This window comes from Sphingobacterium sp. MYb382, from assembly GCF_037572665.1.
In the GTDB taxonomy this organism is placed as follows: Bacteria; Bacteroidota; Bacteroidia; order Sphingobacteriales; family Sphingobacteriaceae; genus Sphingobacterium.
This window is the reverse complement of sequence record NZ_JBBGZT010000005.1, coordinates 57,672-173,014: the sequence shown is the minus strand read 5'-3', so window position 1 is coordinate 173,014 and position 115,343 is coordinate 57,672. Positions and strand designations below refer to the sequence as shown.

At 38.8% G+C, this 115,343-nt stretch carries 96 protein-coding genes, 3 pseudogenes and 1 CRISPR repeat array (1 of these 100 only partly in view); of the genes and pseudogenes, 71 read left to right on the top strand and 28 right to left on the bottom strand.

The annotated features are described in order from the left end of the window. Positions 1–36: 36 nt before the first annotated feature. The 6 genes and pseudogenes from WH223_RS00745 to WH223_RS20090 form a co-directional block, all read left to right on the top strand. Positions 37–1,368, top strand: coding sequence for a hypothetical protein (locus tag WH223_RS00745; RefSeq protein WP_340045608.1), 1,332 nt, complete (start codon positions 37–39; stop codon positions 1,366–1,368). Positions 1,369–1,424: 56 nt separating this feature from the next. After that, positions 1,425–3,611: a peptidase domain-containing ABC transporter gene (locus tag WH223_RS00740; RefSeq protein ID WP_340045607.1), complete on the top strand. Its 2,187-nt coding sequence runs from the start codon at positions 1,425–1,427 to the stop codon at positions 3,609–3,611. A 32-nt stretch (positions 3,612–3,643) separates the two neighbouring features. Next, positions 3,644–4,921 (top strand): HlyD family efflux transporter periplasmic adaptor subunit, encoded by a 1,278-nt coding sequence (locus WH223_RS00735; RefSeq protein WP_340045606.1) that lies wholly within the window; start codon positions 3,644–3,646, stop codon positions 4,919–4,921. Between the two features lie 557 nt (positions 4,922–5,478). After that, complete coding sequence (locus WH223_RS00730) at positions 5,479–5,787, top strand: IS3 family transposase (RefSeq protein ID WP_340045605.1); 309 nt, start codon at positions 5,479–5,481, stop codon at positions 5,785–5,787. 189 nt (positions 5,788–5,976) lie between these two features. After that, positions 5,977–6,207: an IS3 family transposase gene (locus WH223_RS20095; protein WP_445265597.1), complete on the top strand. Its 231-nt coding sequence runs from the start codon at positions 5,977–5,979 to the stop codon at positions 6,205–6,207. 773 nt (positions 6,208–6,980) lie between these two features. Next, positions 6,981–7,353 (top strand): annotated as a pseudogene (locus WH223_RS20090) (transposase); the annotation flags it as partial. 629 nt (positions 7,354–7,982) lie between these two features. Here WH223_RS20090 and WH223_RS20085 read toward each other — a convergent pair. Beyond that, positions 7,983–8,048: pseudogene (locus tag WH223_RS20085) on the bottom strand (transposase); the annotation flags it as partial. A 240-nt stretch (positions 8,049–8,288) separates the two neighbouring features. Then, complete coding sequence (locus tag WH223_RS00720) at positions 8,289–9,044, bottom strand: glycosyltransferase (protein WP_340045603.1); 756 nt, start codon at positions 9,042–9,044, stop codon at positions 8,289–8,291. A 953-nt stretch (positions 9,045–9,997) separates the two neighbouring features. On the opposite strand from WH223_RS00720, the gene WH223_RS00715 reads away from it, so the two are divergent. From WH223_RS00715 to WH223_RS00700, 4 genes are all read left to right on the top strand, one after another. Continuing rightward, positions 9,998–10,162: a hypothetical protein gene (locus WH223_RS00715; RefSeq protein WP_340045602.1), complete on the top strand. Its 165-nt coding sequence runs from the start codon at positions 9,998–10,000 to the stop codon at positions 10,160–10,162. A gap of 570 nt (positions 10,163–10,732) precedes the next feature. Next, a complete protein-coding gene (locus WH223_RS00710; protein ID WP_340045601.1) occupies positions 10,733–11,182 on the top strand; it encodes a hypothetical protein in 450 nt (149 codons plus the stop codon). A gap of 339 nt (positions 11,183–11,521) precedes the next feature. After that, complete coding sequence (locus WH223_RS00705) at positions 11,522–12,460, top strand: alpha/beta hydrolase (RefSeq protein ID WP_340045600.1); 939 nt, start codon at positions 11,522–11,524, stop codon at positions 12,458–12,460. Positions 12,461–13,484: 1,024 nt separating this feature from the next. Further along, positions 13,485–13,769 (top strand): hypothetical protein, encoded by a 285-nt coding sequence (locus WH223_RS00700; protein ID WP_340045599.1) that lies wholly within the window; start codon positions 13,485–13,487, stop codon positions 13,767–13,769. 288 nt (positions 13,770–14,057) lie between these two features. On the opposite strand, the gene WH223_RS00695 is transcribed toward WH223_RS00700, so the two are convergent. Further along, positions 14,058–15,362, bottom strand: a complete 1,305-nt coding sequence (locus WH223_RS00695; protein WP_340045598.1) for a hypothetical protein — start codon at positions 15,360–15,362, stop codon at positions 14,058–14,060. Positions 15,363–15,551: 189 nt separating this feature from the next. Here WH223_RS00695 and WH223_RS00690 point away from each other — a divergent pair, with 189 nt between their 5' ends. Then, entirely contained in the window at positions 15,552–17,309 is a 1,758-nt protein-coding gene (locus WH223_RS00690) for a hypothetical protein (RefSeq protein WP_340045597.1), read from the top strand. A 622-nt stretch (positions 17,310–17,931) separates the two neighbouring features. Then, on the top strand, positions 17,932–18,333 hold the full coding sequence (locus WH223_RS00685; RefSeq protein WP_340045596.1) for a hypothetical protein: 402 nt from the start codon (positions 17,932–17,934) through the stop codon (positions 18,331–18,333). Between the two features lie 28 nt (positions 18,334–18,361). Here the strand turns inward: WH223_RS00685 and WH223_RS00680 are convergent, their stop codons facing one another. The 8 genes from WH223_RS00680 to WH223_RS00645 all read right to left on the bottom strand — a co-directional run bounded on the left by WH223_RS00680 (position 18,362) and on the right by WH223_RS00645 (position 27,710). Continuing rightward, on the bottom strand, positions 18,362–18,871 hold the full coding sequence (locus tag WH223_RS00680) for a hypothetical protein (protein WP_340045595.1): 510 nt from the start codon (positions 18,869–18,871) through the stop codon (positions 18,362–18,364). Positions 18,872–19,742: 871 nt separating this feature from the next. After that, positions 19,743–20,303, bottom strand: coding sequence for a biliverdin-producing heme oxygenase (locus WH223_RS00675; protein ID WP_340045594.1), 561 nt, complete (start codon positions 20,301–20,303; stop codon positions 19,743–19,745). A gap of 80 nt (positions 20,304–20,383) precedes the next feature. After that, positions 20,384–21,808 carry a TolC family protein gene (locus WH223_RS00670; protein ID WP_340045593.1) on the bottom strand — a complete coding sequence of 475 codons (1,425 nt, stop codon included), beginning with the start codon at positions 21,806–21,808 and terminating at the stop codon, positions 20,384–20,386. A gap of 14 nt (positions 21,809–21,822) precedes the next feature. Then, positions 21,823–24,999 (bottom strand): efflux RND transporter permease subunit, encoded by a 3,177-nt coding sequence (locus tag WH223_RS00665; protein WP_340045592.1) that lies wholly within the window; start codon positions 24,997–24,999, stop codon positions 21,823–21,825. An 83-nt stretch (positions 25,000–25,082) separates the two neighbouring features. Next, entirely contained in the window at positions 25,083–26,225 is a 1,143-nt protein-coding gene (locus WH223_RS00660) for an efflux RND transporter periplasmic adaptor subunit (RefSeq protein WP_340045591.1), read from the bottom strand. 91 nt (positions 26,226–26,316) lie between these two features. Continuing rightward, positions 26,317–26,844, bottom strand: coding sequence for a DUF420 domain-containing protein (locus WH223_RS00655; RefSeq protein ID WP_340045590.1), 528 nt, complete (start codon positions 26,842–26,844; stop codon positions 26,317–26,319). A 4-nt stretch (positions 26,845–26,848) separates the two neighbouring features. Further along, positions 26,849–27,004, bottom strand: coding sequence for a hypothetical protein (locus tag WH223_RS00650; protein ID WP_340045589.1), 156 nt, complete (start codon positions 27,002–27,004; stop codon positions 26,849–26,851). Between the two features lie 112 nt (positions 27,005–27,116). Further along, positions 27,117–27,710, bottom strand: coding sequence for a TetR/AcrR family transcriptional regulator (locus WH223_RS00645; protein WP_340045588.1), 594 nt, complete (start codon positions 27,708–27,710; stop codon positions 27,117–27,119). A 341-nt stretch (positions 27,711–28,051) separates the two neighbouring features. Between WH223_RS00645 and WH223_RS00640 the strand changes: the two genes are divergently transcribed. Both WH223_RS00640 and WH223_RS00635 read left to right on the top strand, forming a co-directional pair. Then, entirely contained in the window at positions 28,052–28,513 is a 462-nt protein-coding gene (locus WH223_RS00640; protein ID WP_340045587.1) for a hypothetical protein, read from the top strand. Between the two features lie 25 nt (positions 28,514–28,538). Then, a complete protein-coding gene (locus tag WH223_RS00635) occupies positions 28,539–28,895 on the top strand; it encodes a DUF3817 domain-containing protein (protein WP_340045586.1) in 357 nt (118 codons plus the stop codon). A gap of 203 nt (positions 28,896–29,098) precedes the next feature. On the opposite strand, the gene WH223_RS00630 is transcribed toward WH223_RS00635, so the two are convergent. Then, positions 29,099–30,292: a hypothetical protein gene (locus WH223_RS00630; RefSeq protein WP_340045585.1), complete on the bottom strand. Its 1,194-nt coding sequence runs from the start codon at positions 30,290–30,292 to the stop codon at positions 29,099–29,101. Between the two features lie 28 nt (positions 30,293–30,320). Continuing rightward, on the bottom strand, positions 30,321–32,681 hold the full coding sequence (locus WH223_RS00625; protein ID WP_340045584.1) for a TonB-dependent receptor: 2,361 nt from the start codon (positions 32,679–32,681) through the stop codon (positions 30,321–30,323). 805 nt (positions 32,682–33,486) lie between these two features. Between WH223_RS00625 and WH223_RS00620 the strand changes: the two genes are divergently transcribed. From WH223_RS00620 to WH223_RS00595, 6 genes are all read left to right on the top strand, one after another. Further along, positions 33,487–34,386: a helix-turn-helix domain-containing protein gene (locus tag WH223_RS00620; protein WP_340045583.1), complete on the top strand. Its 900-nt coding sequence runs from the start codon at positions 33,487–33,489 to the stop codon at positions 34,384–34,386. Positions 34,387–34,595: 209 nt separating this feature from the next. After that, entirely contained in the window at positions 34,596–36,149 is a 1,554-nt protein-coding gene (locus WH223_RS00615; protein WP_340045582.1) for a GMC family oxidoreductase, read from the top strand. 44 nt (positions 36,150–36,193) lie between these two features. Continuing rightward, a complete protein-coding gene (locus tag WH223_RS00610) occupies positions 36,194–37,645 on the top strand; it encodes an aldehyde dehydrogenase family protein (protein ID WP_340045581.1) in 1,452 nt (483 codons plus the stop codon). Positions 37,646–37,682: 37 nt separating this feature from the next. Further along, a complete protein-coding gene (locus WH223_RS00605; protein WP_340045580.1) occupies positions 37,683–38,207 on the top strand; it encodes a hypothetical protein in 525 nt (174 codons plus the stop codon). Positions 38,208–38,260: 53 nt separating this feature from the next. Next, a complete protein-coding gene (locus WH223_RS00600) occupies positions 38,261–39,175 on the top strand; it encodes an alpha/beta hydrolase (RefSeq protein ID WP_340045579.1) in 915 nt (304 codons plus the stop codon). A 200-nt stretch (positions 39,176–39,375) separates the two neighbouring features. Further along, positions 39,376–40,227, top strand: coding sequence for a sugar phosphate isomerase/epimerase family protein (locus tag WH223_RS00595; protein ID WP_340045578.1), 852 nt, complete (start codon positions 39,376–39,378; stop codon positions 40,225–40,227). Between the two features lie 238 nt (positions 40,228–40,465). Here WH223_RS00595 and WH223_RS00590 read toward each other — a convergent pair whose 3' ends face one another. Continuing rightward, positions 40,466–40,972, bottom strand: coding sequence for a hypothetical protein (locus tag WH223_RS00590; RefSeq protein ID WP_340045577.1), 507 nt, complete (start codon positions 40,970–40,972; stop codon positions 40,466–40,468). Positions 40,973–41,172: 200 nt separating this feature from the next. On the opposite strand from WH223_RS00590, the gene WH223_RS00585 reads away from it, so the two are divergent. Beyond that, positions 41,173–42,855, top strand: a complete 1,683-nt coding sequence (locus WH223_RS00585) for a GMC family oxidoreductase (RefSeq protein WP_340045576.1) — start codon at positions 41,173–41,175, stop codon at positions 42,853–42,855. Positions 42,856–42,867: 12 nt separating this feature from the next. Then, positions 42,868–43,437, top strand: coding sequence for a gluconate 2-dehydrogenase subunit 3 family protein (locus tag WH223_RS00580; RefSeq protein WP_340045575.1), 570 nt, complete (start codon positions 42,868–42,870; stop codon positions 43,435–43,437). On the opposite strand, the gene WH223_RS00575 is transcribed toward WH223_RS00580, so the two are convergent. After that, positions 43,434–43,556 (bottom strand): hypothetical protein, encoded by a 123-nt coding sequence (locus WH223_RS00575; protein ID WP_340045574.1) that lies wholly within the window; start codon positions 43,554–43,556, stop codon positions 43,434–43,436. The genes WH223_RS00580 and WH223_RS00575 overlap by 4 nt on opposite strands. A gap of 155 nt (positions 43,557–43,711) precedes the next feature. Here WH223_RS00575 and WH223_RS00570 point away from each other — a divergent pair, with 155 nt between their 5' ends. The 8 genes from WH223_RS00570 to WH223_RS00535 all read left to right on the top strand — a co-directional run bounded on the left by WH223_RS00570 (position 43,712) and on the right by WH223_RS00535 (position 49,241). Continuing rightward, on the top strand, positions 43,712–44,254 hold the full coding sequence (locus WH223_RS00570; protein ID WP_340045573.1) for a Crp/Fnr family transcriptional regulator: 543 nt from the start codon (positions 43,712–43,714) through the stop codon (positions 44,252–44,254). Between the two features lie 75 nt (positions 44,255–44,329). Then, complete coding sequence (locus WH223_RS00565; RefSeq protein ID WP_340045572.1) at positions 44,330–44,866, top strand: YceI family protein; 537 nt, start codon at positions 44,330–44,332, stop codon at positions 44,864–44,866. An 11-nt stretch (positions 44,867–44,877) separates the two neighbouring features. Next, positions 44,878–45,096 carry a tautomerase family protein gene (locus tag WH223_RS00560; protein WP_340045571.1) on the top strand — a complete coding sequence of 73 codons (219 nt, stop codon included), beginning with the start codon at positions 44,878–44,880 and terminating at the stop codon, positions 45,094–45,096. A 10-nt stretch (positions 45,097–45,106) separates the two neighbouring features. Continuing rightward, positions 45,107–45,844 carry an SDR family NAD(P)-dependent oxidoreductase gene (locus WH223_RS00555; RefSeq protein WP_340045570.1) on the top strand — a complete coding sequence of 246 codons (738 nt, stop codon included), beginning with the start codon at positions 45,107–45,109 and terminating at the stop codon, positions 45,842–45,844. A gap of 67 nt (positions 45,845–45,911) precedes the next feature. Then, positions 45,912–46,283 (top strand): nuclear transport factor 2 family protein, encoded by a 372-nt coding sequence (locus tag WH223_RS00550; protein WP_340045569.1) that lies wholly within the window; start codon positions 45,912–45,914, stop codon positions 46,281–46,283. A 12-nt stretch (positions 46,284–46,295) separates the two neighbouring features. Then, positions 46,296–47,369, top strand: a complete 1,074-nt coding sequence (locus tag WH223_RS00545) for an NAD(P)H-dependent flavin oxidoreductase (RefSeq protein ID WP_340045568.1) — start codon at positions 46,296–46,298, stop codon at positions 47,367–47,369. A 117-nt stretch (positions 47,370–47,486) separates the two neighbouring features. After that, positions 47,487–48,776, top strand: coding sequence for a PQQ-binding-like beta-propeller repeat protein (locus WH223_RS00540; RefSeq protein WP_340045567.1), 1,290 nt, complete (start codon positions 47,487–47,489; stop codon positions 48,774–48,776). 24 nt (positions 48,777–48,800) lie between these two features. Then, entirely contained in the window at positions 48,801–49,241 is a 441-nt protein-coding gene (locus tag WH223_RS00535) for a hypothetical protein (protein WP_340045566.1), read from the top strand. A gap of 150 nt (positions 49,242–49,391) precedes the next feature. Here the strand turns inward: WH223_RS00535 and WH223_RS00530 are convergent, their stop codons facing one another. Then, a complete protein-coding gene (locus WH223_RS00530) occupies positions 49,392–49,844 on the bottom strand; it encodes a thioredoxin family protein (protein ID WP_340045565.1) in 453 nt (150 codons plus the stop codon). 155 nt (positions 49,845–49,999) lie between these two features. Further along, positions 50,000–51,769, bottom strand: coding sequence for an RCC1 domain-containing protein (locus WH223_RS00525; protein ID WP_340045564.1), 1,770 nt, complete (start codon positions 51,767–51,769; stop codon positions 50,000–50,002). Positions 51,770–52,043: 274 nt separating this feature from the next. Between WH223_RS00525 and gap the strand changes: the two genes are divergently transcribed. After that, positions 52,044–53,042, top strand: a complete 999-nt coding sequence (gene gap, locus WH223_RS00520; protein WP_340045563.1) for a type I glyceraldehyde-3-phosphate dehydrogenase — start codon at positions 52,044–52,046, stop codon at positions 53,040–53,042. 3 nt (positions 53,043–53,045) lie between these two features. On the opposite strand, the gene WH223_RS00515 is transcribed toward gap, so the two are convergent. Continuing rightward, positions 53,046–54,044 (bottom strand): GlxA family transcriptional regulator, encoded by a 999-nt coding sequence (locus WH223_RS00515; RefSeq protein WP_340045562.1) that lies wholly within the window; start codon positions 54,042–54,044, stop codon positions 53,046–53,048. Positions 54,045–54,367: 323 nt separating this feature from the next. On the opposite strand from WH223_RS00515, the gene nagA reads away from it, so the two are divergent. The 5 genes from nagA to WH223_RS00490 are packed head-to-tail and all read left to right on the top strand — an operon-like array spanning position 54,368 to position 62,117. Then, complete coding sequence (gene nagA / locus WH223_RS00510; RefSeq protein ID WP_340045561.1) at positions 54,368–55,567, top strand: N-acetylglucosamine-6-phosphate deacetylase; 1,200 nt, start codon at positions 54,368–54,370, stop codon at positions 55,565–55,567. Continuing rightward, positions 55,564–56,625 (top strand): LacI family DNA-binding transcriptional regulator, encoded by a 1,062-nt coding sequence (locus WH223_RS00505; protein WP_340045560.1) that lies wholly within the window; start codon positions 55,564–55,566, stop codon positions 56,623–56,625. Before nagA ends, WH223_RS00505 begins: the two co-directional genes overlap by 4 nt. A 36-nt stretch (positions 56,626–56,661) precedes the next feature. Continuing rightward, positions 56,662–58,212, top strand: coding sequence for a beta-N-acetylhexosaminidase (locus WH223_RS00500; RefSeq protein ID WP_340045559.1), 1,551 nt, complete (start codon positions 56,662–56,664; stop codon positions 58,210–58,212). A 13-nt stretch (positions 58,213–58,225) separates the two neighbouring features. After that, positions 58,226–60,781, top strand: a complete 2,556-nt coding sequence (locus WH223_RS00495) for a family 20 glycosylhydrolase (protein ID WP_340045558.1) — start codon at positions 58,226–58,228, stop codon at positions 60,779–60,781. A gap of 4 nt (positions 60,782–60,785) precedes the next feature. Further along, on the top strand, positions 60,786–62,117 hold the full coding sequence (locus tag WH223_RS00490) for a sugar MFS transporter (RefSeq protein ID WP_340045557.1): 1,332 nt from the start codon (positions 60,786–60,788) through the stop codon (positions 62,115–62,117). Here WH223_RS00490 and WH223_RS00485 read toward each other — a convergent pair. Continuing rightward, a complete protein-coding gene (locus WH223_RS00485; RefSeq protein ID WP_340045556.1) occupies positions 62,114–63,157 on the bottom strand; it encodes a LacI family DNA-binding transcriptional regulator in 1,044 nt (347 codons plus the stop codon). The genes WH223_RS00490 and WH223_RS00485 overlap by 4 nt on opposite strands. A 222-nt stretch (positions 63,158–63,379) precedes the next feature. On the opposite strand from WH223_RS00485, the gene WH223_RS00480 reads away from it, so the two are divergent. From WH223_RS00480 to WH223_RS00460, 5 genes are all read left to right on the top strand, one after another. Then, positions 63,380–66,475: a SusC/RagA family TonB-linked outer membrane protein gene (locus tag WH223_RS00480; RefSeq protein ID WP_340045555.1), complete on the top strand. Its 3,096-nt coding sequence runs from the start codon at positions 63,380–63,382 to the stop codon at positions 66,473–66,475. A gap of 11 nt (positions 66,476–66,486) precedes the next feature. After that, positions 66,487–67,860 (top strand): RagB/SusD family nutrient uptake outer membrane protein, encoded by a 1,374-nt coding sequence (locus WH223_RS00475; RefSeq protein WP_340045554.1) that lies wholly within the window; start codon positions 66,487–66,489, stop codon positions 67,858–67,860. A 6-nt stretch (positions 67,861–67,866) separates the two neighbouring features. Beyond that, positions 67,867–69,306: a CBM96 family carbohydrate-binding protein gene (locus WH223_RS00470; protein ID WP_340045553.1), complete on the top strand. Its 1,440-nt coding sequence runs from the start codon at positions 67,867–67,869 to the stop codon at positions 69,304–69,306. 103 nt (positions 69,307–69,409) lie between these two features. Beyond that, positions 69,410–70,156, top strand: a complete 747-nt coding sequence (locus tag WH223_RS00465; protein ID WP_340045552.1) for a glycoside hydrolase family 16 protein — start codon at positions 69,410–69,412, stop codon at positions 70,154–70,156. 40 nt (positions 70,157–70,196) lie between these two features. Next, positions 70,197–70,943, top strand: a complete 747-nt coding sequence (locus tag WH223_RS00460; protein ID WP_340045551.1) for a 6-phosphogluconolactonase — start codon at positions 70,197–70,199, stop codon at positions 70,941–70,943. Between the two features lie 122 nt (positions 70,944–71,065). On the opposite strand, the gene WH223_RS00455 is transcribed toward WH223_RS00460, so the two are convergent. Then, positions 71,066–72,907: a helix-turn-helix transcriptional regulator gene (locus WH223_RS00455; RefSeq protein WP_340045550.1), complete on the bottom strand. Its 1,842-nt coding sequence runs from the start codon at positions 72,905–72,907 to the stop codon at positions 71,066–71,068. 228 nt (positions 72,908–73,135) lie between these two features. Between WH223_RS00455 and WH223_RS00450 the strand changes: the two genes are divergently transcribed. The 16 genes and pseudogenes from WH223_RS00450 to WH223_RS00375 all read left to right on the top strand — a co-directional run bounded on the left by WH223_RS00450 (position 73,136) and on the right by WH223_RS00375 (position 91,680). Continuing rightward, positions 73,136–73,459, top strand: a complete 324-nt coding sequence (locus tag WH223_RS00450) for a DUF4870 domain-containing protein (protein WP_340045549.1) — start codon at positions 73,136–73,138, stop codon at positions 73,457–73,459. Between the two features lie 320 nt (positions 73,460–73,779). Continuing rightward, positions 73,780–73,992, top strand: a complete 213-nt coding sequence (locus WH223_RS00445) for a hypothetical protein (protein ID WP_340045548.1) — start codon at positions 73,780–73,782, stop codon at positions 73,990–73,992. Between the two features lie 4 nt (positions 73,993–73,996). Continuing rightward, a complete protein-coding gene (locus tag WH223_RS00440; RefSeq protein ID WP_340045547.1) occupies positions 73,997–74,614 on the top strand; it encodes a hypothetical protein in 618 nt (205 codons plus the stop codon). A gap of 217 nt (positions 74,615–74,831) precedes the next feature. Next, positions 74,832–76,151: pseudogene (locus tag WH223_RS00435) on the top strand (amidohydrolase family protein). Between the two features lie 311 nt (positions 76,152–76,462). Further along, complete coding sequence (locus WH223_RS00430; protein WP_340045546.1) at positions 76,463–77,566, top strand: WG repeat-containing protein; 1,104 nt, start codon at positions 76,463–76,465, stop codon at positions 77,564–77,566. Positions 77,567–77,694: 128 nt separating this feature from the next. After that, positions 77,695–78,165 (top strand): hypothetical protein, encoded by a 471-nt coding sequence (locus WH223_RS00425; RefSeq protein ID WP_340045545.1) that lies wholly within the window; start codon positions 77,695–77,697, stop codon positions 78,163–78,165. 209 nt (positions 78,166–78,374) lie between these two features. Then, positions 78,375–79,427 carry a type I restriction endonuclease gene (locus WH223_RS00420; protein ID WP_340045544.1) on the top strand — a complete coding sequence of 351 codons (1,053 nt, stop codon included), beginning with the start codon at positions 78,375–78,377 and terminating at the stop codon, positions 79,425–79,427. A gap of 444 nt (positions 79,428–79,871) precedes the next feature. Further along, positions 79,872–80,660, top strand: coding sequence for a CRISPR-associated endoribonuclease Cas6 (cas6, locus tag WH223_RS00415; protein WP_340045543.1), 789 nt, complete (start codon positions 79,872–79,874; stop codon positions 80,658–80,660). A 54-nt stretch (positions 80,661–80,714) separates the two neighbouring features. After that, entirely contained in the window at positions 80,715–82,721 is a 2,007-nt protein-coding gene (locus WH223_RS00410; protein WP_340045542.1) for a hypothetical protein, read from the top strand. Between the two features lie 10 nt (positions 82,722–82,731). Then, complete coding sequence (cas7i, locus tag WH223_RS00405) at positions 82,732–83,760, top strand: type I-B CRISPR-associated protein Cas7/Cst2/DevR (RefSeq protein ID WP_340045541.1); 1,029 nt, start codon at positions 82,732–82,734, stop codon at positions 83,758–83,760. Continuing rightward, positions 83,753–84,430 carry a hypothetical protein gene (locus WH223_RS00400; RefSeq protein ID WP_340045540.1) on the top strand — a complete coding sequence of 226 codons (678 nt, stop codon included), beginning with the start codon at positions 83,753–83,755 and terminating at the stop codon, positions 84,428–84,430. Before cas7i ends, WH223_RS00400 begins: the two co-directional genes overlap by 8 nt. Beyond that, entirely contained in the window at positions 84,423–86,714 is a 2,292-nt protein-coding gene (gene cas3 / locus WH223_RS00395; protein WP_340045539.1) for a CRISPR-associated helicase Cas3', read from the top strand. The genes WH223_RS00400 and cas3 overlap by 8 nt, the downstream gene beginning before the upstream one ends. A gap of 9 nt (positions 86,715–86,723) precedes the next feature. Beyond that, on the top strand, positions 86,724–87,233 hold the full coding sequence (cas4, locus tag WH223_RS00390) for a CRISPR-associated protein Cas4 (RefSeq protein ID WP_340045538.1): 510 nt from the start codon (positions 86,724–86,726) through the stop codon (positions 87,231–87,233). A 20-nt stretch (positions 87,234–87,253) separates the two neighbouring features. Continuing rightward, positions 87,254–88,261 carry a type I-B CRISPR-associated endonuclease Cas1b gene (cas1b, locus tag WH223_RS00385; RefSeq protein ID WP_340045537.1) on the top strand — a complete coding sequence of 336 codons (1,008 nt, stop codon included), beginning with the start codon at positions 87,254–87,256 and terminating at the stop codon, positions 88,259–88,261. Between the two features lies 1 nt (position 88,262). Next, positions 88,263–88,526 carry a CRISPR-associated endonuclease Cas2 gene (gene cas2 / locus WH223_RS00380; RefSeq protein WP_340045536.1) on the top strand — a complete coding sequence of 88 codons (264 nt, stop codon included), beginning with the start codon at positions 88,263–88,265 and terminating at the stop codon, positions 88,524–88,526. A 206-nt stretch (positions 88,527–88,732) separates the two neighbouring features. Beyond that, a CRISPR array of direct repeats spans positions 88,733–91,069; the repeat unit is 30 nt; unit sequence CCTTTAATCGTACCATGTTGGAATTGAAAT. A 119-nt stretch (positions 91,070–91,188) separates the two neighbouring features. Next, a complete protein-coding gene (locus WH223_RS00375; RefSeq protein WP_340045535.1) occupies positions 91,189–91,680 on the top strand; it encodes a hypothetical protein in 492 nt (163 codons plus the stop codon). 54 nt (positions 91,681–91,734) lie between these two features. Here WH223_RS00375 and WH223_RS00370 read toward each other — a convergent pair whose 3' ends face one another. Both WH223_RS00370 and WH223_RS00365 read right to left on the bottom strand, forming a co-directional pair. Beyond that, the gene (locus tag WH223_RS00370; RefSeq protein ID WP_340045534.1) at positions 91,735–92,202 is read right to left on the bottom strand and encodes a GNAT family N-acetyltransferase; all 468 of its coding nucleotides are present in this window, start codon (positions 92,200–92,202) and stop codon (positions 91,735–91,737) included. Between the two features lie 69 nt (positions 92,203–92,271). Next, on the bottom strand, positions 92,272–92,628 hold the full coding sequence (locus WH223_RS00365; RefSeq protein ID WP_340045533.1) for a winged helix-turn-helix transcriptional regulator: 357 nt from the start codon (positions 92,626–92,628) through the stop codon (positions 92,272–92,274). 66 nt (positions 92,629–92,694) lie between these two features. On the opposite strand from WH223_RS00365, the gene WH223_RS00360 reads away from it, so the two are divergent. Beyond that, complete coding sequence (locus WH223_RS00360; protein WP_340045532.1) at positions 92,695–93,438, top strand: SDR family oxidoreductase; 744 nt, start codon at positions 92,695–92,697, stop codon at positions 93,436–93,438. 396 nt (positions 93,439–93,834) lie between these two features. Further along, positions 93,835–94,509, top strand: coding sequence for a DUF4919 domain-containing protein (locus WH223_RS00355; protein WP_340045531.1), 675 nt, complete (start codon positions 93,835–93,837; stop codon positions 94,507–94,509). Positions 94,510–94,839: 330 nt separating this feature from the next. Here the strand turns inward: WH223_RS00355 and WH223_RS00350 are convergent, their stop codons facing one another. Next, positions 94,840–95,178, bottom strand: a complete 339-nt coding sequence (locus tag WH223_RS00350; protein WP_340045530.1) for a helix-turn-helix domain-containing protein — start codon at positions 95,176–95,178, stop codon at positions 94,840–94,842. Positions 95,179–95,338: 160 nt separating this feature from the next. On the opposite strand from WH223_RS00350, the gene WH223_RS00345 reads away from it, so the two are divergent. The 6 genes from WH223_RS00345 to WH223_RS00320 all read left to right on the top strand — a co-directional run bounded on the left by WH223_RS00345 (position 95,339) and on the right by WH223_RS00320 (position 103,270). Then, positions 95,339–96,460, top strand: a complete 1,122-nt coding sequence (locus tag WH223_RS00345) for a redoxin domain-containing protein (RefSeq protein WP_340045529.1) — start codon at positions 95,339–95,341, stop codon at positions 96,458–96,460. A 451-nt stretch (positions 96,461–96,911) separates the two neighbouring features. Beyond that, entirely contained in the window at positions 96,912–99,941 is a 3,030-nt protein-coding gene (locus tag WH223_RS00340; protein ID WP_340045528.1) for a SusC/RagA family TonB-linked outer membrane protein, read from the top strand. A gap of 20 nt (positions 99,942–99,961) precedes the next feature. Continuing rightward, positions 99,962–101,533, top strand: coding sequence for a RagB/SusD family nutrient uptake outer membrane protein (locus tag WH223_RS00335; RefSeq protein ID WP_340045527.1), 1,572 nt, complete (start codon positions 99,962–99,964; stop codon positions 101,531–101,533). 89 nt (positions 101,534–101,622) lie between these two features. Continuing rightward, on the top strand, positions 101,623–102,141 hold the full coding sequence (locus WH223_RS00330; protein WP_340045526.1) for a DUF4843 domain-containing protein: 519 nt from the start codon (positions 101,623–101,625) through the stop codon (positions 102,139–102,141). Positions 102,142–102,252: 111 nt separating this feature from the next. After that, the gene (locus tag WH223_RS00325) at positions 102,253–102,945 is read left to right on the top strand and encodes a hypothetical protein (protein ID WP_340045525.1); all 693 of its coding nucleotides are present in this window, start codon (positions 102,253–102,255) and stop codon (positions 102,943–102,945) included. Between the two features lie 169 nt (positions 102,946–103,114). Next, on the top strand, positions 103,115–103,270 hold the full coding sequence (locus WH223_RS00320) for a hypothetical protein (RefSeq protein WP_340045524.1): 156 nt from the start codon (positions 103,115–103,117) through the stop codon (positions 103,268–103,270). Positions 103,271–103,476: 206 nt separating this feature from the next. Here the strand turns inward: WH223_RS00320 and WH223_RS00315 are convergent, their stop codons facing one another. The 4 genes from WH223_RS00315 to WH223_RS20080 all read right to left on the bottom strand — a co-directional run bounded on the left by WH223_RS00315 (position 103,477) and on the right by WH223_RS20080 (position 107,681). After that, entirely contained in the window at positions 103,477–104,307 is an 831-nt protein-coding gene (locus WH223_RS00315; RefSeq protein WP_340045523.1) for a FlgO family outer membrane protein, read from the bottom strand. A gap of 396 nt (positions 104,308–104,703) precedes the next feature. Next, positions 104,704–105,447 (bottom strand): SDR family oxidoreductase, encoded by a 744-nt coding sequence (locus WH223_RS00310; RefSeq protein ID WP_340045522.1) that lies wholly within the window; start codon positions 105,445–105,447, stop codon positions 104,704–104,706. A gap of 476 nt (positions 105,448–105,923) precedes the next feature. Further along, positions 105,924–106,898, bottom strand: a complete 975-nt coding sequence (locus WH223_RS00305; protein WP_340045521.1) for a hypothetical protein — start codon at positions 106,896–106,898, stop codon at positions 105,924–105,926. A gap of 471 nt (positions 106,899–107,369) precedes the next feature. Further along, positions 107,370–107,681: a DUF6660 family protein gene (locus WH223_RS20080; RefSeq protein ID WP_445265596.1), complete on the bottom strand. Its 312-nt coding sequence runs from the start codon at positions 107,679–107,681 to the stop codon at positions 107,370–107,372. Positions 107,682–107,868: 187 nt separating this feature from the next. Here WH223_RS20080 and WH223_RS00300 point away from each other — a divergent pair, with 187 nt between their 5' ends. After that, on the top strand, positions 107,869–108,327 hold the full coding sequence (locus WH223_RS00300; protein WP_340045520.1) for a VOC family protein: 459 nt from the start codon (positions 107,869–107,871) through the stop codon (positions 108,325–108,327). Between the two features lie 2 nt (positions 108,328–108,329). Here WH223_RS00300 and WH223_RS00295 read toward each other — a convergent pair whose 3' ends face one another. Beyond that, positions 108,330–108,653, bottom strand: coding sequence for a winged helix-turn-helix transcriptional regulator (locus tag WH223_RS00295; protein ID WP_340045519.1), 324 nt, complete (start codon positions 108,651–108,653; stop codon positions 108,330–108,332). A 645-nt stretch (positions 108,654–109,298) separates the two neighbouring features. Between WH223_RS00295 and WH223_RS00290 the strand changes: the two genes are divergently transcribed. From WH223_RS00290 to WH223_RS00270, 5 genes are all read left to right on the top strand, one after another. Further along, the gene (locus tag WH223_RS00290; protein WP_340045518.1) at positions 109,299–109,895 is read left to right on the top strand and encodes a hypothetical protein; all 597 of its coding nucleotides are present in this window, start codon (positions 109,299–109,301) and stop codon (positions 109,893–109,895) included. After that, positions 109,820–110,806 carry a TlpA family protein disulfide reductase gene (locus tag WH223_RS00285; RefSeq protein ID WP_340045517.1) on the top strand — a complete coding sequence of 329 codons (987 nt, stop codon included), beginning with the start codon at positions 109,820–109,822 and terminating at the stop codon, positions 110,804–110,806. Before WH223_RS00290 ends, WH223_RS00285 begins: the two co-directional genes overlap by 76 nt. Positions 110,807–112,388: 1,582 nt before the next feature. Further along, positions 112,389–113,525, top strand: a complete 1,137-nt coding sequence (locus tag WH223_RS00280) for a HEAT repeat domain-containing protein (protein ID WP_340045516.1) — start codon at positions 112,389–112,391, stop codon at positions 113,523–113,525. Between the two features lie 85 nt (positions 113,526–113,610). After that, complete coding sequence (locus tag WH223_RS00275) at positions 113,611–114,972, top strand: glycosyltransferase family 2 protein (protein WP_340045515.1); 1,362 nt, start codon at positions 113,611–113,613, stop codon at positions 114,970–114,972. Beyond that, a protein-coding gene (locus tag WH223_RS00270) for a tetratricopeptide repeat protein (protein ID WP_340045514.1) crosses the window boundary here: on the top strand, positions 114,965–115,343 show its 5' end (the start). It continues 2,438 nt past the right edge of the window; only the first 379 of its 2,817 coding nucleotides appear in the window; it begins with the start codon at positions 114,965–114,967; its stop codon lies off the right edge, out of view. The genes WH223_RS00275 and WH223_RS00270 overlap by 8 nt, the downstream gene beginning before the upstream one ends.

The window sequence follows — 115,343 nt, the reverse complement described above, 5'->3', positions numbered from 1 at the left end:
CGTTTATCTATAAATATATAATCAATAATATGCTTTATGGCAGATGTAGAAATGAAGATTCAGATTAATGCTATTAATCTGAAGCGTCGTGTTGATCGAAGAGTTTACCTAGAAAATCATTTTAAGAGCTATCCGGAATTTGAGCTGCATATTTTTGAGGCAATAGAAGATGTTGTACCCGCAGTTGGGTTGTATAAGTCTTTATGTTCAATTATTAAAAATGCAAAAAAAAACAAATTGCCCTATGTTGTAATATGTGAAGATGATCACGAATTTACTGATGTCTACAATAAGAGCCTTTTTTTTGAGTATATAACTAGGGCCAAGGGATATAATGCCGATGTATTACTAGGTGGAGTTAGTTGGTTCGCTTGCGGAGTGCGTGTGGAAAGTGATTTATATTGGTTGAGAAATTTCAGTGGAACTCAGTTTTTAGTAATTTATGAATCATTCTACCAAAGAATTATCGAGGCCCCCTTTAATAAGCACGATATAATAGATGCCTGGATGTGTAGTTTATCTGACTCTATTTTTGTGGCAGTTCCTATGTTGTCCGTACAGCGAGATTTTGGTTATTCTGACGTTACAGTGGACAACAATAGGTGCGGTAAGGTGGAAGAGTTATTTACTACAACTCAGGCACGATGGAAGGCAATTAAAGACGTTACTGCGCATATTTGGAAGGAATTAGCTGGGTATGTGGTTTATTCTGAATACGAAGATATACAATTACCAACGTATGTAATTAATTTGGCTCGTAGAAAAGATAGATTGGCGCATATTCGTCAACAGTTTGCTCCTAATGATGAATTTAATGTTCACATAATAGAAGCGGTAAATGATAAAAACGGTGCTGTTGGTCTTTGGAAAAGTATTTTAAAAGTTGTTCAAATGGCTAAAGATAGTGATGATGAGGTTATTTTGATATGTGAGGATGATCACATTTTTTGCGATGGATATGATAAACATGTGCTATGGAATGCTATTTATCAAGGAGCTTACCTTGGAGCAGACTTAGTTTTAGGAGGTATTTCCAGTACCCAGCAGGTTATTCCGGCAAGTGATTATCTGTGCTGGATTAGTAGTTTTCAGTGTGCTCAATTTACCATTGTCTATAGTCGTTTTTTTGAAACCATTTTGTCTGCTGAATTTCAGGAATTTGATGCAGCTGATTTAAAGCTTTCAGATTTAACTGCCAATAAATATGTTATTCATCCCTTTATTTCTCTACAAAAAGATTTTGGATACTCCGATATTCCTATTGATAATTTTGGAACAGAACTATATCGTATAAAATTCGACGATTGTTCTTCCAACATCGATAAGATTAGATCAATTTTTAGAACATCTGAAGGGGAAATCTTTTAGCTGTTAACATAACATTAGGACAATTATTTTATTACCTTACTATAGGATTTTATTAGATGCTCAAACGTTTCCCCCACTATAAGCAAATGGACCAAATGGATTGTGGAGCCACTTGTCTACGTATAATATTCAAATATTATGGACAATTGGTTTCGATTCATAAAATACGGAAACTTTGTCAGACAACAAAAGAAGGTGTAAACCTACTGGGGATAAGTGACGCGGCCGAAAAATTGGGATTTCGTACATACGGAGTCAGATTCAGCCTTAGTCAGCTTAATGAAGCAGAACTTCCCTGTATACTTCATTGGAATCAAAATCACTTTGTCGTGCTTTACAAGATAAGTAAAGGAAAGTATTATCTATCTGACCCAGCATCTGGTCTGATCTGCTATGACGAAAAGGAATTCACCTCCAATTGGTTTTCCACTAAAGAATTGCACAACGGGCTTTCATTATTATTAAGCCCTGGTCCTGGCTTTTACCAACTGAATGACGAAGAACCTGAACTCAAGTTGAGTTGGGGAAAAGTTATTCGCTACTTCTATAAATATAAACGACTTTATATTCAGTTGATTTTGGGGATGATACTGGGAACCATATTTCAGTTGATTGTACCTTTTTTGACACAGTCTGTTGTTGATATCGGAATCAATACAAAAAATATTAATTTCATCAACCTGATTCTGATTGCCCAGTTAATGCTCTTTATAGGTGAAACTTCGGTCTCCTTTATACGGTCTTGGATTATGTTGCATATTACAACTCGGGTTAATATTGCTATTTTAACCGATTTACTGATTAAGATTATGCGTCTGCCGATGAGTTTCTTTGATATCAAGACACATGGAGATATTATGCAGCGAATGAATGATCAACAACGAGTAGAAACTTTTATAACAGGTAATTCATTAAATAGCCTGTTTTCTCTCGTTAATATGCTGATTTTTGGTGTTTTATTGATTGTTTATAATAAAACAATATTTCTTGTATTTTTTGTGGCAACATTTCTCTACACACTTTGGATACTACTCTTTATGAAATATCGCAGGGAATTGGATTATCGTCGGTTTAAGATAGCTTCGGAAAACCAGACTTATATGGTGGAAATGATCCAGAGTGTCAAGGATATTAAGCTTAATAATGCTGAAAAGCAAAAACGTTGGGGATGGGAAGCCTTACAAGCAAAGTTGTTCAAGTTTAAAGTGAACAGCCTAGCTTTATCTCAATATCAATCGATCGGTTCCATGGCTATTAATCAGACGAAAGGAATTCTAATAGCTTATATCGCAGCGAAAGGAGTAATTAATGGTGAAATCACTTTTGGGGGGATGATGGCAATTCAATATATCGTTGGTATGGTGGCAAGCCCGGTCGAGTCCCTACTTGGATTTATACAATCATATCAGGATGCGAAAATCAGCATGGAACGACTGAATGAGATATACGAAACAGAGGAAGAAGAAGATGCAAATAAGGATTACCTTAATAAATTACCTGAAGATTGTACGATTACAATCAAAGGTTTGACATTTAGATATTTTGGGGCAGGAAATGATCCTATTTTCTCTCAGCTAAACTTAAGTTTCCAGGCAGGAAAGACCACGGCAATCGTGGGAGCTAGCGGAAGCGGAAAAACTACCATATTGAAACTGTTGTTACGGTATTATGAGTTTGAAGAAGGGGAAATATTTGTGGGTGGAAAGCGGTTGCATCAGTTGAATTACGGATTGTGGCGTGACAGTTGTGGCTCGGTTATGCAGGACAATTATGTCTATGCAGATACTATTGAAAAGAATATCGTTGTTAAGGATGAATTTCCAGATGAGAAAAGGCTTCAGGAAGCTATTGAAATAGCTAATCTGGAAGAGTTTGTTGCTGAACAACCTTTTGGCCTCGCTACCAAGATTGGCACCGCAGGAAAAGGAATCAGTCAAGGCCAACGACAACGGCTGATGATTGCCCGGGCAGTCTATAAGCAACCTGCATACCTTTTTCTTGATGAAGCGACCAACTCATTGGATGCTAATAATGAAAAAGTCATTACGGACAATTTAGATAGATTCTTTCAAAATCGCACAGTCATCGTTGTGGCCCATCGACTAAGTACCGTCATGAATGCAGATAATATTATTGTATTACAAAAAGGACAGGTTGTTGAACAAGGGACTCATGTCGAACTGACTGCTCAGAAAGGTCAGTATTATGAGTTGGTGAAAAATCAGTTAGAACTAGGAAATTGAGTGTAGCGAATTCAAAAAAGTTAAAGGAGACTATGGCAAAAATCCACGAAATATACGAGAATATCAATTCTGAAGATTTACAGGAGATTATCTCTAAGCCGCCATCTTGGCTACTTAAAAGAGGAATTTCTTTTATTCTATTATCGGTGCTACTGATTTTAGGTATGTCCTTTTATATTAAGTATCCGGAAATGGTACTTACTGAGATACGCTTTACAACAACGAATTCCCCCAAGGTTATCATCAACCCCAATAATGGTATATTGGTAAGGCTTTTAGTTAAAAATGGCGAAATTGTAAATCGCAATCAAGATATCGCCTATCTTGAAAGTACAGCATCTCATGCAGATGTTATTGACTTGCTAGTAAAGTTAAAAGAATTGCAGAGCAAAATAATTACGCTCGCAGAACTTGATGATAACATCCCTCACGGAAGTTTAAACCTGGGTGAATTGCAGGGAAGTTATCAATCTTTTTATATATCCTTACTCAATTATCAGGCAATTAAGGAAGGAGGAATCTATCAGAAACGAAGAAAGGTGCTACAGAGTGAGGTAGGATATGTCAATGAACAAAATAAGCGTATTCAACAAACTTATGAATTACAAAGAAAAGAACTGGAATTAGCTGAGACAGAATATGAAAAATATAAGCAACTAGCGGAAAAAAAGATTATAAGTTCTATGGAACTACAACAGAAGGAAGCTTTACTTCTTTCTAAAAGGCAGACTATTCCTAATATGGAAAATAGTATTATTACCAATAGGAATAATTTATTGACTAAAAATAGGGAGATTATCGAAGTAGAGAATGAGATACTAGAGGAAGAGAAAAAATTTGTACAATCATTAAATAGCCTCATAAGTGAGGCTGAAGAATGGAAGAAGCGGTATGTGCTTTCAGCAACAGTGGAGGGTAAGTTGGTGTATGCTGGATTCTGGCAGGAGAATCAATATGTAAAAATGGGAGAAGAGCTCTTTTATATCAATCCGAATAAGGATGACTATTATGGAGAAGCTTTTATCCCTCAGTATGAGATCTCAAAAATTGAAGTTTATCAGCAGGTTTTAATTAAGGTGCATAGTTATCCATATCAGGAATATGGTTACCTTAAAGGGAAGGTGAGTTATATTAGTGATATTCCAATTAAGGATAGTGTTTTCTTCGCACGGATAGATGTTGAGCGTACGGAAAGAGACTCACTGATTCGTCTCAAACCAGGGATACATGCAGATGCCGAAATCATTACTGCTGATGTATCTATATTTAAGCGGATATGGATGAACTTAGTAAAATCATTGAATTATTAATGTTAAAATAGATGAATAGAAAAATAAATGATTAGTAAATTCCTTGAAAATTATTTATCCAATCTTTGGAACAAAAACTTCGTTATTGATAGAACAGAGTTTTCAGTCATTTAATATTTTGAAAGAATATGGAATTGAAATTTAAAGTGAGAAACAAAGACGTTATTGAAGAGTTTTTTTTAACTTATGTCCTTTCAATATCCAAGAGACTGAAACGTAAACTAAAGTATGTCAACGGAATAATTTAATAAGATTTTTTAAATTGAATTATTCAAAGGACATGGCTATGAAACAAAAGACCCTATTGGGGTCAAAGATTCTATGACTGATTTAGAGCGTTTAACCATCGAAAATGAATATTTACGAGCAGAAGTAGCTTATCTAAAAAAGTTGGAAGCCTTAGCTCAAAGCAAGCAAGTCAAAAAGAAAAAACCGTAATAGTTACGGAGTTAAGGCGCTTACACAAACTGGAATATCTTTTACATCTGGCAGAGCTAGCAAGAAGTAGCTACTATTATCATCGAGATAGTAGTGCTTTTTTAGATAAGCATATAGACTTGGTAAAAGAAGTAAAACAACTGTATCAAAGATCTTTGGGAAGATATGACTATCGAAGAATAACGTTAGCCCTAAGAAAGGAATTGAACATTCCTGTAAACTTTAAAACCATTGCTAAAATCATGAAGCAGATAGGTTTGAAGAGTAAGATAAGAGGTGAAAAGTATAAGTCTTATAAAGGTGAAATTGGCAAAGCTGCGGATAATATCTTACAACGAGATTTCACTGCCGATTGGCCTAATGTAAAGTGGGCCACCGATATAACTGAATTTAAGGTAAAGGGAAAAAGCTATACCTATCGCCAATAATTGATTTGTTTAATGGTGATGTAGATAGGCTATAACTTATCTACATCACCTAACTATCGGCAAACTTTGGATATGCTCAATAAAGGTTTCAGGGAAATCAAAAACGATGAAAACCCAATTCTCCATTCTGATCAAGGTTAGCAGTACAGGCTAGAGAAGTACAAGAAAAAACTAAAAGATAAACAGATAATGCAAAGTATGTCCAGAAAAGGAAACTGCTTGGATAACGCTATAATTGAGAACTTCTTTGGCGTGCTTAAATCAGAATTATTTTATCTAAATGAATATAACTCGGTATCACAATTACATGCTGAGATTAGAAAGTATATTAAATATTATAATAGGGACCGAATAAGGCTTAATTTAAATGGAATGAGTCCGGTGGAATACCGAACTCATTACTTTAAAAACATTGCGTAACTTCGTCCAACTTTTTGGGATCAGTCTATATTAGATTTTTCGGGCGTTTTTTTTGTAAGGTATTCAAGAGGGGGGCGACGATTGGAGTGCTTCAAATAGGAAGCCATGTAAGGTCTATGTAACGCCAAAGCCTGTCTCTTAATCTATGTTTTGGGGCTATTAATAAGATGTTTGCTGGGATTTGTGATAGATAGAGAGCCAAAGAGCCATCTTCAAAAGGATAGGGATGATGGTCGTTCTAATAGTCACAATGGAAAGGAAAAAAAGATATTTCGAGGTCTTAATACAGTTACTTTTGAACTAGAATCAGGGCGTGGTAGGTCTGGCATGATATCTATGCCCATAATCTAATTTTTTAAAGAAGTTTGTGGTGGGTAAAGGAAGGAGGTGAACTGTAGAGCTGTTTTAAATTCCAAAGGACCCTAATTTTTTTTCATTTTTTCTGGTTCAATTACTATATCCAGAAGAGGTGGGACGATAATATCTCTGCTTGTATCACTTTACATCGTGTATTCTATACTACTTACTGGGTAATTAAAAATGTTGGACGGAATGAATAGACAACAAAAATAATAATTTAAATTTTGTACAGATTAAAAAAAAATCATTAAAAAGACTTAACTTCCATGAGGTCGAGCAATTATCAAGAACGCAATTGAGGGAGATCCTTGGAGGATCGGAAGATGGTGGGGTACGGGAGATTGTAACGTAAACTGTATCAGTGAAATAAATTAATAAGATTATTTATATTTAATTATTCAAACGACATGGTCATGAAAGACAAGACCCCATTCGACTTTGAGCGCTTCAAAGAGGAAGCTATGCAAGGTCTTTACGAAGGGAAGAGTTTATCACCCAATGACGGCGTTTTAGCGCCCTTAATAAAGCATTTATTGGAGTCCATGATGGATGGTGAGTTAGCGGAACCATCTACAAGAAGATAAGGCATCAGTAGCCCTTAATCGTCGTAAGGGCAAGACAATGAAAACAGTTCGAGGTCTAAACACAGGTACTTTCGAACTTGAATCTGGACGGGATCGATCTGGGACATTCGAACCTAAAGTAGTTCCTAAGCGTCAGCTCATTATTATGAAACAATTAGAAGGTCATGTGCTAAGTATGTATGCCAAAGGTATGAGTATACGGCGAGGTGTAAGACTTCTTGTTTAGGATGGGATTCTCATGATTTTAATGTTATTTGTGGAACATGTTCAACATCTATGGGTCTGACTTTATGTATTTGTAGTGTAACCCCTATTCCTGGAAGTGGGTCTGATTGTTATTGAGTTAATTAATCAACTTAGGCTGTTATGAATATTATTGTCACACTAAGTCTTTTATTTAAACGATTTAATTATATGTTGATTAAAAAAATATCACTCGGACTTGTTTTAACAGTAATACTGACGTATGGAAGTTTTGTCTGCGGTCAAGACTGTGTTTATGTTAAGATAAATACCAAAGGTATTGAAGAATAAAAATTGGTTTTACAATTTGATGATGGACTAGTTTTAGATGTTGTATCTACGTTTAGAACTTTTAGAATACCACATGGGTCTGTTCAAAAGTGAAACTTGGCAGGCTCTGCTTAAGAAAACTTGATAATCAGAACACAAATCCTTAAATATTTTGCGATGTTGTGGAGATGTCAATACTTGTCCTTAATACATCTTATAATGTCTGCTTATCTAGGTTCAAATCTGTAATAAGTTTTTAAGCTGTGCATTCTTCTTTTCTACTTGACGCAACTTGCGTATTTTAGAAATGCCTAAACCTCAATGTTTTTTCCTCCAATTATAGAATGTTGCTTCGGTGATGCCCATCTTTCGACATACTTCCTCAACTCGGGTTCAAGTCTTGCACTGCTTGATTGCAAAGGGAATTTATGCTTCGGTAAACTTTGATTTTATCATTTTTTCTCCTATTTAAAATTAATAATTCAGACTTCCTATTCTCAAAATATCTGATTTTTTAGATTGAGGTCACTCTTGTTAATAGATAGAGGTGTAATTGTTTGAATAATAGGTTTTAATTTTAGATAATGAAAGGTTATTTTATAGTATTTAAATGCTAATTTTATCTTAATTTTCTTTGAAGGAAAATATTCCTTTAATTATACCAATATGAGGCTTGTTCGCATTAGCGATAAGATTACCTGTAGTTATGTTATGACGTGATAGTATAAAATTACTTGTGTTCATTTCTCCCCAAGTTAACTTTGAAGAACTGTTTTCTAACCCTTTTTCTTTTATATTTGGTATAGCTCGATTATACTTTTTTGTACCTACATGAATGTAGTTTAATCCTTTAATCATCAACCTGATTATTATATCAATGTCTTGATATCCCATGGGATGAAAATCTTCATTATAACCTCCTATAGATAAGAAATTTTTCCTTGAAACTGCTATGCGTCCACAAGAGCCATCACCGAATGTATTACTAAATTGATGAAAAATTATTGACTCTATACCATACTTTAGCATATGTTCCAAAACAAATTTTCCTCCATTTTTTCCAGTGTAATTATCACAGTCTAAATTGACCAATATGTCGCCTTTTGCCAAAATATGTGCTGTATTTTTTGCTATTGATAAGTGCCATTCTGGTAGTTGATCAGTCCAATAATATTTTAAATATCCTTCATTAATTTCTTTTTCGAAATTATTAATAAGCCAATCTTGTAGACCATCTGTACTATCGAAATCAATTAGAACAAAATCAATCTTATGCTTCATGCTGTAGTTATCAGCTAGGTTTTTTGGTAATGTTCTTTTTATTTGATTAATTCTGTTTTTACATGTGATACAGAATGACAATTTGATAGAGTTATCCATAAAGTGTGATTAAGAATGAAAAGTAATATATTATATGTATTAAATATAGCAAACAAATTGTTTTAATATTATTAGGTTGTTATATGTGATGTTTAATCTCCCAATCCTTAAGGGGCAAAAATATTAATTGCTCTTCAGTAACTAATGCTTTCGTGTAGGTATTAAGTATAATTTTTAACAATTGGTCGAAATTTACGTCTTCATTATTATATAATGAAATTTTGGCTATTTGATATTCATCAGCATTTGGGAGAATATTAATTATGTTCTTTATAACATTTTTCAAATGCTTCAACTAATTTATTACTGACATTTCCTAAATCTTTTTGTTTTAAAAATAGGCTAGATTTTTAGTTTTTATACACTTAGATACTACTATGTGGAGGCACCGATTTATATTTTTGATATTTAAGAAAGTCCCAAGTTCGTGGTGGCCAATTCGGTTATTATGATTTCAAAATCAGAAAATTCATGTATAAAAGGAATTTGGAAATATAAGAAAACTCTTACTCAAAAATTTTGTATAGCTGAGCCAGATACTTAACTAGATGATTTTTTTATCAACATATACTCTCCTACATCAAAAATAGCCTAGCTGATTATGCTAAATATGGGAAACCATTTTATTGGTCTTTTAAGTCGTTGGATATTAAAGTCGGTAAGTTGAGGCGCATATAACGTTCTTGAAAATTATCAATAAAACAAATTGCAATGAATATTTCCATTATGAAAACTATAGCTCATTTCTTTTTTATTTTACTTTTTGTTTTAATAGCTAATACTTCTTTTGGCCAATCCTTATCACTCCCGAATGGGGAAGTTCGTACGTGTGTATATCAAACAATTAAAGGTTATTGGTTAAGAAATAAATATATTACATAAATGTTTGTACTTCGCCCGAGAAAAATAATCGGAATCAACTGCAACTAGTTTTACCTAAGGATGTTATAAATATGTATGCAGGAATAGGTGATTTTTTGTTTTACTTGAATGATAAATTTGAGGTCGATAGTGCTAAGGTTGTTAGTTTGGAAATCAGAAATAGGGTTTCAAATAGGATATATGATTGGGTTTATTTTGCACATGCTACTTCTATTCAAGAAGTAGCATGTGCATAAACTTGGCGCAACAATTCAAGATTTGAATAAATTTGAACTTGATAAACTTACATTCACTCTAGCTAAGTCATTTATGGAGTGTTTAGCAAAGTGCATCACATTTCATGATGCACTTGAAGGAAAAAGGCGTAAAAAAAATACATTGTTTTATTTTTTCATACTAAGTTAAATGGGTATTTTGTTTTAAGATATTGGTTATGAGTATTGTGTGTGTTGTTGTCCATGCTGCTTGACTCATCTCTTTGCATAAAGACTTAAGTAAAAAATGAATTATTCATATCTTCATACTATAATTATGACAAAAGATGAAGTCCTTTGGTTGGAAAATAGATTGACTGAGTTAATGAATGGCCTAATATCTTAAATGAAGATATATTTAATATATTTCAATCACAAAATTTTCATCTTCCTTTTTTTAAACAGTAAAATAATTATGAAAAGTAGTTTCGCATTTTTCTTTCAGAAGACAAGTTTGCTATTAATTATCTTTTTGACATTTTTAGAGATTTCTTGTATATCTAAATTGAATAAAGATAATCCTACCGAATATATAGATATTTACTATGCTATATGGGCTATGTTGATTCTGACGGTCCTTGTGAAAGGGGATTTCAGAGTAGTGAAGTTATTGATAAAGGTTTTGCCTATATAAGTAGAGTCGAGTTTTTTAAAATTATAAAATTTTTAAAAACTCTAGATACATCAACTCATGCTGTTGGCTCAACATATGGGATGTGTATGCAAAGTAATTTTCATTTTGCAGCTGATAGTTCCAAAAGAGTCTGTATAGGACAGTTTGGAGATATGACGATAGAAAACAAATCCTTTGCGAGGAGTGATAGTTTGGTTTATTTATTAAGAAAGTATGCTGGTTTTTACAATTATTACCCTAAAGAAGATTTAGTAGGATTCTGTAAGGAGTTGTCACAATTTCCCATACCAGAAGATTACCATGATACGAGTGGAGAGCTTGCTTCCGCGGATGTTTTCTTCGCAAAATTCCGAATTTTAGCAAAATAGCATTTTTTAAAATCGATGTTTTGTAAATTTCGAAATCGATAAAAAGTAAGCAGTTAAACTGGTGAAGTTTTTAGTCTAATTAATCCTCGATATTAAGCAATTAGAAAAATAGCCATCGTGTATAAAGTCTTTTTCTTTGTTACAGCTTCGCTATGACTAGATTTTTTCTTAAACCACGATACTATTTTCGACAACTTTTTTTTCCTATTTAGTAAGGAACATATCGGCAGTAAAAAAGTTTTTTTTGAATTTAGGTAGTAAGGATACTCTTGTGTATACCAGCTTCATTTGCACGATTCTTGTAGGAGGTTAAGCAAAAGAGCATCATATTTTTAGGCTATGAAAACGTACCTTGTTATTACCGTATTATTGTTTTGTATAGGGCAGACGCTGTATGCCCAAAGTTCGATGAAAACAACTCCGCAGGCCGTTTTGCCCAAAGAAATCAAGTTATGGCCGGGTGCTATGCCCGATGATGGGGGAGGCAGTAGAAATGATGAAATGGTAAGCGCTAAAGGATCGGTCACGCAAGTGTCAACACCAAGGTTGCTCGTTCATCGGCCGGAACATTCTAACGGCACTGCAGTTCTTATTATCAGCGGTGGAGGTTATGCTCATATAGAGCTCGGTAAAGAAAGCAATCCTACCGCAAGTTGGCTACAATCGGAGGAAATCACCGCCTTTGAGCTCGTGTACCGCCTTCCACAGGAAAATTGGAAAACCACCAATGTACCTTTTCAAGATGCACAACGGGCGATGCGTATTATTCGGAGTAAAGCCGATGCGCTCGGTATTCAGCGTATAGGTGTGCTCGGTTTTTCTGCTGGTGGGCATTTGGCGGGTATTATCGCTACAGAACCCGACCATCTTTTCTATACGCCCGTTGATGCGGTCGACGCTATATCGGCAAGGCCCGATTTCGCAGCCCTAATCTATCCGGTAATCTCCATGCTGCCACCCAATAATAAGACACATGCTAAAAAGAGCATCCTTGGTGCACAGCCTACCGAGGCCGAAGAAGCTGCTTTCTCGGTAGAGAAGCTGGTTGATAGCCATACGCCGCCGACGTTTTTGGCACAGGCAACGGACGACACGATTTCGCCTGTCGCGAATAGTTATTTGATGGATGAAGCCTTGAAAAAATCGAATGTAGCCGAGGAACTGCATATTTTTCCAACAGGAGGCCATGGCTGGGGACTCGGAAAAACGGGGACGCCCACCATGGAGTGGCCACAGCTCTTTAAAGCTTGGGCACAGCGAAACGGATTCTGGAAGTAAAGACCTCTGTGATTATTAGGTAGATTACGATATGCATGGTAATCAAAGCAATTTCTTTTTTTTAAGCGTTGCAAACGCTATTCCCAAGCATCCTCGTTGCAAACGAGGACGATTGAGGATTTAGAAACACTTATTCTCAAGCGTCCTCATTGCCGACGGATAATAATATTCGACCCTTCCAGGGTCGTACTTTCGTCTAAACTAGGCTATAAATATATCAATCCTCCGGACTGAATCCCTTAAAAAGCCCTGCCAAAAAAACAATAAACAGATGCTAATCATTACCCCAGCGGGGTCACATATAAACAGAGAAAGTTGAAAGTCAAAAAGAGAGCACAGCCTTGATTTTTACAGAACCTTTTTTAAGAAAATTTTGAAAGCCCCGTCCTGGCCAAGGACACGTACCCCATTAACAGAAAGACTACTATCAGCGTTGCAAACGCTATCCGCAATCATCCTCGTTACAAACGAGGACGATTTTAAGGTTTAGAGTCCTTCTCATATTTCCTCATTGCAGACGAATACGATAATAATATTCGACCCTTCCAGGGTCGTACCTTCGTCTAAACTAGGCTATAAATATATCAATCCTCGGGATTGAAACCCTTAAAAAGCTTTACCTAAAAAATAATAAACAGATTTAAACCATTACCCCGGAGGGGTAACATGTTTCTAGAAAATAGAACGTTTATAAAACCGACCCCAGCGGGGTCACATATAAACAGAGAAAGTTGAAAGTCAAAAAGAGAGCACAGCCTTGATTTTTACAGAACCTTTTTTAAGAAAATTTTGAAGCCCCGTCCTGGCCAAGGACACGTACCCCATTAATAGAAAGACTACTATCAGCGTTGCAAACGCTATCCTCAAGCGTCCTCATTGCAGACGAAAACAATACTAGATGGTAAACTAGATAATCGCTAAAGCAGCCGTTTAAGAAAAGGAGCACTTAGACTGTTGGTATCATTTTTGACTAAAAAACCCTTTCACAGCATAAGTGTATTTTAAAATTTAATTTAATATAAAAATGAGATTTTTTCTTTATAAAATTATTATCCTCACATTATTAATAGTTGGATGTGCGAAAGAGGATAATTTGGCGGATTCAAATGTATATCGTTGGAAAATTGAGCATTACAGTAAAGTTTCGCCTTCAAATGGGTTGCAGAATACTAAAAATTCTTCTTCTAAATGGCTCATTGGTGTAGAATATGTTTCTTTAACTAACGCTCGTATTGCAGATCGGAAAAAAGTTAATAAGGTTGATGGCGTAGTTGATTTTTATGTTTACACCCGGATTAAAGCAAGTTAAAAAGAATTAACAGTTCTTAACTTTCTGTACTCCGCTTATAGAAATAGTATGGATTAATAACTGTTTCGTGAGAGCAACTGCAAACGAAGTTTGTCAGCATAAATTTTAAAAAAGCAATTAAACAAGAATCACTAAACCTTGTTTAATTGCTTTTTTTATTGAAAACCTTAACCTCTATATTGTTGGTTTAGTTCTTAAGTTATGAAAATAAAAAATCACTCTTTTATCGCTAAGTCCAAGCCATTCGTAAGCACCATAATCAGATTCTTACTTACCAACTAAAACCTACTAATCTTCTACTACCCGTTGTATTTTAGTCGAAAATTGCTGTACAAAACTCTCCCATTGCGTTTTATGAGTAGCGTGGTCGTATAGCGATTTTGCATATTGGTAGGTATCTGCCGAGAGGTGCCAGCCAAAGATATTTTGTAGGTAACGGATATCGGCCGCAATAACGCGATTTAATACCGTTTGCTTGGAGATACCATACGTCTTGCAATAGCGGTCGAGATAAGCCCCTCTACCAATTTTTACGTATTCGACGAGCAAGTCTTCCGTCATGAATGGAGCAGGAATAACCTCTATTTGGAAATCCTTTTTGCGGAGTGCCGCCACGAGTAGCTCATATTCATAAAATCTTTCCGGAATATCTGTTTTCAGGAGGCCACCGTTGTTGGCCGCCGTATAACAAAGTTCTTTGGTGATTAGCGTATCCGGTATATGGCGGAGCGCCATACCATTTTTTTCAACAGCTAGCTGTACCACTTCGGCATCGATAAAGTGTGCCGGAAAATACTCCAAGGCAAATACCGTTTGCTCCAAAGCAAGCATACATAAAGCTTTGCTTTTAAATTCGGGAGGTACCGTTTTCAGGTCGCGGTAGTTTTGCTGTACAATCATGTAGAAATATTTTTCATCATGCGGCGGCGTATTGGCCGATTTCAGCACCGATTCGCCTGCCGATAGTCGGCGGCACAGCTCCTCAAAGCTCGTGATGTAGGGATTCTTTAGCAAAGGTGTCAAGGCATCGGCGATATGCTCATTGTCATCGGCATCTTCATAACAAGCATGTTCCTCCGGGCTGTTAGGGTCGTTCGAGTGGTAGTAAAAATCGGATATATCCTTACGCTCGGGCACAAAATGAAAATCATCACCAACAAATACAGGAGCCTTGATGGTGCCCCCACAACACATCCAGCCGTGATTGTAATGCAGCATCACAATCTCCTCGGCAGTGATGTCACCTTCCACATTCACGGCAGAGCCACCAATCAGGAAGTTACGACAGGTCACGTTGCCGGTGACGAGTAATGTCGGACCATAATCGCCCTCCTCGTTGAGCACACTGCCGTTTACCGTTAAATTGCCGTTGATAATATAACCAGCTATCCACGTATCGGGATTGCCCTCTGTCAAGAGATCTGTATCGAGTATGAAATCTGTATCGAGTTGCAGGTCACCTTCATGTACATAGAAGTAGCTATCTGCCTCCATAAATGCATCGAAATCGCCTTCATCTTCATAAATCTTCTGCTGTATTTGATAGCGTGTCATCGCATCTGCCAACGACACCAGTTCGAACGGGTTCTTCATAACGCTTGTCCTGTTTTAACTTACAGTTCGCAATTTATTAAGAAAATTCAAGGAATTAAAAGGGGAGGTGAGGATGAGTATAGTAAAGTTTTATGCAGGATACGGTAAACCGTAATCCTTATTGTTTGATTTTTAGTATTTTAGGGTTTGTGATTCCAACGCGGAATATTTTATAACCAATTGATTAATATGATTCCTAATATATATAAAATCGACTTGCAACATTACCAATTTACTAATATAAAAGATATCAGTGGAATTGTAGAAAAAATAGTCAACAATGCTGCCTTAAAAAGAAATAAGGATAAGGAGCTTTATAATATTTTAATAAAAAATATAGATGATGTAGAAATTTATCTTGTTACTGAGGAAGCTGAGCAAAAAGAAAGTGAATGGGCTAAATTTTTACCTCGAGAATACTATGGAAATGTAAAACTCTATAAACAATCACTTAATTTATTGTTATTTATCTATACCCATGAAAATATGTATTGTATTTTGGGAGGTGATTCATACTCTTTTATAGTAAATTATATAAACCATTCATTTGGTATTAACTTATATAGTAAAATAATTGACCAAAGCGATGATAATTTAATCACTATAAAATCTAAAGGGGTATCGGGAAATGAAGTAAATTCAAATAGCCAATTTAGAGAGGATTTCAGAGTAATAAACTTTATACGTTTCGGGAAGATTCCTTATGAAATAATGATAAAAACTAGTGTTGATCGTAGTTCTAAATATTTTAAAGATGTACAAAGTTCATCTGATGAAAGAATTACAGTTAATTACTCTAAAGGAATTAGAATAAGTAAAGATTTAGGTTTTCATGAAATAATAGCTATTGTTAAGAAATTTGATGAAATAGAAGAATTAGAAGAATCTGATTTTTTAAATTCATACAAAGAAATAGATAAAAATAATGAAGAAATAGAACAATATAATAATACCCTTATAGAGGATATTTACAACGACTTACAACTTATAAATACATCTTATAGAAAAAAGAAGTTACAGTTTGATTTTACTAATCCGAATAATACCCCTTTATTTTATGAATCGGATACATTTAAGTTAAAGGAAAAAACAGATAAAGGTGGATATTCTCAATTTGCAGAAGTTCATGATAAAAATGAGATCTATCCGAGAGTGCTAGAAAGAGCGACTCAAATTCATACAAATTTAGATTTTTTCTCATTTAGAGCATACATACAAGGGGTGTATATTACATGTTACAAAGAGAATGTAAAAACTGTTTCATCCAATTTTTTATTTCATTTTAATACAGAAATTACATATGGAAATCAAACTATTTTATACTTAGGTGCAAAATGGTATAAACTTAAATCTTCATTTATAAAAGAATTAAATGCAACCTGTTCATCAATTCTGAATAATTATAAAGCATCAGAAAATTTAGTTAATAAAGCTTGGGATAAACATAGTATTTCTAAGGAAGGACATTACAATCTATTGTATAAAGGCTTAAAGGGATATTTTGTTTTTGACACTTATTTATTTGATTGTCTTGAGATATGTGATTTACTTAAAATAGATGACTTTTCAATAACACTAGTTCATGTAAAGTATGGTTTTGATAATAGAATGAGAGAGGTGATGAATCAAGTCCTGATATCAGCAAGAAGGCTTAAAGATGATATGCAAGGAAGTAATAGGATTTTAAAGAAAATGTATAAAAAACTTGAAGAGACTAATCAAATAAACTCCCTAAATTTTTATACTGAAGAGACATTTATTTCTGAATTTAAGGGAAAGAGTATTGAATATGTTATAGCATATACCAATCACAATACTTCTGAAAGTATTGTAGATAATATAGCAAAATTTAGATCTAGTATAGCAAAGTTTTCGATTATAGAATGTCACACTGAAATGCAAACAAATTACTTTCCTTTAAGGTATGTTCAAATTAGGAATTTTTAATATGAATATTATAAGAAATCTGGGACCTTTCTCATGTTATATTTCCAAAATGGAGAGACTTTTAATCATCAAAATACTTAACTTTAAAAAGAAATAAATGTTAATACCTTTAAAACAATTTATTTGTGATAGATGTGGAGATATTATTGAAAATTCTACAGACGGTTGCGTAGAATAGGAAAGCCTTATTGAAAACAGAGATTGAATCAATAGAGATTTTAAAATATGTCACCATACAAGGCTTTGTCAAAAGATAGGGGCCAGTCCAAATTGTGTTGATTAGCCTTTAGATTCTATTATTGGAGATTTTTCCCATGTATTTTTTTATAGTCGTATTGATATAGTACAGTATCATCAACCTGAAAATAAAAAACCTGTAATTAATGATTTTAGACAATACACCGAGTTTATGCGTAGACTTACATTACCTTATTAAGAAGGGGCTAGACAATTGTGGATTGAGGCAATGAGTGATGAATATTTCGGGGATGCTAATGAAATTTATATCTTTTTACCTAAAAACTTATTTGCAATAATTAAACATTGTTCTGGAGAGGACTAAAAGAATTTTTTCTGAAAATCAGATAGTTTCAACTTAGGTAGAATTACAAAAAAACAAATAATGGGCTATTTCAATCAATACATTAGCGAAGAATTTCCATCGTTCTCGGTTATCATTGAAGACGATGATAAAGTTTGCTATGCCTATTTACTGGAAGAAAATCAGATCATAAGTGATGTGTGGCTTTATAACAATATAGACAGTCCTGACGCAGTGGATTGGAAAAACAAAGACGACCTTCCTTTTGCGAATCCTAAAGAGTTCATTAAAAATAATATTCCACCTTTTGATGTAGCTACGTCCATTGATGTTAAATGGGGAAATGTGGATGGGAAGATCTTTGCAAAAATTTATGCTTCTAATCAGTTATTAGTAAAACTTGAAAGGGGCGCTTTTCCTGGATGGTCTACTCTTGTTAAAAGTGATGGACCATTAGCATTGTTGTATAGTATTGATAGCTAGGTAGATGTTTTTACGGACTTTTGTATTTTTATAATTCTACCTTAACCTCTTTACCACCATAAATCGCCTCAAATAATTCACCTTGTTTTTTGCCGATGGCCTTTTCGATAAGGAGAAGCTCGTGGGCTTCAGGTGCAGCTATGCGGAAGTAAAGGTCTTTAAGTCTATTTTCCGAAATTCTTGTTTTCTGTGCAACCTCTTCAATTGAGTTTTTGTTCACTTCAAACTGCTTCATAAAGCTGCCGAACTGATTTCGCTCTTTCGGTGAGTAATTGTTAAGCAGGAGCGTTAGACTAGGGTAGACGATTTTTGTCGCCGCTTCGCAGGTATCGCCAAAGGCTGTATATATTTTAAAGAAAACTTCCGCTTTAAGCCTTTTTCGCCTTCCTGACTGTATTTTACTGATTTCTCCTTGGGAAATTGATGATTGCTTTGATAGCTTACTTAGCGTCCACGATAAAGAGATTAAACGATTGTCTATGTATTTAATAATCGAATTTTCGGTTTGTAAATCTTTATTGTCGTTAATCTCTTCCATTAATCCTTTATTTAATATTAGTTATTTTGGAATATGTATTGTATATTTGGTTAAGCGATTATGAAAAAGGCTTTTAGCCCTCTATAAAGACGACCTCCCTTCCATAAAAGACTCCACACTATTTTATATCCTTTAGCAAAAAGGGTAAAAATCCATTTTGGACATTGTATAATTATTAATCTATACCTTAAACAAATGAACATAGACTGTACAGGAACTATTCTCGGCACAAGTACGCAAAATCTAGGATTAGGCGTATTGGCTACATGAAAACAGTAGGTAAAGAATAGGAACAGGACATCCCAAGAATAATAAAAAGGTAGTCTAGGAAATATGCGTTATGCCTTTTTGGGCAGGTTAGTTCTTAGGGATCATCCCGAAGAGCAAAGGCCGCATTCACTTAGTATCTTTACCGACCACCTTATTGTGAGCCATGTTATGCATGGTACGTAAACCCACAAAGGTCATCGATTAGCAAGTTTTTTTATTCTTAAGCAGCTTAAAAATAGCAAACTTTTCTTGCACCTCCAAGAAGTAAGCGTTATTGTATTTATTGTTTATCAGTAATTGTGGTCGGTTATTTGCTATAACTAATATCAATACCCATAAAATAATAATGGTCGGCCATCTGTTTGCTGAGCGATTCCCCTGTTGTTTGTGGAAAGAACGTGACTCTCGTTTCTCAAGAGTACGGTTTGCACTAAAAGCGTTCTTTCTATTAAGCAAGCAACGGCAATTGCAGAAGCAAATAAGGTGGTCGGCTTTTTTTAAAAGACCTATTTAGACCATGTCACTAGGACGATATATGTCTACATTCAATAAAACTAGCGCCGCCGACTATTAGGTATAGCAGGCGACGCTAAAATATAGTTTAGCTAAGTTTTGCGTCTAATTCAAAAGCATCAGCAAATTTTGAAAATGTAGCTGTTGCTGTGTTTATGGCTTCCTGGTAATGTTCTTCCGGAATATGTAAGCTTAGTTTATCGGTGAAGAAGGACCATTTGCTTCTCGTGTCTTCACCGTAGCCAGCAAAAAAAGAGGTACCTTTCGTAATGCCATGGTTGGCTAATATTTTAACAATAATGGATCCGCCCATAACAGAACCTTCCATGACGTAAAGAGCGGCTAGCGCTTTGACGGTGCTATCGATGATGGGCACCGAAACTTCGATAAGGTCGTTTAGCGAGCATCCACAACTTTTAATATCGTCTGCAATGCTGTCGGCATGTCTGCGTTCAGCATAGTCTGGTAAGATAGCCGCCGTTATAAAAGGCTTTATCGTTTCCTCCAAACGAAGGAAGTAGGCATAGAATACTTTTAAAAAAGCCGCATAATCAGCATCGCTTCGCATATTCTTTAAACGGGTGATGACTATTTTTTCCAATTGCTGATGCGCTACTGTTGTCTGTTCTCTTAATGCTTCGTGTATCATATTTCTATCGTTTAATTTTCTTTGTGTGTGTTAAGGTCATCCCGAAAGGAGCTAATTTTCGGGATGCCAAATTGTTGTCTTTAGTTTGCGCCGCCGCCGAGGCTGCGGTATAAATCTGTTATCGCAAGAAGTTCATGGCAGGTAATGGTTGCCAAATCAAGTTCGCTTTGTAGCTTATTTTGCTGTGCGGTTATAACTTCAATATAGTTGGCCATACCATTTTGATAGAGCGAAGTAGCATTCCCAATAGCCTGCTGAAGGGTTTCCACCCGTTTGGCGGTGATGAAGTGCTGCTGTTTCAATTTTTCGATTTTTGTCATAGCCTCAGACACCTCGCCTACCGCGTTCAATACACTTTGTCGGAACAGGATAACTGTTTTTTCGCGCTCGATTGTCGCCAGCTTATAGTTCGTGGTCAGCTCCTTATGCTGCAATAGAGGCTGTAGGACGCTGACGCCCACTATACCAAATAGAGAGCTTGGAATATTAAACCAATCACTAGCCTTAAGGGCGTTGACACCAGCACTTGCCGTGATGCGAAGGGCCGGATAAAGTTGCGCCTTCGTAATTCCTACTTTCGCGTTAGCGATAGTCAAGTCGAGCTCTCTACTTTTAATATCAGGCCTTCGGCGGATGGTAATCGATGGGATACCGGCAGTAATATCCGAAGGAAAGCGAGTTTCATGGATACTTGTTCGGCGCTGTATACCCCCCGGCAACTGTCCCACGAGGATGCTTAGCGCATTTTCCTGTAAGGAAATCTCTTGCTCCAGTTGGGGTACAAGGCCTGCTGCTAGGAGCTGCTGCGCCTGCGCCTGCTGTACGGCTAGGTTGCTAACCTGCCCAGCTTCGTATAATACGGAGGTCGTGTGGCTTATGCTGTCAATCAAAGCAATATTACGCTGCGCTACACGCACCTGCTGGTCCAGCATAAGCAAGGAGAAATAGCCCTTGGCTATGCGGGCGATAAGGTTTGTTTGGAGGGTTTTTCTAGCCTCCTCACGCTGTAGGTAGCTGGCCAGCACAGCCTTGTTGCTGTTGCGAATGCGTCCCCAAATATCAGCTTCCCACGAAAGCATAGCGCCAGCGGTATAATCCTCGATATGTTTGCTGCCCAAAAACTGGCTTGAGGTAAGCCCATTAAGACTATTTTTGGACGGTGTATTCGAATTTGCGGCCACTTGAAAATCGACAACAGGAATATTGTTCCACTTCGATTGTTTGACAAGCAAGTCGGCTTGCTCAATATTTTTTAGTGCAATAGCCATATCGAAGTTTTTTTGCAGTGCGCTATCAATCAATTGCTGCAATACTTTGTCGGGGAAAAAGTTTCGCCAGGGCAGGGCACCTATCCCGAGGGTATCGGTCGGCAACTGCTCGCCGAAGGCATGGGGCAATTCAGGTTGCGGTAAGGGAAGGTCTTTCGCTATTTTACAACCGGATGCCAAAATCAGCATACTGCTAATGAGCAGAAATCTGTTTACGTTTTTCAATGGATATTTCATGCGTAAAATGCTTGTTAGTGGATTACTTCTGATGAGGTCAACGTGTCAGCTTCTGCCGGTGGAAACTCCTTCTTGCGGGATACTTTTTCATGCAGTGCTTGGAACACCACAAACAGTACGGGAATAATAAACAGGCCTAAAATAACCCCGCTTAACATACCGCCGGCAGCACCGATACTAATCGAGTGGTTACCCATGGCCGAAGGGCCTGTAGCACGCATCATCGGTGAAATACCCGCCACAAAGGCGATGGATGTCATAATGATTGGTCGAATACGAAGCTTCGCTGCTTCCAGCGCAGCGGCGATGAGGGTATGTCCTGCCTGCCTACGCTGGGCGGCATACTCGACAATTAAAATGGCATTTTTTGCCAGTAAGCCGATAAGCATAATGAGGGCTACTTGTATGTAAATATTATTATCTATGCCGGCCATACCGATGGCCATAAAGACACCGATGATACCAGTAGGGATAGAAAAGACAACGGCCAAAGGCAGAATGTAGCTGTTGTACTGCGCGCATAGCAGGAAGTAAACAAATACGAGCGACAGCATAAAAATAACTAGCGACTGTCCGCCCGAAGAGATCTCTTCTTTGGTCATACCAGAGAACTCAAATGCATAGCCGGCAGGTAGCACTTTTTCGGCTACTTCACGCACGGCTTGAATGGCGCTACCAGTGCTATAGCCAGGTTTTGGAACGGCATTAACACCGATGGAGTTGAAGAGGTTGTAGCGGGTAATAACTTCCGGGCCAAATACTCTTTTTAAACGAACCACTGTGTTTAAGGGTACCATACTTCCGGTTTGATTTTTTACGTAGATGCCGTTCATGGCGGCAGGGTCTGCACGTTCTTCTTTTTCTGCTTGTATCATCACCCGATAATACTTGCCAAATCGGTTGAAATCGGACACTTGAGCACTCCCGAAGTAGGACTGCATGGTGCTTAAAACATCCTTTTCATCAATCCCTAAAAGCTCGATTTTTTCATGGTCTAGTATCATTTCATACTGTGGATAATCGGCTCTAAAAGTGGTGAAAGCAAGAGCTATCTCCTCCCGCTTTGAGAGCTCTTCAATAAATTGGTTTGCCAGGGCGCCAAATTTGTCTAGTTTACCACCTGCTTTATCTTCCAAGACCAAATCGAGGGCGTCAACATTACTGAAACCAGGTACTGTAGGGAAAGAGAATACAAAAAATTGAGCTCCTTTTATGGTGTTAAGGCGTTTTTGAATTTCAGCAATATTCTCAAATACATCATTCATATCACCCCGTTCACCATCTTTTTTCATCCTGAAAAAAGCAACACCCGACGATGGGCTCGTGGAGTTGGTTAGCACATTGAAGCCCGCCACTTCATTGAAAGCAAATTTGGACTCCATATTCCTTACTTTGTTTGCGGCTTCATCCAGAATAGCCTGCGTTCTATGCATGGAAGAACCTGGAGGCAGATTGACCGAAATGGCAATAAAGCCTAAATCTTCGGATGGGATAAACCCCGTGGGCGTTCTGTTTATCATCCATGCGCTAGCTAAAGCGACAAAGGCGAGTCCGGCAAGGCTGATCCACTTGAAGTTTATCATGCGCTTTACGCCGCCTATGTATCGGTTTGTTAGGCTCTCAAATCCTTTATTGAACGCCATGAAAAAACGCTGTTTGAAATTTGTAGGCTCTCCTTGCTCGTCATGATGTTCACCCTTCAGCAGTAGGGCGCATAGGGCAGGGCTGAGCGTTAATGCATTCAGCGCTGAGATAACGATAGAAATGGCCAAGGTAAAGGCAAATTGTCGGTAAAAGACACCAGCCGATCCCTTCATAAAACCAACAGGAAGAAAGACGGCAGCCATAACTAGGGTGATGGAGATAATAGCACCCGTTATTTCATGCATGGCATCCAAGGTCGCCTTTCGTGGGTTGGTGTTTGGATTCTTTAATTTGGAATGCACGGCCTCCACGACGACAATGGCATCATCGACGACAATACCAATGGCAAGAACGAGTGCAAAGAGCGTCAGTAGGTTGATGGAGAATCCGAACACCGACATAAAGAAGAAGGTACCAATGACCGATACCGGAACTGCAATGGCTGGAATCAATGTAGAACGGAAGTCTTGCAGGAAGAGGTAGACCACGATAAACACCAGAATAAAGGCTTCCAGTAGGGTTTTCTTAACTTGATCGATCGACTGGTCCAACATATCTTTGGTGTTGTACAGAATTTGCTGTTTAATACCTGGCGGGAAGTCTTTCTCTGCTTTTACTAGAAATTCGGCTACCTTGGTTTGTATCTCTCTGGAGTTCGAACCCGGCAGTTGGATAACTTGGAAGAGCACACTTTGCTTATCGTGCACCGTGTTTAAGGAATTGTAGGTGTAGCTACCTAGTTCCACTTTAGCAACATCCTTAAGTTTGAGCATGGTGCCGTCGGCATTGGCTCTGATGATCATGTTTCCATATTCCTCGGGCTTGGTATATTTACCCGAATATTTGAGGACATACTCAAATGACCTTTCACTCGACTCTCCAAATCTTCCGGGAGCAGCCTCTTGATTTTTACTTCTTACAGCGGCCATCACCTCCATCGGGGTAATATTGTAGGTAGCCATTTGTGCTGGATTGAGCCAAATACGCATGGAGTAATCCTTGTTGCTACCATAGAAATTTACGAGTCCAACGCCTTGAATACGTTTTAATTCGGGAATAATATTTATCTGCGCGTAGTTGGTGAGATAGGTGGCGTCATAAAGTTCAGGTTTATCGCTCATCAGGTTTATCGCCATAATGAGCGAGTTCTGTACCTTTTGTGTCGTGATGCCGGCTTGCACCACCTCGGGAGGTAAGAGGCCGGTGGCCGATGAAACACGGTTTTGCACGTTTACTGCCGCTTGATCTGGATCTGTGCCTAGTTTGAAATATACAGAGATGATGAGCGTTCCATCATTGCTAGATGTAGAACTCATATAGCTCATATTTTCGACTCCATTGATGGCTTCTTCCAAAGGAGGGGCTACGGCACGCACCATCGTTTCGGCATTGGCACCGGGATAGTTTGCGGCTACTTGGACAACCGGAGGAGCGATATCAGGAAACTGTTGAATGGGTAGGTCTAAAAGACCTACCGCGCCGAGTATGACCAGCATGATGGAAACTACCGTAGCGATAACCGGCTTATCGATGAAAATTTTTAACATGTTTTTATTATTATGATGAGTAGTCCTTCATTTTTGTTGCGCAGCGATTGCCGCATGTAGCATCCTAGTTAAGGACGATTTAGCTAGATAGGGTCGGCAACTGTTTTAGTCGGCAGGACCGTAGGTTTTACAAGTAGCCCATCTTTAAGCGATTGTAAGTCTTTTAGAACCAGTTTGTCGCCATCTTTTAGCCCTTGGCTGATGTAGTATGTGTTGTCATTTTTACCTGAAATGGTCACCGCTATTTGTCGTGCTTTATGCTCCGCGTCGACAATAAATGCGAAGGTTTTGTCTTGCAATTCAAAGGTTGCAGACTGCGGAATGCTAATTACGCCCGTTTGTTTGACGCCGAGTTGTATGCGTCCGGAATTTCCGGAACGTAGTAGTCCTTCCTGGTTTGGAAAGGTAGCACGTAGGGTGATGGCTCCTGTAGTTTTATCAAAGGCCGCATCGACCATATCGAGCTTTCCCGATTGTGGGTATGGATTGCCTCCGGAAAGAACCATGGACACATCCGATGCATTTTTTAATTTTTCATGGATTGTTGTGCCTTCTAGTCCTTCTTTGAAGCGAGAGAAATCTACTTCGGCTATCGAAAAGTAGGCATGTATTTCGCTGTTATCCGATAGGTACGACAGTGGTTGTGGGTCTGAGGGAGCTACTAGGCTACCCGTTTTCTTGCCTATGCGTCCAAAATAGCCGCTAACGGGTGCCTTGATGGTGGTGAAGCTTAAGGTTGTTTGTGTGTGCTTCGCTTTTGAAAGCGCCTGTATCTCGCGCGCTAGAGCGGCATCATAAGTTGTTTGTGCTGTTTTCAGCTGATAGGCGGAGATAACTTTGTTTTCTACAAGTGTGGTAAGCCTTTCGACTTCAAGTTTTGCTGTTGCGACGCTCGCTTTGGCCGCTAGCAATTCGCCTTGCGCATGGTTGTATTCCTCTTGGTACAACCGGGAGTCTATCTGAAAAAGGGGCGTTCCTTTGGCCACATAGGTACCTTCTTCAACATATATTTTGGTGAGAATGCCACTCACTTGTGGACGAATTTCGACGTCTGTTAAGCCTTCAAGCTTTACGGGATAGTCCGAGTAAACAATTGTGTCTGTTTGGTTTACTACGGCAATGGGTACTTCAGGTTCAGCGGCCTGCTGCACGTCTTGATTTTTAGAAGCGCAGGAAGAAAGCATTATAGCCGGAATGAGGAGGCCATGTAACAGTTTTTTTTTCATAAAAATGAATTGAGATATTAGAAATGTGTGTTAAACAGCTACAGCAGTATTATGGGTACAGTCGTAGCTGTTTAGCGGTTTTTATTCTTGTTTAATGCGGATAATAAGGAGAGATAAGTAGGTATACCATCACGCCTGTATAACTTACATATAGCCAAATAGGCATCGTCCATCTCGCAATTTTACGGTGCTTTTCTAGTTGCTTGTTGAGTCCGTAGGCCATGGTTAGCAGCGCTAATGGAATAATGAGCGCTGCTAATACAATATGACTAATCAAGGTGACATAATAGGCTACCCGTAGTAATCCTTCTCCGCCATATTTTGTGGAAGGAGTGGAGAAGTGATATAACAAATACGAAAACAGGAATAACGACGTAAATAAAAAGGCTAGAAATACAAAAGCACGATGGAGGCCTATCTTTTTACGATAAATGGCATACAAAGCAATGAGCAATGAAACAAAGGTGAGTCCGTTTAATAGCGCATTAAGCAACGAAAGTTTAGAAAAATCGTAGCCGCTCAAAGCAGGAATAGTAGGTAAGAAAAAGGCTAATCCTATTAAGCCATTGATAGCAATACTTAGCGTCCAGATGATGGATTTGTAATTTCTTTGTCGCATGGGTTTACGTATTTGGCGTTGTTGTGGAACTGCTTGTTTGTTCAGCATCACAAGTGGTCATCCAGTAGATCAGTGCATCGAAAGACAGGATAGGGAAGAAGGGATTTAAATTCATTAAACATACTAACTGGTATGTTTCGGGTTCTGCAGTTTGCTTCATGATTTTTTACATTTTATAAAAACATACTAACTGGTATGTTTTTGAGGTTAAAAAAATAGCGCATGCTTTTGCTTTGTTTAAAACATGCTCCGGGTTACATATTGTCTTTAAATTATTTTAGTGAATCAAGGTACCTTTTAAATTCGCCGAGAAAGGTGATATAGTAGGTTTTTCCGAGTAGCTTCCCCATGTTTCTTACACCATGGTAAAGGGTGATTATGTGTAGGGCAATCTGATTAGCATCATGGGTGGCTTCGAGTTGACCTGCTTGTTGTGCTCTTACAATTTCTGCTTCTATGGCGCGTTCCCACTTGGTTAACGATTTTTTTAGCGCCATTTGGAAGGTTTGGCTTAGTGGGGCGAGCTCTTGAATAAGGTTTACTGCAGGACAACCATATTCGGCCGTCATAAAGGGATGTTCAAACAGCAGACCATTCATCATGGTGTAGAGGTTGTCTCTGAAATTTGAGCTAGAAGTGAGTGATTTTTGAATTAATGGCCAAATCTCATTATGAATAGCTTCTTCGATCATGGCTACGCCCATTTCTTCTTTATTTCGGAAATGGTAATAAAAAGCACCTTTGGTAACTTGCGTTGTCGCCAGGATATCGTCCAAACTCGTAGACCGATACCCTTGTCTGTAAATTAACTCTAGCGCTTGTTTAAGAATAGTTGATCTCGTTTCTTCTGCTTTTGACATAAACATACCAATTAGTATGTTGCAAAGGTATATACCTTTTAGTAAGATTTTCTACGGCCGTTGTCATAAATATGTCAAAGTGGAATAATAGCAGTTAGCCTACACCATTCTGCTAGAATAGACTTTAGGAGGCTATAATAAACTATCTGCTGGGAACATATTTGTTTTTACGATGAAATGACGATAAGCTATATAATGAAGGCGAAGCATTTAATATGTTTGTAAAACATACTAGGTAGTATGTTTTTTATTTTTGAATGAAATTCGCTTTACGGCCTAAGCCTATAAGGATACTTAATGCGATGCGCGGATCTTATTTAATTTTTTTAATTCAATCAGTTAATACGATGTATTATATTTTTCTTTTTCTTCATTCAAGCATCCGATGGTTTGTACTCGCGAGCTTACTTTATGCGCTATATATTGCCGGTCGAGGATTACTTCAAAAGGAACCTTTCAGTGCCCACGCGAATACTGTTCGGCAGTGGACTGTAACCATTGCACACTTGCAATTATTGGTTGGTATGGTAGTTTATATACAAGGGCCTTTTAGTTTTTTGCATCCATTTGATGGCTCTTACACAATTTTGAGTGATCAGCTTTTCTTTCGTTACATTCATGTTTTCATGATGATATTGGCTGTTGTTCTTATCACGATAGGGTCGGCGAAGACCAAGAGAATAGCGGATAGTTCACAAAAATATCAAACGATGTTGTGCTGGTTTGCTGTTGCCTTAGTGGTTTTGCTCCTTGCTATTCCATGGCCATTTTCTCCGCTAGCGCAGCGTCCTTACCTACGTACTTTTTAGATTATACATACTTTTATATTTTACCATGAACTTCATTAATCAAGTTTTTAAGACGCAGTTGGGGAGACTGCGCCTCCTCAGTTACCTAGAAGGTATTTCATTGTTGTTCTTGTTCAGTGTGGCTATGCCTTTAAAATATTACGCTGATTTGCCCTTTTGGGTAAGGATGGTTGGACCTATACATGGCCTTCTTTTTCTATGGTTTGTTATTACGACCCTTAGTGTGGGGGTCGAGCGGGGATGGAAGTTTAAAGAGACCACTTGGAAAGTACTCATTGGCTGCATCGTTCCTTTTGGTACATTTTATATCGATGCCTATATCCTTAAGCCTATTGCTGACGCTGATGCGAAGCGTCTAGATGATGATGCATCCGAAAATTAAGGTTTGCTCACGAATGATTGTTAGTCGCTGTATTATTTCATTTTAACGCTATTGCGTATATTTTTGCAAATGGAGTTATGGCAGAATATGGATAGCGTATTTGGGCTGTCCTTCCGATCAAATAGTCAATAAATCCCCCCGCAAAGATGGGATTTGCGGGGGAATAATTTCCCCGATAAGGGGGGATAATGATCTGTGCTATTTTAAAAAGTTTCTATCACGCTTGGATCGCCAGCGGTATTAACGACAGGTGCCGTCGAAGCAATACCTGTGACAGGATCGTAGGTATAAATGCCGATACCCGTATTGGTCGATAGGCCAAAGAGAATCTTGTTTTCAAAAATACCGACCGATGAGGAATATCCCGTAGCATAAGGAAAGTCGAGTTTGCTAATGGTCTTGTTGTACAAGTCTACTTTGAAGGAACCCATCGTGCGATCTTTCGCGTAGTTTGGCGGATTGCTCGCTAAGGCGTATATATTGCCCGTGGCATAAAGTACGCCTTGGTTGAAGTAGCGCATGTGTTGCAGGTAGTCTACTTTGTTGTTTGGAATACCTGAAATGGCGAAGTCAGCGATATTGAAAAAGTAGGTCGGGTCAAAAGATTGCGTTCCATTTTTAATACGTAGGAATCCACATTTCTGATTTGGACCGCCAAATCCATATGATGCTACGCAGAAGACATAAAGGTCTCCTTTTTCATCAAAGAAAAGGGAATGAGGCTCATCGATGCTGCCCGCCCATGTTGTTCGGCTATCGGTAGCCGAGGTGATGGTATTATTATTGGCCAAATCAATGATTAAAATTTGTGCCGGTTTATTGCTGGTGTAACCATCGGCCGTTTGCACACAGGCTACGTATAGTTTACCATCCTTGAGCGCCATAACCGAAGGGCCAGGACTTCCACTGCCTAGAGCATAGGCCGTAAGGTCGATATAGCTACGTATTTTTAAGGTCGAAGGATCAAACACGGCAATCTTCCCCGTATTTTGTAACGAACAATAGGCTGTAGTCTCGTTCTCCACCACGATGCTAATGGACTGGGAGGCGGCAGGGAAAGTAAGACTCCCCGCATCGGCTAAAGTGCCGTCAGGTTGCCTATGGTATTTCTTAAGAATATCGCCCCCTTTATTGGGGATAACAAATACATCATCGCCATAGATTTTGATAAATGGCGTTTGGGTAGCTTGTCTAGACTTCACATTGCTGTAATTGGGTACGCTAAGATCTCTGAGCGTACCGATATAAGCAACTACAGGATTAGAATTGGTGATGTTGGTGACGAGCAATAGCTTGTCGAGATTACTTTGTTCTTCTACCGTTTTATCTTTTTTGCAGGAGGCTACGCCGATAGCGAGCAGGGCGAGAAGGAGGAGTTTAGTTGTGTTTTTTAACATGATTAATTCGTTTAAAGGTTTTTAAATTTTATTTGCCCATTAGGAGGTATCGAAATTTTATCCGAAATGTTCTTCCAGCCAAGGGCTGATTGTAGTTGTTGATTACTTTCGCATCTAGCAGATTGTTGCATTCGGCCGTTAGGGTATAGCGGCTATTTTGAAAGGATTGTTCTGCCGATAACGTATGGATATAGTAGGATGGTATTTTATACTCATCATAAATGCTGAGATCAAAGCCATAGTTAAATTGATTGACAAAGCTTCCGTCATACATAAATCGGGTTTTCGAATCCTTGCCTAGCCAATGCTGTTGGTGGTATTCGATATTGACGTTTGAAAACAGATTGGGCGTATTTGGAATCGTTAGACCATAGGTGGGGTTCGCAATATTTTGAGTTCCCGGTATGTAGCGATTATTATCTGTGAGTTTCTGCCAAGTGAAGTTTACACTCGCAAAGAGGTGCTCCGTGATATCTTTTTTAACATCAATATCTGCACCGATGATTCTCGCTTTGGCATAATTTACATAGCCCAGCGATAGGCCATTTCCTGCGATTTGGATGAGCTGGTCTACCTTCATGTAGAACGTGTTAAACTCAATCTGCAACCGTCGGTCGGCAGCATCGAAATGGTCGTACACCAAGCCTACGTTGTTGTTGAACGACTGCTCCGGCTTTAAGAAAATGGCCGGCGTAATGAGCGCACCATCGCCAAAGAGCTCTGCATTGGTTGGAAAACGTATTCCTTTTTCATGGCTAAACTTAACGAGAAGGTCTTTCGTGAAATTATAGCGCAGACCTAGCGTATAGCCCAATTTATTGGTTCGGTTGTTTACCTCTTCCGGCACATCGTTCATGTAGATATTGGTGTTATATCCATTCACCAAACTGTAGAAGTTTTTGAAACCTGTCGAAACTAATAGTTTATCGCCTAGTAATCTGCTTTCCAGGGTTAGTCCCGTGACGGATGAGCGTAGCGAACCCGGGTAATTGTATAGGTTTTTTCCAGCATACTGATTTCCGAGGTCATCGGTAGGATCGAGCGTACCGTACCTAAAAGCATTATTCAGGTTGATGGTGAATTGGTCGTTTAATTGGTAGTTGACATTGAAACGGTTTCGTACTTCCTTCTGAATGGTTGTCGATAGGTTTGGGCCAATGCCGAGTTCTCCTTTGCCGTAAAGGCTGGGCACCCTGCTGCCATCCCAATTGTAGCTGTAGGATGAGGTATCGTTAAACTTGACATTAAAATAGCCCAGGATAAAGTTGTTTCGGAAAGACAGCTTATTGGCAAATAAGCCTGTTTTTACCACGTTTAAAGCCACTACAGCCGATTTACCTTTACTTTCAGCATGTTGAATATTTCGTTGGATACCTTGAATCTGTTTGTCGGTTCCTATATATGCACTTTCCAGCTCTAGCTCATCAAACCAGAGCTTATGGAATTTCACAGATGCCCCAACCAATAGGGAGTGGTACTTATCGTGATCACGGGATATCAATAGCCCCGGTTGATAAGGCGATTCCATCTTGTAGTTGTTATCGCTTTTGACATCAAAAATACCGGCGCCAACTTCAATACCAGGTTTATCGAAAGTCTTCTTTAAGATGAGTCCTTTGTTTTGTGTATTGTACGACTGGTAGGAGGCTACAGCATCAATATAACTGACATCGCGATGCTTAATAATCACGTTGACGGCGCTGCCTAAGCCATCGCCACCGAGCCATGCTGGTACGGCCCCTTTGTAAATTTCAATACGCTCAATAATTTGTAGCGGTAGGTCATTAATACCTAAGCTACCGTCGGGCGTATTCAAGGGGTTGCCGTCGATAAAAATTTGTACACGTTTTCCCTCCAATCCGCGGACGGAAATACGTGCTTCACTACCTAAGCCTCCACTTTGGCGGATCTGTATACCTGCCTGTCGGGCTAGTATTTCATGAAGATCGCCGGCACGGTTTTCAATTTGTTTGGCCGTGATAACGGTGACGGGCATAACGTTATCAACGATTTTTTTTACCGCTGCAGCCTCTTTATTTAAACCATGAACATGAACTTCATGTATGCTATGTTTCGCCTCTGCTAATATTACATCGAGCTTTACATCTTTGTTGGCAACCGCCACACGGATGGATTTTGTTTGGTAGCCTACGGCCGAGAAAGTAATTTCATATGCACCCGGAGCTATATTTTTTAAAGAGTAGCTACCATCCGTATTAGAAGAGCTGTTGTTGTTTCCCTGTTGGGTAGCTAGGGAAACACCCGCCAACGGAACATGCTGTTCATCGGTAATGGTTCCCCTGATGCTAAATTTTTGTTGCGCTAGAGCAACATGGCATACACCCACTATCAATAGTAGAAGCAGCCTTATTGTATATTTAAAAATCATGTATAGCGAATAAATACCACTTGAAAGGCGATTGATTGCATTTCAGGCGCTGGTAATTAATAATTTGAATAGGGAAATTCCCTTAAAGAATAGAAAGAGGAGGTGGTCCTTTATTAAAAGTCTTTTGCGTAAAAGAAACTGGCCCGAAGATGATGGCCGTTAGTACGTATAAGCAGCGAACTTGTGCTATGTAAATCAGCGTAGAAATAGCTTCTTCTGGCAAGGAAATCTGTTGAAAGCCGGCCTGATAATCACAAATGATACATTTCTTGAAGCGTAAAAACTCGACCCTATGCGATGATGTATGTGCACAATCATGGTTATGAAATAGTGGTGCAAGGTTCGTCAATAGCACTAGGCATAGTAGCAGCGTAGCACAAAATTTATAGATTAAAGGGTATGGAATTAGCTTTTTCAATTACGCAACAAAGTTGCAATAAATATAAATATAATGCAACTTTGTTGCTATTGTATTTGTTTGGAAAATCGGTTTATAAAGCGGATTTTTCGGACTATTGCCCAATGAATTATATGTTTAGTTCTCCGTGTTGAGTCGGGTCCGTTGTTTATCAGCGGTTTAGGTTTTGTGGTTTATTGCTGTAGATAGCGGGATAACTTTTGCGCTATCTACAATTTATGGCTTGTAAATGCTGTTTAACAAATGATTATCGTTATATTTAGGACTGAGCCTATTTGGTTTTCTATTGATATGTGGTGCGGACGATAACTGGTGGGCGACGGGTGAGGAGCGAATGGCAAGGGCACGTGGATTTACTAAAATTAATGATGTAGAAAAATAATAACTATGACTTCTATCGAATCTTATCTTTTTAAGCCTATTAATAATCCGCAACAGCAAGTACATATTATTACCATCGCTGAGCGCTTGAAAAAGGGCGGTAAATCGCTAGAGGTGCCCCACAGAACGGATTTTTATATTCTCTATATCCTATCGGAAGGTCGTGCCAAACACATGATAGACTTTCAAGAGATTGATGTTAAAGTTGGTGATGTCTTAGTCATATCGCCTAGTCAGGTTCATAAATTCATTAAAACGGAGGATTATGATGGCTATCTAATCGCTTTCCCTAAAGTGTTTCTTTATCAGACGGTACAAAATAAGCTTTTCATAGAAAACGCGCAGATTTTCAATAATGTAGACCTGCTGACTAAGTTTTTCTTTGATGCCGAAGGTTTCCAAGAGATACTTGGTATTATCGAAAAAATGAAAGGCGAGCTCTCGAAGCCTTATGATGAGTTTCAGGCCCCTATACTCAATAATTTGTTGTCCAATATCTTGTTTCTTTTGGAGCGTCGCTGGACAACGCTTCGTAGCTCTAACGATTTGCAGCATAGCAAATCGTCTAAGGATTACTTGTATGTGGCTACTTATAAGAAGATGATTAAAGAGGAGTTTAAGGAGGCGACCACGGTAAAACATTATGCGAATAAACTCAATATTAGTGAACGCAAGCTACAGAAGGTAGTGATGGATATTTTGGGTAAATCGCCTAAGGAACTGATCGATGAACAGGTCATCTTGGAAAGTAAGCGTTTGTTGGTGCATGAGTCTATGAATGTGAAAGAGGTGGCTTATGCCATGGGCTTTGATGAACCCTCTTATTTCACCAAATTTTTTAGAGGAAAAGTAGGGATTGCACCTACGCAATTCAAGTTGGAAAATACATCTTCTCCAAACAATTAATACCTGTTTTTTTTTTGAGCAGTTTCTCTTTTTGAGGTTCTGTTTTTATGCTATGGCCTATCGTTTTGTCTGTTTTTTCGTGAAATGACAGCATATATTCGGGTTTCTACCTTCCCTGACCTATCCTTCCTTTCTAATTTTGTTGTGTATTCAATGTGTATGTAAATACTTGATTGAATGATGTTTTATTAATTCTAAAAATTAAAAGGATGAAAGCAGAACACACAACATTAGCCAGCCATGTAGATTACGACTACATCATTGTTGGCGCTGGTTCCTCAGGATCTGTTCTTGGGAATAGATTATCTGAAAATGCCGACAAAAAGATATTGGTACTTGAAGCAGGATCTGTATTTGATAAAAAAGGCTATCCCGATGCCATTGCCAGCAGCAATGTATTAGGGGCCAATGGCGACCCTCGCTATGAATGGGGCTATAAATCGGTGGCAGGTTCTTATGTAAACCATCCGATTGGTGCTATCCGTGGGAAAATTTTGGGCGGTAGCTCTAGTGTGAATGGTGCCGTTGCGGTACGTGCATTGCCTGCCGATTTTGACCGTTGGTCGAAGGTGTATCATATCAAAGGGTTTACTTGGGATGATGTATTCCCATATTACAAAAAGATGGAGAGCTCTTCGATTGAAGGTAGCGCATGGCATGGAAACACCGGCCCTTTTGTTATCCATCAGATGACCAAGGCTGAAGTAAGCCCTATGCAACAGCTCTTTATTGAGGCATCGAAAACATTAGGCTATTCCGAAATTAACGATTTTAACGCCGATCAGCAGCATGGCGTGGGTGCTTATCCCATGAACATTGTTCATGGTGTTCGCTACAATACGGGGATGGCTTATTTGGATGAATCTGTGCGTGGAAGAGATAACCTTACGGTTGTTGGTGATGCGTTGGCCGATAAAGTGGTATTTGAAGGACAAAAGGCGGTTGGCATTTTGCTAGCCGATGGAAGGCTATTTAAAGGCAAAGAAATTATTCTTTCTTCGGGTACTTATGGTAGCGCTGCTATCTTGTTGCGTTCGGGTGTCGGCCCTAAAGCACATTTGGCGCAACTGGGAATCCCTGTTCAAGCGGATCTTCCCGTTGGGGAGAAGCTCTACGACCATCCTTTTTACTATAATGCTTATGCTGTAGATGCCGACAAGATAGGTGATCAGACTCCGGTAATCGGTGCTAAAGTATGGACAAAATCTTCTTTTGCTAAAGAAGGGGAACTGGATTTGCATATCACGGCGACACATTTGTTTCCACATGAGCAAAGTCCGACAAAAGTTGGCGTTGTACTCGCTGTAGCCTTAACAAACCCGAAATCTAAAGGGAGTCTCCAGTTGGCAAGCACCAATCCGGAGGATGCTCCGCTTATCGACTTAAACTTTTTAGCCGAAAAAGAGGATAGAGATAGACTCTTAGAAGGTATAAAAATAGCGCGTACGCTAGGGGAGACGGCTCCATTTAATGCTATCGTCGTACAAGAGTTGAATCCTGGAAAACAGGCAACAACGGAGGAAGATCTGTTAGCGTCGGTACAATATTCATTAGACACCTATCATCATCCTTTTTCGACAGCACCTATGGGGGAAGAAAATGATCCTACGGCGGTGGTCGATTTCACAGGAAAGGTTTATAAGACGCAAGGCTTACGCGTCGTAGATGCCTCTATATTTCCGGATGCTGTTTCGGCAGCGCCTAATCCGACGGTTATTATGATAGCCGAGAAGATTGCTGAAGCTATAAAAAATGGAAATTAAGGATAAAAGCACAGGTATAATTAATCACATAATCTCTTAGTACGATGAAAACGGTAACGAATTGGATTAACGGTAAATGGGTAGATAGTGGTGTCCATAAGGATAGTTTTAACCCAGCCACAGGAGAAAAAATTGGCACTTATGCTGATGGTGGCAAACAGGAGGCTGAACAAGCGATAGCAGCTGCTTTAGCTGCATTTAAAGATAGCGATTGGAAAAGTAATAGACCATTGAGGTACCAAGTATTGAACGAATTGGCACATCAATTTGAAGTCTATGAGTCGGAACTTGTTGAACTTTTGAGCTTAGAAAATGGTAAAATAAAGGGTGAAGCAGCTTTTGAGTTTAGTATGGTGGCTCCAAAATTACGGTATTATGCCGCACAGGTATTAACACAAACGGGGAGGGCTTTAGAAACTAAACCGGGCTCGTATAGTATGGTGCTTACGGAGGCTATTGGCGTTGCCGGAATTATTGCGCCATGGAACTCACCTATTATTTTGATGATCCGCTCTTTGGCTCCTGCACTGGCAGCGGGCTGTACGGCGGTGATAAAAATGCCCGCACAAACGGCACAAATTAATGCTAAGATTAATGAGGTTTTCGCTTCCGTAAAAAGCTTGCCGCAAGGGGTGATTAATCAATTCACGGAAAGTGGTAGTGATGGTGCTGCTTTGCTGGTGGAGTCCAAAGATGTACCGACTATTTCTTATACAGGAAGTACACAAACGGGCAAAATACTGATGAGAAATGGTGCTCCTCAGCTGAAGAAATTTGGTTTTGAGCTGGGCGGCAAGACGCCGATGCTGGTTTTTAATGATGCCAATTTGGAGGCTGCAGTTCCTGCTTTGGAAAAGGCAATTACAGTATTTGCAGGTCAGTTTTGTATGACGGGGAGCCGAATTTTGGTGCAAAGGGGGATTGCCGATGCGCTGATAGAAAAATTAGGCAAGCGATTGGCAGAGGTTAAAGTAGGGCCTGCATCGGACGGCAGCAGTGATATGGGGCCGATGATTGACCGTGCTAATGTCGACAGGGTTGACCAGGTGGTCGAAAAAGCAATTGCCGAGGGCGCTAAGGTGCTGGTTCGGGGTGGAAAAGCTCGTGAAGGGAAATTAACAGTAGGTGCTTTTTATCATCCTACTTTGCTATTGGTAACGGATAATAGCATGGCTATCGTTCAGGAAGAAACTTTTGGCCCTGTAGCCACTGTTCAGGTGTTTGATACTGCCGAAGAGGCCATAGCATTGGCTAATGATAATGTATATGGGCTGGCGGCGTCAGTGTGGAGTACAGACGTAGATCTGCCTTTGCAGGTGGTGCGTGCGTTGGACGCTGGTACGGTCTGGATTAATGACTGGGCACAAGTAAATGATGAATTTGAAGAAGGTGGCTATAAATACAGCGGCTTAGGCAGGCTTAATGGGCTGGGGGCGCTGGAAGATTTTCTAGAGCATAAACATATTTATCACCATGCCGGTGTATTAAAGGCATAATTGGCGATGTATTACAAAGTTATAGTAGCAAGTGTACATGGTCAGCACGGTAATTGTAAAATATAAGCTTACGAGCGCGGCTAGTTTTGAATCGACCAGCTGGTATAAAAAACTAAAGGAAGCTACCGAGCAGGAGGACGGATTTATTGATATGCTTCAGCTTCCTCCGCTTGCGGAAGAAGAAAATATGACCATCGTGCTGTGCTTTCGAACTTTTGATGATGCTACAAAATGGATGCATTCCGCGACGCGTATTAGGCTTTTGGAAGAAGATGCTAAAGACTATATAACGAACAGAATTGAACAGGTAAACCGGAACCTTTTTTGGTTTTCTCCGATGCCTGAGAAAAGTAAATGTCGCGCTAAGCAGGTTCTTGTTTCTTTTATTGCGGTATATCCGCTGACAGTAATAGTTCCTCAGTTGGTATCGGCCTTGTTTGTTGGTTTAGATTTTAGCTCATCCTTGGTAAAAGGAATAGTGGTGGCACTAATTATTTCGAGCCTTATGGTCTACCTGGTGATGCCAACGGTATTGCGGGTTTTTAAAAAGTGGATCGGATAGCAAGAAGATTATCGAGTAGATAATGTGACGTACATATTTAAAATAATATAGAAATGGAAAAGTATAGAATATCAAGTGTAGATAAACAACAAGTAGAAATCATGCGTCGGGATTACCGCAATATGATACCGCTAGCAGGCGAGAAAGATGAGGTGGTCGAGGTTCATGAAATTAATATCCCAACCAAAGAGGAGGACAGAACGATTTATGCTAAGCTGTTTGTTGGCTTAGGTAGCGAGGATAAAAAACGTCCTGTAATTTTATTTATCCATGGTGGCGGATTTGTGTCGGGAGATTTAGATACGCATGAGGTGTTGACGCGTGCCTTGGCCAACGATAACCAAGCGCTTGTGTTATCGATAGATTACCGCTTATCTCCCGAACATCAGTTCCCAGCAGGATTTGAGGATTGTTACACCGCGTTATTATGGATTAAGGAGCATATTGCTGTATATGGTGGTGATGTAAATAAGATATTGGTTGCAGGGGATAGTGCTGGTGCCACCTTGAGTGCATCATTGGTGCAATACTTACGGGATAAAAAAGAATCGAAGGTTAGCGTTTTGGCACAACTGCTGTTTTACCCGACCTTGTCTCCGTACACACATTCGGCATCTTTTAAAGCTTTGGGCAATGATTATTTTCCGACCTATGCCGTAGCCGAATTTGTGCGCAAGATGTATGTCGCCGATTTTGAGAAAGAAGCACAAAATCCATACGCTTTTCCATTAGTTGGTGCCGTAGATAATTTACCCCCTGCGCTTATCGTTGTGGGTAGTTTAGATCCCCTTAAGGATGAGTGTAAAGAATATGCTGATAAATTGATTAAGGCTGATGTTCCTGTGTTTTTTAAAGAATATCCACAAGTGGAACATGGATTTATTCAGTTTTTTAAGCAGGATGTAAATCAAAAGCAAGGTGCTGCAGCGATGCTGGATATCAGTACGTTTATTAAAAATCTGGCTTAATGATGCTTGTGAATAGGGCTGGATTTAGCCAGTAAAAGCAGGATTAACGTACTCAAAACACCAATAATAATTGTAACGAATGTAATGCGAACTTTTGCGATATTGCAAAAGTTTGTTATTATTGTGACTTCTTTGGTTTCCGTGTTTAAGGAAGAGACTTTTTATTATTTATGCGTACTATGTTTATTTATCAGAAGAAGATGCTACAAATTGTTTTTGTAGCGATGTTAGTGTTTACTGCTTTTAGCCAAGTTAAGGCACAAAAAACGAAAGATGTTGGTTTGCAATTGTACTCTTTGCGAGAGATACTTCCAGGAAATGTTGCAAGCGTTTTGAAAGATGTTGCTGCTGCTGGATATACGCAAGTAGAGCTTTATGGTTTTAATAGTAAAGATCAATTTTGGGGATTAGATGCTACTGCGTTGAAGGCGTTACTAGCAGAAAGTAAATTGAATGCTGTAAGTGGTCATTTCAATATGACACCTTACTTTAAAAATGGGGATGAGACTGAACTTCATGCTGCCATAGCGGCTGCGAAAACGTTGGGTTTAAAATATGTAACTATCCCTTGGCTTGATGCGGACGTACGCACCAGTGGGCAAGACTATTATGAAGTAGCTAAAAAACTTAACCGTGCGGGACTTTTATGCAAGCAAGCTGGTTTAAAGTTAGCTTATCATAACCACGATTTTGAATTCATAAAATATGACGGTAAAACCGGTCTTGATATCTTGCTACAAAATACAAATAAGAAATTGGTTGATTTTGAAATGGATATGTATTGGGTGATCAAGTCGGGTGTTAAACCGGAAGACTTGTTTAAACAAAACCGTGGCCGTTTCACCTTGTGGCACATTAAAGATGTTGACAAATCGAATCCAAATTTAAATACAGAGATTGGTTCGGGTAGTCTTGACTATAAGTCTATATTCCGCGCTAAAAAGATCTCGGGAATGAAGTATTTCTTCGTAGAACATGAAAACAACTATACCCCTGATCATATAGGTTCGATTACTAAAAGTAGCGCTTACGTTAAAGAGAACTTATTGTAAGGAGCGTTTTTTACATGACTTGGTGTAGGCGAATTTGAAATTAGGGATTTATAAATCCTTAAGGTGCTTTGGAGGTTAAATCGTTATTAGTTTGAAAGTATTTATTTCCTCAATAGTACCCAGCAGGTAGTTCCATTATGGGCTACCTGTTTTTTTATGTTTTATTTTACGGCTAATGCCTTTGCATGGAAGTCGGATATTAAACGCTTTTTTAAGGGTGTAACTAGTTTGGTAAGCGTTATTTCTTCCAGTATTTGTGCATAGGCCCATCTAATCCATGTATCGGATCTAGCTGGGGAATTTCCAAGCTATCAATCTCTGCATAAATGGAATCTTTATCTGCGCCTAGTTCTTGCAGTAAGTTCCAGTTGCCGCCATCAGGATATCCGCCAACGACCTCATATGCTCCTGCTGAAGAAACGAAATAATGCCCAACGCCAGCAGGTAAGAGGAGGGCATCGCCAGCGCTTAATAGTAGCTGCTTCCCTTTTGCTCCACCGATGTTTAGCGTAACAATACCTTTACTTATTCCTAAAATTTCATGCGTATTGCTATGAAAATGATCGTAAGGAAGGATGATATCTCGCCAATTATTTCTCCAGTTGTTTTTTGCAAAGTTCTGCTCAAACCATGTTGATTTATCTATTACATCCGTAATGCTGTAGTATACAATTACGGGTAATTTACTGTTCGGTATCGTTCCATCATCATGGAAATGGATCTTTTGTGTTTTTTGTGCATTCATCTATTTAAAATATTATTATGCAATAATATGCAAAATTGCTTAATATTGCCTTGTTGTTTTTTTGATGTGTTCCATTTTATGTGATAAGCAATGTGCTTTAGGTAAGTAGATTGTACTTTGTTTTTGCATGATGGGCTTAAGTAGGATGCTAGCATCTGTAAACATTTTAGTACTAATTTTTAAATAAAGAGAGATAAGAAATGAGTAAGGAGAACGTCTATGATGCCATCGTCATCGGTTCGGGTATTAGTGGGGGCTGGGCGGCCAAAGAGCTTTCTGAAAAGGGCTTGAAAACGCTAATGCTGGAGCGTGGTCGTAACGTTGTGCATATTAAAGATTATGTGAATGCCAATAAAAATCCGTGGGATTTTGAGCATAGGGGAGAGCGTACGCAGGAGATGATTAAGAATCACCCGGTATTAAAACGAGATTATGTGTTGAACGGGGCTAATGAGAGCTTCTGGGTTAACGAACAGGAAAGTCCCTATGTAGAGGTGAAGCGATTTGATTGGTTTAGGGGCTATCAAGTGGGGGGACGCTCTTTGATATGGGGTCGTCAAAGCTATCGACTGAGTGATCTAGACTTTGAAGCAAATGTTAAAGATGGCTTTGGCGTTGACTGGCCTATTCGTTATGCTGATTTAGCACCATGGTATAGCTATGTAGAGCGTTTTGCTGGAATCAGTGGAAATAGAGATGGTTTGGATATCCTTCCGGATGGGGAGTTTATGCCTCCGATGGATATGAATGTCGTCGAAAAGGACGTCGCTGCGCGTATTAAGGCGCAGTATGGTAGTAAGCGCCATTTTATTATCGGAAGAACGGCCAATATAACGGTGCCACATAATGGGCGTGTAAATTGTCAGTACCAGAATAAATGTTGGTTGGGATGTAATTTTGGGGCTTATTTTAGCACACAATCGGCGACACTACCAGCGGCTATGAAAACAGGGAATTTGACTGTTCGTCCTTGGTCTATTGTTACGCGTATCCTCTATGATAAGGATACACAAAAGGCTACCGGTGTAGAAATTATAGATGCCGAGAACAACCAAACGTACCAGTACTTTGCTAAAGTAATTTTTCTAAATGCTTCCGCCCTTAATTCGGCTTGGGTATTGATGAATTCAGCAACAGATGTATGGGATAACGGATTGGGAAGTAGTAGTGGTGAATTGGGACATAATGTGATGGATCATCACCTTGGTGTCGGTGCTGGAGGACGTATCGAAGGTTTTGAGGATAAGTATTATTATGGGCGTAGGGCAAATGGGGTTTATGTACCGCGTTTCCAAAATGTGGTGGATGATAAACGCGATTATGTGCGTGGATTTGGCTATCAAGGTGGTGCTAGCCGTGAAGGATGGTGGCGCAACATTGCAGAAATGCAGATTGGTGGCGATTTGAAAGAAGCGCTTAGCGAGCCTGGTAGCTGGACGATAGGCTTAGGTGGCTTTGGTGAAATCCTCCCGTACCATGAGAATCGTATCTTTTTAGATAAAGATAAAAAAGATAAATGGGGTCTTCCTGTTTTAGCGATGGATGCTGAGATAAGAGAGAATGAAATTAGAATGCGTAAGGATATGGTGGAGGAAGCTAAAGCTATGTTAGAAGCGGCAGGTGTTAAAGATGTGTATACCTATAATAATACCTACGGATTTGGACAGGGGATTCATGAAATGGGGACTGCTCGAATGGGTCGGGATCCGAAGTCTTCCGTTTTAAATGGCAACAATCAAGTGTGGGATGCTAAGAATGTGTTTGTAACGGATGGTGCTGCCATGACATCTTCAGCTTGTGTAAACCCATCATTGACCTACATGGCTATGACTGCACGTGCGGTAGATTATGCCGTAAGTGAACTAAAGAAAGGAAATATCTAAATACCAATAAAAATGGATAGAAGAGAAGCTTTAAGAAGGATGTCCTTATTATTTGGAGGTACAATAATAGGTAGTCAGCTATTTTTGGAGGGATGCTCACGAGCGGCATCTCCACAGGTGGTTCAATTGTTTACCGCAGAAAATATTGATTTCCTAGGAAATATAGCAGAAACAATTTTGCCTAAAACCGCTACGCCAGGTGCTAAAGAGGCAGGCGTAGGGAGTGTAATACCTGTCATCGTGCGCGATTGTTATGCGGAAGATACGCAACAGATTTTCTTGGCCGGATTGCTATCTATAGATGCACTAGCGAAGGAAAAACATGGAATTGACTTTCAGACTTTGAAACAAGGAGACCGTACGGAACTGTTGCGGGCTATTGATCAAGAACGTGCAGCATATGATAAAACTAAAACTGCAGAAATGCCTGTACATTACTTTACGCTGTTGCGCCAACTGACGATGTTAGGCTTTTTTAGCTCTGAACTTGGGGCTACCGAGTCACTAAGGTATGTGGCTATACCGGGTAAGTATGATGGCGATTTGCCTTATAAAAAGGGCGATAGAGCATGGGCTACTTAAATATAGCGATAGCTTAAGCAGTAGGTATAGCGTTCAGTTATTGCTAATAACTGAACGCTTGCTTTATGAAGGCCTATTTTATCATCTCCATAATCATAAACTAATGCTAGTAACTTCATTTTAATAGAAATGAGCTGTAGCAGGAGGTAGAATGTGCCTAGATATTTTATATTTGTTAGGCTATGGGGATAGCGACAGGTATTAAAGCATCGAAATAGGGTATATTTTAACAAGAAACACTGGGATGGATCCAAAAGAAATTCTTCAACGGCATATGGCCAACATGATCGACTTGTCGTCGGATGCATTTGAACATGTCTTTTCGCATTTCGAGCTTCAAACCTACAAAAAGGGACAGGTTATTATTCAGGAAGGTGATGTGGTAGATCATGAATATTTCGTGGTTGAAGGATGCCTAAAAGCATTTTACCTGAATGACGATCTGAAAATGTTTATTCTGCAATTTGCAATGCCAAATTGGTGGACATCGGATTTTGATGCCCTTTACAGCCATAACAAAGCCAGTATACATGTGGACTGCATTACCGATGCGGTGGTCTTACGTTTGTCCAATGCAAATCGCGAGAAACTGTGCTCGGAGTTTCATGCCGTAGAGCATTTTTTCCGTTGGCGAACGAATAAGGGCTATGTAGCTTCACAAAAACGATTGCTGTCGTTCATGAATAATGACACCAAGCATCGTTACGAAGAGCTGCTGAGCATGTATCCTCAATTATATAATTTAGTGCCTAAAAACCTTATTGCTGCTTATCTGGGTGTTTCCCGCGAGACCCTGAGCAGACTACATAACGGCTAATTGAAATCGGTGATGTACATCACACCATCTTCTCCCGCATAGGTCGCAACTTTGTTCCATCAAAATATAAAAACGATGGACATACAAAATTTTAAAATAGACAGCACACAAAGTAACATCCGCTGGACAGGAAGAAAAATAACAGGAGAACATTACGGTAATATCGGTATTAAAGAAGGTCATATTCTATTTGAAAATGGTTTTCTGAAATCCGGAAAAGTTAGCGTTGATACCCGGTCTATTTCTATTTTGGACATTACGGATAAAGAGACTAATACACAGTTTGCAGGTCACTTAGCGTCAGATGATTTCTTTGGTTCGGAAGCATTTCCGGAGGCCATTTTCGAAATCATGACTGCCGAACCTGCTGGGTCTGGGCAGTACCACATCGACGGAAACCTGACCATAAAAGGTATTACGCATCCTATGGTTGCAACGCTGGAGGTTACTATTGCTGATGAACAGGTTAACCTGAAAACTCTGCTGGCTGTTGATCGTACGAAATACAATATGAAGTTCCGTTCTGGAAATTTCTTCGCCAATCTTGGCGATACCTTAATCTACAATCTTTTTGATTTAAACATTCAACTTCAGGCGACAGCCGAACACTAAATTCTAATCTTATGCCAGTCATTAAAATTGAACTTACGCGCGAAAATGTGTCGCGCGAGCAAAAAAGAGCACTTATCCAAGGGGTAACAGCTTTAGTTGGTGAAATATTAAACAAAGATCCGATGCTAACGCATGTGGTGATTCAGGAATTCGACACCGACAATTGGGGATACGATGGAGAGCAAGTATCCATTTTAAGAGAACAAGGAATATCATCAGACAAAAAATAGTCATACAACAATGAAACAACAAACAGTAATCGTAACAGGTGCCTCATCGGGCATCGGATTTGAAGTGGCACGTTATTTTTTAAATCAAGGTGCTAATGTGGTTATCAACTCTAAAACAGCTTCCAAATTGGAGGAAACTTTTCAACAATTGGGTGGTGGAGATAATTTAGCAATCGTGGCCGGTAGCGTCTCCGACAAGAAGGTTGGTGAGGCTTTGGTACAGACGGCACTGGAGAAATTTGGATCTATCGACGTGTTAGTCAACAATGCCGGTATTTTTGAAAATAAGCCTTTCCTAGAAGTTGATGAAGCCTATTTAGACCGCTTTTTAGATACCAATTTGAAAGGAACTTTCTTCACTAGCCAGGCTGCCCTTCCAGAAATGTTGAAGCAAAAGGATGGCGTCATCATCAATATCGGTACGCCACTTGTTTACCATGCCTTTGGTGGAGCTCCTTCTGCAGCGCCTATTGCGAGTAAAGGTGCTGTGCATGCTTTGACTTTACAGCTTGCTGCTGAGTTTGGTCGCGATAACATTCGTGTCAATACCATTGCTGCAGGGATTATACGTACGCCGATGCACGGTGATCAAGTCGACCAAGCGGCAGGTTTACACCTACTTAATCGGGTTGGGGAAGTGGAAGAAATTGCCAAAATGGTCTATGCCGTTGCACAAAACAAATTTGTAACCGGAGCCATCATTAATGTTGATGGTGGAATGGGGGCAGGACATCAGTTAAATGCTTAACTTTAAGATGATATCGGTATGGATGCTGGGCATAAATCTCAGTATCCATGCTCAAAATATGAATACGATGAAAGAACAAGAAACCCTTATTCGGGAACGTATAGAAAATTATTACTTTAAAGGAATCTATGAAGGTAATATAGGTTTGCTGGAAGATATCTTTCAGGAGGAAACGCTGTTGTTTGGTGATATCAACGGCGCACCCTACAAAAAGACCGTGAAGGAATACCTTGTAGGGGTACAAGGAAGAGTTAGTCCGAAAGATTCCGGAAAACCTTTTAAAGCAGAGATAATGTCTATAGCGGTTATTAACACGATTGCTACTGCAAAACTGCATGTGCAAATGTATGATGCGAACTATTATAATTTTATGAACCTGCATTTGATTAATGGTCATTGGGTGATTATTAGTAAAACATTGACCGATGTTCCTTTGTAAAAATTAAGCACTATGTGGAATACTACTGCAGCAACAAAAATCCTAGGAATTGACTATCCTATTTTACAAGGTCCATTCGGTGGCGGACTTTCTACGGTGGAGCTTACGACGGCTGTTTCCAAATGGGGAGGCCTAGGTGGTTTTGGCGCTTATACACTTACGCCTGCTGAAATATACCAGGTACACCAGCAAATTTGTAGTAACACGGATAAGCCGTATAATCTAAACCTGTGGGTATCGGATACCGATAGTATCGGGACGGTGGATGATGCTCTTTTTGAAGGAGTAAAGGAGGCTTATCGTCCATATTTCGAACAGCTTGGCTTGGAGATGCCACCGAAACCAAGCTTTAAAAGTCATTTTGAAAACCAGCTGCAAGCTGTTCTCGATATAAAGCCTAAAGTTTTCAGTTTTATGTTCGGGCTACTATCGGAGGCTATCGTTGAAGAATGTCATCGCAAAGGGATGGTTTTGATAGGCACGGCTACCTCCGTTGATGAAGCTGTGGCTTTGGAGCATGTGGGCGTTGATTTGATTGTAGCGTCTGGATTTGAAGCGGGGGGACATCGACCTTCGTTTTTGGAGAAAGCAGAGCATTCATTGGTAGGCACTTTTGCGTTGGTGCAGCTAATTCGCGAGAAGGTGAAAATACCCGTGATTGCTGCCGGTGGCATTGTTAACGGACGTAGCATGGCTTCTGCCTTAATTTTAGGGGCCGATGCGGTACAAATTGGTACGGCATTTTTAGCTTGTGATGAGTCGGGGGCAACACGTGTGCACCGCGATTTTCTTTTCTCCGCGTCAGCAAAATATACCGACTTAACACGTAGTTATACCGGACGATTGGGAAGAGGGGGACGTACTACAATTTCACAATATGGAATAAGAAATCCGGATAATACCTTGCCTTTTCCTTTGCAGTCGGCTTTTATGGCTGATTTACGAAAGGCTGCTTTAGCACAGCGTCGTGAAGACTTGGTTTTCTTCTGGTCTGGTCAAATTGCGCCACTTTTAAAATTTAGAGAAGCCAAGCTACTCATGAATTCTCTGATTGAAGAAACACAAGCTATTCTTCAAGGAGCCTAAAGGCGACTTGTAATGTGAACCGCTTTTTGATGATAAATTTTAATAGCTACAATTGATTTCGGAAAAAAAAACTAAATTTAGGTGATATTTCTCGAATATTAACCAATTGTAAGTCATATGCTTAAAAAGCAACTCGTAATTTTTATGCTGTTGATTGGCCTAAGTAACCTATCTCGGGGACAGTCGACTTCTATACCTAAACAAATAGACCCCTTGAAATGGAAGTTTAAGGCTTCAGGCAAATTGTATGCTTCTCCCGCATTATCCAAGAATCGCGCTTTTATCGGTAGTGAAGATGGTAATCTATACGCTATAGACTTGAAGTCTGGTAACAAAATATGGTCTTTTAAAACTGGTGGCGCTGTTAGTAGCACGCCAGCCTTGTCTGGCGATGTTGTTTATATCGGTAGTGCGGATGGTAATTATTATGCTGTGAATGCGTTGTCGGGTACGGAGCTTTGGCGCTTTGCGACGGGGGGACAGCAAAAGGTGAGCGGTACAGGTTTATGGGGTATGCAGCCGGCGGATGAATTTATGGAGGATCAGTATGATGTTTTTATCTCTTCACCAGCAGTTTATGGACACGATAATGACTTGACGATTTGTTTCGGTAGTAGCGATGGATTTTTATATGCCGTAGACAAGGATGGAAAGCTGAAATGGAAGTTTAAGACAAATGGCATTATTCGGTCTAGGCCTGTTTTCTACAACGATAAGGTTTACTTCGGTAGCTGGGATACCTATGTGTATGCTTTAGATGCAGCAAGTGGATCGCTAGTGTGGAAGTTTAAGACGAAGACGGATGAGCTGTATCAGGGAGGTTTGGAAGGTATACAGGCATCACCCCAGATTGCTAATGGAAACCTGTATATTGGTGCTCGTGATGGTTTTTTCTATGCCCTAGATGCGGAAAATGGAAAATTGCAATGGAAGTTTGACGCAGAAAATGCTTGGATTGTAGCAACGGCAGCCGTTCGTGATGGCATTGTGTATGTGACAACCTCGGACACCTATTTATTCATTGCTTTTGATGCGCTTACCGGTGAGAAATTATATGCTATTAAGACTAATGGATACAACTTTTCGCCCATTGCTCTACAAGGTAACTACGCTTTTTTTGGTGATTTTTCGGGTAAGCTATTTCAGATTGATTTGACAACAAAATCTATTGCAGCGCTATTCGAAACGGAGGGACGCAAGTCGTTTAAGAAGGTAATATTAGATGATAAGGAGGAGATTAATTTTGCCCATATCGCCGGCGATAGGCAGCATGAATTGTATAAAACCACCGTACATTTGATGGATGAATTGTATAAACTAGGTCCTTTTGTTGGTGGCCCTGTTATTCTAGATAATGTGCTTTATGTCGCAAGTACTGATGGGAATTTATATGCTTTGGGGTTGTAGTTAGTGAGTTGTTGTTAGCAAGGAATGATGAAAGTTAAAAAGAATAGATATTATAATTTTATATTATTACTTACGCCGCTTTTATATTGTTGTGCTAATGCTAGTAAGTCTTGTTCAGTCACTGACGATATGAAGTTGCTGCAAGAATATCAGCATTCTGAAATGGTTTTTAGACTTTATGTAGCGAATCATGGTGCCTTTGGTGAAACAGTAACGTTACGGGTTTGTAAGGAAAATAAAAATGAATTTGTTGAGGAAATAGAGCTTCGAGGCGATGATTATAGACCAAAAATAGACAGTGTCGTCGGACGTAATGTATACCTGCATTACTTGTATACAAGAGATAGTTCAGCAAAAAAAATAGAAGATATAGACTTTTCTAGTGTGGTTTTAGGTGAGGCTTTGTTAGATAAGAAGACTTTACGATATAATTATATTTTCAAGAACATTTCTCGTGATGAATAAGTTGGAAATAATCAATGAGAAAGGGGGAGATTAATTTTGCGTATCGTTGTTAATCTTTTGCAGCCAGGTTATTATAGCCTTAAATAATAAATGCGGAGCTCATCAAGCTCCGCATTTATTTTAACGACACACTTTCGTATAGGTTGTCTTTTATAGTTTGTTCAATAATTGAGAAGACGTATGATAGCCTACTATTGATTGTTTTATATTTCCTTTTTCATCCACAATCACCATAGTCGGATAGCCTGGTACTTTTAAAAATGACGTAAATTCGTGCTTTGCATTTCTTCCCTTTCTATTGGCGTCGTAATTAGGATTAGTGTACTGCTTATTCTTGAATGTGATCTTTTCATCTCCTTCGGCATTAAACTTTACTGCATAGTAGTTTTTTGAGATATAGGCTATAAACTTTTCGTCCGAAAAAGTTTTGGCATCTAACATTTTGCATGGTCCGCACCAATTCGTATACACATCCATAAATATGGGTTTACGTTCTTTGGCTTGCGCTGCCAGTGCCTCATTGAAGGACATCCATTTGATTTCTTGCGCTTGTGCTGCTATGCCCGCTAGAATAAAGGTGAATAAGAATACAACTTTTTTCATTTACTTTTCGCTTTAAAATTTCTTTTAAAGATAGTTGAATTGCACTTGAAAAGAAGTAATCGAATGAAATTAGTTTGCCGCGTCAACTTTGTAGTTACGTTCAGCATGTCGGAAAAGCTGTATAGCTATTCAAAAATACCTTCTTGCTATTTCTTTTATTCTGAAGTTAATTTTACGGGTTGAAAGCTAAAAAAGGAATTTTCAACGGTTCCTAGTCCAAGCTGTCCAGTTGCGTTCAAGCCTGCGCTGTATGGTATTCCATCCGATTTTACGATGAGCGAATGTCTTGAGCCTGCGGAGAAGCTTTTTACCTGTTGGAGTATTTGGGTAGGAGTGCTGATATCACTTTTACTACTAATTCCGAATTGACCAAAGATATTAGTTCCTGTAGCCCAAAGCGAACCATCCGTTTTTTTGAGTAACGAAAAATCATAACCAGCGCTAATGGAAGAAAAGCCTGAAGCGACCTGTTGAAAGGTGTTGTACTTATTATTACTATTTCCAAGACCTAGTTGCCCATAGTTGTTTTGTCCTGAGGCATATAGAAATCCGTCTTTTTTTATGATTATGCTATGTGCATTTCCTGCGGCAATAACTTGTACATCGTTACTAATAAACTGTAAACTATTTCTATCGTTAAAATCGCCTGTTCCTAGTTGTCCATAGAAATTAGAACCTGCCGTATATAATGCTCCATTTGTTTTTAGGACGAGCAAGAAATTATGGCCAGCAGCTATAGCGGATACCTGCGATGTGATTTGTTGTAAGCTATTATAATTTGAATTGTTCCCTAAGCCAAGTTGTCCAGAATTGTTAGTACCTGAACCATATAAAGAACCATCATTTTTTAAAACGAGCGAAAAGTCCGAGCCTGCGGCTATGGAACTAACATTGTCTGTGACATAAGTCGGTGTCAATTGATTGTTATTATTTCCTATAGCGAGTTGCCCATAATAATTAGCTCCTGTTGCGTATACCTTACCATCTGTTTTTAGGATAAAAGCGAAACTTCCTCCTATAGCCACTGATTTTACCTGTGTGGTAACGAGCTGGGGAATGCTTACATCGTTGTTCTGGTTAATCCCGAGTTGACCTAGATTATTTAATCCTGTGGCATATAAATCCCCTTCAGGACTAAGGAAAAAAGAATTAAAATAACCTGCGAAAACTTGCCAGCTAAGCTTTGGTAGGCTGTATTGCACGCCTCCATATTTGATGGTAATAAAGCCATTACCATCAATAATTTCAAAACCACTAATGCCTGATGGTCCCTGAGGCCCTTGTGGCCCGCTTGATCCTGGGGCTCCCTGTTCACCTGTAGCTGGTATTTTAGCACCATTTTTATCGGTAATATATACCCAAGTATTGCCGTTGTCGTAACTCGCCATCCAATAGTTATCGCTGCCAATTTGCAATTTAGGGGTAACCCCATCTTTACCATTAGTGCCATCTGTTCCATTTTTGCCCGTTACAGGAAGTTTAGCCCCATTAATTATGATGAAATCACCGCCAAGGGTCCAGTAGTAGGTAAGGTCATTATCTTGTTTTACACCTAGCATGGGCGCATTAATCCCATCTTTACCGTCTTTCCCATTGGTGCCGTTCGTTCCATTTTGACCATCCTTTCCATTGGATATATTAAGGACAGTGCCATCGCTCAGGATTAATTTATAGCCTGTAGGCGTCGTTTCATATGATTTTACGCTGATGTTTCCCTGTAGTGCTGTGGTAATTTGTTTAAGGGTTAGGATGTCTGTGTTTATCGTCTTTACAGCCTTTTCTAGCGCCTCTAGTCGTTTTGCATGATTGTCAATTTGCTCCTGCTGCTCTTGTTGCGTTCTGAGCAGTTGGTCAAAATCGGTGCGTTTGCAGGCTGCAAAAAAGAGTAAAAAAATGAATAACGAGAGTTTATAGCGAATGCGCATAATCAATAAACTAAAGATGAATCCTTGTAAACAATAATATAAAACAACACGAAGTTAGTGGCTACAGGCATGTATTGACAATACCCAAAAGTAGGTAGCTACGCTTGTTTATAAATATCGTGGACTTTAAAAATGGATTTAGAAACCTTAGGACAGCTTATGGTAGATAGCTGAAATTATCCCATTATTTTTTTTGTCTTAAATTGAATGAATATTGTCATTTGAGCCATCTTTTATTGTAACTAACTTCGTTTATACACTAACAATAAGCAAAATGATAAAAGTAGCAATAAATGGATTTGGCAGAATCGGAAGGATGGCGCTTCGCGAATTGTATAATCAAGAAGAGGTAAAGATTGTTGCCATTAATGACCTTAGTAGTCCAGAAATGCTGGCCTATTTACTAAAATACGACTCTATTCAAGGTGTTTTCTCGGCAGATGTTAAAAGTAATGATAGCGCTTTGTTGGTCAATGATACCGAGATTAAAGTCTATGCAGCACGTAATCCTGCGGATCTTCCTTGGGCTGAGCTCGCTGTCGATGTGGTTCTTGAATGTACAGGTATCTTCGAATCGAAAGAAAAGGCGAGCCTTCATATACAGGCAGGCGCTAAGAAAGTAATTATATCGGCACCTTCCGACAAAGATGTGAAGACGATTGTTTACAACGTAAATCATGATACGCTGCATAAAGAAGATGTGTTGATTAGCGCTGCGTCCTGTACCACAAACTGTTTAGCGCCTATGGCCAAAGTTTTAAATGATCATTTCGGCATTGTTTCCGGGCAGATGAGTACGATACATGCTTATACAAATTCACAACCATTGATGGATTCACCGGATCAGAAAAATGGTTTTCGTAAATCTAGAGCTGCGGCTGATAGTATTATTCCTTATTCTACAGGGGCGGCCAAAGCGATAGGCTTAGTGATTCCAGAGCTGAACGGCAAATTAGACGGTTCTTCACAAAGGGTACCTGTCCATGCGGGCTCCGTTGTAGAGCTGTATACCTTACTTACGAAAGCAACTACAGCACAAGAAATCAATGAAGTGATGAAGGCTAATGCAAACGAATCTTACGGATATACAGAAGATGAGTTGGTGTCGCGCGATATTATAGGTAGTCATTATGGATCGATTTTCGATGCTACACAAACGAAGGTGGTAGGCTTAGGCGATAAGCAGCTGGTTAAAACAGTGGCTTGGTATGATAATGAATTGTCCTTTGTTTCGCAAATGGTTCGAACCTTGTTGTTCTTCGCGAAGGTATAAGGATTAACCAAAGTTTTTTCTATAAATTCCAGGTGTGGTTTGCAGGTGACGATTAAAAAGTCGCCGCAAACCATCTGCATTGCCTAGCCCACATTCTCTAGCGATTTCATCTAAACTGATATGCGCTTCTGCTAAACGCCTTCTTGCCGCTTCCACACGTGCTTTCTCCACGAATTTGGCCGGTGTAATACCTGTTTCCCGTAAGAATACGCGCGAAAAGTTACGGCTACTCATGGCTACTTTCGCTGCCAATGTTTCTACAGATAAATCTTTATTTAGATTTTCATGTATCCAGCTGATGGTATCTGTTACGGGGGTATAATCTGTTTTTTGTGTTTGCAGGATGTTACTAAACTGCGACTGTGTACCTGGACGCTTTAAGTAAAGCACTAAAATGCGTGATATTTCTATAGCGATATCTTTTCCTAAATCTTCTTCGACCAAAGCCAGAGACAGATCAATTCCTGTAGATATACCAGCAGAGGTATAGATATTTCCTTGTTTTATATAAATAGGATCCTTCTCTACGTGTATGTTTGGATACTGCTCAGCGAGTTGATCCGATAGTTGCCAATGTGTTGTCGCTCTTTTCCCATCCAGTAAACTCGTATCCGCTAAAATAAACGCCCCTGCACAAATGGAGCCTATCCGTGTGTTGGGAAATGTTTTATGGCATTTCCGTAACCATTGCAGTACTTCGGTTGGCGCACCATCGCTATAGCTACCGCGCCCAGCAATCAAGACCGTGTCGACGGGATAATTGATGGATTCGAAACTTCCTTCACAGATAACAGGCATACCTGAATTGGTTGGCAGCGTCAAGTTGCCATTCATTGAAATAAGATGTGTCGTGTAGTAGCGTGTTGCGCCATCGGATAGGCGTACGAGGTAATCTGCCGTTTTGGAAAACACTTCTAATGGGCCTGCTACATCCAAGATGGAGGTATCGGGCGGAACAAGAATCACGATATGTTTGCTGTTGTCGCTATTCAATACATGCATGTATAAAGATAGTAAATATCTAAATGCTCTGGATGTTTCAGGCCTTAAGTCCTAGCGCTTTTTAGGTTTGTCGGTATTCTTTATTGCAATTATTTTTTTGAGTGCCGTTTTAAAAAAAAGATAAACAGATAGTCTGCCCTTATGGCTTTGAAAGCGTCGATTTTCGTTTTTTATTTCAATAAAATTTCATTCCCTATAGCGTCATTTTAGGTCGGCAATCCGGCTTTTTAGCGGTCGGTAATAAGCTATCTATTTGGAGGTTAAAAACATTTTATTTATCATTGTGTACGTTAACAATTTAAATAAACCCTAATTATACAACCATGAGTAAAATTTTACTACAGAATGGTATCCTTATTTTTGCTGACTTTGTGCTGGAGAATGGCTATGCCTATATTGTGGATGGTAAACTCGTAAACGTAGGTCAGGGAAGTCTAGAAGTCGGGCCTGACGTTACCCGTTTTGATGTTGGCGGAAAGTATATTTCTCCTGGATTTATTGATATGCACGTGCATGGTGGTGGCGGTTACGACTTTATGGATGGAACCGTAGAAGCCTTCTTGGGCGTGGCGGAAGTTCATGTTCGTTATGGTACTACGGCGATGTGCCCCACAACGCTTACCGCCGAGGCATCGCACATTTATACCGTTCTGGATGCTTATGCTGCAGCGTTGCCACAAAATACAAAAGGATCCGCATGGCTTGGCCTACATTTAGAAGGACCTTATTTATCCTTGGGCCAATGTGGAGCTCAAGATCCTAAATATATTCGTAATCCTGATGAAATAGAGTATCGAGATATCATTGCCTATTCCCCACATATCGTGCGATGGAGTGCTGCCCCAGAATTACAAGGAGCACTTGATTTTGCAGACTATCTTCAGTCAAAAGGTATAATCGCCTCGTTAGCGCATACGGATGCTTTGTTTGAAGAGATTGTCCTTGCCTATGATCATGGCTTTCGTTTAGCTACGCACTTCTATTCCGCTATGTCGGGCATCATCCGTAAAAATGCAAAGCGCTATGCCGGTGTAATTGAGGCTGGCTATTACCTCGATGGTATGGATGTCGAAATTATCGCCGATGGTATTCATGTGCCATCATCATTGATGAAGCTCATCTATAAAATTAAAGGTGCTGAACATATTGCCTTAGTGACCGATGCTATGCGTGGAGCGGCTATGCCTGAAGGACCTAGTGTGTTGGGTAGGCTGAATGACGGCTTGCCCGTGATCATTGAAGAAGGAGTTGCTAAGTTACCCGATAGGTCCGCTTTTGCGGGAAGTGTGGCCACGGCCAATCAGCTTATCAAAAATTATATAAAAGCAGCTGATGTCCCCTTGGTTGCTGCCGTGCGGATGATGACCGAAACACCTGCTCGTATTCTTGGTGTGCAAGATCGAAAAGGAAGCTTAGAAAAGGGTAAAGATGCTGATATCGTAATTTTTGATGCCGAATTAGAAGTATATATGACCATCGTGGAAGGAAGTATTAAATATGAACGTTTAACCGAAAATAGATGATGAAAGAAGAGCAACCTTTAGTAGGGGTTAAAGAATTAGCGAGGTTAGCCGGGGTGTCGATTGGCACTATTGACCGGGTGCTGCATGACCGTCCCGGTGTTGCGGCAAAGACTAAAGCAAAGGTGCTTGCCGTATTGGCGGAGCATGACTATAAGCCTAATATGATTGCCAGGGCACTGTCTAGCCGTAAAACGAAACAAATAGTGGTCCTCATACCGAAAGATTCTCCAGAATCGGCCTATTGGCAATCGCCCCTGCAAGGGGTGGAAAAAGCATCAGCAGAAATACAACCTTATAGCTTTCAAATAGACCTTCGTTTGTTCGATCAAAATGAACGTTTATCCTTTATCGAGCAGGTAGAAGCACTTATGGAACAAGAATTTGATGGGCTGGTCCTTGCGCCCATGTTTCGCGTAGAGTCACATCCTCTTTTTACCTATTGTGATACCCATGCAATTCCTTACGTATTTCTAAACTCGGATATACCGAATGTAAATAATAAAGCTTATTTCGGACCCGATCTTTTTCAGAGTGGATGCATGGCAGCACAGCTAATAAAATATTTGGTGCAGCCAAGCGATGAAATATTACTCGTTCATATTTCTAAAGAAATGGAGATGCAACATCACTTGCTGCGTAAAGAAGAAGGTGTTTTACAGTATATGGAGTCAAAAGGTATGCGCCAGCAATTACATAAGCTGTTGATTCGAGATACTGACTATGCTACAATAGAAAGCAGTTTGCAAACGGCACTTTCAAATACCGCTATACGGTTGATTTTGGTGACGAACTCGCGGGTATCTTCTGTGGCTCGTTTTCTTGAAGCACATAACCATTCCGATATACGTCTTTTGGGCTTCGACTATTTGCCCGATAATATTGCCTACCTAGAAAAAGAGGTTATTGACTTCTTGTTCTGCCATAAACCTATTGCACAAGGCTATCAAGCAGTGATGTCCTTGTTTCATCTCTTGGAGAATAACCATATCCCGGAGAAGATAAATTATATGCCTATCGACGTAATTAGTAAGGAGAATTATCCCTATTACGAGAATTAATAAACCACGTACCTACCTGTGCGTAAAATAAAAATTATGATGATGAAAAAGTATGTATTAATTACCGTTCTACTTGTATTTGGTTGTATGCTTTCCTTGCGGGCGCAGCAGGCTCCAGATTTTGCTGTCCGCGGATTTCATTTAGACCTACGGGTGCAAGTTATGAAGATGCCAGCCTTGAAAAAGTTTGCTAAGCAGTTGCATGATGGAGGGATGAACACGCTGATTATGGAGTGGGAAGCTACTTATCCATTTGAAAATCATCCCTTGATTCCAAATCAGTTTGCTTACACCCGCGAAGAAGTGAAGGAGTTTGTCGATTACTGCGAGAAATTAGGGATTGATGTTATTCCGCTGCAGCAGAGCTTCGGCCATGTAGAGTATATCTTACGCCATTACCGTTATAAGAATTTGCGAGAGGACCAGAAAGATTATTCACAGATCAACCCTTTGCGCGAAGAAGAGGCAAAAGCACTTTTCAAAGATTTGTATACAGATATGATCAGTACGCATCATTCTGATTACGTGCATATCGGGGGTGATGAAACTTACCTGCTAGGACACTCCAAAGAGTCGCAAGCAAAGGTGGCAGCCGTAGGTAAAGGACGTTTGTACGGTGATTATATCAAGCTTTTATGTCAGTTGGTGGTTGATTTGGGGAAGAAACCTGTGCTATGGGCAGATATCGCGATGAAATATCCGGACGCTTTGGAAGGTATTCCTAAGGAAACGGTTTTCATAGACTGGAATTATGGTTGGGATGTGAATATGTTCGGTAAGCATAGTAACCTGCTGAATGCGGGCTATGAAATTTGGGGAGCACCATCGCTACGCAGTCATCCTGATAATTACTTTTTGACACAGTGGGAGAAGCATTTTAAGAATATACACGATTTTATTCCACAAGCACGTGATTTTGGTTATAAAGGAATGATCATGACTTCATGGTCTACCTCAGGACTATATGGAAGTACCTGGGAAAGCCCAAAAGACTTGGTGGATCTATATCCGATACGTAGGGTATACCCGTTGTCGGGTTTCAATATTTTAATAGCGGCTTACGTTGAGGCTTTGCGTTCAACAAAAGGCTTAGACATTCAGGCCTTCATTTCAAATTATGCTAAGCGTCAATATGGCTTCAACGCTAAGGAGACGGTAAAATTTTGGGATGCGCTAAAAGCGAATCCTTATGAAATAAATCAAGGGCTGGTTAGTGCTAATGCAACGGGCGTTACGGTTACACAGATGAAGGATAGTGCCGATTGGGTATTACGCCAATTTAAAGAATTGACACCTAAAAAGAATAAGGAAGAGTATGCACACTATATTCTGATGTCTCAGATTCGCCTGCGTTATTTGAAATATATGGAGGTAGAGATGCGCTTGAATGCGCCAGATTTTAGTGCGACGGAGTTGCCGAAAATGAAGCAGGTAATTAAAGAGCTTCTAGCAGAAAATTTAGATGAAACCTTTAAAAAGCTGAATACAGCATGGATGTATGACGCGGAAATAGCGCAGGAGAATGAGTTGCGGAATAGTAAGATTGTATTGTTAGATGCGCGTATAAATAGATTAGGTAAACAATAAATAGGTAAACATTATGAATATAAGATTATTAAGTGTCCTATGTTGTTTTGTGTTGCTATGCACGCAAGTGGGCGCACAATCGAAGAAAATACATCCTTTGCAGGTGAGTTGGCAACCTTTGTTGAATAACTATGCAGGCAAGGAGCATGCTTTATCCACGCTGACGTTAACGAACACGAGCGATACCGATTTCCTATGGGAAGGATGGAAGCTGTACTTTAACTTCATCCGGTTGGCTGAGCCTGTAGATGATAAGCAGCCTTTGGATGTTCATCATATCAATGGCGATTACTTTTATTTTACGCCTAATGCGAAAGGCAAGACGCTAAAGCCTGGAGAACAGGTTACTTATACGATGATTTCAAAATCATGGGTTGTCAATTTTAATGATGCTCCGCAAGGGTTTTACTTAGATTGGGGAGGCGACAAGCAGGAGGCATTGGGCGCGGTGACGATTTTGACGCCACCAGACGATAAGGCTTTTTATAGAGTGGGTGGCGATGCCGAGATGGATGCTGAAAAAATATATGCTAAAAACTTGCGCTATCAGGTTGATGGTCCGTTGGCTAAAGGCCAGATTTTGCCTACACCGGTCTCGACTAAATTAGGTAAAGGAGTTTACGCCTTGAAAAATAAAGTGGCTATCCATTATGATGGTGAATTTTTGAAAGAAGGGGAGTTGCTTAAAGCCGAATTGGAGCAATTGTTTCGTATATCAAGCCGTCTGGAACCAAAGACAAGAGGAGGAGCCGGTATTGAGCTGATTTACGATAATACAGTAGCAGCAGAAGCTTATACGCTAAATGTTTCAAAAAAAGGGATAGTGCTTCGTGCTGGAACTCCATCAGGGATGTTTTATGCCATACAATCCTTAAAGCTGTTGGTAAATCCGGCACAATATGATGCGCAGCAGCAAGCAGTCGTTACGCTACCTTTCGTGGATATCAAAGATGAACCACGCTTTGGTAGCCGCAGTCTTATGTTGGATGTGGCGCGTAATTTTCAGACCAAAGAGCAGATTTTGAAAATACTCGATGTGATGGCGCTTTATAAGCTCAATACTTTACATTTCCATCTGAATGATGATGAAGGATGGCGTTTGGAAGTTCCTTCGTTTCCTGAGCTTACAGCGGTGGGCGCTCGTCGAGGACACTGGACTGCAGATGGCAATGCCGATTGGCTACCACCATCCTATGGTTCAGGGCCATCTTTGGATAATTCAAGAGCAAGCGGCTTTTACAGTCAGGCGGATTTTATTGAAATTTTGAAGTATGCACAAAGCAGGCATATCCAGGTGATTCCAGAAGTGGAGACACCAGGGCATGCGCGTGCCGCAATACAGGCTATGAATAGCCGTTACCGTAAATTTATGGCCGCAGGCGATTCTATAGCGGCGCATAAATATTTGTTACAGTCTCCTGGCGATAGCTCCGAGTTTAGGTCGGTACAAAAATGGAATGATAACGTGATGGATGTGTCGTTGCCATCAGTATATACTTTCTTGGAGCAGCTGACGGATGATATCGTTGGTCTTTACCAGCAAGCTGGTGTGGAGCTGAAGACTATTCATTTTGGAGGCGATGAAGTGCCTAATGGCGTTTGGGAAGGATCTCCAGCTTTTGCCAAATTTAAGGCTGCCGATGCAACGATTAATGATCCTTTTGACTTGTGGACGCGTCATTTCGATATTTTATACAAGATGTTGCAAAAACGAGGGCTAGATCTTTCGGGCTGGGAGGAAGTCGGTATGGAGAAGGTATTGGAAGATGGCCGTAAGAAATGGGTGCCTTATGCGGGTTTTCAAGATCGTAATATCTATTTAAACGTCTGGAACAACCTAGGAGGCAACGAGGACCTTGCCTACCGATTGGCTAATGCAGGATATAAAGTGAAGCTTTCCTTTGTGAGCAATTTCTATATGGATATGGCTTATTACAAGGCTTTTCGGGAGCAGGGTTTTTATTGGGGAGGATTCATCGACATGGAGCGTCCTTATAGCTTCGTGCCTTTTGATTACCTACATACTCAGAAGCAAGATTGGCTAGGGCGTCCCTTACCGGAGCGTGTGTTGGCTGGAGCTGAAAAACTTACAGAAAAAGGAAAAAAGAATATTGTAGGGTTGCAAGCTTCCTTATGGTCGGAGACTATTAAGTCTGAAAAAGAAATGGAACGCATGCTTTTCCCACGACTATTGGCGTTCAGTGAGCGTGCATGGGCCGCAGCAGGTGCTTGGGAGCAAGATGGAGAAGGTCAAGACGGCGCATATCAGGCTGCCCTTAAAAACTTTTTTCATCTCGTTGGAGCGCAGGAGTTACGACGTTTACCTTTTATTCATGGCGGTATTGCGTATAGAATCCCTACGCCCGGGCTAAAGCAGGTTGATGGGCAGGTATTTGCAAATATGGAATTGCCAGGCTTTGATATTCGCTATACGGAAGATGGGTCAGCACCTAATCAAAATAGTAAACGTTATGCTGGTCCTGTTGCTTACCTGCCAGGGTTAGTTTTTAAAGCATTTAATAAGCAAGGTGATTCAAGTTTGCCGATATCATTAGCTATAAAACAATAGAACGATGAAAAGTAACGCTACATCCGTCTCGGTGTCAAGTCTGTCCAAGCGGCAGCAAGTACTGTCTTTAGGTATTATCGTATCCTTGTTTTTCGTTTTCGGCTTTGTTACTTGGATAAATGCCATCCTGATACCTTATTTTAAGGGAGCTTTTGAACTTAACCATTTTGATTCCTACTTAGTTGCCTTTGCTTTTTACATCGCCTATTTGGTGATGGCTATCCCTTCGGGCTATTTATTACGCTCGGTCGGCTTTAAGAAGGGGATTATGATTGGCTTCTTCATTATGGCTTTAGGAGCAGCCTTTTTTATTCCTGCCGGAATTATGCAAAGCTATCCTTTATTTCTATTGGGCTTGTTTACACTCGGGATAGGGCTTGCTGTTTTGCAGACGGCGGCCAATCCTTACGTCACGATACTCGGAGATAAGGAGCGTGCGGCGCAGCGCTTTAGTATTATGGGGATTAGCAATAAGTTGGCAGGCATTTTAGCACCTCTTTTATTTGCGGCTATTGTTTTACGCCCCGAAGATCAGTCTACGTTAGATAGTTTGGCGCAACTGACACCCTTAGAGAAGGAGTTAGCCATAGAAGGCTTGTTGCGTCGGGTGGTGCTACCCTATGCGGTAGTGTCTGGTATTTTGCTGCTGCTAGGCTTATTGGTTAAGTTTTCTCCTTTGCCAGAGATTCATACCGAAGGAGAGCATGACAAAGGTGCCGAAAGCGCCATTGATACGGAAGGGAAAACAAGTATTCTTCATTTTCCACATTTGGTATTAGGGAGTATTGCTATTTTCTTTCATGTCGGTTCGCAAGTTATTGCGGTCGATAGCATCATCGGGTATGCACAACATACAGGTTTATCTTTTTCGGAAGCGAAGTCATTCCCGTCTTATACGCTGACGGCTACTATTGTCGGTTATCTGCTGGGTATTGTTATGGTGCCGCGCTTTTTAAGCCAGCTCACCGCATTGAGAGTTTGTACTATTCTTGGCTTTTTGCTGTCTATGGCTATCCTTCTTTTTTCGGGGGAGCATACTTTATTTGGCTACCAAACGGATATTTCCGTATGGTTTCTGGTCTTACTAGGTTTTGCAAATTCCATGATTTGGGCCGGTGTGTGGCCCTTGGCGATGTCTGGATTGGGAAGGTTCCTTAAGATAGGAGCCTCCTTGCTGGTGATGGCTTTATGTGGAAATGCCATAATGCCAATGCTATATGGTTATTTTGCCGATACAATGGGTATTAAAGATGCCTATTTGGTGCTGTTGCCTTGTTATGCTTACTTAATTTACTACAGCTTTCATGGTTTCAATGTGAAAAGATGGCGTCGTTAATGTTTTTTACTATCGGAAGATGCCCGAACGATAAGTTTGGTTTTAAGGATAATCTCCTGATAGTCCAATACCTGCATGTCTTTGTCCTCAATCTGTTGGATGAGTATTTTAGCCGCTATTAGCCCCATGTCGTACGCACTATCATCGATTGTAGAGATTTGAGGCTCTATGATCGTAGCAATAGGGTAATTACTGAAACCCACAATAGCCACTTGTTCCGGAATAGCAAACCCGCTGTTTCGGAACACTTTTAAAGCTGCTGCGGCCGTATAATCATTGGCACATACAATGCCGTCAGGGGTGTTCTGCTGCTGTAGCAGTATTTCTGCCTGTGCTTTTCCTTCCTCGTAGCTGAGATTTTCTGTTTCTCTAATAAGGTTTTCGTGTACTGGAAGGTTGTGGTCTACCAATGCGGCTTTGAAGCCGGCTAACCTAGCCTTGAAAATAGAAACATTTTGGTTTCCAGAGATATGAGCTAGTGTTTTGCAACCTTCTTGTATCAAATGGCTACATGCGTTGTAGGATGCTTCAAAGTCATTGATAATAACCTTATTTGCCTTTAGGTTTTCATTCGCTCTATCATAAACGACTAAGGGAATATTCGCTTTGTCTAATTTGCTGAGGTGGTCATAACGTTTTGTTTCCAAGGTCGGACAAATGATAATACCTGCAGCTAGGGATGTTTCCAGCATGTGTACGATTTCTTTTTCCTTAGTATAGGAATCTTGCGATTGAAAGATGGTAATTTGATAGCCCTGTTTGTAGGCATATTCTTCAATACCACTAATCACCTTAGAGTGGAAATCAATATCAATACGTGGACAAATTACACCGATAGATTTTGTTTTCTTACTCCTAAAACTGGAGGCAATAGGGTCCAATGCAAAGCCCATTTCTTTTACTTTGTCATTGACAATTTTCTTGGTGTTTTCACTGATGCCAGGATGATTCGAGAGTACCCGAGATATCGTTGCGGTAGAAAGATTTAACGCTTTAGCGATATCTTTAATAGTAATACGTGCTCCTTCCTGTTTTTTCATAATACATTACTGCTTTATATTTTCGAAGTTACCCCAAATTTTCTTGAAATCAAATAGTGTTTTTATTGTGTTTTATGCAAATGATTGCATTGTTAAAATGCTGTTTATTATATGTTTTTATTGTTTTTTAAAAATAATTATGCAAATGATTGCATAGTTTTTGTTTTTTTTTATACCTTGGCAATACTAAATAACAGATGATATAAACTTAAAATCTGCATTATGATATTTATTACTAACCACTGTAAAATTAAATGGGGTACCTGTGTATACTCACTTGCATGCTGGCTATTGTGCTTAACCGCCCTAATGCCGAGTGAAGTGTTTGCACAGCAAAAGCGGATAACCGGAAAGGTAATCGACGCAAGTACGCGACAGCCCTTACCGGGAGTGAGTGTAAAACTTACTGGGCAAAATACCGGAGTAAGTACCGACAACCAAGGTGCTTTTGTGCTAAATGAGGTGTCTGTAGGGCAATCGTTAGTTTTTTCTTTTCTAGGCTATACGGGTCAAACCGTGAAGATCGATAATAGGGAAACCTATAATGTCGAGCTGGCTACGCTAGCGACAGAAATTGAAGAAACGGTTGTTGTAGGTTATGGACGCCAAAAGAAGCGAAACCTAACGGGGTCAGTTGTTTCTGTTGGTGCCTCAGAAATTGAGAAAACAACACTTCAAGACCCTGTATCGGTGTTGCAAGGACGGGCAGCAGGGGTACAGGTATCCTCCAATTCAGGAGCGCCAGGAGGAGAGATGACCATCAGAGTACGGGGAAACTCTTCATTAAACTCAGGGAATAATCCTTTGTTTGTGGTCGATGGTATTCCGATTGAGTCGGGTTCTATATCTTCCTTAAATGGTACGGAAGGGTCTGGATTAAATCCGATGGCTGATATAAACCCTGCGGATATTGCTTCTATTGAGATTCTTAAAGATGCCGCTTCAACGGCTATCTATGGGTCGCGAGCAGCAAATGGGGTCGTTATGATTACCACCAAACGCGGGGTAGAGGGAAAGCCAGAAGTACTTTTAAATGCAACTACTGGAGTTAGTTCGTTAACACGTAGATTGAGTGTTTTAAATTCAAAACAGTACCGTGAAGCTGTTTTGGATTCATATCGAGGAATGAGTGTCCCTGAGGAACCTTACTATACCTTGATAGATTCTCTAAATCCGATGAATAACGGCGATGTCGATTGGCAAGATGCTATGATGCGTACAGCACGACAGTCTAAGCTGGATTTGTCGGTACGTGGTGGAAATCAAGGAACAAAATATGCTTGGAGTTCTTCCTATTTAGATCAAGACGGGGTAATTCTAAATTCAAACTACAAGCGTTTCACTTCTCGTCTCAATGTAGATTTCAATATTTCTGACCATGTACGCATAGGGCAGAGTATTTCCTATACCAACGCGGTGAATAACAGAACCAATGCGGCAGGATCAGGAAACCTTAGTATCGTACGTAGCTTATTGGTACGGCCGCCTAATATGTCGATGTACCTACCCGATGGGTCACTAAACGGCTATATGATTGGGCAGCGTAATCCCGTGGGCATGGCTTTATATGCAACCAACTTAAATAAAACCAACCGTATCATCGGTAGTCAATACATCGAGATTGATTTTTATAAAGACCTTAAGTTTAGAAGTAATGTGAATTTAGATTACATCGCCATGAAGGAAGATGAATTTATGCCTTCTATCCTTGACTATAGAGAAGGGTTTAATACGGGAGGTGTACGTACTTCGGGTAACCTGACTTGGGGTAATGAGAGTTATTTTACCTATACTAAGACTATTGGTGAAGAGCATAATTTAGGTGCTGTGGCAGGTATTAGTTTTCAGAAATGGAGATATGATAGAACAGGTCTTGACGGTTCTTATTTTGCTAGTGACGACATCCGTACCTTAAACGGAGCATCTATTATCTCCAATCAAGGCGTTAATGTTGCATCAGAACACGCTATGCTTTCTTATTTCGGAAGGGTTACCTATGACTACATGAGCAAGTACCTATTGGAGTTTAACCTCCGTTCGGATGGTTCTTCTCGCTTTGGTCGTGATAAACGTTTTGGTTTCTTCCCATCAGCCTCTGCTGGATGGCGCTTTATTGAGGAAGACGGAATTAAAGATCTAAGCTGGCTTAGTGATGGTAAACTACGTTTTAGTTTAGGTAGCACTGGTAATGAGGCTATTGGAGACTATACCTCCCGTGGAGAGTTTACGCTCGGCACAAATTATTTAGAATTCTCGGGTGCTGCACCTACGATTATGCCGAATGCGAGCCTTACCTGGGAAACTACCCATCAATACAATTTAGGATTGGAGTTGGGCTTTGTACAGAACAGAATTTTGTTCTCAGCAGATGCCTATCTTAAGAAGACCAAAGATCTACTTTATAATGTGCCTCTTCCGAGCACAACAGGGTTTGACTATGTGACGCGAAATATAGGAACCATCGAAAATCGTGGTCTTGAATTCAGTTTGCAAACACGCAACTTGCAAGGGCCTTTTACATGGAATACGAATATAAATGTCAGCTTAAACCGTAATAAGGTAACGTCCTTACCACAAGATGTATTGACGAACGGTCATATTCAAAATGGTGCTTACCACATCCTTAAAGTTGGGGAACCTATTGGGGTGTTTTATGGATGGCGCTATATGGGCGTTTATTCGCGTGATGAGGATAACGTTAATCGCGTTACGCATGGCGCAAATGGGCCTGTATTTGTTGGAGGTGATCCTATTTGGAAAGACCTAAACGGTGATAATATTATTAATCAAGATGATAGAGAGATTATTGGTTATGCAGAGCCTAAGTATTTTGGGGGTATTTCTAATGACTTTAGCTACAAGAATTTCAGCCTGAATGTGTTTTTTCAATACTCCGTAGGAGGAGAAATATATAATGAGTTGAAGCACCAACGTAATTCTATCGTGCGATACAACAACCTGTCTACGGATGCTTTGAATAGATGGCGTCAGCAGGGTGATGTAACCGATTTTCCAAGGTTAGTTCGTGATGATCCTAAGCAATCGGATAGCCGTGTACAAAGCCGCTGGGTGGAAGATGCTTCTTACATCAAGTTGAAGAATGTAAACCTACGCTACTCTTTCCATTCTGATTGGGTTAAACGTATAGGTCTTCGTAAAGTAGACGCTTTTGTGACAGCTTCAAACTTGATTACCTGGACTAAATATACCGGTTTTGATCCTGATGTGAACTCCTATTCTGGCCTACGTGTCGGATTGGACGAAGGATCATATCCGCAGAGTCGCACGTTTATGTTTGGTTTAACCTTTGGACTATAAATTATTCAATCATGAAAAGATCAATTAAATATATATTCGGAAGTGTTTTAATCTTGTTTGCTTCGGCTTGTTCGGATTCGTTTTTAGATAAAGAACCGATCAGTAACTTCTCTGGGCAGGGTTTTTATAAAAAGCCTAGTGATGCGCAGGCGGGCGTGAATGGGATATACAACAGTATGCAATCGCTCTTTCGCCTTAATTTTGCCTACTGGGGAGAAGGGAGAGCAGATAACGTTTTAACACGTCACTCGGGTGATCCTTTTGCGCTACAGCAAAATGCATTAACACCGATTATCAACTCGGCGCGCTGGGATAACTTCTACACGTTGATATCACGCGCCAACTACGCCATTAAGTATACACCGCAGGTATTTGGGGATGGTGAAAGTGAATTAAAGAAACAGCTTTTAGGGCAGTCACGTGCGCTTCGGGGAATCACTTACTTTTATTTGGTGCGTATTTGGGGACAGGTACCCTTAGTGACGGAGCCGTACGAGAGTGTAGAGCAGGATGTTTTTGTATCTCGAAATACGGAAGCTGAAGTATTAGCACAGGTAGAAGAGGATTTATTGTTTGCCGTAGCAAATGCTGCAAGTAGCTATTCTGGTGCCCGCAATAGGGTATTGGTTACCAAAGGTGTTGCTTATGCCTTCTTAACGCAGTTGTATATGTGGCAAAAGCAGTACGATAAAGCCATCGCTGCAGCAGAGAAGGTGCTTGCCGATGGACAATATTCATTGGTGTCGATGAACGATTGGAACGAGATTTTTGTTAAAGGCCAAAGTACAGAAAGCATTTTTGAAGTCGGTTATAATGAGGTTCAGACGAATGCTTTACGCGCACTATATGCCTTAGGTTCTGATAGCGATTATGTGCCTAGCGCACGCTTTATTGCTTCGATAGAAGTAGGTGACTTACGTAAACCACGGATCTACGACATTACAGAAGTGCAGCCTCGTAAAATTTGGAAGTTCTTCGGACAAGGTTTTAAGGATGAAAGTCCGGATCCATCGTCCAACAATATTGTTTTGACACGATTGGCAGATATTATTTTGTTGAAAGCCGAAGCCCATGCGCGTCTAAACCAGCCTACAGAGGCCCTAGAGTTACTGAACCGTATTCGTCGTCGTGCAGGAATTGCTGTGCTTGATGAAGCGGCAGCCAATAATTTGTATGGAACACTTGTCGCAACAGTACTCCATGAACGCTCCATCGAGCTTTGCTTTGAAGGACACCGCTGGTTTGACCTTGTACGTAGCGGCACAGCTATCGCTACTATGAAACCGATAAACGGCTTGAGCAGTGAGGACAACCTCGTATGGCCATTGCACGAAAGTGCAACCCTAAGAAATCTGAATCTGAAACAAAATGAATTTTATAAGTAAAATCTTATGAGAAAGATAAAATATACAATTACGAGTTCCTTATTAGGAATTGGTATGTTGCTCTCGGTGGTTAGTTGCGAAATTCAAGATAGTTTTACCTACGACTATGCACCAGATAACGCTAAGTTGAACATGTCGGCTTTGTCTTATATTAAAGGCAACGATTCGCTTTCACTTTTTAGTGAGGCTATTCAGCGTACACAACTTGAGTCTATGTATGAAACAGGGACGGGGTCTACTTTCATCGTTCCTAATAACCAGGCCTTTCGCAGTTATTTCAAGGATAACGGCTATGCTTCAATTGGTGCCATTCCTGTACCGATTTTGAAAAACATGTTGCGCTACCATATTGTGAAAAGCGTTGTGAATTTCAATGACCCTGCATTGGCACCAAGTAATAGGCCTATAGCTTATGAAACGGAAAATGGCCAAACGATGTATCTGTCGCATACGAGCACCTACGTAGGTCTGATTAATGAGGGAACGAACAGGCAATGGCAAATTCGTACCTCCAACTTAGTGCCTGATAATGGTGTTATTCATGTGGTAAATGCTGTCGTGTATTACTCGGCACCAACGGGCGATGTAAATGTGAATCCAAATTTGGTGCAGGATACCATATTTGCGAAGCAGGATGCTTTTGTTAACGGCGGAACAGAGTCTGCTAAAAACTTCGGACTAGATCCACTCTTGAAAATTAAGAACGTGTCGAATAACGGTGATTATGACCGTAAGGCATTTTTAATGTTTGATTTCGCAGACTTCAAAAAAGAAGGTGTAGTGACGGATCTTAAGCTGCAATTGGCTGTTTCTTTTACGGCAGCAAAGGGCGTCGATCTTAATCTGTTTGAGACACCTAGTACCTCTTGGAGTGAAGCGGCGCTGAACTTTAACAATGCTGTTTTTCCGACGACGCCACGTATTGCTTTTATAAAAACAACGAAGATAAGCACGTTTAGATTTGACCTTACAGATTACTATAAAGAGAAGAAACCTACAGGACTGAAGTCTTACATGCTCGATGGGCAGCCAGGATCGGACGAGACGGATGAAATAGCCTCTAGACAGCATCCTACTTTGGCTCCGCCGATGCTTATCGCAACTTTAGCGAGTGGCGATTCAGAGCTCACCTTGGAAGGACAAAAGGATTTTGAGGTAGCTAATGGAGGCATCTACGTGCTATCTAAGGAAAACCTTAGTGTGGGAGGGGCGTCTGCTGGCGATATCATCTACACCATTGAAGACTTGCCTACGTTTGGCTGGTTGGTGAAAGGTGCCGAAGTATTGAAGAAAGGAAGCCGATTTACGCAGCTTGATTTAGATCTAAAGAATATGGTATTCATCCATAATGGTCAAAATCTAGGCGTGAACACTTTAAAATTAACGGCTAGAGATAAGGCTGGCGCCGTATTAGAGAATATAAAACTTAATGTACAGGCTAAGTAGTCAACCTACCGAAAGGGGGCATCAGATGGTCCGTTCAACCTGACGATGCTCCTTTTAATAAGGAGGAGGATTACTATTGCATGAATTATAAAGATATAGGCTGATGAGAAAGTTCAATTTGGGAGTGCTGATTGGTGCCATGCTGTTGTTATTTTTAAACTGTAGCAGCAGTAAAGATTCCGATATAGAAGTGCCTGCTGTTCCGACAGATCGTGTCATTCAGTTTTCAGGCATGGATTGGATTGTTCGCACCACACGTGGTAAAAAGGAAGGCCCTGGGCCTAATATGTTTTCCGATACGGACAATAGTGTTTGGGTAGATCCACAAGGACGTTTACATCTTAAAATTCGTCAAGAAGGAGGCAATTGGTATTGCGCAGGTGTTATTGCACAAAAGTCTATGGGCTATGGGAAGTACGTTTTTTACATCAACTCAGATGTCAGTAAGCTGGATCAGAATGTTGTAGCTGGACTTTTTACCTACCTGAATGATGAGGAAGAAATCGATATTGAGTTTTCGAAATGGTCGAGTCCGAGCAATCAAAATGCCCAGTTTGCCTCGCAACCCTCGGAGGTTGTTGGTAATAAACAACGCTTTGATATAGCGCCTAATAGTGGGCCTACAACTCATTATTTTCATTGGCAGACTGATCAGATTCTTTTCAAAAGTAGTTACAAAGATGATAAAGGAGCCGATAAGACCATTCATGAATGGGCATACAAAGGGAAACATGTACCTACAGCCAAGACTGAAAAGTTGCGTATGAATTTATGGTTGTTTAAGGGGCAGATGCCTTCCGATTTGAAGGAACAAGAGATTGTTATTGACAGTGTACGTTTCATTAAGTAACCATAGTAGGGTTGCTTTTATTAAATAGTAATTATTAAATATGCTTTTAGAAGAATTAAACATTGACGTGTCCGAGACTGCTCAGGAGACAGGGGAACATGCTGGACGCGCCATTGAGTCCACATTGGTTGAATTGCAAAAGGTGAAGTCGGAAATCAGGGTTATTTTTGCCGCGGCGCCATCTCAAGATTATACGCTCGATTATTTAGCTAACTCCGCTAAAATTGACTGGTCAAAGGTTGTCGCCTTTAATATGGATGAATATATAGGACTTGCTGATGGTGCCGAGCAGCTATTTTCTAATTATTTGGAAAATCGCTTGTTTAGCAAAATAAAGCCTAAAGCAAAGTACTTTATTAACCCGACGAATCCAGTAGCGGAAGAGGTAAAGCGCATAGCGCAATTGATTGAAGAGCAGCCGATAGATGTGGTATGTTTAGGTATCGGACAAAATGGGCATATTGCCTTTAATGACCCTCCAGTAGCTGATTTTGAAGATGAATATACCATTAAAGAAGTTGAATTGGATGATGTCTGTCGTATGCAACAGGTGCTTGATAAATGTTTTGAGACCATAGAGGAGGTCCCTAAGCAGGCCTTGACATTAACGATACCTACCATTTTTAAGGGAGAGCGTTTGTTCTGTGTTGTGGTTGGCGAGCATAAGCGAGAAGCTGTTAAGCATACAATGAACTCCGCAATATCTACTACATGGCCATCGACAATTTTGCGTAAGCATAAGAGTTGTTACTTTTTCTTTGATAGGAAAGCCTATCCAGGAACATAATCGAATTTATTAATACCCATAATACCATTAAAACAGCTGAAGCACCCCGCTTCGGCTGTTTTTTTATCTATTAATTTAAACTTATAGGTTGGTCATAGCTATTATGTTTCTAACAGCAAAGCTTATCCTATTTGTTTTAGATAATTGACTAAATCGGTATCTAAGCCGAGATTAAACTTCTGTTTCAGCCTATACTTAGCCATGCGCACACTTTTGGGCTCTACGTGTAGCAACTGTGCTATCCGCTTAGTATCCATGCCTAAATAGAGGTAAGCACAATATTTAAGGTCGAGCGCCGTGAGCCTATGTTTTGCATTGTCTCCTAAAGTTTTGAAGAAATTGGGATGTATTTCTTGAATACTAAACTTTACTTTCTCGAAGTCACTATTCATAATAGATTCTTCGCGGATTATCTGTTGGATATTTACGGATTCGCCTTTAGCTTGTTTTTCTTGCATGTGTAGGAGAACCTCATTTTTATGCTGTAGCTGTAGCTGATTGGCCATTACTTCATCATTTAGCTTCTGCTGCTGTAACGTTAACAATTCTTGTTCCGCTTTAAGTCTTGCTTGTTCTTGTTGCTCGTACTTTATCTGCATAGCAGTTTCATTTTTTTCTGCCGTCAGCTGTTTCTCTCTGGCTATAGCATATTTGAGGTTGTAGTGATAGGAGCGGAACATGAAAAAGGCACTTACCGAACCGATGCCTAACAAAGCGAGGAGTAGATAGTTTTGTCTTTTGCGGGCCGCTGCATGCTCCTGAAGAGCGATGATTTCCTGTTCTTTCTTGCTGAATTCGAACTGCGCTTCGAGTCTTTTTGTGGCGGAAGCCGACTCTTGGTCAAAGAGCATATTACTATAGTGAGTCACTTTCTGCTGGTAGGCTAGGGCATTTTTATAATCGCCTTTTTTGGTATGGAGGCTCACTAAGGAGTTAAGCACGTTTATGAGTGTATGGTAATACGGGTTTTTCTTTCGAGAAAGTAGGTTGTAGGCCTTGGTAAGGTACCCGTCGGCGGTAGTAAGGTCATTCTCCGACATGCTGAGCTCACTGAGTATACCATAGGCGCTCGCAATAATCGCATCATTGCCCTCAGGGACCACCTGCAATGCTTCGCTGATGGTCGTGCGTATTTTCTGTTTTAGCTGTGGATCGCTATAGTCGTAGTACTTTAAGTAGTAGCTAGCTTTGTTATTGAGGCAATTAGCATAGGTGTTTTTCATGACTTGCCCTGGATACTGTTTGTAAAGGCTGATGGCATCGTCTAGCGGTTGCATGATGCTATCGAGGTATTTCTTTTCATGAGTGGCCTCATAGCGGAAAGAATAGGTGACCGATAGGGCCGAATAGCTATTTGCTAGTAAATTTTTATTGCCCGATTTCAGAGCATATAAAAGGGCATTTTGGATATATCGCATCGACTTTTGTTCGTCGTTCCACTCCGTATATATGCCATAGAGTTGGTAATATAGCTTACAGACAAGTTCCGGTTCGGCTTCTTTATTGGGAATGTTATCCAGTGCTTGTTGCATGGATTTTAGGGTGTTTTCCGTGTTGAAAAGCGCAATTTGAAGAACGCCAGAAGCATAATGAGCATAAGCTAAGGCTAAGGAGTTATCCTGCTTCTCCGCAGACTTATATGCTTTGTCTATATATTCTTTCGACTGCTCGTAATTTTCGGTATTGGTATAGATATTTGATAAAATAGCGTAAGCCTTGGTTACGGCGAGGTTATTTTCCGAAATTTTTAATGCTGCCTTGAGGCTTATTTCCGCGAGTTCAATAGCCGCTGTTTCTTGTTCATCGCTGCGGTACCATTCTGCAAGTTGCTGCTGTAAGGTAATAGTTTTTTCCGGCTCTTTACTATTATTTAATAAGGTATGAAGGCTGTCAACATAGCGCTGTTGTGCCCATCCTCCAGTGCAAAAACTTAAGCCTATCAGTATACCTATTAATCTCAGCATTCCACAAATGTACAAAAGTCGTAAGCGGTATTGTATACAATGAGCTCAAAAAAGCATCTTTTTGATGTTTGTCAATTAATTAATTTTTAGATGCTTAGGTGTTTTTGTAGACGTTCTGTAGTCGCTTTGATTTGTCATTGTAGTTGTTCTGACGTATCGGTAAAGTTGTATTACTCTGCTGTTGAAAATACTTTTGCGGTATAAAATTTCACTTAATTTAAATTTAAAATGGACAACAAAACATTAGCTATCGTATCTTACATCACCCTTATCGGATGGTTAGTTTCTTATTTCAATGGTAAAGAAAAAGCCAATGGTCTATTGAAATACCATTTAAGACAGTCACTAGGTCTTTTGATTGTTAGCATTATCATCAATGTATTATTAAACATCGTAGTTGTGATTCTACCAAGTTTATCTGTTTTAATGTATGTAAGTGTCTTGTTTTTTGTACTGTTAATCATCGGCATCATTAATGCAGCGAATGAGGTTGAGAAACCTTTGCCTATCATTGGTAAAATGTTTGAAGGCAAATTTGCATTTATAGGCTAATTGGGTTTGCCTTCGTTTGGACAATAGCGCAATGTCGGTATATCTGGAAGACGGAAAAAATGTTAACGTATGAAATTAATATGCACTACAAATATCTCTTTCATGACGGGAGTGGCTACAAGATAAGGAATATGTTTTCGTTTATTCACTTCTCTATTTTTGTATGGTTTCTCATCGGTATATTGTTGTTTTTCTACAGCGAAAATACTATGACTGGGCTATGCTTCATCGTTTCGACATTTGCTTTTATTCTTATGCTGCTAAGGCCGTCCAAAACTAAGATTCTACCCCATGAAAAAATATTCAGAATCAGTGCAGGTGTGTGGAGGAAAGAACCACATCAGTATCGATTTTCGGATTTTGAAGGTTTTGATGTGGAAACCATGTGTTATATCGGTATTCCGGTAAACTCAGTACTCTTCGGACGATTTATTTCTAATGGAAAAAGAAAACGCTATTTCTTGGCCCAGTCGTTTAAGAAAGCAAAAATGCAGGGACTGGCTCAGGAATTAGATGAACTAATCAATAATTAAGTAAATGAAACAGATGGTCACAAAATTTTCAATCAGAAATACACGCACAGTAAGAAATTTATCCTTCTTTTTACTATTTACGTTATGCTTTTCAGTACTGTCCTGTGGGCAATTGGGAAGCAATTATCCCGATGAGGTGTTTAATAAAGTAATGCTGAATGGGAACAAAATTCCGATGGGCTTTAAGGAGCATTTTACGGAAATAAGAGGGCAACTAAATGCAGGAAGCCTTGTTATTGTTACTAAGGAAAGAAAGGTTAAGAAGGTGAATGCTACGGAATATGTAGCAAATCATTATATCCATATGTTTGATAAGGATATTAAGGCTATTCAAGAGCTGGATGTCAATGCTGAAACGAAACCGATATTGGCTGCGGCTTTGGAGATGTTCCTATATGCTGATGAAATTTACAAGACGGATTTTCCACGCATTGCCAAAATGATTGACGATGGTAGGTCGGATGAGGAAATCGATGAGGCTATTGCTGAGCTTGATGAAACTAAAGGTCCAATAGTGGACGAAAAGTATACTATCGTATATGATCTGACGATACCTTATGCTGATAAGCACGGTGTTGAATACGAATTAATAGAAATGCCAAAACCGGTGAATTACAAGTAAAAGGCAGGACCTTTTTTGTGGAAAATTTCATAGGTAATGGAGAGATAAAATTCGAATATGGAAGTAGTTTTGGTTTATAGTTTTAGTTAAAAACGGATTAGTATTAGTCGTTTTTTGGATTTTAGATAAACTTTATTAAGTTTGAGTTTTATTCTAGTAACCATTTTAATTTAACTTCATTTTTTAAAAAATTAGTAAATAAAATAACCTTTATTCTATGAGAGCTATTTTTTCACCACTATTCTTATTCTTTTCGTTGGCTACCTTTGCACAGAAAAGTACCCTTATTAATAATGTGCAAATATTTAATGGTAAGGATGATAAGGTTATTAAAGGGAACGTTTTAATCGTAGACAACTTGATTAAAACGATATCTACACAACCAATTGCGACCAATAGAAGCGCTGATACCCGGATTATTGATGGGGGAGGTAAGTTTTTAATGCCTGGTCTTATTGATGCCCATTCTCATGTCATGATGGAGTCTATTCCTATGGCCACAATCATGGGGTCTGATATGGGGTATATCAATCTGTTCGCTGCCCATGCTGCAGAGAAACAACTGCTGAGAGGTTTTACGACGGTTCGTGATTTGGGTGGTGCTTCCTTAAGTTTACAGCGTGCTATTGACGGAAATTTGGCTATAGGACCTAGAATTTATTCAAGCGGAGCTACAATTTCTCAAACTGGTGGACATGGAGACTTTGGTCTTCCAACAGATATTCCAAGAGATGGTACACTTTCTTATTATGAAAGAGGAGGCATGACTATCGTGGCTGATGGAGCCGATAAAGTGTTGATGCGTACTCGAGAGCAGTTGCGTAATGGCGCAACACAAATTAAGCTGATGGCCGGAGGTGGTGTTGCATCAAACTATGATCCGCTAGATGTAGCGCAGTATACAGAAGCGTAATTTAACGCGGCCGTAAGTGCCGCCGAGAATTGGGGTACCTATGTAACCGTGCATGCTTACACGCCAAAAGCGATAAGAGAAGCTATTAAAGGTGGTGTTAAATGTATTGAGCATGGTCAGTTGGTTGATGAGGCCACCGTAAAACTAATGGCCGACAATAGTATCTGGTGGTGTATGCAACCCTTCCTTGATGATGAAGATGCGATTCCGTTTCCTGAAGGTTCAATTAATCGACAAAAGCAACTTACGATGACTCATGGTACAGATAATGCTTATAAGTTGGCTAAGAAATATAATGTTAAGCTCGCTTGGGGTACAGACTGTTTGTTTGATGAAAAGCTTGCTTCACGACAAGGGGCGCAGCTTGCTAAGATGACGAGATGGTTTACGCCATTTGAGGTATTAAAAATGGCGACAGCCACCAATGCGGAACTACTGAAGTTAAGTGGTCCGCGTAATCCTTATCCACATGATTTAGGAATTATTCAAGAAGGAGCTTATGCAGACTTACTTTTGGTTGATGGTAATCCGATAGATAATATAAAATTGGTTGAAAATCCAGAGCTTAATTTTAAGCTGATTATGAAAGATGGTGTAATCTATAAAAACACGCTAGCGAATTAATACACTCTTTTTATAGTAGCCAGACAAGCATAGCAGATACCTTTGAGAAAGATGAATAGGTGTTTTTTATGGTTTGCTCAGCTATAAGGTGCATGCGTAGCGATTACTGTTGTTAAGCCCTGTTGGGCAAATGAAAATCCCCCTAGCCATTAGGGGGATTTTTTTTAGGTACTGGATTTACTTTTTTAGATAAATGAGGAATTTCGGTCTTATAGTTGTATTTTGATTCGTAGCATACGGCAATAAGGAAGCTTACGCGCATACGTTATGAAGCTAAAAAATGTTTTATTAGTACTATAAATATCCTAAAAATGAACTTGAAAGTATACTTATTGATGTTTCTTACGACGATTTTGAGCTTTACGTCTTTTGGGCAAACTGAGGATTCTTGGCGGTTATTTTGGAATAATGACACCACATTAATAGGTTACAAAGACAAAAGTGGGCTTGTGAAAATCGCGCCCAAATTTAGCGGCTTTACAACAGCAAACAGGTTTGACCATATCATAGCGGCAACGGAAGAGCATAACGGCATTTGGAGTAGCTATTACCTGACGAAGCATGGTCGAATGGTGGGCAGTGATAGCTTATACATTTTTGACAATGGCGCAGATTGCGAAAGTGAGGGTTTTATCCGTTTTAGGGATGCGAAGACAGATAAAGTTGGTCTCTTTAATAGGAATGGTGAAATTGCTATTCCCGCTGTTTATAGTGCTTTAACGAATGTAAGAAATGGAATGATTGCCGGTCTTAAGGATGCTAAAAAGGAATATTGGTCTGATCATAACGAGGATGGCTGTAATCATTATAGCTGGGTAGGTGGGCAAGAGGTTTTGATAGATACCTTAAACAACCTGCTCGTGGCAGATTTTTCCTACGATAATCCCCTCGATTTTTTCTCTATTGAGAAAACTAATGCGCCGAATCCTGATAAGATGAGGAAGTCTTTCTTAGCAAATGACGGCCTTTATTACGCTTTCGTAGACTTTGAGAAGGAATTTAAACAGTGGATTACAAGGATTGTAGCAGATAATCTCACTCTAGAAAAGCTTAATGATATTTCTTATGATACCATCACGTGGGAATCCAAAGAGGGCTGGGCTAAAACCAATAAAGAGAAGCTTATAAAAGATAACTTTGCGCTATTGAAAAATGGTCTTGCAGAGATCCTACTGCCAAATACTGATTATTTTATTTCTAGCGATGGACTTAACCCGTTTATGTATGATGGGCCGGAATTTGAGCAGTATTTCAATAATTGTGGCGAAGCCAAAGATTGGAAATATCCGACAATGTCAATTGTTGTTTCTCATCGGGTTAAAAAGGATTTTACACAAAACCATTATGAGTTTCTACGAACAGATCAAGGGTATAAACTTATCAGTTTGACGATTAGAAATGCAAAAATAAAATAGTCCCTAAAGTGGGCTATATGTCTTGAATTTATCTCTTCACGGATAAAGCCTCCTATTTTAGAATATTTTCTTTATTTTTAGGTTTACTTAAATTATAGTACTAATTATTAACTTAAAATCCTGCCGATATGAAATTTACGGTTATCCTGTCCTTCTATTTTCTAGTTTTTGGAACCGCGTTCGCAAAAGAACAAAATGCTACGCAACGCTTGGATTTGGAAAGCCGTATGGAGCTACAGGAGTATAAAGTAGAAGCGAAGCTTCGTGAGTTAGATTTGAAAGAGGACAACCTGGAGCTTAGTAAGCAGAATGTAGCCGATATTATTAGTTTTCATAAAGAAGGAGTAGAGGATTTCCACCGTACGCTGAACTACCTCTTGGTGGTGATGGGAATTATCGTCGCTATTGTTACCGCCGTTGCGGGTTACGTATTACAGCAATACAACAAAAGGAAATCTATGGAGCTCAAGAAGGATATTGATGCTTTGCGGATATCTATGCAGCAGAGTGTCGATGCGATAACGGAAGAGACAAATCGTGAGCTGGATTTAATTCGTAGCGAAGCTAAACGACAGTTGGAACAGCTGAAACGGGATTAAAACCACTCGATTTTTTTTAATACACTATATTAAAAAATCTACAGCTTTAATAGCTTCCACAAGAAGCTTCATAGAGCTAGTCAGTTACTGTATATGCTGTTTTAATGGTTGATTACGGTTAACCGCAATAGAAGGGGGCTGTGTTTCAGTATTTTCGATGTACAATAATGTACAATCATCGATTTTGAAACTAACAACTTACAATAGCCATGGATTTTAAAGATGAAATTCGCCAGTTTGCCAAGCGCGTAGATAGCATGTTACCGCAAATTAAGACCGAGGAAGCTACTAAAACTTCCCTTATTTTACCTTTCTTAAGGATTTTAGGATATGACGTATTCGATCCTTTTGAAGTGCAACCCGAGTTTATAGCTGATATCGGTATTAAGAAAGGGGAGAAGGTGGATTATGCTATCTTAAAAGACGAAAAGCCTATGATTTTGATTGAGTGTAAGCATTATGCTGATGGACTTGATCCACATAATTCACAGCTATTTCGTTATTTCCACACCACGGAAGCTAAATTTAGCTTGCTAACGAATGGATTAGAATACCGATTCTACACCGATTTGGTTACCCCTAATAAAATGGATGAAAAGCCATTCTTTGAATTTAAGATAACGGACATCAAGGATAATGAGCTTGTGGAGCTACGTAAGTTTCATAAGACCGTTTTTGACCTCGATAATATTGCAAGTACGGCAAGCGATCTTAAGTTTTTTAATGAGTTGAGCACGTTAATCACAGGAGAGATGCAGAACCCAGAGGACGAGTTCGTTCGCTATTTTGCGAAAAAAGTATACAATGGTGCTGTCACGGTTAAGGTATTAGAACAGTTTACTCCTTTAGTAAAGCGTGTTTTTACGAAGATTGTCAATGATGAGATTGCGGAACGTCTTAAAAGTGCGTTGAAAAAGGAAACAGAGAACGAAGCCCAAAATGAAGTTCCGAAAATAGATGCTGACCCGCTAATTGTGACCACAGAAGAAGAGATAGATGGATATTTAATTGTAAAATCTATTCTTCGTAAAGATATTGATGTTGGAAGAGTTTGCATGCGCGATAATCAATCCTACTGTGGCATCTTGCTCGATGATAACAACAGAAAACCTATCTGCCGCTTTTACTTCACTCCGAATAAGTTGCGTATCGGTTTGTTCGATAAGGACAAAAAAGAAACAAAACACGATATTCTACAGCTCGATGATATTTATAACTTTTCTGATGAACTACTTCAGACTGTTAATAATTACTCTTTGTAGCTAAGAACAGGTTAAGCGAACGCACTGCGTTCGCTTTTTAATGAATTTCTTGTATTAATCGGCTGGAATTGAAAAGTTTTTCTAATTCTTCCTATTATTTGTTTTGCTGTGTAGGTACGAAGTCGAAATCATATTGTCAATAATGTAATGTTTAACGGTATCTGCTATTCTATACGATAGCATTTAAGTTTATAGAATGGAGGTCTATTGGGAGATTTTGAATTTTATATTTTGTGTAAATATTTGTTAATCAGGCTTTAGTGTTACATTGTTTTTTCTTTCTCTTTTATTTTTATTGGTTGCTTTATGTAGAAAAAGTGGAAGAAAGTAATAAGGATAGCGTTTAATCATTAATTAGGTGAAAGAGAAAATATGTGTTTACGGCATACCGTAATATTGTCTAGTTTTTATTGTTTAATATTATATATTAATTATTAACGAGCAATGAGATTTAGAATAACCTTATCTGCAGATGTAGGCATACGTTTGGCAATTCCAATCAATTATCAGTATCCATTGTCATCCGCTATTTATCGTATTATCGCAAAAGGCGATCGTCAGTATGCTGATTTTCTTCATGAAAAAGGTTATGGAAAAGGTTTTAAGTTTTTTACTTTTTCAGATATAAACTGTCCTTTTAAAATTGATGGTGATCGTTTGCTTTTGCAGCAGAATGAGTTATCTTTTGTCGTCGCCTTTCACTTGCCAGAAGCAGTTCAGCATTTTGTACAAGGTCTTTTTGCTTCTGAAAATATAGTGATTGCCGATAAAAAGTCTAAGGTTAGTTTTAGAGTGAAAGCTATTGAAGCCTTATCTAATCTTTTAGTTACCTATGCTGAAAGTGAGATTTTAGCTAGAACCTTTGCCCCGCTATCACCGCTGGTGACGGGCTTAAAGAATGAAGCTGGAAATTATGATTATCTATCTCCACAGGATGCGGATTTTGTTTCATCGTTTATATACAATTGGCGTGAAAAGATTAAAGCTTCTTATGACGACGCAACAGCCCAATCGGCCTTTCTATTTGCGACAGTTACGTATAATAGGCTTCCGCCGAAATCACGGTTAATTACCATTAAAGCCGATACACCAGAAGAAACGAAAATCCGAGGCTTTGTTAATTTTAAGTTGGAGGTGAAGGCTGAACGTCGGTTTATAGAGCTGTTGCTCGATACTGGGGCGGGCCTGTACACTGGGCAAGGGATGGGATGCCTTGGAATTGTTGAAGAGTAATTGATCTTGTCAAGAAACTGAAGTTTATGATAAAACGTAAAACATTTTAAATTCATGGGAATATTTAAAAATTACACTGGAAATGCTATGTTTAATAACGCTTTAATGACCATTGAGTCTTTAGGGAAGTTAAAAAGTGTAGAAGATATTACTGACGATTTTTTACGAAAACTATATAAGGACACTGATTTATTAAATCTTAATAAGCGGTTGAAGAGTTACACAATGCTCTTTACAAATAATGGATTATTACATAATTCTAAGAGTAAGGATGAACAACTGTATAATGATTTAATGAATGAAATAATTGATTCAAATGATTTTGAAGGTGATAATATTTGTGAAATTTCAGGATTAAGATTTTCGAAAACATTTTCTCAGATTTATACAGATTTATTAATTCGCAAAGGTATTTCAGAGAAAGAGGTATCAAAAAAAGATACTGGGATTAATCGAAATTGGTATCCATTGATAGGTGGACTTGGCTCTGATGCACAAGCTTTACCCCAAGGTAAATTCGCAATACAAATTCATCCTATTTGTGTATTTATTATGCAGTTTTTACCACTGTCGGCCTTTATTTATAACCGTGGAATACTTGTTGTTGACTCTTCCAACACAATGATGGCAAAACGCATCATCGTGGATAATCAGACTGAGTTGTGGAAGCGTATTAAAGCAACAACTTCAAATGAATCTATTGAAAATGTGAAAGATTTTTCAAAAGGTCATTATATATTACAAGCTATTAAGTTTTTAGAAGAGAAAGAATTGTTTGACGAAAGTTATTCGGATTTAAACTTGTGGAGTTTCTCAAATTCAGGTACGGGGGCTAGCTGTGATATAGATCGCGTTCCAAATAGTTTGATTAGAAAACTGATAGCAATAGATAAAGATTCCGGATTAGGAAATGAGTTGAAGAATATATTAATAAACACTAATCTTCAATATGGTTTCTTAGAAGCTTTAGAAGGTAATCACGAGTGGCATTTTTTATATCCAAGTGTGTCTGGATCTGGGAAAAAAGAAATTCGGTATTCTGGCGTTTCCGTGAAATTTTTGGAGGTATATTTTGAGCAAATAAATAATGAAAAATCTATTCATTATGCTAAATATATTGCTGGATTGATAGACCTATATAAAAGTAAATCTTTTGAAAAGTACTTATCAGAAGTTTCAGCATGGAATAGACCTGAATATAGAATCGATTTATATACGGTTTTATTGGAGGCTACGAAAAATGGACAATGGAGTTTGAAACATCATCTTCAAATCTTGGATGATAGAGCTGGATTACCAATAAAGAACAATTATTATAAACTTCAGAAACTTATTCATTACTACTATCAAAAGCAACACTTTAGCTCGGATCTTCCTGCGATTAAAAATGGAGATAGTTCTGAAGTAGAAAAAGCCCTTACATGGATTATTGGACTGGTTCAAGAAGATCAAAAATCCGTAATGATTATTGAAAAATTAAAAAATAGACATAAATATAAAACTGTAGGCTATTCAGATATGCTTATTCGCTCTGTGGCTTTTTGCTCAATTAAATTGGAAGACATTGCGACTGTATTTTATACGGATGTGCTAAAATTAAGTCATTATGGAATCAATGAATTGCTTCATATCCTTTACAATCAGCCAGAATTAGAAATCATAATATCTCAAGAATTAGCTTTATCAGTAGCTAATCCATCGGTTGGTTTTCTGCAAGGATGGTTCGACACTATTGAAAAATTTGCAATTGATTACCAGGCCTACTATTATGCCAAATATCAGCATAGAGATACTAAAAAAGAACCTATAGAGAAATTCAAAAAACTGATATCAAGTATTTCTTTGGGGACAGGTTCATTTATGTTTTGGTTACGGGAAGCTATTGATAATACAAACCAGTTTCTTGCTAATGAGAAAGATGTGTTTAATGATCGATGGACCGATGAGCAATTACTATATAGTCCTTATGGTGATTTACCTTATTCTTTTAGCAAATTGGCTATTAAACTGATTTTAACTCAACAAGCAGCGCGTGAAATTATTCAAAATCAAATAAATTAAAAAAAAATTTATGGCAATATTAAACAATATTACAGGAGCATTATTGATTGATGCTACTGCATCTTTTTTAAATGGAGCAGGAATTGCGACATCTGGCGAAGATAAAAACAGAGTTATTCCAAAGACTTTTAAAGAACGTGTAAATGGCCGATTTGAAGAGGTACCTTATGTTTCTGCACAATCATGGCGTCGTTGGTTGAGAAATACGACTAATGAAGAGAATAGTTGGTCGCCAAGTGTACTTAAGGCTGTAGGAGAGGGATCGGAAAAAGGAACTACCAATAAAATTTCTACGGAATTGAATCCTGTAGATTTTCCAGAGGATGATTTATTTGGTTATATGAAAGCTGGGGCTAAAAATGAAGAAAGTATCCAGCGTACATCTCCTTTTAAAACTTCCATATTAAAGGGAATTAAGAATATGCGTGCTACAAGTACGGATGAAGCTTTTGTACATCTTAAAGAAGGTACGCCTTTACCTTATAGTACTAAATTTTATTCTACGCATTTAGAAGGTTTCTTTAATTTAGAATATGCTCGTTTAGGCGTGTATGATAATTTAGGTAGTCGTCAGGAATTGTCTTTAGCATTAGTAGAACAATATCAAGATAAGTTTAATGAAACTTCCTTGGGTGGAAAATTCAAACGTTACGAACTAAAAGATGCCGAAAGCAATAGAAAACGTAATGCTGCAGGTTTATTAAAAGGTTTAGCCTTTTTAAGAGGAGGTGCTAAGCAGGCTGCTTTTGGATCTGACGTAGCTCCAAAAGTTTTGATTTTGGCTGGCCTAGAATCTGCAAATCCAATTTTCAATAATTTATTTGACGGTTCTGGAGAAAAACCTTACTTAAATATTGAGTTATTGCAACAGCTAGCAACAGACTATAAAGATAAACTAGCGACACCAATATATATAGGTATACGTAAAGGATATTTGCAGAATGAGGAAGAAGTGAATGCCATCGGAGCGGGTTTTGTAGTCGATTCTCCTGTGGGCATTGTTAATCAATTCAACCAGAAATATCTAGCTCATGAATAAAGTCCTAGAAATAGATTTTTCTGGTTGGACTGCAACGCCGCGACTTCCCTTTGTCTTATCTGGGAATGCTGTTTGTATGCATACGCCAAGTTATTCACTTTTGCTGGGGATTATTGGTTGTTGCTTAGGACGAATAGTGAGTTCTGAAGAGCTGGAATTAGGCTTTGAATATAGCTACGATGCTGTTGCTAATGATTTGGAAACGCGAAATCGCTTGGAGTATGATGGTAAGAAGATAAAACCACACAATAAAGGTACAGATGCCTACTCTAGAGAGTTTCATATTGGACCTAAGCTAACCATTTGGATTAATAGGTTGGATTGGAAACCTTACTTTCTTTCACCCATTGGTACTCCGTCTTTAGGGCGTTCTCAAGACCTTTTGAAAATTGATGGTGTACGTGAAGTTGAAATTGTTGCAATTAATCAAGCAGAAATTTCTGGATGTATGATTCCATTTACTGCTGGAATGCAAGCTGGGGGACAGTTAGTTCAATTAGCAGAATCTTATGAAGAAAATGAGGAGATAGGTGCAGGACGAAAGTCCAAGAAATCAGCTGTATTTCTTTCTATCCCATATGATAATAAAGTAGTATTGGATATTCCTAATCTATATCAAACCAAAGGATTTCTTACGCGAAATTTCTATTTGCATTCATTCAATGGCTAGCTCAATTTATTTTGACCAATTTTTTGCTAAAAGTGATGGTGTGACGACTTTGCAAATGCATACAAGTCACGTCATCACTGCTGGAAAAAATCTATTGAAAAGCCTTCCTCTTTCGACCGAAGAACGATACTATTGGACTGGAAAGCTTATCAGATGTGCGGTTTTACATGATTTAGGGAAAATCCACAAAGAGTTTCAAAAACGGCTGCAGGGGCTTGCCGGAGAGCCTATACGACATGAGATTTTTTCATTATGGTTCTGTTTAAATTATCTTGATTTATCTAAAGATGAATTGTTTGCAATAGCAACGCATCATAAAGGAATTGTCGTACGAGGTCAAGAACGTGGCCGACTGGATTTAGCCACGCTGACAAAGTATTTTTCTCCGCTTTTTAATATGCAACAAGAGGTATTTACGGCAGAAGTATTACAAAGTTGGCTTACACTTTTTAAGTTAAATATTCCAGTAGACGATAAGAAATTGTCAGGAACGATACCACTAGATTTTTGTAAAATTTTAATTAGCGGGCAGCAGGAAAATGTTATAGAAGATAGGGTGTCATTATCTTTTATGCGGGCCTTGTTAATTGCTGCTGATCATATTGGGTCGGCAAGGAAGGAAGATGAAATACCTGTTTACAGAAAAATAGATTATGTAGATTTTCAACCTAGTAAAAATGGTGTAAAACATTCTTTTCGATCCTTTCAAAAGCGATTGCAATATATTAAATCAGATGTCATATTACATGCTCCAACAGGTTCGGGAAAGACTGAAGCAGCCTTAAGTTGGGTTGTGGCAAATCAATCTGATAATAGCCGATTATTTTATCTTTTACCCTATACAGCAAGTATTAATGCGATGGTTTCTCGGTTACAGTCTATATATGGAGAATCTGTAGTTACTGCCTTACATTCTAAGACACTTGATTTTTTTTATGAACAATTGTCGACTGAAGTTTCCAATGATGAGAAGGATTATGTTGCAATAGAAAGCGAAGCAAGAACAAAAAAAACGCTTTCCTCTGAATTATTTTTCCCTGTTAAAGTAGCCACGCTACATCAGTTATTAAAAACCTCTTTAAAAGGTAAAGGATGGGAATTGGCGTTGTATGATTATAAGAATGGGTTGTTTATCATTGATGAATTCCATACGTATAATGCATTGCTAACAGGCATGTTACTTAGTACGGTGAAATTGTTTCGAAGTTTGTTTCAAGCGAAGTTTTTCTTTATGTCTGCTACCATTCCCGAATTTATGTTAAATCTAATCATTAAGGAAGTATATGATGGCGATTTTACACGATTGATTCGTCCAGATTATGAGGAAGAAAGTGATAGACTGATTCTAGATCGTAAAAGACATCAATTGTATTGTCGATCGCAACAAACTATCCTTGATCAGATTTTCTTGATACGTGAATATCTGCAACAGGGAAGATCTGTACTAATTATTGTTAATAATGTAAAAACCGCTCAAAAGCTTTTTCATTCTTTTTCTTCGGAAGATTCGATTCAATTATTACACAGTGGTTTTGCAAAAAGAGATAGAACCAAGATAGAAAAGTCCATCACGAGTAGTAATCAATTAGAACGTCCAAATCTGCTTATTGCTACTCAAGCTGTTGAAGTAAGTTTAGATATTGATTATGACGTAGCCTTTATTGAAAATGCTCCTATTGATTGTTTGATTCAACGTTTTGGAAGGGTAAATAGGGCAGGGGGAAAGAAGTATTATCCACTTGATGAAAAAGTGCAACTAGACCATAATACAGTTCCTGTTTATTTAGTAGAAAATAGCTTAGGAAATACCAAGTTTTTTTATGACGAAAATGTACTGGCTGATACTTGGATTTTCTTAAATCAGCTAGATAAGATGGAGTTATCTGAGCAGGATTTAACAGGAGTTTGTAATAAAGTTTATCAAAGTGGCTATAATCTGAATCAGCAAAAAGATTTTCAAAATGGCTTGACTCATCCTACAATTGTAAATTTTGAACAAGATTGGATTGCTGGAAATTGGTCAGATTGGGTAGAAGATTTGATAGATGGGAAAAACCAAAAGATTGATGTACTGTCTGTGGACCTTAGGGATGAATATTTGGATCTAGTTGAACAAAAACGTTTTTTAGAAGCTAACCAATTACTCGTCTCCATATTTAGGTATGAGACCAATGAGCTACATAAATTGGAAACTGCTAATGTTTTAATCGCTTATGATATAGCTTATAATAGTCAGTTTGGTTATTATAAGAAAGAAGAAAGTGTTGAAGATCGATTTTTATAATTTTAACTTATGCTGGTAAATGCTACACATATTGCCTATTTACATACCTGCAATCGCAAGCTTTGGCTGTTTTCTCACGGTATTCAAATGGAACATACGTCCGATATTGTTTCTGAAGGTAAACTGATTGGAGAAACTTCATATTCAGATCGTTCTGAAAAATATACTGAACTGCAATTGGGGAATGTGAAAATTGATTTTTATGATGCACGTAATAAGGTAGTGCATGAAGTCAAGAAGTCTGATAAGGTAGAAGGTGCACATATTGCTCAGGTAAAGTATTATCTCTATCGTTTGCGACAGGCAGGAGTAAATGGTGCTATAGGGATTATTGAATATCCTAAGCTACGCCAGCGTGAAGAAGTTTTATTAGCCGAGAAAGATATACACGCAATCTGTGGATGGGAAGCTGATATACAGCGAATTTGTGAAAGTGATATATGTCCTGCTGTGATTCATGCGCAGATTTGTAAATCTTGTAGTTATCAGGATTTCTGTTATGTTGGAGAAGAGGATTAAGTTGCCACAAAAGCTATAGTATGAAAAAAACATATTACTTATTCAATCCTGGACGGATGAGCCGAAAGGATAATACATTGAAATTTGTTCCGATAGATGAAGATGGAGTAGAGGGCGTACCAAAGTATATTCCCGTTGAAGGTGTTTCGGACCTCTTCTGTTTTGGAAGTTTAGATGCCAACTCTGCCTTGTATAATTTTTTGGGAAAGGCCGGAATTGCTGTTCATTTTTTTGATTACTATGAACATTATACAGGGTCTTTCTCACCTAAAGAATATCTCTTAGCGGGGAAGATGCAGGTTGAGCAAACGAAACAATATATAGACCCGAAGAAGAGAATTGTTATTGCACAGAAATTTGTCTCGGGTGCGGCTTTTAATATGACGAAGAATTTGCGGTATTATATCAATAGAGAAAAAGATTTAAGTCATCTTCTTGAAGACATAGATCGTTATGCGGTACTCATAGCGGATGCCAAGGCTGTAGATGAATTAATGGGTATCGAAGGAAATATCAGGCAAACGTATTATGCGGCTTTTGACGATATTATCTCTGCTGACTTTAGTATGGGGAATAGGGATAAAAGGCCCCCTAAAAATGAAATTAATGCATTAATTTCATACGGAAATATGCTCTGTTATACACTATGTTTAAGTCAGATTTATCATACACAGCTTAATCCAACAATTAGTTTTTTACACGAACCAGGCTATAGACGTTATTCCTTAGCTTTGGATTTAGCAGAAATCTTTAAACCTCTACTTGTTGATCGTTTGATTTTTAGGCTATTGAATAAAAAAGAGATTCAAGCGAAGGACTTTGATCATCAAATAAACAGTTGTTTGTTGAAGGAGTCGGGACGCAAGACTTTTACTCGGGTATGGGAAGAGCGTATAAATGAAACATTTAAGCATCCTGTATTGAAACGTAATGTGAGCTATAAGCATTTGATTAAACTTGAATGTTATAAATTGAGTAAGCATATTTTAGGTTTGGAGGAGTACAAACCTTTTAAAGCACGCTGGTAATATGTATGTAATACTAGTTTATGATATCACTGATAAAAAGGTGGCTAAAATGCTTAAGTTGTGTAGACGTTACCTTAATTGGATACAAAATTCGGTGTTTGAAGGTGAAATTTCTGAAGTAAAACTGCAAGAGTTGCTTGCCGCAGCTAAATTGTTTATGGATAAGGAAAATGATAGCATTATTATTTTTAAGAGTAGGCAAGAAAAATGGCTTGAAAAACAAGTTGTTGGAAAGGAAAAAAATGAGCTCGATACCTTCCTTTAGTTGTCGATGCTGTCTTTTATTACCGATATGTTCTTTGATATCTTGTGAAAAAATATATAAATATTTGATTTTTAGTGTGGTATTGTAGTTGTCGATGCTTAGGGTAAAATCGGTTATTGCTCATCGACTAATTTTGAACTGATAAATGAGAATATGTATCTTTGTTCTGCTTATAATAATAGGCTTTTTTGCTGTTTAATTGACGGCCTTTAATCGTACCATGTTGGAATTGAAATTGAGCAAAAAGGTGATTATGAGGAAGCGGCAAAAAAGCCTTTAATCGTACCATGTTGGAATTGAAATCTCAAAAGCCCGAAGGTAACAAAAAACTAGCTAGCCCCTTTAATCGTACCATGTTGGAATTGAAATTTTCTTTCGCACCATCTTTGCGCTGCTGCTTCATCGCCTTTAATCGTACCATGTTGGAATTGAAATCTAGCTGCGGAATCTGATTGTTGTTGAACAAATGCTCCTTTAATCGTACCATGTTGGAATTGAAATTTGTAACGGTATTGATGAAGTTGATTTAACAAAGCCTTTAATCGTACCATGTTGGAATTGAAATTGATGGATAATAATTAAAAATATTTTTGCATTTACCTTTAATCGTACCATGTTGGAATTGAAATATGGATTTGGGTAATATAGCTAAATTTGATAATCCCCCCTTTAATCGTACCATGTTGGAATTGAAATGAGAAAAAAGTAATAGAAGAAATAGAAAAGGCCGAACCTTTAATCGTACCATGTTGGAATTGAAATTTCTTATGACAGGTACACCAACTGGTGAAATACCTTCCTTTAATCGTACCATGTTGGAATTGAAATTCAGGTGACATTGTCATACTATAATTCAAATAATGAACCTTTAATCGTACCATGTTGGAATTGAAATCTATTTATGGGGCTGCCGAAATCTTGCCTGAGAAAACCTTTAATCGTACCATGTTGGAATTGAAATAGTATACAGGGTAACGGGCGCGCGTGGAGAGGACACACCTTTAATCGTACCATGTTGGAATTGAAATATCTTATTTTTTAACGTTTCGTATTCAGTATACAACCTTTAATCGTACCATGTTGGAATTGAAATTGATGAACTACCGCGCAGCACTAAAACGTATAGCTCCTTTAATCGTACCATGTTGGAATTGAAATTTAGAAACTAACGAATACACCGTTGAAGATGTTGACCCTTTAATCGTACCATGTTGGAATTGAAATACACATAGAACATAATCCAGACCTAGCGAAATCGTTACCTTTAATCGTACCATGTTGGAATTGAAATAGAAGAGAGTGTCACAATGGGAACCCACACTGCCACCCTTTAATCGTACCATGTTGGAATTGAAATGAAAAAAACAAGAGGGAAATATTCTCCGGACGAAGCCTTTAATCGTACCATGTTGGAATTGAAATTAGAAGAAGCTCTATACTTCACTTGTATATCGTGCTCCTTTAATCGTACCATGTTGGAATTGAAATAGACATACGAGCAACAGCTAGCAGATAGTATTCAGACCTTTAATCGTACCATGTTGGAATTGAAATAAATAAGGAGCTTGCAAGAACCGAGCGTATACAAACCTTTAATCGTACCATGTTGGAATTGAAATACTTTAAAGTCAATCAATGCTTCGGATGGAATATTACCTTTAATCGTACCATGTTGGAATTGAAATTATTGTGCTGTTTGACCTGCTCTAGCTTCTCTATACCTTTAATCGTACCATGTTGGAATTGAAATAAAAATATCGCAGAAGCTCGTGTGTTTTCTAAAGAACCTTTAATCGTACCATGTTGGAATTGAAATTTAGCCAAGAGAAACTGCTGCCCTTCCGAAATCTCACCTTTAATCGTACCATGTTGGAATTGAAATAGACATACGAGCAACAGCTAGCAGATAGTATTCAGACCTTTAATCGTACCATGTTGGAATTGAAATAAATAAGGAGCTTGCAAGAACCGAGCGTATACAAACCTTTAATCGTACCATGTTGGAATTGAAATACTTTAAAGTCAATCAATGCTTCGGATGGAATATTACCTTTAATCGTACCATGTTGGAATTGAAATCCTATTATCGGGTATATGGATTCAAATTTTACTATCCCTTTAATCGTACCATGTTGGAATTGAAATTTAGCATCAACGGTCGCTATAGAATTAAATCCCCCGGCCTTTAATCGTACCATGTTGGAATTGAAATTAGGGAAATTTTCGGCGGCATCATCGATGTATATTATACCTTTAATCGTACCATGTTGGAATTGAAATATGGAATCTACTGCTATTTTGAAGCCGGATCAACCCCCTTTAATCGTACCATGTTGGAATTGAAATTACTTTAAAGACGGTTTCCAGCGTTAAACGTCTTTACCTTTAATCGTACCATGTTGGAATTGAAATTACTTTAAAGACGGTTTCCAGCGTTAAACGTCTTTACCTTTAATCGTACCATGTTGGAATTGAAATTATACTACAAAATACCCCTGTGCCTTGGTAATGGACCTTTAATCGTACCATTTTGGAATGTAGCGAACGCACTGCGTTCGCTTTTTAATGAATTTCTTCTTTCAAATTGATTTTTTCCTACCTTAGTTTGTGCGCAATTCATACCGCTACTAATCAATTGTATAATAAGTTATTTCTGTTTTATATGAAGACCAAAGGATTTCGATTTTTTGTTTACGGTTTCATCGTTTTGCTCTCGTTGCTACTTTTAGAGTTTTGTCGAAGAAATGTTGGTTCGTTTGCAGGGGCTTATCCCTTTGCTGAAAAGTGGGAGATTGATTATTCAATAGAAGAAGTAGAAGCAGCCTTAAAAGAGCTTCAACAAAGTGATCCGGCTATTTTTTTTCAGAAAGATAGCCTGGTGTTAAAACCAGATATCTTCGCTTTTAATAAAAGAGTAGATTTTTACTATGCTGATCGACATGAAATCGTTCATACCTTCATCAGAGGTTTTGGTAATAATACACATTTAACCTTAATCAGCTTTAATGATACGCAATCTGGTGTGTTACGCTTGATGAATAGAGACTTTAATTTTTTCGCAAATGAAAAAGAGAAGCAGATTTTTAAAACCCGAATCATAGGACCTATATATAAAATTTTAAATAAAGGGTCGTTAGTTAAATCAGTGAATTAGCGGTTCTATAAAATGGAATGTCGTAGATTGTTTTTTTTTAGGACAAGTATATATTTATGTTTTTATCCACTGAACTTTGATAGCTGATATTATTGATGATTCAAGTCTCGTTTCTGCACAAACCTTAAAACCATTTTTTAGATAAAATTCTAGAGGTGTTTTATAAGGCTTACCATTCATTTTTTTATCCATAGCATGGTCTATACCCCAGCTATTTAATAAAACTTCATCTTCCTTAAGCTTGTTTAGTAGTTGTGTGCCGATTCCTTTACCGTGGTGTTTTTCAGATATAATAATAGCAAACCATCTTTCCTGATCTCGGTTAAATGTTATTGCCCATGCATAAACTTCTCCTGCATCACTAACAAGAAGGTAATGTGCTACGCTACTTAGTTTATCTAAGTAGTTTTCAAAATCATCTCGCGATTTGTAAGCAAGCTTTTCTGGATATTCGTTATTCCATAACATGATAATTTGAGCTTTCTGCTCATTTTTCAGCTTGGTTTGTTTAATGATATTCATTGTCCATTGATCTGTTTATCGCAAAACGTTTTTCTCATGCGTTATAAAGAGCGACATTATTTGTGGTTACTAGACCTTTTTAGCGATTTCTCTTTCCGTGATAACCTCGCGATGTTCACGCCCCCAATCAATCATCGCTTGTATAATTTTACCAAAAGTACGGCTATAGCTGGTTGGTTCATAGGTAATGAGAATAGGGCTGTCATCGTTGACCGTTCTTTTAATCAACTTATTCAGTTCCATATCCTTTAGTTCTTTAGATAGCATACGTGTCGTTATGCCAGGAATACTTCGCTGAATATCTTTAAAGCGTTTATTACCATTGCATAAGGAGCTTATAATTGGGAGTCGCCATTTACCTCCAATAAAGTAAAGGGTATCTTGCAAAGCTCTGAATTCTTCAGAGCGGTCGGGTATTGTGTTCATGGTATACTCGGTTATACTAGCTATAAAAATATGCTATTATAGCGATACCTTTATTAGAAAAATAACATGAATAGATTTAAAAATAAATTAGCAATCGTAACAGGAGGTAATAGTGGTATCGGTTACGCTACAGCAAAAGAGCTTGTGGAACAAGGGGCAACAACCATTATTACGGGAAGACGTAAAGATGTCATCGAAAAAGCTGCACAGGAGATAGGAGCTATTCCTTTTGTCGCCGATCAAGCAAAGCTCGAAGATATTGCATCGCTCTATGAAATAGTGAAGAAGGAGCACGGGGGAATTGATATACTTTTTATTAATGCGGGTATCACCGGAACAATGGAGCTTATCGAAAATGCGGATCCTACAAACTTCGATAATGTGATGAATATAAACTTCCGAGGAGCTTATTTTACGCTCAGTAGACTGATTCCTTTACTCAATGAGGGAGCTTCTGTTGTTATGCTATCTTCGGTAGTAGCCTCCACACACAATGCATCGCGCTCCATTTATCAGGCGAGTAAAGCAGCACTCAATTCCATCGCGAAAACTGCTGCTGCCGAACTAGCACCACGGAAAATTAGAGTTAACATTGTGAGCCCGGGGCCTCATGAAACCGAGGTTTTAAAGAAAATGGGTTTAGATGAAGAAGGTATTCAGCATGTAAATAAGCAATTGATTTCTGAGATTCCTTTGCGCAAGATTGGAGATGCTCGAGATATTGCGAAGCTTGTCGTTTATTTGAGCGATGAACATGCTTCTTTCATCACTGGAACTGAAATTATTGTCGATGGTGGTATGGTACTCTAAGGGTATCTTAAATAAAAGAGTCTAAGTTGATTTCCATGTGCTTAGGCTCTTTTTCTGTCATCTGGAACCTAGCAGTAGTTCTATTCATCTTCCCGAAAGCTTAATGAGTTAAGAATTAAGCTTCCACTTCCAATTCAATGAACTATTCCACTTTCTTTGAATTATTTATAAGGTAAATCCAATAAACACCAACATCTTCAAAAAACTTTCCATAGCCTATTTAATTTTTATAAATCAGCTTGTGTAAATAAAGCTAATTTATCATCTTAGATTAAAGCGCCTAGTTTTGATGTAATAGTTTATTTTTTACAGCAAAACGATAGGAGATGCATGTTGCCTTTATTCCTGTTTTTTATTCAAATCATATGAAAATTAACCTTTAAGATTTAAAAATATATGACAAGAAATATTCTTTTATTACTCGTTTCATGTTTGATTGGCGTGGCTACTTATGCGCAAGAGCGTCAACAAATTGTGGTTCCAGATTTTGATGATAAGTATAGTCGCTATATCAAAGATTTGGAAGCAGGAAATATGGATATTGACTATCAAGATTTTCGCTTCTCTCTGATAGAGAGCCAACAATATGCTGTAATCGTGCAGAAAATGGATCTGTTTAGTCGTCTTAGTAAGAGACTGTACAAAGAAATTGAAGAGGAAAAATATACTGCAACCATGCAAACGGCAAAGGAAATGTTGAGTATTGATTATACAAGTATGATAGCGCATAAAATATTAAGACAAACGTACCAGATTTTAGGAGATACGACTAACGCTATTAAGTATAGAACCATCCAATTCGGGCTTTTAAAATCTATTGTTGTCTACGGAAATGGAGAATCTTGTGCGACGGCATGGCCTGTTGTTCAAGTTGCAGAAGAATATTTTATTCTTAATATGTTGAAGGCTAATTTATTAAAGCAGCGCCTAGGTTTTGAGGAGGGAGTTTGCGATGTTATGGAAACGCAGTTAGAAGATGGAACGCTCAAAACTTACTATTTTGATGTTTCAAAGGTTTTTGAAGGATATGAGAAATTAAAAGAGTTTAAGAAAAATAAACCCGGTTTATAAGGCTACTGAGTAATCTTATACTTCATAAAGTATAAGATTACCTATTCGAATTTTTTAATCCCTTTGAGGTAAGTCTAAGGGATTAAAAAATCTTAAATAACCTTCTTTATAAGGTGGATACAGTAAAGCTTAGCTTTTACATCTAAAAACTGATAATTTGCCTAATGGCTGTATTGTTTTTAACATTTATTATGCAAAATAAGACAGATGAATTGGTCTTACGCTTAAAAGATGTATGACCTTCATTTGTCTCCAAAGCCTCGCCTCATTGTCGAAAGCGTTAACAACAATTAGAGAATCTGGATATTTCGAGGTTTACTTTCAGTTATTTTAATAAAGTCTGTTTTCTAGTAGTTTTTGATAGTAGAGCACATCTCTCTCCAGCTTTTCAATATAGCGATTTCTTTCTTCCAGCACTTTTTCCAGCACGATTGTATGGTCACCGTTATTTTCAATCGGTAAATCCGCTGTCTCCAGAAAATCTTTCCAATTGCTATTCAGTAGTTCCATGATCTTTTCTAATCTATCCAAATCAATTTTCGTAATACCATATTCTATGTTCTGGTAAGTCTTCATGGATATGTGCAACTTATCCGCCATCTCGGATTGCGATAGGTTGTGTTTTCTCCTTAATATTCTAATCTGATCAATTATGAATCTCTTATTCATGAGTATCTCCTTTCTGCACATTTTGGTTAACGTAGTAAAAGTTCCTAGTATAGGTATGAAACCTAGGTTTGAATTATCTTAAAGAACTTTGATATTTGTATTGTCTACTGTAAAAGTATAACATTGTTTTAATAAAAACTACTAAATCCATAGAAATTGTATGAAAAAGAAAATATCCCTCATAGCCTTATTATTTCCAGTAGCAGTTTTCGCACAAGATATCACCTTTAATATAAAAGGAAAATTAGATGCTGTTGAAGTAGGAAGTAAGCTCTTCTTACAATATAGGAAGGGAACAGAGCTCATTAATGACTCGGTAGCGATAAACAAAGGTAGTTTTCAGCTGAATGGTGTAATTAGTGAACCTACACGGGCCACGCTTACCATCAGTGAATCTTTGGCGCAGGCAGCACGTTCACCACGAAAGACTATTTATCTAGAAGGAGGTACTTTAACGCTAACCGGCAATTCATCAATAGCGGAAGCTACACTGGTAGGCGGCCCGATTAATGCCGATGTTAATAAGCTAAATACGTTACTTGCTGATGTCACGGCTAAGAATAAAACTTTGGGTGAACGCTATCGTAATGCTTCGGAAGAGGAGCGGAAAAGTGACGCATTCAGAGAGCAGATTCAAGCGGAGAGCGAAAAAATAAACGAGGAACGTGTAGCTAAGGTGAAATCCTTTATTACAGCACACCCAAATTCCTTAGTCAGTTTAGATAACATCAACAATGTTGCCGGTTATTCGCCAGAGGTTAGTGATGTCGAGCCTATCTTTTTGTCGTTAACACCAGCGGTAAGAAATTCAGCCGCAGGCAAGAAGTATGCTGAATCGATTGAAAAAATTAGAGCTGTATCTGTGGGGAAAGCGGCACCTACCTTTGCACAAGAAGATGTCAATGGTAAGTTAGTTTCCCTAGCCGATTTCAAAGGTAAGTATGTATTGGTCGATTTCTGGGCTAGCTGGTGCGGGCCATGTCGACAAGAGAACCCGCATGTGGTAGCTGCTTATGAGGCATTGAAAGACAAGAAATTTACCGTTTTGGGTGTTTCGTTGGATCGTCCAGGACAAAAAGAAGCCTGGCTAAAGGCTATTGATGATGATAAACTCGCTTGGACACAAGTTTCTGATTTGCAATTTTGGGATAATACCGTTGCTAGACTATACAATATAAGCTCCATACCACAGAATTTTTTGCTTGATCCAAACGGTGTTATCGTAGCTAAGAATCTTCGTGGCGAAGATTTAATAACGAAGATACAGCAGTATTTGCAATAGAACTTTTAGCGGTTATTTACGATGTTGAATAGCCTCCTTTTACACTCAACTATTAACCAACTTAGTATATGAATATTTTTTCCTTGAATAAAAAAACGGGCGTACTCATCGTCTTATACAGTAACCTTAACGGGATTAAGCGAATGCGCATGTGTTAGCTTAAGACACTCCTTTCTCAGCTTGACTTAGGCTAGCACACAACCGTAGCAGCATTATGTTGGATATGCTTTTTAAAAAATAGGCATGTATTTGGGACCAACTATGCTGTTATAAGGTTAAGCCACTTGTATCACAAATATTTCTATAACCCACTTGTATGTATGCTTCCTACAGCGTGCAGTGGCCATTTTATTTCTTGTTTAGTTGAAAATGGCATAAGCGAAAATATAGCGTTTGAAATTCAAGTGGTCTTAACTTTATCTATCTCTTCTTTAATCTAAACAACAAACAAATGAAACAAAAAATACTATTACTCACCTTATTATTTGCCGTATTTATAAGTAGTATCAGTGCCCAAAATCAAACACGAAGAGTCAGTGGACGTGTGACGGCTGCGGAAACAGGAGCGCCTTTGGCGGGTGTTTCCATTCGTATAACAGCAAGTAGTTTAGCTACGCAAACAGATCAAAATGGAAACTTTCTTATTAACATAAATACTGCGGGCAAAAGCTTAGAAGTTATTCACTTAGGCTATGCTCCGCAAACTATTCCTTTAACGGCTTCTCAAGTTTATAATATTGCCCTAAATGCTACAGATGCATCTCTGCAAGAGGTTGTTGTCTTAGGCTATGGAACACGTGTGAAAGCCAAAGAGTTTGGTGGTTCATCCGTTCGTGTAGCGGGAAAAGATTTTGAAAATCAAGCGATAACATCCTTCGAAAAGGCCTTGCAAGGGCGTGCAGCAGGGGTGGTGGTACAATCCAATAACGGTATCCCTGGAGGGGCAATCAACGTACAGATTAGAGGTGTAGGCTCCTTTAATGCTGGCACAGACCCTTTGTATGTTGTCGATGGTGTGCAGCTTACAGGCGGAACGTTTTCGGGATTCACGCAGGGTAATAGCCTAGCGGGGATTAACCCGAATGATATCGAGTCGATTGAAGTATTGAAAGATGCTGCTACAGCCTCCATCTACGGTGCGCAAGCAGCAAATGGCGTTGTATTAATCACGACAAAAAGTGGAAAGGCTGGAAAAACGAAATTTAATGTCAATGCCTATACGGGAACAGCTAGTGCTATTAAAAAATATGATGTTTTAAATACGCAAGAATATATCGCTTTGCGTACAGAAGCATATACCAACGCAGGCGTTGCAAATCCATTACAACGTGTTTTGCAAGAGATTGGTAAATCTTCGACATTGACAGCAGCCGAAATTGCTGCTTTGCCAACCTATGATTGGCAGGATGAAGTTTTCCGCAAAGGGACCGTTCAAAACTATGAATTGTCAGCACGTGGAGGAAATGAAAAAACAACTTTTTACCTATCCGGTTCATACAACAACCAAGATGCAATATTGTCGGTAGCCGATTTTAAAAGAGGTACTTTTAATTCCAAGCTCGACCATAAAGCGAATGATCGCCTGTCCTTCAACAGTGCGGTGAACTTAAGTACCTTTAAACAAAGAGGTCCCTATGCCACATCGGGTTCATTTTTTAGCAACCCTTCTTGGGGAGCAGCATTAATTCTTCCTTCCAATCCTATTTATAATGAGGATGGGACCTATTTTGGTGCACCTGGTTCGGGACAAGCTTTCCCCGGATTATCATCAAATAACGTTGCGTTGAGTGACCACTACAATGTGGGCTACCAAACGACGAACAACCTTATCGGATCGGTGAGTGCTACGTACAAAATATTACCTGAATTATCTTTTAAATCGTTCTATTCCCTTGATTATAGAATTGCAACAGGTAAACATTTTAATTCACCGTTGACGTATGACTCGTATGCGAGAAAAGGTTATGGAGAGGTGTTTACAGACTGGAAGTCGACATTTTTGACGAACCAGACGTTGAATTATGATAAAGCTTTTAATCAGAACAATACTTTTAGCGCCCTTTTAGGATTTGAATATAAAGCATATGATACCAATCAAATTTATGCGATGGGAGATGGCTATCCGTCGCCATTATTGGAGAATTTGGGTGCTGCGGCCAATCCTTTAAGTGTGAATGAGTCCTGGAGCGGCTACCGATTAATCGGTTCTTTCGCCAGAGCACAATATTCTTATAAAAGTAAGTATGTTATTAGCGGTACTCTTCGTTATAGTGGGTCGTCTCGATTCGGAATTGATAGCCAGTTTGGCTGGTTTCCAGGAGCAACTTTAGTATGGAATATTGCTGATGAGGAATTCCTGAAGGATACACGTTGGATTAACCTATTGAAGTTTAGAGCGAGTGCCGGGTCTGTAGGTAACGACGCTATCGGTAACTTCGCCTCGCGTGCTCTTTATGGCAGCTCCGGAATTTATGCTGGACAATCAGGGTTGGCGCCGAGCAATTTAGCAAATCCAGCCTTGAAATGGGAAAAGATTACGACTTATGATTTAGGTCTTGATTTTGGCTTTTTTAATAACCGACTAACAGGTTCGGCTGGCGTTTATTTGAAACGGAGTACAGATTTGCTGTTGGCACAACCATTACTATCGACTTCGGGCTACAGCACCATCACGACCAACGTAGGTGCCTTGGATAATAAGGGTATAGAGGTCGAGTTGAATAGCGTAAACGTAAATGCAGGTGGTTTTAAATGGAGCAGTAACTTCAACTTTACCTACAATAAAAATGAGGTTAAGAAGCTTTATGGTGGCTTGACAGAACTTCCAACAAATCCAGCAATTAGAATAGGATGGGATACTGGCGCTATTTTCTCCTATGAATATGCCGGGGTAAATCCAGCAACCGGACGTAACTTCTATTATGATGTGAATGGTGATATCACCTATGCGCCATCGGCTGCTGATCGTAAATATATAGGCTCAACCTTACCGAAGTATACTGGTGGATTTACGAATAATTTCTCTTATAAAGGGTTTGATTTAAGTGTATTATTCCAATACCAGTACGGTAGATATCAATTGGATGGACAGGAGTCTTTCTTGTCAGAAAATGGTGCTCGTGCATTCAACACCTTGCGTGACGTTGCCGATAGAAGATGGACTACACCAGGCCAAATTACCGATGTGCCACGCCCTTATAATGGCAGTATTGAACCGCAAGGGGTGTCTAGTACTTTCGCATCGAGCTATTTATATAAAAAGACCGATTATATCCGTTTGAAACATGTCGAATTATCTTATAGTTTCCCGAAAGCATGGATTGAGAAAGCCAAATTTGAGTCTATTCGAATTTATGTTCAAGGAACGAATCTATGGACATACAGTGATTGGGCTGGCTATGACCCAGAGTTTTATAGCACGGCAACAGGGATTATTCCTCAATCGAAAAATATCACCTTCGGCGTTCAACTTGGATTATAAAATTTTAGAAAGGATACAACATGATTTATAGAAAATTTAATAGAAATATATGGGTTCTTATCGCTGCAGCTAGCCTTGCGACGGCAGGATGTAAAAGTTCAATTGAGTTAAACCCTAAAGATAGTATCGATGCTAGTATCGCATTGACTTCTAAAGATGGAATTAATGCAACCATTACTTCGGTATATGCTACCCTTAAGGGCGAGGTATTTTATGGTAATCGATTAATCGGGGTGCCAGAAGCATTGGCTGATAATGGTCGTGCCACACAAAATACAGGCCGTTATGTAGGGGAAGCTCTTAATACAAGAGGTAGCCATTTTAACCAGTGGTCGGTAGCGTATAATGCACTTAACCGCATAAACTTGGTGTTAGAAGCTGTGCCGCCGGTAAGTGGAACAGGTATTTCGGAGGCCGATAAGACAAAATGGGAAGGTGAATTGAAGTTTTTACGCGCCTTATACCATTTTGATTTAGTACGTACCTATGCTTACATTCCTGGAGCTGTTATAGAAGCGCAGAATAAAGGGGGAGTACCTTTGATTTTGAAAGCTATTTCTACGGCTGAAGGTGCTTTAAATGCGAAGACACCACGTGCGCCCATAGCAGAGGTTTATGCTTCTATCTACGCTGATTTGGAAGATGCAATTACAAAGTTACCAAATCTAGGTGGCTCACCTGCTAAAGCCAATAAACAAGCGGCACAAGCGCTACTTATCCGTGTGGCTGTTTATAATAAAGATTGGACTAAAGTTGTTTCTCTAGCTAATGAATTAATTACCTCGACAGGAGCTAAGCTGTTGACGGCTAGTGGTTATTTTGCTGGATTTACGTCCGCTGTAAATCCGGAGTCACTTTTTGAAGTTACCTCGGCCACACAAGCAGAGACGTTAGGTGTGAATTTATCGTTGCAAACCCTGTTTTCTACCCTGACGGCACGCTCGGCAGCTCCTGATAATAATTTTACGGACAATTTTGTGGGTAGAGATCCTTCCTTGCCGCTGAAGCCAGCAGCTGGTGGTGGCGACTTGGTGCCAACAAATGACCTCTTGACGGCTGTAGGTATTACGGTGATTAACAACGGTGGACGTGCCGCTCAAATAACAAGTAGAAGTGCTGATGTGCGCAACCGCTTGTTTGAAATCGGTGGCTCCAACAGAACAAACGGTCCAAATGTGGAAGTAACCAAATTTTTGGGTAGAGGTGGTGCCGTAAACGTAGACAATGTACCGGTATTAAGAATTGCAGAAACATACCTTAGCCGTGCCGAAGCTTATGCAGAAGCTGGTGCACAACAAAATCTAACGGCAGCCTTAGCAGATATCAATACCATCCGTACAAACCGTGGATTGACCGCATTGACTGGCACCTTTACTTCCGCGCAATTACTGAATGAAGTGTTGTTGCAGCGTCGTGTAGAATTTGCTTTCGAAGGCCACCGTTTCTTCGATTTGAAGCGTCGTGGATTGGATATTCCGAAGCCAAATACAAACTCTGTATTTAGCTTTAACAGTTACCTGTTGTTGCCATCTATCCCATTGGCGGATGTGGATGGAAGCTTTGGCGATATTCAACAGAATTTCGGCTATTAATGGTAACGAGGTATTCACAAATATGTGGTGTAGAGCATGAGCATAACACGGTTATGTGCATGATTATCCAAAATTTAAAATAAGAAATAATGAAAAAAGGATTAATTAAGATATTGACATTAGTACTTTCTACGTGGACACTTGTATTTTCTTCCTGTGCGAAAAACGATGAAATACTATACAACGGCTCGGTAGTGGAGTGGGATGGAGCAACCTATAATGCACGCTCTTCTGGTAAGGAGTATACCTTATTTACACGTGTGCCACTATATGGAGGGGCTGTTAATAACAACCAACCCTTGTTGACAAGAAAGTCTGGAACGGTGAAGCTTCGTGTCAACTTAGTGGGGACACATCGTGCAGCAGCCACAGAAATCAGTTACCGTGTGGTAGATACCGAAACAACGGCTGTCGCGGGAACGCATTATACCACGGATAATAAGGTGGTGATCCCTGCAAATAGCAGTTTTGCTGAAGTCGAAGTTAAGATACTCGATGCTGGTGCTGCCGCAGGCGTGAAAACGCTGGTTTTGGAATTAACGGGCAACACCGAAATTCTGCCTAGTAATCGCCATAAGCAGATTGGACTATCGATAAATCAGCAATAAAATGCTTCCTTAAAAGTTTAATAGAGGGCTATTCTAAAAATCAGGTGATGATATAGACACTATGATGCTTAGGATAGTACCTCTTTGTGGTTATTCATTACACGATGTACAATGAACTATACAACTAAAAACCGCTGGCGATTTACGGCCATTATGCTCACAATAAGTGTGCTGCTATGTTTAACGAATGCGGGTAAAGCCCAACAGATAGTGCTCCAGGATATTGATGGTAAGCCGCTTTTGCGGAATCAATTTACGGACATTGATGGTAGCCCTTTCTTGTTCGATGATTGGTTGCCGTCCGACATTTCATTCCGCTCTGGGGGAAATCTAAAAGACTTTAATGTGAAATATGATGTGATAAACGATGCACTTGTTTTTCTGGATCAGGAAGGGAATCTTAATAATTTTAAAGAATCCGTGAAGTCTTTTAAGTTTACGAAAGGAGCAAAGACCTATGTTTTTGATGCGCAATATCCGGCAATTGATGGGCATACCGGTTTAAGCTACTACCAGATATTGTTTGCTGGGAAGCTACAGCTGATAAAGAAGTATAATAAGGTTCTTTTAGAACCACAGAATTACAACTCCGCTAATGTTGCGAAGAAAGTTCAAGATATCGTTAACCTCTACGTCTATAATCCAAGTGATAAATCTATTGTAAAGCTCAAGCAAAATGAGTCTTTCCTAGCCGAAAAACTAGCCATAGACGCCGGAAAATTAAAACGATACTTAAAATATAATAAAGTGAATATAAAAAAGCAAGACGACCTGGTGAAGCTTTTCGAGCTTTATGCTAAATAGCATTTTCAGATAGTCTATAGGCATGCTTTTTAGCGATGCTAATCTTTATAAGTTTTTTCTTAATAAATCCGCAGTTTAAAATCCCATCATCCATTGATGGGATTTTTGCTTTGCCCAAAATAGCAACGGTATTCTCCTTTTGGGATAAACAGAAAAACGTTGGTAAGCAATGAAATTGAAAGATGCTGACGATCGTAAATCTATTCTTAATGATTTAGAATTGGAAGATAATACGGGTTATAGTTTTGTTTTAGCAGGCTTAGCGTTTAGGATGCTTGATGGATTAGCAATGAAGGATTATCCGGTATCTTTTAGAACTAAATAAATAATGGGCCAAAGAAGAACGTAGACCCATTGTCGTATAAATGAAGCCTATAGACTTTTAAGGGACGGAGCTTGATTTTCTGCTAACGCAGGATAGTTAGATTTGCGATTCAAGAACCTACAAAAAGTAAAAAGCGGCAGCTATGCTGTTGCATAACTACCACCTACTTTTATTAATCAACCTTTGTAATTTATTGCTATGGGCTGTTATTTTCTATATAATGGGCAACGTTTTAAAAGGTATTCCAACGAGCTGTTGTACGAGCCATCGGTATTGCCAAATAAAGCTTTACGTTTCTCATTGAAAATGCTGCTGTCATTGTTCATATAAATGGAAAGACTCACAGAAACATCATAACGCTGTGTCGTATTGCTTGTCGCAATCGTACTTCCACTAGCTCCTTTAATTTTATCGTTGTCGTTACGCTTGATATTCGCATTATTTGTTTCAACAGCATTCGTCATGGCTGCGGCTTTTGTTTGGGTAATGGTTCCATCAATCACGTATTCAACACCCATGATATCACAAAGCTCCTTCATAGTATAGCCCATCATTTTATCTTTGGTAACACCTGCCTTAATTAAAAGGGCATTCGATGTTCTTGGATCAAGAATGGTATAGCCTGCGCTGTGTTTTGTTAGGTATCCATAAGCATCATTTTGTGCTTTTAAGCCCACTTCATCAGCACCGCCTTCACTATCCTTAATAAAGGAAAAAGGTAAAATCGCCACTTTATTGCGTACATCTTTAGTTTGACTTGCCGAAACTCCAGCTTGATTAGTGTTTTGTGCTTGCTGAAAATTTTCTACACGTCCACTGGCGTGTGTAATTTTTGAAATGTCTGCTTTCTTAATGTTATACTCCAAGTTTTCACCCGTATATTTAAATATTATCTCCGCATCTGTCATCTTAACGATTTTACCCGATAGCTCTTCGCCATTTGTTTTTATAATAACGTCGGTTTGGGCTTTTGCTGCTTGCGCAAACATGTTTAGATACAAAATTGAGCCCATAATCAATAAAATTATTCTTTTCATGATCGTTTTTTTATGTGTTCTTTACTAAATAATTAAAACTAAATTGTTGTCTTTTTTCGTTTAGTTAACTGTTTTGACGATGCAAAAGTAGGGTGGATAAAAGCCTATTGGATAGGAATAACGAGCGAACTGATTAAAATAATTGGTGAAACAACGAAAACGAAAGGTGAAATTACAATAGGCAGCAGGGCGGGTATTGTTGGAACAAATTTGATGACCTTGTTCTGTAAGCTGTATAATCTAATCTTCGTATAAATTGATTAAGCAGAGCAGATTCCGTTTATACCTAAAGCTTGTGAAAAGATCTTGCTTTAGGCCATAACTGGTGATGGGATAATAACGTTTGAAAAATCCCCAACGGCCATCGGTATGCTGTGGCTGTTGGGGATTTGGTTCTTAGCGATCGTTTACGGCATGAAAAGCTTCGATACGCTGTGGGAAGAAGTTCGCCGCAAATGGGACGGTTCTACCAACGGCAATTTCAATATCGTCTTGTTCTAAACCTTGAAGAAGTGCCGTAGCAACCTCAAGGGCAGGAATCCCTTTTGTCGCTCCATCAATTTCTTTGGCGAATTCTGTATTCACCGTAGGTGGTAAAAGTTCAAAAACTTTGATATTACTAGTTTCTGCTAATACTTTACGTAAAGACAATGTATAGGAGTGAAGAGCTGCTTTGCTATCTGAGTACGTAGGAATAATAGTTACTGGTGAAAGGGCAACGATAGATGTCACGTTAACAATTGCAGCTTCGGCTTGTTGCTTAAGCAAGGGTAAAAGGTATTCCGTTAATCGAATGACAGATAGGTAGTTGGTTTCGATTTCCTGAGAGGCTTTATCATAAGCATTTACGTTTTCACCGTGCTCATACTTGAATGCTTTACCAGCATTGTTGACCAAAATACTTAAGTCGGGGTATTTTGTTTCTAGTGTTTGTACTAAATCTTTAACCGCTGCATCATTGGTGACATCGCATACCAAAGCATCTACATTTTTAAGTGATGCCGCTGCCTTTTCGAGCTTTTCCAAAGTTCGGCCTATTATAATAACCTTATTTCCAGACTCGCTTAATAGTTTTGCAGTTTCATAGCCGATTCCTGAACCACCACCCGTGATTAAAACCGTTTTGTTTTTTATTTCCATGTTTGATCGATTTTATAGGTCCTATTAAATACTAATGGTGACACTATGTGTTGTTATAGCTTAAGTAAATTTTCACTTGTCTTTTGCAAGTGAACAAATGTAAATATTTGTAATTGTATTTTGCAATAGCAAAATGAATAAAGTTTGTTCTGCTATTATTTATAATTTGAATTTTAATCAATAATAACGAAGGATGTTGGTCTGTTAATTTGCTTTTAAACCTGCTTTAAATAGCTTTGAGCCTGTTTTTTCTTGATTTTGTATTTTAGTCGTTCTACCTTTTTTTTTTCTTTGTGTCATTTTATTTTTACACTTAGGCTTTCGGGAAAATGCATTCTTTCCGAATGTTAGGTTTATCCTGTTTACAGATGAACCTACTATTTTAACATATAGAAGTGGTTGTTATAGCATTTTTATGTTAAAAGGGGATCCAATTGGATCCCCTTTTAACAATATAATTCGAGTTCATTTACTCTTTAAACTAAAAGATGTTTCAGCACTTTATCTTTAAAAAACTGTCTGGTGATTTTATTGCCTTCGGCGAGGAGCTCTGCTAGGGGAGTTGTATTTTCACCTAATGCTTCGGTAGCCTTCTGTAAGGCTTCTTCTTCATTTTGGATAAGGTATGTTTGGCTGAACGCTTGCGCTAACGATAGCATAATAAGTCCTTCGTCTTTCAATTCGCCAAGACGACCGATTATCCAACTTAACGCATAGAAGTTATACTTAGAAAGTAATAAGGGGATGGTGTCATCCGGTACTTCCCGTAGCTTATTGAAAGGAGAGTTGAGGACCGTATCACTGAGGTAGCTGTCTAAGGAAGAGCGTTCTTTTTCAATTTCTACCAACTGGATAGCCCCTTGTAAGGCATGCGCATAGATACTGAGCCAGCGTAGCTTCCGACGTAGCTCATGGATACCATCTTCCATATCACTGAATGAAGGGTCACCATTGTTGGCAAAGGTTGTAATTTTTGTAATCTCGTCTTCGTAGAATTGTTTTAGACGCTTATGTTCTTCTTTGGCATCTTTCCACTTTACGTCTGCTAAATCCTGCTGTATTTCCTCGAGCTGCTTTCCATTTAGCCAGTCAAAGTGGGTAAGCACTTCGTTGAGGTCGCTAACAGCATTTTTGCCAGGGACTAAAAAGTGAGACTTTATGAATTCGGGAAGATTACTTTTCTTGGATAGCTTTTTATTTAAATCCTCATAATAGTCTATGCTGCCCAGCATATCCTCTAGGAGTTTGAATTTCTGAAGCAATTTTTTAAACGTCTTTTTCTGAGGGCCCGTAGCGGCATAAATTCTGGAAAGACCCTCTAAATAAAATAGAGGTGTTCTTAAGTCATTGGTGAAAAGATACATTGCTGGATCCTTCGTTTCGGCGGCAAGTGTCAACAGAGAAGCTATCTGCTGCAAGAGGGTTTCAAATTGAATCTTGTTATCTTTCATATTTTTGGTTTGTTAGCTGGTCGTTTATTAACGTCGTTTTAGTACTCAAAAGCTTAGCGGAATATACTGCTCAAGCTAATAATTTTGACTTATGAGTTTATCGTTGTCTTTTTTGGAAATCTTGTCGTTTTAGATTTCTATTCCAGGGCTTTTAACAGCTTTTAGCCGATTGTTGAACGCGTCATAATCTTAAATGAAACTACCTTTTATTACGATATGTATAGAGTAACACTTTACAAGTCGATTTTGTTGATACTTGATAAAAAAAATAGTTTAGCAAAATTGTGAGTTCATGCTATAGCAACCCTTTTGGAATCATCATGTCATTGAAAGTAGACATATATATGGCTATTCCTTAATTAGAATCATGGAATTTCCTTTTCATTAACGAACTATAAAAGAATCCTAATGCGCAAAGATTAGTATGCTTTATGTATAGTTTTGATGGTAGAAATGGTATAGGACAAGAAATTAGCCTATATATTTGGGAGGTTGCCAGATGCTACCGGCATAGGTAGAACTTGATGAAGAATCTTTTATTATTATCCTTGTACTAAGGAGCTCTATTGTAATATTGATAAGTGAGGAAGATTGCAATTTAACCATAGGAGCCGAGACACTACAGCAGGTGCAGGAGCAAAGTGGAGAGCAATCATCGATGTGGTCATACCTGCTTTCTTTATTGGAAAGGTGAGAGCAGCTGTCGTGGCTATTCGTATCTTGACAGGGAACACTCATAAGTGCTGTTAGGTAAATAACTAATAAAATAGCAATCCTTTTCATGGTATACGTAAATATAATAAATATTAAATCAATAGTTTATAAGGTTTATATTTTTTGTTTTAGGCATGCCTATGTAGATGGTAATTAGAATACCGCATAGCATTCTTGGAGCTGTACTTACAATTTGGTAAGTCCTTTACTATTCTTTTCTAGATAGATACCTTTGTTGAAACAAAATACAATGGGTATGAATCTTTCAAACAATATAATTGGTTTTCATCATGTATCTATCAAGGCCGATAATTTTGAAGAGACGCTTTTATTCTATCAGAAGTTAGGGTTTCAAGAGGTACATCGCTGGTCACTGCCGGCTTTTAATTTAGATAAATGTGTGATGTTAAAACATCAGGCTATTGGCTATCATCTGGAAATTTGTGATAAAGATGCAAATATCCCTACGCAAGGACGAAAAAGAGAAGCTGGGGATCCTTACATAGAAAATGCGCTTCTTCATATTTGTTTTACTGTTAAAGATGCAGAGGAAGCACGGAAGGAGGCGCTGGAAATTGGTGCTACAGACCTCAGTAATGGCGTGTTTACCTTAGATCTAGTGGATGGCGAAAAGATAGTTAACGTGCGGAATAGCCTCGTTTATAGCCCTAATGGGGAAGTTATTGAGTTTTTAGAGCAAACGACATTTGGCTAGTCTTATAACTGAAAATTAGCCAAGTGTACCAATATGGGTACAAGCTTTAGTCCTTTTTCGGTTAGCCCATAGACTGAGGATGCTTTATCTTTTTCTTTCCAAATCAAACCATCTTGGCTTAATTCGTTTAATTGTTTGGAAAGGGTACGGTCGCTAATGTCAGGCATCCTTATTTTGAAAGCCGTATAGTTAGTCGCCCTTTCCGATAATTGAAATAAGATGGATAACTTCCATCGGCCACTAAATAAAGCTAACGTTTTTGAGGCATTACAGAATTCCTGTAGTGCTTTTTCATTAATAGCATTGCTTGAATTTTCTTTACGCATTTTACCTATATCATGATCTGCTATACGATGAGTTGGAAGCCAACAAAGTGCTGTGCTTCGTCAGAAGCTTCCTCCAGTACGTTGCACATCGTATATGCGGTACTCTTAAGGTATAAATATAGTTTTTTTTGAGTAGCAGCGGTGTAGCCTCTGCTTTAAATGTGCCAGCTTTCAATATTGAGGTTGACGAAGACTTTTATTTAGAATATGTAATCGTAGAAAATATACTTACGTTAACAGCAACACTAAGGGGAGGAGGTTTTTTGTGAATTGTCCCCGTTAGCACATCCATTTTAGATCGGAATATTAAATGTGGGAGTATTGGGGAATATAAGTAAAATCTCGTGGGTTAATAATTTTTTTCGTTAGGATGATTATAGCTGTGTTTAGATGGGGAAATTATTTTTTATTTATATCTTTAGTTTATATACGCCTAGATGTTTGGATGTAGATTAACCAATAAAACATAAAATAAACTTGTCTTTCAAGGCTATGTTGTACCAAATTTAGGTTTGGGACTGTTCCTCACGCGGTAGGACGTCCTAAATTTATCGTAAATGGTTGTATATTTTAGGATGAGAGAAGATTTTGTCGAGGTTTTTACGCATGTATAATCCCTATTCACCTTATAACTAAAACTTAATTATGTCAAGAAAAATAATTCGTGTATTGCTGTTCTTTTTTACATTGTATGGCTCGCTGCGCGCACAGGAAAGTAAGCCAGAAATTAATGGGTATGCATCGTTGAAAATCGTATTTAAAGGGAATTATCCACGTGAGGCTGATGTAACGATGTCTCACTATTCCAACGTTTTCTTTTATGATTCCCCTCTTGAACTGAAGCATGTAAATGACTCCGTTCGCTTGTTATCGACCTATACATTTGGCCCTGCTCATGTCTATTTTATTTATAATCAGCAGTACTTTTGTACGGTTTTAATGCCCAATACCACCGAGGTGTTGGAGATTGATTACGCTGCAAATGGTGAATTCAAAACGAATTATAAAGGAGCAGGAAAAGAGATTTTTGAAAATAGTCACCTGATGCCGACATTCATTCAAAACACATTGTTTGGACGTATAGAGGCTCCTGATCCAAAATACCTAGATAGCAAAGGCTTATTCCTTCAGGCAGACAGCTTTAGGGAATACGAGCTACAGCGCGAATGCATACCTTGTTACAGAAAGCATCGGCCGATATTAAAAGTGCTTATTTTAACGCTTATTCTTCTGCAGGAATAGAGCATGCACATCGTTCGGGTTTGCTAGCTAGTTATGATGATCTTGTGTTTAGGCATAATATAGAGGTCGGCTTAGATAGTGCTACAGCATCGCAACGTATTCCTGCGCACAGCCTAACTTTTTATAACGGTATTATCGAAGGAAAACATGGTGATCCTAGTGCTTTAAAAGCTAACGGTTATGCTCTACTATTAGCTACTATAAGCCAAGATACCTTGCTTCATTTGCCTGCCCTTGCTGAGGTCGGTCCTTTCGCTTATCGTGCTAAACTACACGAACTTTTTGGTTCTATTTTTAAGCATGAAAATAATTTTTTTTATCAGGCGATGGTAGGCTATGCCTATATGAACTTAATAAGTAGTAAGGGGAAGCTATCGAATCAAGATATGATGAATATTTTAGATTTCTTCGAAAATAAAGAGCTTAGCGCGTACTTGTTATACCATAATGAATTGAAAAATTCAAAAGTAAATAAAGCTGCGGGAACTTCGTATTACTTGCCTTTTGAAAAGACACATGTTGACGTGTTGCCTGATATCTTAAGCCGTCATGCCGGAAAAGTAATTGTCGTAGATTTCTGGGCTACCTGGTGTGGTGCCTGTATTGCTAATTTTGAAACAACCAAAGCCGTTAAAGATGCTTATTCTCAAGCTGCTGATGTCATTTTTGTATATATAGCCGATGAAAGTTCTATTGTCCAAAGTTGGGAAAACTATGCCGATATAATAGGAGGGATACATTACTATTTGTCTAAAGAGCAGTTTAAGAAAATTCAAGATGATTTCAAATTTTATGCGTTGCCCTCTTATTTAATTTATAATGCAAAAGGAGATTTGTCTACCACAAAATTGCAAGCATTAATTTCTAAGGAAGAATTGAATGAAGCTTTAGAAAAAGCATTGAAAGAGTAGAAACTTGCTTTTTGGGAAAAGCTTTATCTAAAACCACCTCAGTGTAGGTGGTTTTTTTATGCTATACATCGTATAGGAGCTAGTTTTAGTTATCTTTTATGATAACTGTGATTTTGAGGCTTATTTATACGCTTTTAATTGATGTTTGAGTCAGTATAGAGCTTCGTTTGTAGTGTTTTGGCTACAAATTAAATTGTCCTATCTAATTTGTAGTGAACAGACCGCTCTTTATTTTATTTTTGATACATAATTATTACTTAAGTACCCATATTTTCTTTTTGCATTGCAGCTTCGTCCTTTCGGTAGATTTCCTACCTGAAGGAAGTATATTTCGTTAAAATAAATTGAAATGGATTTTTTTCCAATTGTCGTCTTATTTTTTGCTTTAATCCTGAACTCGTTTTTCCTTTTTTTAAATGTTAAGAAAAGGGAGTTAGCTTTTTCTATTTTGCTGTATGCTTCATTTTCTATGGGTAACTTTTCTAGTTTCTCTTCTTGTATACACAACAAAATAAAACGAAAAATAGCCGTTAGAAAGATGAGCGATACACCTAGGTTGCTAATGAGAAAATTAACTACAAGGCGCTTTAGAACTATCCTGAAAAGAATGAAAACACGACCCAGTTTACTTACTTTTTCTCAAGTAGCAGCCTATAGAAATAAGGTCTGTGAATACAATTCTAGCATTTCCTTTTCTTGAGTTTCTAAGAAACAATTCGGCTTATTCCTCACCTAAGAGATAGCGCTTGTAAAATTGAAAACTGATGATGAGTCATGCTTCACATGTCATCGTTATTGTATACTTTCTGTATTTATAGCCTATGGATTTACGCTATATTTTTGTGTAAATTTAAGCCTCCCAAATCATACTGTCTACGTGATGCACACTGACCAATCGTTATAAATTAACGTCAAAAGGCCTTGATTTTTTTACGTTAAAAACTCGCTATATAATTTCTTTTTTACGGGAGTTTATGTATCTTCATCTTGTTCGAGAAATCATTATCAACGGGTAATGGCAATAGCCTAAGTAAATCTTCTTCATCGTTATTAATTTCCTTGCTTTTTGGCTTTATTCTTGTATTCAAATATGTTTGTATCCCTTGCGGTGAAAGACATTTAGTAATCCTTTTCCATGTACCTTTGAGAAGGTTATTTCCCCCCTTTTTTATATAAATAGTGTGTTTATATATTTTGTCCCCCTAATGTCCACCCTCCTTGTTTTTTATAAAAGAAACATTTTCCGTTAAGCGTAAAGTTGTCCGGCTTATTATGTCTGTTTTATAAGCTTGGTTGTTGTTTTTCATGCTGATTGTCAGTTGTTTATTCTTGTTATTTTTGAAAGTTGTAAAAGAGGGTAGTTTCGTGGGTAGGATAAAAAGGAATTTTTTTGAGACAATTATGTATTAAACTATGATAACCTTTGTTTCTGATTTTAGCTATTGTCCCATGTGCAAAATATTTGCTTTTGACAACTCGAAATAACCTGTATTTCCTAGGATAGTAAGCTAAAATGGAGTATTGAAATTATCAAAAAAAAATAGTTATGTACTATGATTACTATCTCTATTATTTAAGCTACATGGATTCCATGTATAATGGTTATCCACTGATTATTCGTATGACTGTTGTCATGGTGATGTTTCTTATTTTAATCACTGTGTTTGGTTTCCTTCGATTACTTTATGTAGGTTATAAAATTAATAGAAGAGATAAACGACGGAGTCGTACACGTATATTCTTTGAAGAGAAATTGACTTTTGTGATGTCGAGTAAAACGAATTATGATGTTGAAGAACTTCAGGAATTGTTGGAGTATGACGTTGCGAAAACCAAACGTTGGAAATCCGATTTGCTGACCGATTTGGTACTTTCAGTAAAGGATGCCGTTTACAAAGAAGGTGTACTTAATCTCCTTAACTATAAAAATTGTATAGAGGCTCTACGCCTGATGGGATTCTGGGAAAAAAGAATCCGTACATCAGGATTAGAAAAACGTAGAGAGGCGCTACAAATTGTAGGTCAGTTTGACCGCGGTATTAATAGTGGGATACTATCAAAATCTACCTTTCATAAGAATAACGATCTTCGTAAGACGGCACGTGATTTACATACAAGCCAGGATAGCTACAATCCTTTCCGATTTATGGAAGATAATTTTGATGAATCATTTAGTCAACTTGATAAGCTACGTTTACACTCTACACTGATTAAAAGATCTAAAGAGGCACAGCTTCCGAACTTGTTGCGTTGGATTAATAACTCTAAAAAGGTAAACTACGTCATATTTGTCCTTCGCGAGATTGGTTTTTTTAAACAATATGAAGCAGCACCTTCCTTGGTGGATATGTTGGATATTTATGAAAATAAAGATGTCAGAGCTCAAGTAATATTGACCTTAGGCGAGTTGGGCTATGCGGAGTCTACAGCAAACCTTGTAAAACGCTATCCACTAGAGTCCAATGCCGTGAGGGATGCTATTATTACGGCAATGGGGAAGTTTAAAGGTCAGGATGCACTAGATTTTTTAACATATGCTTACCACAGTACGGAAGATATAAGAACGAAATTAATCGTTGCAAGATCGATTAAAGCTCATGGGAAAAATGGGGAAGATACCCTTCAACTATTGCTAGAAGAGGCCCGTAAAAAAACAGCTAATAAAGAAGATGTTCTCTTAGAACAGGTATTCGCTGAACGTACTATCATCCCTGCTTAATTTATAATAAATGGTCTTTTTTTTTACCTATCTAATTTATTTTTACGCCACCACTTTAGCCATATTTTATTTAGGCTTAATGATTTTGAGTTACTATAAGACGCTGTGGTATAAATATAGGTATACAATAAGAGAAGAGAATTACTTACGAGAGTTTCCTGATGAAGCTCCAGGAATATCGATAATTGCACCCGCATTTAATGAGGAAGTAATTATTTATGATAGTGTAAGCTCTCTTCTAAATCTTAACTATCCAAATTTTGAGGTCATTATCGTTAATGATGGAAGTAAGGATAAGACGTTGGACATTCTAATTCAGGAGTTTGAACTGGAAGAAGTACCTTACTATTATACCTACAAGGTATATTGTAAGCCGGTTCATCGGATTTTAAAGTCTAGAAATCCAATGTACAACAGATTGCGCGTAGTGGATAAAGTGAACGGAGGAACAAAAGCCGACGCTATGAATGCGGGGGTAAATATTGCGACCTACGACTACTTTATCAATACCGATGTCGATTGTATTCTTGCGGAAGACACACTGAGTAAAATTATTCTGCCTGTCCTTGATTCCGATAAACCTGTTATTGCCGTAGGTGCCACTATGCGGATGGTAAATAGTTGTACAATCGACAAAGGAAGAATTACGCGTGTTAGACCGCCAAATCGATTGATTCCGCTTTTTCAAGAAACAGAATATTTGCGCTCCTACCTGGTGGCAAAAATGGGTTGGTCTATGCTGAATGCTATTCCCAATGTATCGGGAGGCTTTGGTCTTTTTGATACGCAGGTCGTTATTTCTGCAGGAGGCTTTGACTCTGCTTCTCATGCTGAAGATATGGATATGACGGTACGTATGGTCGCTTTTATGCGCGAAAATAAAAAGCCCTATCGTATTGTTCAGTGTCCTTACAGCTTGTGCTGGACGGAAGGTCCTCCCAACATTAAAGTACTCAATAGGCAACGAACGCGTTGGGGAAGGGGCATGTTGCAGTTTATCATTGACCATCGCAAGTTCTTTTTTAACAAAGATTATGGACGATTGGGATTTGTCGTGATGCCCTATATCTTATTTTTTGAGTTTTTAGCACCTATCATTGAGTTTACAGGATTTCTATTTATGGTCTATCTGTTAGTGACCAATCAGGTGAACTTTGATACCTTCTGGATGATGCTCCTATATGCCTACTTGATTGGAATATCGGTTTCTATTATCACGGTTTCCTATGATTTGGTGTTAGGAAAGCTCTACAAGAATTTTAGAGAGTATTTAAAGCTGGTACTATTTTCCGCTTTAGAGGCTATTATCTACCATCCGCTGGTCGTAGTTTTTACACTACGTGGCTATTATCAATATTTAACACGTCGAAACTTTAAGTGGGGACAAATGACAAGGCAAGGATTTTCACAACCGAAAACTCCCAATACAGTAAATAATAATGTTTAGAATATACAATAGCGTTAAGCTATGGATCGTTTTTTTTGGATTGTTCAATAGCTGTCAATCAACTTTTGCCCAACGTGCCGTTTCTGCGACAGAGCGTAATGCCGATGTTCAGGAAATTAACCAGCTCTATAATTCAGGAAAGTGGGAAGAAGGAAAAAATAGGGCCGAGGCCAATTTGAAAAAAAATCCTAAAGACGCCGATATGCGTATGGTCTTAGGTAAATATTTTATGCATAAGCAGCAGTATGATAAGGCGCGTTATGAGCTTGCAAAATCAATTGAATATGCGCCTGCGAATGTAGAGTCTAAGCAGATGTTGGTTACCGTAGAGACAGAAACACAACGCTACTCCAGTGCCATATGTTATATTA

Excerpts from the sequence above, each read along its gene's own strand:
- WH223_RS00745 (WP_340045608.1), top strand. The coding sequence starts at position 37 with ATGGCAGATGTAGAAATGAAGATTCAGATTAATGCTATTAATCTGAAG.
- WH223_RS00740 (WP_340045607.1), top strand. The coding sequence starts at position 1,425 with ATGCTCAAACGTTTCCCCCACTATAAGCAAATGGACCAAATGGATTGT.
- WH223_RS00735 (WP_340045606.1), top strand. The coding sequence starts at position 3,644 with ATGGCAAAAATCCACGAAATATACGAGAATATCAATTCTGAAGATTTA.
- WH223_RS20095 (WP_445265597.1), top strand. The coding sequence starts at position 5,977 with ATGCAAAGTATGTCCAGAAAAGGAAACTGCTTGGATAACGCTATAATT.
- WH223_RS00720 (WP_340045603.1), bottom strand. The coding sequence starts at position 9,044 with ATGGATAACTCTATCAAATTGTCATTCTGTATCACATGTAAAAACAGA.
- WH223_RS00715 (WP_340045602.1), top strand. The coding sequence starts at position 9,998 with ATGTATGCAGGAATAGGTGATTTTTTGTTTTACTTGAATGATAAATTT.
- WH223_RS00710 (WP_340045601.1), top strand. The coding sequence starts at position 10,733 with ATGGGCTATGTTGATTCTGACGGTCCTTGTGAAAGGGGATTTCAGAGT.
- WH223_RS00705 (WP_340045600.1), top strand. The coding sequence starts at position 11,522 with ATGAAAACGTACCTTGTTATTACCGTATTATTGTTTTGTATAGGGCAG.
- WH223_RS00700 (WP_340045599.1), top strand. The coding sequence starts at position 13,485 with ATGAGATTTTTTCTTTATAAAATTATTATCCTCACATTATTAATAGTT.
- WH223_RS00695 (WP_340045598.1), bottom strand. The coding sequence starts at position 15,362 with ATGAAGAACCCGTTCGAACTGGTGTCGTTGGCAGATGCGATGACACGC.
- WH223_RS00690 (WP_340045597.1), top strand. The coding sequence starts at position 15,552 with ATGATTCCTAATATATATAAAATCGACTTGCAACATTACCAATTTACT.
- WH223_RS00685 (WP_340045596.1), top strand. The coding sequence starts at position 17,932 with ATGGGCTATTTCAATCAATACATTAGCGAAGAATTTCCATCGTTCTCG.
- WH223_RS00680 (WP_340045595.1), bottom strand. The coding sequence starts at position 18,871 with ATGGAAGAGATTAACGACAATAAAGATTTACAAACCGAAAATTCGATT.
- WH223_RS00675 (WP_340045594.1), bottom strand. The coding sequence starts at position 20,303 with ATGATACACGAAGCATTAAGAGAACAGACAACAGTAGCGCATCAGCAA.
- WH223_RS00670 (WP_340045593.1), bottom strand. The coding sequence starts at position 21,808 with ATGAAATATCCATTGAAAAACGTAAACAGATTTCTGCTCATTAGCAGT.
- WH223_RS00665 (WP_340045592.1), bottom strand. The coding sequence starts at position 24,999 with ATGTTAAAAATTTTCATCGATAAGCCGGTTATCGCTACGGTAGTTTCC.
- WH223_RS00660 (WP_340045591.1), bottom strand. The coding sequence starts at position 26,225 with ATGAAAAAAAAACTGTTACATGGCCTCCTCATTCCGGCTATAATGCTT.
- WH223_RS00655 (WP_340045590.1), bottom strand. The coding sequence starts at position 26,844 with ATGCGACAAAGAAATTACAAATCCATCATCTGGACGCTAAGTATTGCT.
- WH223_RS00650 (WP_340045589.1), bottom strand. The coding sequence starts at position 27,004 with ATGAAGCAAACTGCAGAACCCGAAACATACCAGTTAGTATGTTTAATG.
- WH223_RS00645 (WP_340045588.1), bottom strand. The coding sequence starts at position 27,710 with ATGTTTATGTCAAAAGCAGAAGAAACGAGATCAACTATTCTTAAACAA.
- WH223_RS00640 (WP_340045587.1), top strand. The coding sequence starts at position 28,052 with ATGTATTATATTTTTCTTTTTCTTCATTCAAGCATCCGATGGTTTGTA.
- WH223_RS00635 (WP_340045586.1), top strand. The coding sequence starts at position 28,539 with ATGAACTTCATTAATCAAGTTTTTAAGACGCAGTTGGGGAGACTGCGC.
- WH223_RS00630 (WP_340045585.1), bottom strand. The coding sequence starts at position 30,292 with ATGTTAAAAAACACAACTAAACTCCTCCTTCTCGCCCTGCTCGCTATC.
- WH223_RS00625 (WP_340045584.1), bottom strand. The coding sequence starts at position 32,681 with ATGATTTTTAAATATACAATAAGGCTGCTTCTACTATTGATAGTGGGT.
- WH223_RS00620 (WP_340045583.1), top strand. The coding sequence starts at position 33,487 with ATGACTTCTATCGAATCTTATCTTTTTAAGCCTATTAATAATCCGCAA.
- WH223_RS00615 (WP_340045582.1), top strand. The coding sequence starts at position 34,596 with ATGAAAGCAGAACACACAACATTAGCCAGCCATGTAGATTACGACTAC.
- WH223_RS00610 (WP_340045581.1), top strand. The coding sequence starts at position 36,194 with ATGAAAACGGTAACGAATTGGATTAACGGTAAATGGGTAGATAGTGGT.
- WH223_RS00605 (WP_340045580.1), top strand. The coding sequence starts at position 37,683 with ATGGTCAGCACGGTAATTGTAAAATATAAGCTTACGAGCGCGGCTAGT.
- WH223_RS00600 (WP_340045579.1), top strand. The coding sequence starts at position 38,261 with ATGGAAAAGTATAGAATATCAAGTGTAGATAAACAACAAGTAGAAATC.
- WH223_RS00595 (WP_340045578.1), top strand. The coding sequence starts at position 39,376 with ATGCTACAAATTGTTTTTGTAGCGATGTTAGTGTTTACTGCTTTTAGC.
- WH223_RS00590 (WP_340045577.1), bottom strand. The coding sequence starts at position 40,972 with ATGAATGCACAAAAAACACAAAAGATCCATTTCCATGATGATGGAACG.
- WH223_RS00585 (WP_340045576.1), top strand. The coding sequence starts at position 41,173 with ATGAGTAAGGAGAACGTCTATGATGCCATCGTCATCGGTTCGGGTATT.
- WH223_RS00580 (WP_340045575.1), top strand. The coding sequence starts at position 42,868 with ATGGATAGAAGAGAAGCTTTAAGAAGGATGTCCTTATTATTTGGAGGT.
- WH223_RS00575 (WP_340045574.1), bottom strand. The coding sequence starts at position 43,556 with ATGAAGTTACTAGCATTAGTTTATGATTATGGAGATGATAAAATAGGC.
- WH223_RS00570 (WP_340045573.1), top strand. The coding sequence starts at position 43,712 with ATGGCCAACATGATCGACTTGTCGTCGGATGCATTTGAACATGTCTTT.
- WH223_RS00565 (WP_340045572.1), top strand. The coding sequence starts at position 44,330 with ATGGACATACAAAATTTTAAAATAGACAGCACACAAAGTAACATCCGC.
- WH223_RS00560 (WP_340045571.1), top strand. The coding sequence starts at position 44,878 with ATGCCAGTCATTAAAATTGAACTTACGCGCGAAAATGTGTCGCGCGAG.
- WH223_RS00555 (WP_340045570.1), top strand. The coding sequence starts at position 45,107 with ATGAAACAACAAACAGTAATCGTAACAGGTGCCTCATCGGGCATCGGA.
- WH223_RS00550 (WP_340045569.1), top strand. The coding sequence starts at position 45,912 with ATGAAAGAACAAGAAACCCTTATTCGGGAACGTATAGAAAATTATTAC.
- WH223_RS00545 (WP_340045568.1), top strand. The coding sequence starts at position 46,296 with ATGTGGAATACTACTGCAGCAACAAAAATCCTAGGAATTGACTATCCT.
- WH223_RS00540 (WP_340045567.1), top strand. The coding sequence starts at position 47,487 with ATGCTTAAAAAGCAACTCGTAATTTTTATGCTGTTGATTGGCCTAAGT.
- WH223_RS00535 (WP_340045566.1), top strand. The coding sequence starts at position 48,801 with ATGATGAAAGTTAAAAAGAATAGATATTATAATTTTATATTATTACTT.
- WH223_RS00530 (WP_340045565.1), bottom strand. The coding sequence starts at position 49,844 with ATGAAAAAAGTTGTATTCTTATTCACCTTTATTCTAGCGGGCATAGCA.
- WH223_RS00525 (WP_340045564.1), bottom strand. The coding sequence starts at position 51,769 with ATGCGCATTCGCTATAAACTCTCGTTATTCATTTTTTTACTCTTTTTT.
- gap (WP_340045563.1), top strand. The coding sequence starts at position 52,044 with ATGATAAAAGTAGCAATAAATGGATTTGGCAGAATCGGAAGGATGGCG.
- WH223_RS00515 (WP_340045562.1), bottom strand. The coding sequence starts at position 54,044 with ATGCATGTATTGAATAGCGACAACAGCAAACATATCGTGATTCTTGTT.
- nagA (WP_340045561.1), top strand. The coding sequence starts at position 54,368 with ATGAGTAAAATTTTACTACAGAATGGTATCCTTATTTTTGCTGACTTT.
- WH223_RS00505 (WP_340045560.1), top strand. The coding sequence starts at position 55,564 with ATGATGAAAGAAGAGCAACCTTTAGTAGGGGTTAAAGAATTAGCGAGG.
- WH223_RS00500 (WP_340045559.1), top strand. The coding sequence starts at position 56,662 with ATGATGATGAAAAAGTATGTATTAATTACCGTTCTACTTGTATTTGGT.
- WH223_RS00495 (WP_340045558.1), top strand. The coding sequence starts at position 58,226 with ATGAATATAAGATTATTAAGTGTCCTATGTTGTTTTGTGTTGCTATGC.
- WH223_RS00490 (WP_340045557.1), top strand. The coding sequence starts at position 60,786 with ATGAAAAGTAACGCTACATCCGTCTCGGTGTCAAGTCTGTCCAAGCGG.
- WH223_RS00485 (WP_340045556.1), bottom strand. The coding sequence starts at position 63,157 with ATGAAAAAACAGGAAGGAGCACGTATTACTATTAAAGATATCGCTAAA.
- WH223_RS00480 (WP_340045555.1), top strand. The coding sequence starts at position 63,380 with ATGATATTTATTACTAACCACTGTAAAATTAAATGGGGTACCTGTGTA.
- WH223_RS00475 (WP_340045554.1), top strand. The coding sequence starts at position 66,487 with ATGAAAAGATCAATTAAATATATATTCGGAAGTGTTTTAATCTTGTTT.
- WH223_RS00470 (WP_340045553.1), top strand. The coding sequence starts at position 67,867 with ATGAGAAAGATAAAATATACAATTACGAGTTCCTTATTAGGAATTGGT.
- WH223_RS00465 (WP_340045552.1), top strand. The coding sequence starts at position 69,410 with ATGAGAAAGTTCAATTTGGGAGTGCTGATTGGTGCCATGCTGTTGTTA.
- WH223_RS00460 (WP_340045551.1), top strand. The coding sequence starts at position 70,197 with ATGCTTTTAGAAGAATTAAACATTGACGTGTCCGAGACTGCTCAGGAG.
- WH223_RS00455 (WP_340045550.1), bottom strand. The coding sequence starts at position 72,907 with ATGCTGAGATTAATAGGTATACTGATAGGCTTAAGTTTTTGCACTGGA.
- WH223_RS00450 (WP_340045549.1), top strand. The coding sequence starts at position 73,136 with ATGGACAACAAAACATTAGCTATCGTATCTTACATCACCCTTATCGGA.
- WH223_RS00440 (WP_340045547.1), top strand. The coding sequence starts at position 73,997 with ATGAAACAGATGGTCACAAAATTTTCAATCAGAAATACACGCACAGTA.
- WH223_RS00430 (WP_340045546.1), top strand. The coding sequence starts at position 76,463 with ATGAACTTGAAAGTATACTTATTGATGTTTCTTACGACGATTTTGAGC.
- WH223_RS00425 (WP_340045545.1), top strand. The coding sequence starts at position 77,695 with ATGAAATTTACGGTTATCCTGTCCTTCTATTTTCTAGTTTTTGGAACC.
- WH223_RS00420 (WP_340045544.1), top strand. The coding sequence starts at position 78,375 with ATGGATTTTAAAGATGAAATTCGCCAGTTTGCCAAGCGCGTAGATAGC.
- cas6 (WP_340045543.1), top strand. The coding sequence starts at position 79,872 with ATGAGATTTAGAATAACCTTATCTGCAGATGTAGGCATACGTTTGGCA.
- WH223_RS00410 (WP_340045542.1), top strand. The coding sequence starts at position 80,715 with ATGGGAATATTTAAAAATTACACTGGAAATGCTATGTTTAATAACGCT.
- cas7i (WP_340045541.1), top strand. The coding sequence starts at position 82,732 with ATGGCAATATTAAACAATATTACAGGAGCATTATTGATTGATGCTACT.
- WH223_RS00400 (WP_340045540.1), top strand. The coding sequence starts at position 83,753 with ATGAATAAAGTCCTAGAAATAGATTTTTCTGGTTGGACTGCAACGCCG.
- cas3 (WP_340045539.1), top strand. The coding sequence starts at position 84,423 with ATGGCTAGCTCAATTTATTTTGACCAATTTTTTGCTAAAAGTGATGGT.
- cas4 (WP_340045538.1), top strand. The coding sequence starts at position 86,724 with ATGCTGGTAAATGCTACACATATTGCCTATTTACATACCTGCAATCGC.
- cas1b (WP_340045537.1), top strand. The coding sequence starts at position 87,254 with ATGAAAAAAACATATTACTTATTCAATCCTGGACGGATGAGCCGAAAG.
- cas2 (WP_340045536.1), top strand. The coding sequence starts at position 88,263 with ATGTATGTAATACTAGTTTATGATATCACTGATAAAAAGGTGGCTAAA.
- WH223_RS00375 (WP_340045535.1), top strand. The coding sequence starts at position 91,189 with ATGAAGACCAAAGGATTTCGATTTTTTGTTTACGGTTTCATCGTTTTG.
- WH223_RS00370 (WP_340045534.1), bottom strand. The coding sequence starts at position 92,202 with ATGAATATCATTAAACAAACCAAGCTGAAAAATGAGCAGAAAGCTCAA.
- WH223_RS00365 (WP_340045533.1), bottom strand. The coding sequence starts at position 92,628 with ATGAACACAATACCCGACCGCTCTGAAGAATTCAGAGCTTTGCAAGAT.
- WH223_RS00360 (WP_340045532.1), top strand. The coding sequence starts at position 92,695 with ATGAATAGATTTAAAAATAAATTAGCAATCGTAACAGGAGGTAATAGT.
- WH223_RS00355 (WP_340045531.1), top strand. The coding sequence starts at position 93,835 with ATGACAAGAAATATTCTTTTATTACTCGTTTCATGTTTGATTGGCGTG.
- WH223_RS00350 (WP_340045530.1), bottom strand. The coding sequence starts at position 95,178 with ATGAATAAGAGATTCATAATTGATCAGATTAGAATATTAAGGAGAAAA.
- WH223_RS00345 (WP_340045529.1), top strand. The coding sequence starts at position 95,339 with ATGAAAAAGAAAATATCCCTCATAGCCTTATTATTTCCAGTAGCAGTT.
- WH223_RS00340 (WP_340045528.1), top strand. The coding sequence starts at position 96,912 with ATGAAACAAAAAATACTATTACTCACCTTATTATTTGCCGTATTTATA.
- WH223_RS00335 (WP_340045527.1), top strand. The coding sequence starts at position 99,962 with ATGATTTATAGAAAATTTAATAGAAATATATGGGTTCTTATCGCTGCA.
- WH223_RS00330 (WP_340045526.1), top strand. The coding sequence starts at position 101,623 with ATGAAAAAAGGATTAATTAAGATATTGACATTAGTACTTTCTACGTGG.
- WH223_RS00325 (WP_340045525.1), top strand. The coding sequence starts at position 102,253 with ATGAACTATACAACTAAAAACCGCTGGCGATTTACGGCCATTATGCTC.
- WH223_RS00320 (WP_340045524.1), top strand. The coding sequence starts at position 103,115 with ATGAAATTGAAAGATGCTGACGATCGTAAATCTATTCTTAATGATTTA.
- WH223_RS00315 (WP_340045523.1), bottom strand. The coding sequence starts at position 104,307 with ATGAAAAGAATAATTTTATTGATTATGGGCTCAATTTTGTATCTAAAC.
- WH223_RS00310 (WP_340045522.1), bottom strand. The coding sequence starts at position 105,447 with ATGGAAATAAAAAACAAAACGGTTTTAATCACGGGTGGTGGTTCAGGA.
- WH223_RS00305 (WP_340045521.1), bottom strand. The coding sequence starts at position 106,898 with ATGAAAGATAACAAGATTCAATTTGAAACCCTCTTGCAGCAGATAGCT.
- WH223_RS20080 (WP_445265596.1), bottom strand. The coding sequence starts at position 107,681 with ATGAAAAGGATTGCTATTTTATTAGTTATTTACCTAACAGCACTTATG.
- WH223_RS00300 (WP_340045520.1), top strand. The coding sequence starts at position 107,869 with ATGAATCTTTCAAACAATATAATTGGTTTTCATCATGTATCTATCAAG.
- WH223_RS00295 (WP_340045519.1), bottom strand. The coding sequence starts at position 108,653 with ATGCGTAAAGAAAATTCAAGCAATGCTATTAATGAAAAAGCACTACAG.
- WH223_RS00290 (WP_340045518.1), top strand. The coding sequence starts at position 109,299 with ATGTCAAGAAAAATAATTCGTGTATTGCTGTTCTTTTTTACATTGTAT.
- WH223_RS00285 (WP_340045517.1), top strand. The coding sequence starts at position 109,820 with ATGCATACCTTGTTACAGAAAGCATCGGCCGATATTAAAAGTGCTTAT.
- WH223_RS00280 (WP_340045516.1), top strand. The coding sequence starts at position 112,389 with ATGGATTCCATGTATAATGGTTATCCACTGATTATTCGTATGACTGTT.